The organism is Mesorhizobium sp. M0587 (genome assembly GCF_040320945.1).
Lineage (GTDB): Bacteria > Pseudomonadota > Alphaproteobacteria > Rhizobiales > Rhizobiaceae > Mesorhizobium.
On record NZ_JAMYQP010000009.1, the window covers coordinates 1 to 115,343 of the forward strand.

The following is a 115,343-nucleotide window of genomic DNA, read 5'->3' on the forward strand; positions in this document are numbered from 1 at the left end:
ACTCTACCTCGGGAAGGGGCGGTGCTGGGCCCCCGACAACCCATCCCAGGCGCTTCCCCGGGTGCATTCCGCTCCCACCCGGAAGCACCCGTCGGGGGCGCCCGTAGTTTGTTGGGCTCGGGGCGCCCAGACCGCGGCACTCGGCCCCGGCACCGCAAAGGACACCAACATGCATGGCAAGGCTCTGCCCTATCTGCTGCTGATGCCGGCGACGTTGTTCCTCTGCATCTTCTTCCTCTATCCGTTCGCGCTGGTCGCCTTCGAGGCGGTGACCCGCGACGGCGCCTTCACGCTCGACAATTTCCGCACAATGGCCGGCAGCTGGAAATTCCCCGCCACGGTTCGCAACACGCTGCTGCTGGCGGCCATCGTGGTGCCGATCCAGCTCACCATGGCCCTGTTGATGGCAAGCGTGGTGTCGCGACTCGAGACCGGGCGCAGTGCCGCGCTTTACATCTTCGCCATCCCCCTCGGCATTTCCGACCTCGCCGCCGGCCTGATCTGGCTCGCCATCTTCGATCAGTCCGGTTTTCTCAACACGCTGCTTTCCAGCCTCGGCGTCGTCGACAGGCCGATCATGTTCCTGGGCTACCAGAGCAAGCTCACCATCTTCATTGCCGTGGCATTGGCCGAGATCTGGCGGGCCACCGCGATCATGATGGTCATTATCGTCGCCGGCATGGGCTTGATCCCCAAGGAATATTACGAGGCGGCGGAAGTGTTCGGGGCAAGCCCGTGGCAGCGCTTTGTGCGCATCACACTGCCTTTGCTTCGCCCCAGCCTGCAGACGGCGATCATCCTGCGCGTCATCCTTGCATTCGAGGTCTTCGCAGTTGTCGCCGCGCTTGGCGGCACCAATCTGCCGGTGCTGATGGGCGAGACCTATAACTGGCAGTTCATGCTGCAGGACCGCAATGTCGCCGCCGCCTCGGCGCTGCTCATCCTCGCCATCTCGATCGGTTTCACCTTGTTCTTTCTCAGGGTGCTGCGCGTGCCGAAAGAGGCACGGATATGAGCGCCGTCGCCGAAGCGCCGGTTGTCGCGACCGCAGATGCGGCCGTGGATGCACGCAAGGCCGGAGGCTGGCTGCTGATCGCCACCGCCATCCTGCTTTGCGTCTGGGTGCTGCTGCCGATCTATCTCCTGATCGTCAATGCGCTGTCGTCGCCGGGTGAGGTCACCGCGTTCCCCAAACGCTTCTTTCCGCCCTTCGATCTCGGTAGCCTCTCCTTCTTCATCAATTTCGCCGGTGTCGCACGGGCGCTGTGGAACTCGGTGCTCGTCGCCACGCTGACGATGATCCTCGCCATCGGCTTCGGCGCGCCCGCCGGCTACGCCCTGTCGCGCTTCGATTTTCCGGGCAAGGAAAGCTTCCGCTTCCTGGTGCTGATGACCCGGGCTTTCCCGCTGCCGCTGCTGGCGTTGCCGCTGGCGGTGATGTTCATCCGCACCGGCCTCGACGACACCGCCATCGGGCTGGCGCTGGTCCACACCACGCTGGCCCTGCCGTTCGCTGTGCTGATCACCTTCTCGCTCTTCTCCGGCATTCCGGTCGAGCTCGAGGAAGCGGCATGGACGCTCGGCTGCACGCGCTGGCAGGCCTTCCGCAAGGTTATCCTGCCGCTGGCGCTGCCCGGCATCGCCGCCTCGGCGGTGTTTGCCTTCACCATCTCCTGGAACGAGGTGTTCGCCGCCGCCGTGCTCACCATCGAGAACCGCACGCTCACCGCCTTCCTTTTGCAGAGCCTTGGTGAATCGCCGCTCTATCTCAAATTCGCCGGCGGCGCCGCGCTGGTCGTGCCGGCGCTCATCTTCATCTTCGCCGTTCGAAAATACCTGTTCGCCATGTGGGGGATCGCCAACCGATGACACGCGACACGGAGACGGCCCATGGCTGAAATCGCAATCAAGGGCGTGGCCAAGCGCTTCGGCGGCTTCACCGCGCTGCATCAGGTCGACCTCACAATATCAGACCAGGAATTCATGGTCCTGCTCGGTGCCTCTGGCTGCGGCAAGACCACGCTGCTCAGGATCGTCGCCGGCCTGGAGACGCCGAGCCAGGGCGAGGTCTGGATCGGCGGCCGCCGCGTCGACCATCTGCCGCCGCGCGACCGCGGCATCGCCATGGTGTTCCAGAACTATGCCGTCTTTCCACATCTGACCGTGTTCGAGAACATCGCCTTCGGCCTGCGCATGAAGAAGCTGCCGCAGCAGGACGTCGAGCGCCGCGTCCACCGCACCGCCGAGCTGATGCATATCGAGCAGCTCTTGAAGCGCTATTCCGGTCAGCTTTCCGGTGGCCAGCGCCAGCGTGTCGCCGTTGCCCGCGCGCTTGCCATGGAGCCCGACGTCATCCTGATGGACGAGCCCTTGTCGAACCTCGACGCGCTGCTGCGGTTGGAAATGCGCGCCGAACTCAAGGGCGTGCTCGCCGCCTCGAAGACCACGACCATCTACGTCACCCATGACCAGGTCGAGGCGATGAGCCTTGCCGATCGCATCGCCGTCATGCATCAGGGCCGCATCGTCCAGGCAGCCTCGCCGGTCGAGGTCTACCGCAATCCCGCCGCGCGCTTCGTCGGCTCCTTCATCGGCAATCCGCCGATGAATTTCCTGGCCGCGACCAAGGCCGCGAACGGTAGCTGGAGCGTCGCCGGGATGACGCTGCCCGGCCCCAAGTCAGACGGATCGAAGCTGGAATTCGCCATCCGCCCCGAGGACGTGGACGCCGGCGCCGAGGGCCTGTCCGCCACCGTGCGCGTCATCGAGCCGCTCGGGCCGCACACGCTGGTCACCTGCGATGTCGAAGGCGGCCTGTTCCGCGCCATCCTGGACTCGAACGCCAGCGTCCAGGTCGGTGATTCACTGCGCCTGGCGCCCAAGCCCGACCGCATCCGCTGGTTCGATCCCGAAACCACCAATGCCCTTTGATGCCGAAAGCTCCGAACGCCCATGACTGCCACAAGTGACATCATCGCCCGCGCCGTCGAGGTGCTCAGGGAGAACGACCAGGGCGACTACACCATCCCGACGAAGGGCCTTTACCCGTTTCAATGGAATTGGGATTCCTGTCTCACCGCGCTCGGCCTTGCGCATTATGACGAGGCACGCGCCTGGACCGAGATCGAGACATTGTTCGCGCACCAGTGGCCGGACGGCATGGTGCCGCACATCGTCTTTCATGTCTGGAACGACAGCTATTTTCCTGGGCCCGAGGTGTGGCGAACCGATCGCCCGACGGCCACTTCCGGCATCACCCAGCCGGCCGTCGCCGGCTTTGCCGCGCGCCGCCTGTTCGACCGCGCCAGGGACAAGAAATTGGCTGCGGAGCGGACCCGCGCGCTGCTGCCGAAGATCGATGCCTGGCATCGCTGGTTCTACGAGAACCGCGATCCCAGGGGCGAGGGGCTGGTCGCCATCATCCATCCCTGGGAGTCCGGCCGCGACAATTCCATCGACTGGGACGATGCCTTCGAGCGCGTGCCGACCGAGGGTGTCGAGCCCTACACGCGCCGCGACACCTTGCACGCCGATCCGGCGCATCGCCCGACCCAGGCGCAGTATGACCGTTACATCTGGCTGGTGCAGCATTTTCGCGGACTTGGCTGGGACAATGTCAGGCTGCACGACGCCTCGCCATTCCAGGTCGTCGATCCCGGCTTCAACGCCATCCTGATCCGCGCCTCGGCCGACCTTGCCGATCTCGCCGAAGCGCTGGGTGAGGGAGAGATAGCCGAGGCCAATCGTGCTCGCGCTGAAAAGGGCCTGGCGGCGATGGAGCGGCTGTGGAGCGATGCGCGCGGCCAGTATCTCTGTTTCGACCGGATCGCCGGCGAGTTGATCGACAGCGCTTCCGTCGGTGGCATCCTGCCGGCTTTCGCGGCCATCCCGGAAAGTCGTGCCATGGCGATCGCCGCAACCATCGACCGTCTTGCAGGCAAGGGACGCTACGCTGTGCCGTCGCATGATCCCGACGATCCGCGTTTCGACGCCAAGCGCTACTGGCGCGGTCCGGTCTGGCTGGTGGTCAACTACATGATATCAGACGGCCTTGCCGCCGCCGGCCATGGCGACGCGGCGCGGCGCATCACCCAGTCGAGCCTCGATCTCATCCGTGAAAGCGGCTTTGCCGAATACTATGATCCGCTCACCGGCGACCCGCTGGGCGGCGGCCGTTTCACCTGGACGGCGGCGATGGTGATCGAGTTTTTGCGTGGCGTCAGGTGAATGCCTCTCGTTGTTATTTCAGGGGCTTTTCGTGCCCGCGGCCAGCGCATGCTAGGCTGGGCCCGAACTCCCATGGGAAGAGATCGCCAGGCAGCTGCATGCATTGCCCGAAGATCAGCGACCTGGCTGCTCGATCTGAACAGCGACACCCCGCGATTCGCTCTCCTGCTCGACTATTTTCCGGCCTCGGCCGGCCGCCGATCGAACGCCTTCACGTCAGGTGACCGGTTCGATGCACGGCTGGTCTTCTATCCGGCATGCGGCCGTTGCGCGCGCTGGTGGTCCCGCGGAACAAAGCAGGCGCGGCTCTGCGTGCACTGCGTCGCATCGCGGGCTGAACCGCGGCTGCGGCACCCTTCGGAAGTGCCGCCATCGACCACGTAATGCCGGCCAGTCAGGACACTTTCTCGCCGATCTGCTCGAATCGCTCGACTTCGCATTGCCGCGCAACCAGCGACAGGACCTCCGTTGACGGTTCAACCGCATCGGGCTGCTTCCACTGGAGATGGAACGAGTAGACGAAGCGGTCGCGGCCGGTGTCATGCTGCATGCTGGAAAAGCGCGCTTCATAGCCGAGCGGCTGCACCATCTCCTGAAGGTCGGGTGGGGATGCCGTCGCCCAGGAGACTGACAGGATCGCATGGTGGTTGCGCGGGATCTTGAGGTCGACCCATTTCAATGCCTGAAGCGTTACCAGCGTCAGCAGCGTTGCCATCCCGCCGAGGCTGAACTGGCCGCCGCCAAACGCAAGCCCGATCATCGTCATGATCCACATGGTCGCGGCGGTAGTGACGCCGGTCACGAGATCGCCGCGCCGAAGAATGGCGCCGCCGCCGATGAACCCGACGCCGGTCAGAACGCCAAGCGGAAAACGCAGCACGTCCATGCGGGAGAAGGCATCCGGACCTTTGCCCGTCACATCGAGCAGCATATTGGCCTGGATCATGGCAACCGCCGCTGCAAGGCCGACCAGGATGGTCGTCCGAAGCCCGGCGGTGTGACCGCGCGCTTCCCTGTTCAGGCCAATGAGAGAACCTGCCAGCAACGTCAGCAGGAGGCGTACAAGAAGATCGGGCCAGGTCGGATGAAGCGGCATTTCGCAGCAAAGCGGATCGAACATCGTTCCATCAGGGCGGCGCCTGCGCTCCGCGCTCTCCATTGTTCCCCAGGAATTTCAACACCGCTCGGCGCCGATTGTTCCTTGCGGCCAAGTGCTCCGCAACCGCTACCGACTGCTTGGACCGAGATTGGCATGTCGATCAGCAGGCGGCGAAACGCGGCACCGGAGTCAGCACAACGACGTAAGAACCCCTCTTTGCCGCATGGTGCCGGCGAAATGCCCGCACAACTCACCAACGGCGAGGCAAACGATTTGAACAAGCGACGCTTGACTCAAGCAGCACCTTGTGAAAAATTTTGCAGCAACTGATAAAAATATCATGGGATGGAAATGGTAGGGTTCGGCAACGGCCTCCTGCGCGACGATGAAACCAGTATGGCGGCGCGTGCCGCATGGCTTCATTATGCCGGCGGCATGACCCAGTCCGAGGTCGCCAAGCGGCTGGGGCTGACCAGTCTCAAGGCCCACCGCCTCATCACCAAGGCCAACCAGGAAGGGCTGGTGAAGGTCTACATCGACGGCGAAGTCTCCGAATGCGTCGAACTCGAGGACGAATTGTCCCGCCGTTACGGTCTCGATTACTGCGAGGTGGTTCCCGATTTCGATTCCGAGGATCTGCCGCTCAAGGCGCTCGGCATTGCCGGCGCGCAGTTCCTCAAGCGCGAGATCGAACGCGGCGAGGAGGCGCTGATCGGCGTCGGCCATGGCCGCACGCTGGCCGCCTGCGTGGAATATCTGCCGCGCACCTCGACGGACAGGATCCGCTTCGTCTCGCTGCTCGGCGGCCTGACGCGGAAATTCTCGGCCAATCCGCATGACGTCATTCATCGCCTCGCCGAGCGCACCGGCGCCGAAGCCTATGTGATGCCGGTGCCGATGTTCGCCAACACGGCGGAGGACCGGATCGTGCTGCTGGGGCAGAAAGGCATCAGCGAGGTCTTCGATCTCGCAAGATCCGCCGACCTTTTGTTTGCCGGTATCGGTACGGCCGAACGCGAAGCGTCGCTGGTTGCAACCGGCATGATCGAAAAGGGCGAGATGGAGGAGATCCGCCGCAATGGCGGTGTCGGCGAATTGCTCGGCCATTTCTTCGACGAAGCCGGCAATGCGGTGGCGACGACGGTTTCCAGCCGGGCGCTGGCGTTGATCCGCGAGGACATCAGCAGCCGCCGCATCGTCGCCGTCGCCGGCGGCAAGGTCAAGGTTCGCGCCATCAAGTCGGTGCTGGAAGGCCGCTATCTCAAGGGCCTCATAACCGACGAGCGGTCGGCGCGATCGCTCGTGGAGGAGACGCCGGTCGGGTAGCCGGCAACCGTTCAGTTGAAACTACCCAGTGGAGGAGAAGACGAAATGCATGAGAAAGAGAAAGACCTCATCGGTGCCTTCCTGCGCGGACAAGTAGACCGTCGCGGGCTGATCAAGGGACTTGGCGCAATGGGCCTTGCCGCCGGCACCGCCGGTACGCTGCTCAATCTTGGCCAGACCCGGGCGCTGGCCGCCGACTTCGACTGGAAGGCGCACCAGGGCAAGACCATCAAGCTCCTGCTCAACAAGCATCCCTATGCGGATGCGATGATCGCCAACCTGGAAAACTTCAAGCAGTTGACCGGCATGAATGTCGTCTACGACGTGTTCCCGGAGGACGTCTACTTCGACAAGGTCACGGCCGCATTGTCGGCAAGCTCGCCCGAATACGATGCCTTCATGACCGGCGCCTACATGACCTGGACCTACGGCCCAGCCGGCTGGATCACCGATCTCAACGAATGGATCAAGGATCCGGCCAAGACCAACCCGAACTATGCCTGGGACGACTTCCTGCCCGGCGTCAAGAATTCCTGCGCCTGGAACGGCACCCCCGGCGGCGCGCTGGGCTCCGAAGACGCCAAGCAATGGTGCATTCCGTGGGGCTTCGAACAGAATAACATCACCTACAACAAGGCGATGTTCGACAAGGCGGGCGTCAAGGTTCCCGGCAATATGGACGAAATGGTGGCCGCGGCCGCCAAGCTCACCAAGGATGTCGGTGGCGGCGTCTACGGCATTGGCGTGCGCGGTTCGCGCTCCTGGGCGACGATCCATCCGGGTTTCCTGTCGGCCTACGCCAATTTCGACCAGAAGGACCTGAACGTGTCGGCCGACGGCAAATTGTCGGCCGCCATGAACACCGCCCAGTCCAAGGCTTTCCACAAGCAATGGGTGCAGATGATCCAGGAGAGCGGCCCAAAGGACTGGTCGACCTACACCTGGTACCAGGTCGGCACCGACCTCGGCGCCGGTGCCTCGGCGATGATCTTCGACGCCGATATCCTCGGTTACTTCATGAATGGCGGCGACAACAAGATGGCCGGCAAGCTTGCCTTCGCCGCCTTCAAGGCCAACCCGGAGGCCAAGGCGCCAACGCCGAACATCTGGATCTGGTCGCTGGCGATGTCCAACTTCTCCAAGGACAAGGACGCCACATGGTACTTCATGCAGTGGGCCTCCGGACCCGAGCATGCGCTGTTCGGCGCCACCAAGATGGACTTCGTCAATCCGGTCCGCCAGTCGGTCTGGAAGGATGAGACGTTCCGCGAGAAGCTGAACAAGAGCTATCCCGGTTATGTCGAGATGTTCGACGCCTCGGCGCCGGGCGCCAGCATCAAGTTCACCGCGCAGCCGCTGTTCTTCGATCTCACCACCGAATGGGCGGCGACGCTGCAGAAGATGGTGGCCAAGGAAGTGCCGGTCGACGAGGGTCTCGACAAGCTGGCCGAGAGCATCAATGGCCAGCTCAAGGAAGCCGGCCTCGGCTAGGCCGATGCCCGGGGCTGGCTCGCTCCCGCGGGCCAGTCCCGACCAGCATTTCACGTCTGCGATGCGGCGCCGCGAGGCTGCCGTCACGTCGCCCACCGGCCGCCCGGCTCCCTTGGGCGGCCGGCAGGGGCGCGATAACAGGGATAACGGAGCAGCGCATGACTGCAACAACAACACACAGGGCCAAGCCGTCCGGCTTCAGGATCAGCAAGAGGGTGTTGCCCTATGTGCTCAGCCTGCCGGCCTTGCTCGTCTGCATCGGCATCCTGATCCCGTTCCTGACCTCGGTCGTCTATTCGTTCCAGCGCTACCGGCTGAGCCAGCCCTGGGCGCGGCAGTTCAACTGGGGCGACAATTACATCTCCTTCTTCACCGATCCGAAGTTCTGGAACACGCTCAAGATCTCGCTGCTCTATGCGGGCACGACCGTCGTGCTGGAACTGCTTCTCGGCCTCGCCATCGCCTTGCTGCTGCAGAAGCGCTCGACGCTGAACAATTTCATCTCGATCATGCTTTTGATGCCGCTGATGACGGCGCCGGCGCTCGCGGCCCTCATGTGGAAGCTGATGACCAATCCCGGTTTCGGCGTACTGAGCTATCTCGCGAGCTTGATCGGCCTGCAGGATTTCCGCTGGGCGTCGTCGCCGTCGACCGCCCTGTTCACCGTGGTGCTGGTCGACATCTGGGTCTACACGCCCTTCATCATGATCCTGCTGCTCGCCGGCCTGCGCAGCCTGCCGACGCAGCCCTTCGAAGCCGCCGCACTCGATGGCGTGCCGAGGAGCTTCGTGTTCTTCCGCATCACTTTGCCAATGCTGATGCCCTACATATTGACGGCGACGCTGTTCCGCCTGCTGGACTCGATCCAGCAGTTCGACATCATCTATGCGATGACTCAAGGAGGGCCGGGCGACACGCTGACCGTGTTCCAGGTCGAGGCCTATCTCAACTTCTTCCAGTCGACCAATGTCGGCCGCTCGGCGGCGCTGATGATCATCCTGTGGGCGATCACCTATTTCCTCTCCAACATCTTCATCAAGAATTGGCTACGGTTGCGCGAACGCGCCCGCGGCCAGGCATAGGAGGCGGCAATGGAACATACGTCCTTGCTGGAACGCATCCTGCGCGGCGTGGCGCTCACGCTGGTCGTGATCTTCTTCATGTTCCCGATCGTCTGGATCTTCATGATGTCGTTCCAGACCAACGAGACCATCCTGCGCATTCCTCCGCAGCTGGTCTTCGAGCCGACGCTCGCCAACTACACCGCGCTGATCACCGGCAAACTGATGACCGCCGCCGGCACGCTTGATATCGCCTTCATGCGCAACCTCTGGAATTCGGTGTTCCTGTCGGTGACTTCGGTCGCCGTCTCGCTGCTGCTCGGCGTTCCGGCGGCCTATGCCTTCGCGCGGCACAAGTTCCGGGGCTCGGAGGACATCGCCTTCACGCTGCTGTCGTTCAGGTTTGCGCCGGCGCTGCTGGTGCTCCTGCCGCTCACTCTCTATTTCCAGAAGCTTGGATTGGCGAACACCTATATCGGGCTGATCTGGGTCTACCAGCTGATCTGTCTGCCGCTGATCCTGTGGATCGTGCGCGGCTATTTCGAGGATATTCCCGCCGATATCGAATATGCCTATCGCATCGGCGGCCACTCATGGTTCGCCACTTTCCGCAAGATCGCGCTGCCGCTTGCCGGCCCCGGCATCGCCGCCGCCGGCCTGCTCGCCTTCATCTTCGCCTGGAACAATTTCGTCTTCGCGCTGGTGCTGGCCTCGGCCGACAAGCAGCCGGTGACGGTCGGCGCGCTCGCCTTCATCACCTCCTCGGGCATCCAGTACGGCCAGATTTCGGCGGCCATCGTCCTGTCGATCACGCCGACGCTGGCGCTCGCCCTCTATGCGCAGCGCTACCTGGTCGAAGGCCTGTCACTCGGCGCGGTGAAAGGATAGAAATGGCCAGCCTCGAACTCAGAAAAATCGTCAAGCGCTACAAGAGCCAGACTGTCGTCGACAATTTGTCGTTGACCGTCGCGGATGGCGAAACCCTCGTGCTGTTCGGGCCATCCGGCGCCGGAAAGACGGTGCTGCTACGGTTGGTTGCCGGCGTCATCGATCCGGACGAAGGCAGGATCCTCATTGGCGGCGACGACATGACCGATGTCGACGCGGAATTCCGCGGTGTCGGCATGGCGTTCCAGAATTTCGCGCTGTTTCCGCATATGAGCGCGTTCGACAATATCGCAACACCGCTGGAGGCCCGGCGTTCGTCGCAGAGCGCGATCAAGGCCGGCGTCGAGAGCGTCGCCAAGCTGTTGAAGATCGCCCATGTGCTCTCCCATAAGCCGCGCGCGCTCTCCAACGGCCAGAAGCAGCGCACCGCGCTTGCCCGCGCTTTGGTCGGCTCGCCGCCGCTGCTGCTGCTCGACGATCCCCTGCGCAACGTCGACGCCAAGCTGCGTTTCGAGATGCGGCTGGAACTGCCGCGGCTGCTCGCCGATCGCGGCGCCACGGTCGTCTACGTCACGCAGGACTACAAGGAAGCGATGGCGCTCGGCGACCGTATCGCGGTGATGTCACAAGGCGTCATCAAGCAGCTCGGCACGCCCGAACAGATCTATCGCGAACCGGCCAATATCGAGATTGCGAGGCTCTTCGGCGATCCCACCATCAACCTGCTCGACGTCAAGCCGTCGCGTGACGCCAAGGGCATCTATGTCGGCCTGTCCAATGTCCAAGTCTATCTGGCCGGTGCCTATGAGACGGCGGTCGGCCATGATTGCGTGATCGGCCTGCGGCCTGAAGCGCTGAGCTTCGTCGAGGAGAACGTCTCCGGCGCCATTCCGGTGACGGTCGAGGCCGAGACGCCTCTCAACGAAAAGATCGTCACGCTGGTGCGCACCGTGCGCGGCCGCGAGATCCTGGTCTCGCGACCGGCCGGAACGCCGGGCCGCAGCGAGGGCAAGGCGCATATCGCCGTCGACGGCAAGAGCGCCCTGTTGTTCGATCGCGCCAGTGGTGAGCGGCTCGGCTCCAAGAATGTCGTCAATTTGCGCAGCGGAGAAGCGGCATGAGCCCGAGCGCACTCACGATTTCCGGCGTCGACAAGTTCTATGGCCCGATCGACCGGGGCGTTCACGCCGTCCAGAAGCTGACGATGGAGATCGGCAAGGGCGAGATCGTCGCCCTGCTTGGCTCGTCGGGCTGCGGCAAGACCTCGACGCTGCGCATGATCGCGGGCTTCGAAGAGGTGTCGCGCGGCGCGATCTCGGTCGCCGGCCGCCAGGTCCACACGCTGCCGCCGGTCAGGCGCAACGTGGCGATGGCGTTCGAAGGCTATTCGCTCTATCCGCCGCTGACCGTGCGCGAGAACATGGCCTTTGCGCTGAAGGCGGCAAGGCTGCCGAGGAGCGAGGTCGATGCCAAGGTTGCCAATATCGCCAAATTGCTCGAGATCGAGGACATACTGGAGCGCTACCCCAGCTCCATTTCCGGCGGCCAGCAGCAGCGCGCCAGCCTCGGTCGGGCGCTCATCCGGGAAGCGGATCTGCATCTGCTGGATGAGCCGATGGGCCAGCTCGAACCGCAGCTTCGCGCCGTGCTGCGCGGCCGCATCAAGCACTTCATCAAGGAGCGCGGCCTGACCGCGATCCTGGTCACCCACGACCAGACCGAGGCCAATGCGCTTGCCGACCGTATCGCGGTGATGGAGGGCGGCGTGCTGCAGCAGTTCGATACGCCAGACAGGATCAAGGAGCGCCCGGCGAACCTGTTCACCGGCACCTTTGTCGGCGAGCCGCCGATGAATGTCTTCGAGGCCTATGTCGGGACCGCCGCCGGACGCATCAGTCTGCGGCTGCCCGATGGGCTGTCGTTAGACTACGACAAGGACGCTTTCAGCGGCCCGGTCCGCGACCAGTTGCTCAGCCGCGAACGGGTGGTCATCGGCATCAGGCCCTACGCGGTGCGGCGCTCGAAGGAGGGGGTTCCCGCCAGGGTCTCGGCCAATCAATGGCTCGGCGACCAGACCCATATAGCGGCGGACTTTGCCGGCGGCTCGCTGGTGCTGGTCGAACATGACCGTACCCGCCTGGATCTGGGTGCGCCGATCAACGTCAGCATCGACCCGAAGAACCTGCACGTCTTCGACCAGGCGAGCGGCGAGGCCATCTCGCACGGCATGGAGCTCGCGTGATGGGTGACATACTGATCGGCATCGATGCCGGCACCTCCGTCATCAAGTCCATCGCCTTCGACACGGCGGGCCGGCAGATCGCCGCCGCCGCGCTGCCCAACCATTACGAGACGATGCCGGGGGGCGGCGCCGAACAGGATCTGACGCGCACATGGGCCGATGCGGCGACGACCTTGCGCCAACTCGCCGACAAGGTTTCCGATCTCGCCCGCCGTACCATCGCCATCGCCGTGACCGGGCAAGGCGACGGCACCTGGCTGATCGACGGCAAGGGCGAACCGGTCGCCAAGGGCTGGTTGTGGCTCGACGCGCGCGCCGCCGGCGTCGTCGAGGAGATCCGCGCGCGGCCCGAGGACCGGCTGCGCTTCGAAAAGACCGGCAGCGGGCTCGCCGCCTGCCAGCAGGGCTCGCAGTTCGTGTTCATGAAGCGCAACATGCCCGAAATGCTCGGCAAGGCGGCGACGGCGTTCCACTGCAAGGACTGGCTCTATTTCAAGCTGACCGGCGAACGCGCCACCGACCCGTCCGAGGGAACCTTCACCTTCGGTGATTTCCGCACCCGCGACTACAGCGACGACGTGCTCGACGTGCTCGGCGTCGCCGATCTCAGGCATCTGCTGCCGCCGATCGTCGACGGCACCAGGCAAAGCGCCGGGCTGTCGCAGGCGGCGGCCGGCGCGACCGGAATGCTTGCCGGCACCCCGGTGGTGCTTGGCTATGTCGACGTCGTCTGCACCGCGCTCGGCGCCGGCCTGCTGGACCGCAAGCGCAAGCCCGGCTGCTCCATCATCGGTTCCACCGGCATGCATATGCGGCTAGCCGAGACCCCCGACGACGTGCAACTGAACGAGGCCGCGACCGGTTACACCATGGCGATGCCGGCGCCCGGCGTGTTTGCGCAGATGCAGTCGAACATGGCTGCGACGCTCAACATCGACTGGGTCCTTGGCCTTGCCTCCGGTATTCTGGCCTCGCAAGGCATCACCCGCAGCAATGGCGAGATGATCGCCTTGGTCGATGCCTGGATAGAGGCCTCGCGGCCGGCTTCGCTGCTCTACCAGCCCTACGTCTCGGAGGCCGGCGAGCGCGGGCCGTTCGTCGACGCCAATGCCAGGGCGGGATTTATCGGCATTTCATCCCGGCACGGCTATGCCGATCTCGTTCGCGCCGTCTTCGAAGGCTTGGCGTTCGCGGCGCGCGATTGCTACGCCGCCATGGGGCCGCTGCCGCGCGAAGTTCGCGTGACCGGCGGCGCCGCCAGAAGCCCGGCGCTGCGCAGGATCCTTGGTGCCGCTTTGGGTGCCGACATTCGCATCAGCGAGCGCGAGGAGGCCGGTGCCGCGGGAGCGGCGATGATCGCCGCGGTCAGCGTCGGCCAGTACGGCTCCATGGACGAGTGCGTCGGCGAGTGGGTGACGCCCCTGCTCGGCGAGGCAGAGCCGAGCGACCGTAGCCTCGCGGCGATCTACGACAAGATGATCCCGTCGTACATGTTGGCGCACCAGGCGTTGCGGCCGGTGTGGCGCGCGATGGCTGCATCCCAAGCTAGTTGAGAAGTCGAGCATGCATAAGAAGATAGCGATCATCGGCGACCGTTTCATGCTTCCGGAGGTGTTCCAGGCCAAAATCGAGATGGCCGTGAGCGGCGGCCTCGATATCCGCACCTTGCAGACGGCATGGCCCGACGAACCGATGGAATTCGGCAATCCGGCGCTCGGCCTCGACAAGATCAAGGAGTATTTCGGCCATCCTGACGAGATCGTCGAGTTCATTGGCGACGCCGAAATCCTCGTCACCCAGCTTGCGCCCATGTCGGAAGGCATGATGCGGCGCTTGCCGGCGCTGAAGCTGGTCGCGGTGTCGCGTGGCGGTCCGATCAACATCGACATGGGTGCGGCCAAGGCGCATGGCATCACCGTCGTCAACGTGCCCGGCCGCAACGCGACCGCCGTGGCCGAATTCACAATCGGCGCCATATTGGCCGAGACGCGGTTGATCCGGGTCGGCCACGAAGCCTTGCGCAAGGGAGAATGGCGCGGCGATCTTTACCGCGCGGACCGCACAGGCCGCGAACTCGGCGAAATGACCGTCGGCGTGGTCGGCTACGGCAACATCGGAACCAAGGTCGTCCGGCTGCTGCGTGCCTTCGGCTGCCACGTTCTCGTTTGCGATCCCTATGTGCAGTTGAGCGCCGACGACCGCAATGCCGGCGTCGAACTGGTGGCGCTGGACGAACTCCTGTCCCGTTCCGATGTGGTCACGCTGCATTCGCGGGTGACCGAGGAGACGCGCGGCCTGATCGGCAAAGAGACGATCGGGCGGATGAAACCGGGCGTGATTTTCGTCAACACGGCGCGCGGACCGTTGGTCGACTATGACGCGCTTTACGACGCACTTGTTTCGGGGCAGATCGCCAGCGCGATGCTGGAGACGTTCGCGGTCGAGCCGGTGCCAGCCGAGTGGCCCTTGCTGCAGCTTCCCAACGTGACGCTGACACCGCATATCGCCGGTGCCTCGGTGCGCACCGTGACCTATGCCGCCGAGCAGGCCGCCGAGGAAGTCCGCCGCTACATCGCCGGCCTGCCCCCGGTCAATCCGTGCTGAGGCGGTCATGACATACAAATCCGGCATCGAGGCCAAGGCGGGATGAGCGGCGGCACCGAAATCGTCGACCTCTTTGTCGTCGGCGGCGGCGTCAACGGCGCCGGCATCGCGCGCGATGCGGCGGGCCGTGGCCTTTCCGTCATCCTGTGCGAAAAGGGCGATCTTGCCGAAGGCACCAGTTCCAGGTCGGGCAAACTCGTCCATGGCGGCCTGCGTTACCTCGAATATTACGAATTCCGCCTGGTGCGCGAGGCGCTGATCGAGCGCGAGGTGCTGCTGGAATCGGCGCCGCACATCATCTGGCCGATGCGCTTCGTGCTGCCGCACAGCCCCGACGACCGGCCGGCTTGGCTGGTGCGGCTCGGCCTGTTCCTTTACGACCATCTCGGCGGCCGCAAGCGGTTGCCGCCAACCCGCACGCTCGATCTGCGCACCGCGCCAGAGGGCGCGCCGATCAAGGATTCTTTCCGGCGTGGTTTCGAGTATTCCGACTGCTGGGTCGACGATGCCCGCCTGGTGCTGATCAACGCGCTCGATGCGCGCGAGCGCGGCGCCAGGATTTTCACGCGGACCGCCTGCATCGCCGCCCGCCGGGAAAACGGCCTCTGGTCCATCGAGACGCGCGACGCCTTGACCGGCGTCAGGACGACGGTCAAGGCACGCGCCCTGGTCAACGCCGCCGGTCCTTGGGTCAACGACGTTATCAACCGCGTCGCGGGCCAGAACTCCAGGCGCAATGTCAGGCTGGTCAAGGGCAGCCACATCGTGGTGCCGAAATTCTGGGAGGGCAGGCAAGCCTACCTCGTCCAGAACAGCGACAAGCGCGTCATCTTCATCAATCCCTACCAGAACGACCTGGCGCTGATCGGGACCACCGACATTCCCTATGACGGCAGGCCCGAGGACGTGACGGCGGACGAGAGCGAGATCGACTACCTGATCAAGGTGGTCAACCGCTATTTCAAGCGCGGCCTTTCGCGCAGCGATGTCGTTTATTCGTTCTCCGGCGTCAGGCCGCTCTATGATGACAATGCCGACAACCCAAGCGCCGTGACCCGCGACTACATTTTCGAACTCGACGCGCCGGCCGGGCAGGCGCCGCTGCTCTCAATCTTCGGCGGCAAGATCACCACTTTCCGCAAACTGGCCGAGCATGCGCTGGACCGCATCGCGCCTTTCTTCCCGCGGATGGGCAAGCCCTGGACGGCGAGAGCCCATCTGCCCGGCGGCGACATCGCCAACGCCGACTTCGAACAGTTTCTCGGCGACCTCGGACGCGACTATCCATGGATGCCGGCATCGCTGGTCAAGCATTACGGCCGGCTTTACGGCACCAGGACACGTCTTGTGGTCGGCAACGCCCGATCGCTTGCCGAATTGGGGCGATGCTTCGGCAAGGACTTCTTCGAGCGCGAGGCCAACTACCTCTTCGAACACGAGTGGGCGGTGACCTCGGACGATATCCTCGAACGGCGCACCAAGCACGGCCTGCATCTGTCCGCCCAGGAGAGATCGGGCTTCGAGGACTGGTGCGCGGCCCGGCTGGCGAGGGCAGGCTGATGGCACCAGCCGGCGGCAGCACCGAGCGGAACGCGGCCTCGGCCTTCACGCTCTCCCTCAACACCAATCCGCTGGTAAATCGCTTTGCCGAGCCGGACGATCTGATCGACACCATCGCCTACGATATCGGCATCAGGGACGTTCAGCTCACGCATGAATTCGTCAACCCGGGCTGGCCGGCCGCGACGATCGCCAAATTCATCCGCCTGTTCCGCAGCGCGCTCTCCAGAACTGGCGTGCGCGTTACCTCGGGCATGACCGGCCCCTACGGCCGGCTCAATCATTTCGGCCATCCCGACGCCGATGTGCGCCGCTACTATGTCGATTGGTTCAAGACCTTCGCCGACATCTCGGCCGAACTTGGCGCCGGCGGCATGGGCACGCAGTTCGCCATCTTCACCCATCGCGACTATGACGATGCCGCCCGCCGCGCGGCGCTGTTCGACATCGCGCTCGAATGCTGGCGCGAGGTCGCCGAACATGCTCGTGCAGCCGGCCTGACCTACCTGTTCTGGGAGCCGATGTCGGTCGGCCGTGAATTCGGCCACACCATCGAGAGTTGCCGGGCGCTGCAGAACGCGATCGACGCGGCCGGCATGGCTATCCCGCTGGAGATGATGGTCGACATCGACCATGGCGACGTCACCTCCAGCAACCCCGCCGACGTCGATCCCTATGCCTGGGCCGAGGCCTTTCCCAGAAGGTCGCCGATCATCCATATCAAGCAGTCGTCGATGAACAAGGGCGGCCATTGGCCGTTCACATCGGCCTACAACAAGGACGGCCGCATCACGCCTGAAAAGCTGCTGGAGACGGTGCGGCGCGGCGGCGGCACCGACAACGAGATCTGCCTCGAATTGTCGTTTCGCGAGCGCGAACCGATTGACCATCAGGTGGTCGCGATGATCCGTGAGTCGGTCGACTACTGGGCACCGTTCATTGAGACGGGCAGGGCCGATCTGCTGCCGAGAGCCGGATAGAAATGGCAGGAGCCGATGCGGCTCCTGCCATTGAACGGAGACCGCCGCCGGCTCAGCCGAATTTCGGGTCGAGGCTGCCCGACTTGTAGCGCTTGGCCATTTCCGAGACCGGCAACGGCTTGATCTTCGGCGCGTTGCCGGCGGTGCCGAATTGCTCGAAGCGCTCCTTGCACAGCTTCCTCATCGCCGCCATCGCCGGCGTCAGATATTTGCGCGGGTCGAATTCGCTCGGGTTCTCGGTCAGCACCTTGCGGATCGCGCCGGTCAGCGCCATGCGATTGTCGGTGTCGATGTTGATCTTGCGTACGCCGTGCTTGATGCCGCGCTGGATCTCTTCCACCGGCACGCCCCAGGTTGGCTTCATCTGGCCGCCATATTTGTTGATGATCTCCTGCAGGTCCTCCGGCACCGAGGACGAGCCATGCATGACCAGATGCATGTTCGGCAGGCGGCGATGGATCTCCTCGATGACGTTCATCGCCAGCACCGCGCCGTCCGGTTTGCGCGAGAATTTGTAGGCGCCGTGGCTGGTGCCCATCGCCACCGCCAGCGCGTCGACATGGGTGTCGCGCACGAACTGTTCGGCCTGGACCGGATCGGTCAAAAGCTGGTCGTGGCTGATCGCGCCTTCGACGCCGTGGCCGTCTTCCTGCTCGCCGCCGCCGCTTTCAAGCGACCCCAGCACGCCGATTTCACCCTCCACCGAAACGCCGCCCCAATGCGCCATGTCGACGACGCGCTTGGTGATGCCCGAATTGTAGGAATACTCGGCCGGCGTCTTGCCGTCCTCCTTCAGCGAACCGTCCATCATCACCGAGGTGAAGCCATACTGGATCGCGGTGACGCAGGTGGCTTCGTTGTTACCGTGATCGAGATGCATGCAGACCGGGATGTCGGGATGGATCTCGACCAGCGCGTCGATCAACTTGGCCAGCACCACGTCATTGGCATAGGCGCGCGCGCCGCGGCTCGCCTGCAGGATGACAGGTGATTTGGTCTCCTCCGCCGCCTCCATGATGGCGAGGCCTTGTTCCATGTTGTTCATGTTGAAGGCCGGCACGCCATAGCCGTATTCGGCCGCGTGATCGAGCAATTGTCTCAGTGTGATGCGAGCCAACGAATAGTCTCCCGTATCTGGTTTCGAGCCTGTGGTTGCGGGCTGTCCGCGCATCGTCCAGCCCACATTGCTTCTGGCCGGATTTCCGGGCAACCGCAACTGCCGGACGGCGCGACGGTTAGCAATTCTTGTTACAGCGCGACCATGAAAGCGACAGGAATATCCCAGGAAAATATCTCATTATCACAAAATTCCTGATATTTTTGCGACGATATCTGTTATGTCTCGGGTCTCGATCAAAGAGCTGCGGCTCATCGGTGACGATCGGCTTCTATGAAGAGCGATAACAGGCGGCAAGGCATCATGGATTTTCTGGTGGACGCCGGCGCGGCGAGCGTCGACGATCTCGCCTTGCGCTTTGGCGTCTCCAAGATGACCGTGCACCGCGATCTCGACGAGCTCGAGGAAAGCGGTTTTCTGCGCAAGGTGCGCGGCGGCGCCTCGATCCAGCCGAGCGGTCTCTTCGAAAGCGATTTCCGCTATCGGCAGAAGCAGGCGACGGAGGAGAAGCAGCGCCTGGCAGCGGCGGCGGCGGCGATGATCGAACCCGGCCAGACGGTGATCATCGACGACGGCTCGACGGCGGGCGGCATCGCCAGGCATCTCGCCGATCTGCGGCCGCTGACGGTGATCTCCAACAATCAGGCCGTCATCCAGGACCTGGCCGGCACCGGCGGCATCAATTTGATCGCGCTCGGCGGTCAATACAGCAAGAAATTCCACGGCTTTTTCGGCCTGCTCGCCGAGGCTTCGCTCAGATCGCTGCGCGCCGACGTCGCCTTCCTGTCGTCTTCGGCCATTCACGGCGCGTCCGCCTTCCATCAGGACCAGGAGGTGGTGCAGACCAAGCGGCTGATGATGGCGGCGGCGAGCCGCAGATATCTGTTGGTCGATCACGGCAAGTTCGGCCGCACGGCACTGCATTTCCTGACCGATCTGAAGGCGTTCGATACGGTCTTCACCGGCCGCGAGCCGGAGCCTGGAATGCGCGAGGTGCTGGATGCCGCCGGCGTTTCGCTGACGGTGGTCGCCAACAAGGATTGAGCATCAAGGAGCGTAGGCGTGGTTTACTGGGTCGGTACAAGCTGGAAGATGAACAAGACGCTGGCCGAGGCGCTGGATTTCGCCGAGGCGTTGGCCGGGTTCGTTCCCGGTTTCGACGACCGCATCCAGCCTTTCGTCATTCCGCCTTTCACGGCGGTACGCGAGATCAAGCAGGCGCTGTCGTCGACGGGCATCAAGGTCGGCGCCCAGAACATGCATTGGGCCGACGCTGGCGCCTGGACCGGCGAGATCTCGCCGTTGATGCTGAGCGACTGCGGGCTCGACCTGGTCGAACTCGGCCATAGCGAGCGGCGCGAACATTTTGGCGAGACCGACCGCACGGTCGGCCTCAAGACCGCCGCGGCGGCAAAGCACGGCCTGGTGCCGCTCATCTGCGTCGGCGAGACGTTGGCGGAGCGCGAAAGCGGGCGGGCCGATGCCGTGTTGACCGGCCAGGTCGAGGGTGCGCTGCAATTCCTCGAAGGCGAGGCGAAGGCGGCAAAAATCCTGTTCGCCTATGAGCCGGTCTGGGCGATCGGCGACAAGGGCATTCCGGCCAGCTCCGACTACGCCGATAGGCAGCAGGCGCTGATCAAGAAGGTGGCCGGCGGCCTGCTGCCGTCCGTGCCGCCGGTGCTCTATGGCGGCAGCGTCAATCCCGGCAATGCCGCCGAGCTGATCGGCCAGCCCAATGTCGACGGCCTTTTCATCGGCCGCTCCGCCTGGCAGGCGGAGGGCTATATCGACATCCTGAGCCGCGCCTCGGCGGCGATCTGAACCAACCCAAAACGCATCCAGTCAAGGAAGGACACCGACCATGAAGATAGCCATCGGAGCCGATAGCGCCGGCAAGCCGCTGCTCGATGTCATCGCCGCTCACCTGGCGACGAAGCCCGGCCTGACCGTCAGCGATCTCAGCCAGGCCGGCTACTATGCCGACCTGTCGCAGAAGCTCGCCCAGACGATCGTCGACGGCGAGAATGAACGCGGCATCCTGTTCTGCGGCACCGGCATCGGCGTCTCGATCTCGGCCAACAAGGTGCCGGGCATCCGCGCGGCACTCACCCACGACACCTATTCGGCCGAGCGCGCGGCGAAATCCAACAACGCGCAGATCATCACCATGGGTGCCCGCGTCATCGGCCCGGAACTGGCCAAGGCGATCGTCGACACCTGGCTGGCGTCGGAGTTCGACGAGAAAGGTCCGTCCGCCGGCAACGTCCAGGCGATCGACAGGCTCGATGCGGCGAAGCGGATTTAAGCCAGGCTGTTCCGCATCGCGGCGATGACCGTCACGGCCGACGCCGCACCCGGGTCCATGTGCCCGAGCGAGCGTTCGCCAAGCCGCGAGGAGCGGCCCTTGGCGGCGACCATGTCCTTGGTCGCTTCCGCGCCGCGCTCGGCAGCGGCAAGCGCGGCGGCGAGGCTTTCCGGCAAGCTCTCGCCTGCGGCGTGTGCGGCGGCGGCGGCTTCCGCCGCCGGTTGCCAGGCATCGACCATCGTCTTTTCGCCAACTTCCGCCTTGCCGCGATCCTTGATGCCTTGCGCCATCGCCTGGAGCAGGGCGATGAGGTCGGCGTCCTCCAGATTTGCCTTGCCCTTGACGGCGGAAGCGGCGCGCATGAATGCCGTCGCATAGAGCGGGCCGCAGGATGCGCCGACGGCGTTCAGGAACGATTTCGCCGCCGTGTTGAGCAGCACCGTCGGCTCGGCCGTCGCAGCGTCGAGCGATGCCAGCGCGTCGCGCACGGCGCCGAAACCGAGCGCCATGGCAATGCCGTGGTCGGCGTCGCCGATGACGCCGTCGAGCTGGCAGAGCCGGTCCCTGTCGGCCTCGATCGACACCGCGATCGCATCGAACATTCTTTTCAGGTCGGTCGTGCCGATAGCGGTCATGAAAAGTTCTCTCAGCCGGCGCGGAACATGGCGCAGTCGCAAGGATGGTCGAGCATCGTCAGCAGCTCGCCGTCGAGATGTTCCAGCGTCACCGAGGCGCCGGCCATTTCGAGCGAGGTGCAGTAATTGCCGACCCAGGTCGCGTGGATGGAGACGCCGATGTCGTCGAGCCGCTGCTTGATCCGCCGGTTCATGATGTAGAGTTCCATCAACGGTGTCGAGCCGAGCGAATTGACCAGCACCGCGACCTTGTCGCCGCGCTTCGGCGTCAACTCGGCGAAAATCTTGTCCAGCATCTCGTCCGTGATTTCGTCGGCGGTCCTGAGCTTGCCGCGCGCGATGCCGGGCTCGCCATGAATGCCCATGCCGATCTCCATCTCGTCGGCGCCGATCTCGAAATTCGGCCGCCGGGTCTGCGGCAGCGAACAGGGCGACAACGCCACGCCCATGGTGAAAGTGTGGTCGTTGGCCTTGCGCGCGATGCGCTCGACCTCGTCGAAGGAAAGCATGCGGTCGCAAGCCGCGCCCGCCGCCTTGAAGATGAAGATATTGCCGGCGACGCCGCGGCGCTTGTGCCGCTGGTCGCGCGCCGCCGAGGCGACGTCATCGGTGGTGAGCACGGTGCGCACTTCGATGTCGTCCATTGCGGCCATCTCGGCCGCCATGTCGAAATTCATCACGTCGCCGGCATAGTTGCCGTACATGAACAGCACGCCGGCACCGCCGCTCGCCGCCTTGGCGCATTCAAGGATCGGATCCGGCGGCGGCGAGGCAAAGACGTTGCCGATTGCCGCCGCATCCGCCAGTCCCTTGCCGACGAAGCCGAGAAAGGTCGGCTCATGGCCCGAGCCGCCGCCGATGACCAGCCCGACCTTACCGGGCCGCGGCCCGTCGCGGGCGATGATCGAGCGCGGGCTGGCGTCCGCGCTCCTGAGATGGCGAGGATGCGCGGCGAGGATCCCTTCAAGCATCTCGTCGACGGCGCGATTGCCGTCATTGATGATCTTCTTGGTCTGCACCGGCATCCTCCCGAACTCGGCATTTCCTGAGATACTACAGGCTGTTACCGGGATTTCCACCCCGCCATCGGCTGTTTCAGGCGGCGATGCGCTCGCGTGCCGCGAGAATCTCCACGCAGGCATTGGCCGCTTCCTTGCCCTTCACCTGGAAGTGCTCGAAGAAGAAGCGGTGGTGCTCGGCGCTGTCGTGGTAATTGTGCGGCGTAAGCACCGCCGAAAGCACCGGCACGCCGGTCGCCAGCTGCACGTTCATCATCCCGTCGATGACGGCGCCGGCGACGAACTCGTGCCGGTAGATGCCGCCATTGACGACGAACGCCGTGCCGAGGATCGCGGCATGGCGGCCGGTCTCGGCCAATGTCTTGGCGTGCAGCGGGATCTCGTAGGCGCCGGGCACGTCGAAGATTTCGACGACGAAGCGCTTGTCCCCGAGTGCGGAAAGTTCCGCCTCGAAGGCTTGCACGCACTGGTCGACGATGTCGGCGTGCCAGCGCGCGCGGATGACGGCGATGCGGGTCGTTTCATAGTCTTTGTGGGAATGCTGATTCATGGGTCCATCCTTCCGTTTCGAACCAGAATCAGGACGCACGATACGAAATCCGGCCCGCCGAGGCGGTCCGCCTTCCGTTTCGTTCTCTTCCATCCGGACTATACCGTCGGCCCCGGAATCACACCGGATCTGCTGACCTCTCCGATTGTGTCGAAAAGCGCTCGCGGGCTTGGGCCAAAACCCTTACCGCCGGTGGGGACTTTCACCCCGCCCTGAGAACATTAACGGGCTTTGTATGGAAGGGCAGGGCGTGGCTGTCAACCGGGCGACAAGCCGGTGGATCATCACGTCCTGTTTGATTGGCCCGTGCGCCACGCCGCCGCCGCGGCGGCAACCAGCATGAGCAAGGCCGCGACCAACGCGCATGTCGTAAAGCCGAAGCTGGAATAGAGCGGCCCGAAGCCAGTGGTGCCGACAAAGACCGCCAGATAGGTCACCGCGCTGTTCAGGCCCATGATCGTGCCGCGCCGGCCCGGATCGAGCGCCGACAGGCGCATCACCAGCACGTTCAGTCCGAAGTGATTGGCAAGTCCCCACACCGCGACCATGGCTATGGTCAGGCCGAAGCTGTCGCTCGCCATGGCGATGGCGACGTAGACGACGGCGACAAGGAGATAGGCGAACGGCATGACGCGTCTCGCACCCAGCCGGTCGATCACGCCGTCGAGGAGAGCGGCAGTGCCGAAACCGATGCCGTAGGCGAGCGCGGCCCATCCATTGGCACTCACAGGCCTGCCCAATACGCTGTGAAGGTGATCGCCGAGATAGCCGTAGACACCATAGAAGGCGGTCATGAAAGCGGCGCAGGCGATGAGAAGCGGCACGATGCCCGGAATGCCGAGAGCGCCCAGCGGCGTCGGTGCCGGGCCGCTCTTCCTGATGTCGCTCAGCGACGTCAGCGTCAATCCGGCCAATGCGAGCGTTGCGAGCAGCGCGACGGCCGCGAAAACGGCGCGCCAATGCACGAGATCGGCAAGCACGGCCGACAGCGAGACGCCGGCGACCATGCTCAACGTCCAGCCGGTCAGCACGACGCCGATCGTGCCGCTTTCGCGGCCAGGCGGCGCGATCGCCGCCGAACTCGCATAGATCGCCGGCATGGCGATCCCGGCGGCAATGCCGGCGAGCAATTGAGCGGCCACCAACGTCGCCACCGTCGGTGCCGCCGCGCTGGCGACAAGCGCTATCGCCAGCAACAACAATGCGCCCTGGAGCATCCGGCGCGCGCCGACCCGGTCGATGTAGCGCGCCAGGAACAGGGCGCTTGCCGAGGTGCCGAGGCCGAACACGGCCGACGCGATCATGACGACCGGCACGCTTGTCCCGAACGACGACGCGACAGCCGGCGCTATCGGACCCAGAACCAGCGAGTTCGAGCCGATCACGGCGATGCATCCGGTCAGCAGATAGGCGAGCGCCGGGATGGGCGGCCTGACGTTGCCTGACAAGGCTGTGGCTTGATCGCTGTTCGACATATAGCCATAATGGCCGTATTGAATTCCGTAGCAATCGGGAATCTCGATATGGATGAAGAAACAGATGGTGTTCCGCCGAACAGGCCAGCGCCCCGCGATATCGATGCGACCGACCGAAAAATATTAGGCGTTCTCGTCGACGACGCGACGATCAGCTATGCCGAACTCGGTGACCGCGTCGGCCTTTCGCCGCCCGCTGCCCATGAGCGCGTCAAGCGTCTTCGCCGCAGCGGCGCCATTCGCAGCACCGCGGCGATCATCGATCCAAAGGCGGTGAAGAAGCCGCTGCTCGCCTTCGTGCATATCGACACCAAGGGCTGGGGCAAGACCCCCGAACTGATGGCGGTTTCGCAATATCCGGAGGTCGAGGAGATCCACTCGGTCGCCGGCGACACCTGCATGCTGCTCAAGGTCCGCACCGAGGATACAAGGGCACTCGAAGGGCTGCTGTCGCGTCTTTACGAGACGCCGGGCGTCACCTCGACGCGAAGCTATGTCGTTCTGTCGACCTATCTCGAGCGGCCGGTGCAGCCCGGCGTCACCACGCAATGGCCAACGCCCAGGCATATGAGCAAGCCGCTGTATTAGGGCGCGGCAAGCATGCCTTGACCGACGCAAGCTGTGTGAAGGCGATGCACCGCAAGCTGCCGACCAAGTCGCGGGCTTGCGGTTTGCCATGCAGAGGGACACAATCGCTTGCGTATGCTGGTCTCGCGAGCCACCGAACGGACGGCGGGTGATGGCAATGTTGGCAACGGATAAGCTGTTCTCTGGCTCGATTCCGGAAAACTACGACCGCTATATGGTGCCGTTGATTTTCGAGCCGTTCGCCGCCGATCTCGCACGACGAGCAGCGTCCCTGTCGCCAAGCGCTGTTTTGGAAACCGCCGCGGGCACCGGGGTTGTCACTCGCGCATTGGCGCCGAAACTGTCCCCCGGCGCAAGCTATGTCGTAACCGACCTCAACCAGCCGATGCTCGACTACGCCGCTTCAAGACAAGCGCCCGACAGCCGCATCAAATGGCGCCAGGCGGACGCCTTGGCGCTGCCGTTTGAAAATGCGGCTTTCGATCTCGTTTGTTGCCAGTTCGGCGCGATGTTCTTTCCGGACCGCTCATCCGGCTACCGCGAAGCCAGGCGAGTCCTGAAGCCCGGAGGACATTTCTTGTTCAACGTGTGGGATCGCATCGAGGAGAATGTATTTGCAGATGATGTGACGAATGCGCTCGCAAGGATTTTTCCGAGTGATCCGCCGCGTTTTCTGGCACGCACGCCGCATGGCTACCACGATACGGCAGTGATCCGCAGCGAGCTGGAGAACGCCGGTTTCTCGCGCGTGGTGATCGAGACGAGAGCCGAACAAAGCCGTGCCTCCTCGGCGCGCATTCCGGCCGTTGCCTATTGCCAGGGAACAGTCCTTCGCACCGAAATCGAGGCCAGGGACCCGGGAAAACTGCAAGCTGCAACCGATTACGCCGCATCCGCGATCGCAGACAGGCATGGCAGCGGCGAGGTTGCCGCCAAGATTCAGGCTCACGTGATAATGGCTGTGGTCTAGGCGTCGAGATCCTAGCTTCCCAACCGGATCGTCTCGAAATACGCGTCGGTGCCGACCTGGCCGCCCTTCAGCGCTATTTCGAGCCCATCGATCGCGCCACCGCCATGCGCGAGGCAGAGCGGCGAGCCAGGTGATTGCGGCAACGGCATGCGCACGGTCAGGGCGTCGATCGACAATTGTCCTAGCGCGTGGCTGGAAGTGTCGCCGCCGGCGATCACCGCACGCTTGAGTTTCTGTTGGACGACCAGCCGGCGCAGGATGGTCCCCAACGCCCGGCCAAGCCTGTTTCGCGCTCCTTCGACATGATCGATCTCCGCACTGCGGTCGGCCTCGGGGCCGAGGGCCGTGTAAAGGATGACGCTACGCCCCGCCGCCAGGCTCGCCAGGCCGCTCGCGACGGCGCGCTCGATCGCCTCGCCGGCGCCCTCGGAGACAAGCTGCATGGCATCCATCTGGATGCCAGTGAAGCCGTGGGCGAGAGCAAAGCGGATCTGCTTCTCGGTGGTCGGGGATACGCTGCCGGAAACCACGGCGAGCCGGTCGACCGGGCCGGGCGGCGTGAATGCTGCGTGCGCCGAGGCGATGCCTTTGCCTGCCCATTCGGCGAGCAAGGCATATTCGACGCCCGACGATCCGACGATGAAACCATGACCCTGGTCGTGGACGCGCCAGATCTGTTCGCCGACGAGCGTCTGCGTTTGCCGGCTTTCCACGTCAAACAGGACGATCGCCCGGTTTTGCAGGACCTGATCGACCCGTTGCGGCAGATCGTGCTGTTGCAGCGCCGCCAGATCGATGAGGCCGGATTCGAGGTCGGTCTGGCGCGACAGATGGACGAGCAGGTCGGCCTCGGTCATCGGCGTCACTGGGTGCCTGCTCATGACGGGATGCCGGTCGATGCGGAAATATGCGCCGCCAAACGCCGCAAACAGGTTTCCGAAGGCGGTATAGCGTTTGAGCTGCGGTGCCCCGACGACCACCGGCACGCTCTTCTGGTCGAAGACGCGCCTGCCGATCTCGATCGCGCGGCCGATATTGCCGATCGCCGAGCTGGAATCGAACGTCGAGCAGATCTTGTAGTGGCAGACCGCGGCTCCCAGTCCTCTCAGCCATTCGAATGCCGGCGCCAGATTTTCGTCCATCCATTGCGGGGTTTCGCTTCGGCTCGTGCCCGCCAGTCCGATGGCGCGGCAATGCGAAAATCGCTCCAGCAAGTGCTGGTTGGGCCGGCGCATGAACAGCACGGTCGGCACGCCGCCGAGTTCGAGCGCCTCCATGACGTCGGTCGAGCCGGTGAGATCGTCGCCATAGTAGCTGAGCAGCAGGTTTTGCACGGCTTCGCTCATGCCGCCTTGCCGTCGCCGAACTTCTCGATCGACCGCGCCAGTTCGGGGTGGCCGCGGGCATAATCCGCCAGCGGAATGCCGTCGACGGCGGCTTGCCAGGCCTGCTGGACGGCGCGCACGCCGGCGCCGGGGCCATCCGGATGGCTGACGATGCCGCCGCCGCAGAGATAGAGAAGATCGACCGTGCGTCCGGTGCGTTCATAGGTCTCGGGCGCCTGGCCACCCCACTGGCCGGAGCCGGCGACCGGCAGGGCGCAATCGTCGGGCGAGAAGATCGGCGTCGTCACCGCCTCGAAGGAGCGTATGAAGGAATTGTCCGGCTCCCAGTATTTCGAGGCGATGCCGTTGATCTGGAACTGGTCGACGCCGAGCAGGCGCCAGAATTGCTGCCAGACCTTGAAATCCATGCCGAGGCCGGGATGGCGGGTAAGAATGTCCCAGCCATTGCGGTGGGCGTGCAGCACCAGGCCGGAGCGCTTTCTAAGGTAAGCCATGCCGCCGAAGCCGATGGAGTTGATGTTGACCACCGCGCAATTGCCGCCGGCTTCGATCACCAGATCGTGGTTGCGCATCATCTCGTCGGGGTCTGCATGCGAGATGCCGAACGCGTACATCACCTTCTTGCCGGTCTTCTGCTCATGGTCGAGAATGAGCGGCATAACCGCCTTCACCCGTTCCGCCAGCGGCGAATAGGCCGGGCTCATCAGCTTCTCGTCGTCCTTGATGAAATCGACGCCGGCCTCGACCAGCTCGCCGACCATTTCGGCCGTCTCATGCGGCCTCAGCCCCAGCGCCGGCTTGACGATGGTGCCGATGATCGGACGGCCCTCGACGCCGGTCAGCCTGCGGCTGCCGGCGACGCCGAACTGCGGGCCCGGATGCGCGCCCCTGAATTCTTCCGGCAGCTTCATGTCGACGACCCGGATGCCCGACAGGCCCTTGATCGAATAGGTCCCCCCGATGGCGATGGTCATCAGCGCCGAGAGGTCGGTGCCGATCGCATCGAACGGAAACGCGATGTCGACGTCGGCGCGCTTGAAGGGCCCGCCGCCAGCCTCGGGAATGGACGGCTGCTCGGCATCGGGCAGATGCCGGATCGCCAGCACCCGCGCCGCCACGCGCGCCTTCAGTTCCTCGGTCTCGCCGGGCAGCGCAACGAAGGTGCCGGTCGACTGGTCGCTGGCGATCTTGGTCGCCAGCGCCTCGATGCTGCCTGATGTTTCGATGCGATAGGTGAGAGTGATCATCGTGGCCGGCCGGTTGGGAACTGATCCGAAAAAAGTTTCGTCACGCTCGAAATCTGGTATAATGAGTACATAAGTATTGCAAGCAAATATCCCGCTTTCGGCAGGACGGATCGGGTAAGGGCAGGCATTCCGGTAATCCTGCCGGGAATGCTACACAGAAACCGGACCAGGGAGTGATTCGCGGCGATGAACCGTTCGGAGCCGATCGTCCGGCGCAAGCTTTCCGATGAAGTCTTTGTCAGGCTGAAGCGGCTGATCACCAGCGGCGAGTTGCAGCCGGGCGACGACATGCCGTCGGAACGCGAATTGATGGAGCGCTTCGAGGTGGGCCGGCCGGCGATCCGCGAGGCCATGCAGGCGCTGAGCAATATGGGCCTCGTCGCCATTTCGCATGGCGAGCGCGCCAAGGTTCTGCAGCTGACCGCCAAGTCGATCATCAAGCAGGTCGACGGCGCGGCCAAGATCATCCTGTCGTCGTCGAAGGATACGCTCGAGCACCTGAAGAGCGCGCGTATCTTCTTCGAGCGCGGCATGGTCAAGGAAGCCGCCGAAAAGGCAGGCGCCGAGGATGTGCAGCGGCTCAAGGCGACCGTTGCGGAGCAACGCGCCGCACGCGGCGATTCCGAAGCCTTCATTTCCGCCGACATGAAGTTTCACACTCAGATCGCGTCGATATCGGGCAATCCGATCTATGTCGCCGTCAGCGAGGCGATGCTCGGCTGGCTGAAGGAATACCACACCGAGATGCTGATCTGGACCGGCAAGGAAAAGTTCACGCTGACCGAGCATGAGGAGATCATCGACCGCATCGAGCACGGGGATGCCGACGGCGCCGAAAAGGCGATGATCAAGCACCTGGAACGCTCGCGCGCGCTCTATGTGATGAACTCCGAGAAGTAAGATCCCCCTAAGCGATCCGGGTGATGGCGTAGGGCGACAGGACCAGATGGCCGTGGCCGAATTCAGAGGCGTCGACCGAAACGTCGTCCGCCGTCAGGTTTGCCAGCCACACAACAGTTTCGCCGGAGGCGCAACGGCCGGCCAGCGCCGCTATCCGCGTTTCGTCGCTCGTCTTGGCGGACACCTGGGCGAGCCCAGCCAGTTCGCAAAGCGCCCTGATGGCCTGGAAGACCGGTCGCGGTGATCCTTCGGCGACGGGTTCGTCCGCTGCCGCGAGCACCCCGAATGGGCCGGTGAAGCTGGAAAGCGTCAGCATCTCCAGCCCGGCCGGCGCGACGCGCGCGGCATAGCCGATCGTCCATGCCGCGGCGAACAGGCCGGCATGGCGCGGATCACGGTTGGCCATGGCGACGCGCTGGTCGTCCGGATTGTCCTTGGTCGCGCCGCCATAGGGGTTCTGGCGCATGGCAATCGTCGAAGGCCCGATGCGGTAGGGTTTTGCCCCGAAGATCGTCCGCGCCGACTGGGTGATGAAGGGCAATGCCTCCAGCGACTGCATCACGCTGAGATCGTCCGCGGCATGCACGATCGGGCAGGTGCAGTGCGTAATGAAATCGAGCTGGTCTGCGGGAACGCGCTTGCGGTTGAGCTCGGTGAAATAGCTGAACATGCCGCCGCCGAGCCGGATATCGGGAAAGGCGCGGCGGGCGGCGGCATAGACATCCTCGAGCGGTGGGCATGCCGGCCAGGCGCTGCCCGGTGGCGTCGATTGCCGGTCGACTGAAGGCGACACGGCAATCGCATCGAGCCGCAGGCCTGCGCGGCGCACCATATCGGCGACACCGGCAAGCTCGGCCTCGAGGTTGCCGGTGCAGGCGACCACGCATTCGAGCGTCGTCGCGGCGGGGTAGCCGGCGGCGAGCAGTGCGTAGGTCCGCAACACCTCGAGGCCATGGCCGCGCGTCGGATCGAAGTGGAACAGGAACTGCTGCGGGCCGAGCCTCGCCAATGTCGGCAGGCTCGCGAGCGCTGCCGCCACATCCCCGGGATAGATCACCACGCCGATATCGGGCAGTCTTGGTCCGGTTTCGCCGAGTTCGATGCGCACAGCTTCGCCGGTTGCCGCGACAGCCGAAGGCTTGGCGTCGCCTGTGATCGTAAGGCTGACCGTCTGCCGCATCGGCTCGCCGGCCGGCAGCACATAGGGCCACGGCAATGCGAGAGGTCGCACATAGGTCTTGTAGGAGGCATCCGACCAGTTGCGCTGGTCCTCCATCTCGAACGTATCGCCTTCCATCCGGCATTCGGCGCTGACGCCGGGTCGCACCCCATGCGTGATGGCGCGCATATTCTTGAAGGGCTGCCAGGGATCGATCTGCAAGGGCAGCCTGGTGTCCGCCATGTTGCCGTCGGTATGCTCGACCGTCACCGGGCTGCCGGCGAGACCCGCGACCGGATGCAGGATGCAGAAGCCGCAGCGGTTGGTCTCGAAATCGCTTTCGGGCAGGGCGTCGACATTGAAGACCAGCTTGCCGTCGGCGGAGCCCTGGATCGTGGCACGGAAGCCGAGGCGGCTTCCGCCTGGCCCGATGCACTTCGCCGAATAGGTGACCGAGAACGCGTCGGCGCCTTGGTCGATGACAAGGTCGGTCAGCGCGGGCTCGTAGGTGCCCCAGTCGCGGTCGCGCACGATATAGGCGATGGCCCGCAGCACCTCCGTGCCGTCATGGCGGATGGTCCGCAGATTGCCGTTGACAAGATCAGCGCTCATCGCGCCCGCGCGCAACCGGACCGGCGCGGCTTCGGCCGCGCGCGTGCCGTAGAGCGCGAAGGCGTCGGTGGTCATCTCAGCAAGGCATCGAGCCGGACAGGCGCGCCGCTCGCGGCACCGGCATAGGCCGCCTCGACCAGCGCGAGCGTCTTGAGGTTGTCGGCGCCGGAAGTCTCTGGCTCGATCCTTTTTGCCAGGCAATCGACCCAGTGCTTCTGGATCGCGACGACGCTTTCCTGGATGTTGTGCCAGGGGCGCGAGGCCCAGGGCAGCAACGGCGGCGAGATGTCGCTGACCTTGGTTCCGCTCTTGCCCACGACGGTGAGCCGGTATCCCTGCGCCAGCCGGATCGTGCCGTCGCTGCCGTCGATCTCGATCAGCGTCTCGGGGAACGGCTCCACGGCAAGCCTGGTCGCATAGCTGCAATCGACGATGGAAATGGCGCCGCTCTCGTGGTCCATCAGCATCGTCGCCACATCCTCGCCGGCGATGGCCGGATTGATGCGCGCCGTGCGGGCGGTGAGGCTCGTCACATCGCCCAGCAAAAACCGAGCGATGTCGAGGATGTGGATGCCGAGATCCTCGATGATGAAGCGTTTTCCCGTCGCCAGATAGGGCTGGCCGGAAAATACGTCATAGGCCGAGCGGAAGGAGATGCGCCCGAAGAAGGGCGTGCCGATCTCGCCGCTGTCGAGCGCGGCCCGCACCGCCTGGATCGGCGACTGCCAGCGAAAATTCTCATGCACCATCAGCGGCACGCCGGCCTTGGCGCAGGCCTCGACCATCAATTTGGCATCGGCCAGTGTCGGCGCGAACGGCTTCTGGCAGATCACCGGAATGCCGTGCGCGGCCGCCATCTCGACCAGCGGCCGATGGCTGCCGACCGTGGTGGCGATGTCGACGAAGTCGAGTTTCTCCCCGGTAAACAGCGCCGCCGCATCGGTGTAGCGCCGTGCCACGCCGAACTGGTCGCCGACGATCCGCAGCCGTTCCGGGTCGCGGTCGCAGATGGCGACGATCGAGGCGCCCTCGATGTCGCGCCAGGCATGCATCTGGTTGACGGCGAAGAAGCCGCAACCGATCAGGGCTCCGCTCAAGTTCGCCATGATCAGCCCGCCTTTGCCATCTGCATCAGCGTGACGCGTTGCTGGAGCCGGCGCTGCGCCTGGTCGACGACGACGGCGACAATGATGACGAGGCCCTTGATGACCATCTGCCAGAAAGAACTCACGCCCATCATCACCAGCCCGTCCGACAGGATGCCGATGACGAAGGCGCCGACGATGGTGCCGCCGATCGTGCCGCGGCCACCCGACATCGAAGTGCCGCCAAGCACCGCCGCGGCGATGGCATTGAGCTCGAAGCTCTCGCCCGTCGCCGGATGCGAGGCCATCAGCTCCGACGAGATGATCAGGCCGACGATCGCAGCGCAAAAACCGGAGAACATGTAGACGAACATCTTGACCATGTTGACGCGCACGCCCGAGATCCGCGCCGCGCGCTCGTTGCCGCCGACGGCGAAGATGTGGCGGCCGAGCGGCGTGTACCTGGCGAGATAGGCTGTACCCAGCGCCACCACGATCAGGATCCAGATCGACACCGGCAGCCCGAGGAGCCGGCCGGCGCCGAGGAAGCCGAAGCCGGTGGTGCCGAGTTCCGGCTTGCCGACGAGGTTGGGAAAGGTGCGCCCGTCCGACGACAGCAGCGCCAGGCCGCGCGCCACGTAGAGCACGCCGAGCGTGGCGATGAACGGCGCGACATTGAGCCTGGTGATCAGCAATCCGTTGACGGCGCCGATCGCTATGCCGACCACCAGTGTGATCAACGCGATCTCGACCACGTTGAAATAGATCGTGTAGCCGAATTGCAGGTCGACGCCGTTGAGCACGAGATAGCCGGCCACCATGCCGCACAGGCCGACGATCGAGCCGACCGAGAGGTCGATGCCGCCGGTGATGATGACGAAGGTCATGCCCATGGCGAGGAAGGCGTTGAGCGCCACGTGCTTGGCCATCAGGATCAAATTGGCGGCCGACAGGAAGTTCGGCGCCGCGATCGAGAAGAACACCAGCACGGCGATCAGCGCGATGAAGGTCCTGAGCTTCATCAGCGTCAAAAGCATGGAGCCGCTGGAAGCGGAAGGAGCAGCCGCCTTGGCCGGGATGTCAGTCATGGGCGATGTTCTCCGTGTGCGGGACCGGTCCGTGGCCGAGCGCCGACGCGGCGACGATCGCCGCTTCCGTCGCCTCGGCGCGGTCGAACATGCCGGTCAGTTTGCCATTGCTCATCACCGCGATGCGGTCTGACAGGGCCATCACCTCGTCGAGATCGGAGGTGGCGAACAGGATGCCGAGCCCCTCGCGCGACAGCTTGCGCATGGTGCGGAAGACGTCGGCCTTGGCGCCGACATCGATGCCGCGGCTGGGCTCGTCCATCAGCAGCACCTTGGGTCCGGTGAGCAGCGCCTTGCCGATCACCACCTTCTGTTGGTTGCCGCCCGACAGCGAGGAGACTTCCTGGGCGGGATTGGCGACCTTGATCGCCAGTTCCCGCACCATCTGCATCACGGCCTGCTTCTCGGCGCCGCCGCGTATATGGAACAGGCGCACGAAACGGGACAGGCTCGCCAGCGTCAGGTTGCTGGCCACGGAAAGGATCGACACCAGCCCTTCGCGCTGGCGATCCTCGGGGATCAGCGCCAGCCCGCGCTTGATACGTCTTGTCGTGTCTCGCTCCTTCACCTGTTTTCCGGCAATGAAGATCGTTCCGCTGGCGTGGCCGTGGCGGCCCATGATGCAGTCGAACAGCTCGCTGCGCCCGGCGCCCATCAGCCCATAAATGCCGAGGATCTCGCCGGCCCTGAGCGACAGCGAGACGTGGTCGACCGCCAGTCCGCCGGTTACGCGCGGCAGGCAGATCTGCTCGGCGCGGAAGATTTCCTCGCCCGGCACATGGCCGTCAGCCTTAGCGAAATCCTTGGCGTCCGAGCCGATCATCTGCCGCACGATCCACTGCGTATCGACTTTTGCCATCTCTTCCTGGCCGGTGATGCGGCCGTCGCGCAGCACGGTGATGTAGTCGCCGATGCGGATCAGTTCCTCCAGGCGGTGCGAGATGTAGACTATCGCCACGCCGCGGGCCTTGAGGTCGGCGATCACCTTGAACAGGATCTCGACTTCGGCGGCACTCAGCGCCGAGGTCGGCTCGTCCATGATAAGGATCTGCGCATCGAGCGAGACCGCCTTGGCGATCTCGACCAGTTGCTGCTGGCCGATGCGCAGATCCTCGACCAGCATGTCCGGCCGGATACCGGCTTCCAGCCGCTCGAGAAATTCACCCGCCCGCCGCTCCTGCTCCTTGCGGTCGATCTTGCGGAACCGGTTGGTGATCTCGCGGGTCGCGAAGATGTTCTCGGCCACCGTCATGTTGCCGAACAGGTTCAGCTCCTGGAACACCATGCCGATGCCGCGATTCACCGCGTCACCCGACGACGAGAACGAGACCTCTTCGCCTTCCAGCAGGATGCGCCCGGCTGTCGGTTGCTCGACGCCGGCGATGATCTTCATCAGTGTCGACTTGCCGGCGCCATTTTCGCCGACCAGCACGTTGACCGCGCCCTTGCGTACCTCGAAATTCGCATGCTTGACCGCCACTGTGCCGGCATAGACCTTCGAAATGTCTTCCAGCTTCAGGATAATGTCGTGACCGGCCGCCGCATTCATGGTTTCGGCCCGATCTCGGCCTCCGCCGGTGTCACCAGCGGCAGGTCCTGGCCGCTTTCGATCGTGTAGGCGCCGAGCACCTTGGCGGTGCGGCCTTCCAGCGCCTCGCGCGGCAGCTTGGAAAGCACGGTCTTGTCGGCATGGGCATTGAAGGCCTTGCCGAACTGGGCGAAGTCGATCTGGTTGGTGAAATCGTTGAACTGGACGAAGTCGAGGCTGTCGCGCAGCGCCGTTCCGCGCATGGCCGGTCCGATCTGGACGCGGGCATCCGCCTTGCCGTCGCCGTCGATGTCGATGTCCATTGTCGCCGCGCGCGACTGCGTATTGGCGGCAACAATCTTGCCCTCGACGCGGACCGCGAAGGTCCATGGCGAATTCGCCTGCTTCTTGGGATTGCCATATTTGGCGCCGGCGGCCGCGGGATCGGTTTTCGCCAGGGCGTGAACCTCGGCAAACGGCCCGGCCTTCTGCCGCAGGTAAGGAATGACCTTCGCGGCCCAGATGTCCCCGACCATCTTGTCCGGGCTAAAGGCAGCCGCATTGCCATCGCCTTGCGCCGATGGCGTCGGCAGGATCTTGCAGGCGCCGAGGCCGATCCCGGCGCTCAGGACCAGGATCGGCCAAATCGCTTTAGTCGGCCAGTTCGGCTTGTTCGGCATGGCGGTCAGAGGCACCCGGAAAGTGAAATGAAGGCGAGGGACGAACCTGCGTTCGCCCCTCGCTGTTTGCATTGCGCCGGCTCAGTTCTTGAGCGCGAAGGTTTCCAGCTTGGCGGCATTGTCGCCGTTGATGAGCACGCAGTCCATCAGCTGTTTTTCCTTCTCGGGCGACTTCTTGTTCTTGATGAAGTCGCTGGCCTGCTCGACCGCCATCTGCGCCTGGGCGTAGGCCGGCTGCAGGACAGTCGCCTTGATGCCGCCGGAGGTGATCGAGTCGCGCACGTCGTTGGAGCCGTCGAAGCCGACGACGATGACATCCTTGCGGCCGGCCGCGGCAAGCGCCGCATAGGCGCCCATCGCCATCGTGTCGTTGCCGGAGATGACGCCTTTGATGTCGGGATTGGCCTGCAGGATCGATTCCATCTTGGAATAGGCCTCGGTCTGGCTCCAGTTGGCCGACTGCTGTGCGACCATCTTCAGGTCCGGATAGTCGTCGATGACGTCGTGATAGCCCTTGGAGCGAATGCCGGCATTGGTGTCGGATTCCTTGCCGACCAGCTCGACGAAATTGCCCTTCTCGCCCATCAGCTTGACGAACTCCTGCGCGCCGAGCTGGGCACCCTGGTAGTTGTTGGAGACGATCTGCGCCACGGCGACGCCGGTGGCGTTGATCTCGCGATCGATCAGGAACGAGGGGACGCCGGCGTCCTTCGCCTTCTGCACGGCGGCGACGGTGGCATCGGCGCCGGCATTGTCCAGGATGATCGCCTTGGCGCCGCGGCCGATAGCGGTGTCGATCAGTTCGGACTGCTTGTTGGCGTCGTCGTCGTGGACCAGCACCAGCGCTTCATAGCCGAGCTCCTTGGCCTTCGCCTCGGCGCCGACGGCTTCCGCCTTGAAGAACGGATTGTCGTGCGATGGGGTGATGATGGCGATCAGGTCGGCCGCGAAGGCGGGTGCCGCCGTGCCAAGCGCCAGCACGCCGGCGAAAGCCGCGAGCGTCATTCTGCGTGTAAGTTTCATGAAGTCCTCCCATTTTGAAAAAGAAGCCCGAGCCTGCTGCCCGGACCGGTGTCTGATCTCGTTTCGGGCGTATGCGGACCTGGATCAGGTTCCGTCGCAGCAACTTTGCCTGTCGGCCGCCGCTGAACGGGTCCACCGTGTGATCCCAGTCTCTGGGGCGCCCCTCCACCGCCCAAGCCTCCCAATCGCCAGCAAGTTCGTGTGGCCGGCATCTTAAAAACAGCTAAGGCAACTGGTATGATGAGTCAACCACAAATTCAGGTGACATGTACCGGATGAGCGGCCGGCCGATGCCAGTCTCACCAGGGGAGAAGGAAGAAGGTCCCGTCTCAGGTGATCCGCTGGATGCTGGCTGCGATTTCCTCCGGCTCGAACACGCGCTTCCAGTCGTCGCGCATCAGCACTGGCTTGCCGAACTCGATGGCCTTGTTGCAGGCATCGGAGAACACGCCCTTGGTTTCACCGAAGATGACGGCACCGAGCACGTTCATGTGGCCGAGCAGGAAATCGAGCGCCGCCTGCTGGTCGACGCCGCGCGCCACCACCTCGTCGACGGCTTCCTTCATGACGACCAGCAGCGAGGCGCATACTGTTTCAGACAGACCAGGTTCGAGCAGCGCCATCTGCTCGACCGTGACCCGGTGCGCGCGCATCACCGGCGCCCAGATGATTTTCGCGATGGCTTCGCCCTTGGCGTAATCCTCTTCAGGCCCCTGCATCAGGGCGCTGACCATGTGCTGCTTTGCCTTGACGCCGCCGAAATAGTCTTTCTTGGCGGCCATGTCGGTCTCGTCGTTGAAGATCGGCGGATGGCAGGGGTGCGTGACGAAATAGGTCAGGTCCGGCCGCTTCGGCAAATGTCCGGCGAAAGGTGCCGCCGCGTCGAGCACGATGACCATGGTGCCCGGCGCAAGCTTGCTCTCGATGTTGGTCGCGACCTTGCCGATATGGGTGTCCGGGACAGCCAGGATCACGACATCCGCGCCAAGCAACGCCTCATCGGCGCTGACCGTATCGAAGCCCAATCCGCTCTTCAGCCGCTCGCGGCCAGCGTCGCTGACCTCGACATGCCGTATCGTGTAGGGCGAACCGCGAAAATTGGTCGAAAGGCGGTATCCCATTTTCCCGCCGGCTCCAAACAGCGCAATTGTCGTCATCTCTTGCTCCTGATCCGCGATGATGGCTTTGCCGGTCGCCATCTCATCATCTGGTATGATCACTCTACCACCATTTGGCAACTGAAATCGTCCGAGACCGTCATGATGCGGTTTCAGCGGTGTGGAAATTTCCCGAAACGTTGGCGGGACAGAGAGCGGCGTTGGCCCGCCGGCATCTCACGCCGTCCAGGTCGCAGTGGTGCTTGAAGGTTGCGGCGGATCAAGCCCTGTCGGGGAACATCGCCTTCAGGCCTTCGCGCGAGGCCTTGGCAACCCCGCGCTCGGTGATGAGCCCGGTCACCAGCCGTGCCGGCGTCACGTCGAAGGCCGGGTTTGCCGCGGGCGTCGCCTCGGGCGAGACTCGCACCTGGGCGATCTCGCCGGAGGCGGTCTTGCCCCAGACCAGCGAGACCTCGTCGCCCGAGCGCTGCTCGATCGGGATCTCGGCCAGCCCGTCATGCACCGTCCAGTCGATGGTCGGCGACGGCAAGGCGACATAGAACGGCACGTTGTTGTCGGCGGCGGCAAGCGCCTTGAGATAGGTGCCGATCTTGTTGCAGACATCGCCGTCGGCGGTGGTGCGGTCGGTGCCGACGATAGCCATGTCGATCGCACCGCGCTGCATCAGGTGGCCGCCGGCATTGTCGACGATCAGCGTGTGCGGCACGCCGTGGCCGGCCATCTCCCAGGCGGTCAGCTGGGCGCCTTGGTTTCGGGGCCGCGTCTCGTCGACATAGACATGGACCGGAATGCCGGCTTCGACAGCCAGGTAGATCGGCGCCGTCGCCGTGCCGTAGTCGACGGTCGCCAGCCAGCCGGCATTGCAATGGGTCAGGATGTTGACCGGCTCGCCAGGCTGCTTGCGCGCGGCGATCGCCTTGATGATCTCGAGCCCGTTGGCGCCGATGGCGCGGTTGAGGCCGACATCCTCGTCGGCGATATCGGCCGCGCGCTTGTAAGCCGCCTCGGCGCGTTGCTCGGTTGGCAGCGGCTTGAGGAAACGCCGCATCTCATCGAGCGCCCAGCGCAGATTGATCGCTGTCGGGCGTGTCTCGTGCAATGTTTCCCAGACGGTATCCAGCGCGGCATCCGACGGATCGTCCGCCATCTGCATGGCGACGCCATAGGCCGCGGTGACGCCGATCAGCGGCGCGCCGCGCACCCACATGTCACGGATGGCGGTGGCGATCCCGGCAACGTTGCCGATCCTTTCGATGCGGAAATCATGCGGTAGCCAGCGCTGGTCGATGATCTCCACCGATCGCCCGTCGTCGCTCAGCCAGATGGTGCGGTAGTGGCGCTCGCCGACGTTCAAATCCCGTTCTCCTGTTCGATCAGCGCGGCCAGTTGATTGACCTCGTCGATGCTGTGGATATGGCGCCGGTTGACGGCGATGTGGCGGCCGAATTTCAGCGCCTTCGCCTCACAACTGGCGCGCAGATCCTCGTCGGCAATAGTCTCGAAATCGGCATTGTGGGCGAGGCCGAGAATACGCCGGTGGACCTCGATCCCGGCAAAGCCGAGCAGATCGGTCCAGATCTGGTGCAGCACATGGTCGAGCGCCTGCTCGGCGCCCAGCCTGTCGCCCTGGTCCTCGAACAGGCTCTGCTGGTAGAGCATGCCGGTGCGTTCGGTGCGCCACAGACGCGAGAACTCGGCGCGGAACACCGACCATGTTTCTAGCGTGACATCGAGCAGATAGGCGCGCATGGCATCGCGCGTTCCCTGCTGTTCATGTCCACGCTGCGAGAAGAACGACATCCAGAAATTGGCGAGCAGCATGCCGACGTCGAACGCCATCGGGCCATAAAAGGCGAATTCCGGATCGATCATCCGCGTCTGACTGTCGGTGACCATGATCGACCCCGAATGCAGGTCGCCATGCAGCAGCGTCTCGGCGTTGGCGGCGAAGACGTGCTTCAGCCGCTGCGCCTCCACCTTGAGGTCGCGGTCGGCGCGGAGCTCGGCAACGAGGCCGTCGAGCTGCGGACTGGTGTGCCGGTTCATCCTGGCGTCGAAATAGGGGTCGGAGAAGACCAGGTTCTCGGTGATGTCGCAGAGCTCGACATTGTCGGCGAAAAGCGCCAGGTCGGCTTTGCGGTCCTTGGTCGCCATCGACAGGTCGGAACCACGAAACAGCGTGCGAGCCATGAACAGGCCGATATCCCGGGCAATGTTCGGCAACTGCCGGCCTTCGATCAGCGCCCGCCGCAGGATGATGTGCGGCGACAGAAATTCCATGATGATCAGCGCCTGGCCTTCATCGAAGTGATAGATGGCCGGCACCGAGCCCGGCGCGCGCGCCTCTTGGCGGGTTAAAGCATGATATTCGAAGAAAGAGCGCTTCAACGGCAGCGGCCAGCTGTCGCCGACCAGCCGGACATAGGGCAGGGCCTGCTTGACCACGGCGGCACCGTTGGCGCCCTCGACGATGAACACCAGGTTCAGGTTGCCGTCACCGACCTCGCGGACCCTCCAGGCACCCGTGTCCTTGCCGATCTTCGCGCACAGCGCCTCGTTCGTGCCGAGGCGCGTTGAAAGCGTCTCCACCGACAGTGCTTCGAACGGCGATTTTCCAGTCATTCTTCTCCCTCCCGCCTGTGCGCTCCCATCATAAGGGAGCCTTAGCGGCTGGGCCAAGCTAGGAAGCTGCCTGGCAATTGTCAATCGTGTTGACAATTGCCGACATAGCCCATAGCGTCGTGGTCAGGGAGGAGCGCATGGTCGGCAATGCCGTGTTCCGCGTAGAGGGACTGAGGAAATCCTTTGGCCGCAACGAGGTGCTCGGCGGCGTCTCGCTCGAACTCCATGCCGGTGAAGTGACCGTGCTGATGGGCGCCAACGGCGCCGGCAAATCCACCCTCGTCAAGATCGTCAGCGGCGTCTACGAACGCGATGGCGGCACCATGACCCTGGCCGACCAGGACTTCGCGCCGGGAAAACCGGCGGAAGCGATCCGCGCCGGCGTCGTCACCGTTCACCAGAACATCAATGACGGTGTCGTCGCCGATCTCGACGTGGCCACCAACCTGACATTGGACAGGCTGAGCGGCAGTGGCGCACCGGTTCTGTTCAACCCGGTCCGCGTGCGCCGCGAAGCCAAGGCGGTTGCCGACCGCATGGGCCTGGCGATCGACTTGAAGGCACGCGTCAGCGATCTCTCGCTGGCCGATCGCCAGATGGTGGCGATTGCCCGCGCCCTGGCGCACCAGCCGAAAGTGCTTATCCTCGACGAACCGACCTCGTCGCTATCGAGCGCGGAAGCCGATCGGCTTTTTGCGCTGGCCGACAGGCTGCGCGCGCAAGGCGTGGCGATCCTCTACATCTCGCACCGCATGTCCGACATAAGGCGGCTTGCCGACCGCATCGTCTCGATGCGCGACGGCGTCGTCTCCGGTGTCTTCGACAGGAAGCCGCTCGACTATGAAGGTGCGGTCAATGCCATGCTCGGCCGCAAGATCCATCTCGACCGCATCGTCGCCAGGAATTCGGCCAAGCCGATCCTGACGGTCGAAGGCCTGCGCATCGCCCAGGGCGCCCGGCCGATATCGCTGACGCTTGGCGACGGCGAGATCGTTGCGATCACCGGCCTGGTCGGCGTCGGCAAGACAGCACTTGCCGAGACGCTGTTCGGCATGCGCCGGCCGCTTGCCGGCACCATGACGATGGGCGGCAAGCCCTATGCTCCGGGTTCGGCCGGCGAGGCCATTGCCGCCGGCGTCTTTCTCGTCGCCAAGGATCGTGCCACCAGCGGCATCGTCGGCGGTTTCAACATCGAGCGCAATGTCAGCCTGCCGTTCCTGAAGCGCATGTCGAATTTCGGCGTCCTCAAGCGCCGCCTGGAGCGCGCCACCGCGCGCCGGCAGATCGAGGAACTCGGCATCGTCTGCCGCTCCGAGAAGGACGAAATGCCCACCCTTTCCGGCGGCAATCAGCAGAAGGTGATGGTCGCCCGCTGGATGGCGCAGGATGCAAGGCTGTTTATTCTCGATGAGCCGTTTCAGGGCGTCGACATTTCGGCCAGGCGCGACATCGCCGCCAAGCTGAGGGCAAGCGCCAACGGCCGCGCCACGCTGCTGTTCGTCACCGAACTCGACGAGGCGCTGGAGACGGCCGATCGTATCCTGGTGATGTCGGAGCAGACCATCGTCGGCGAACATCGCAACGCCGACATCGATCTCGATCGCCTGCTAGCCGAAGTGGCCGGCGGGCCTTTGCACAGCGCGGCCTGACGGCTGCAATTGAAGAACCGACGATGAGAATTGGAATGGATCGCATGGAGACGAGTAAAAGCGGCAGCGGTGCGCGGGAGCGCCGGGTGACGCTGCGCGACCACGCCATACGCTACGGTTTCATCGTCCTGTTGTTTGGGCTCGTCGCTTATTTCGCGATCGCCGCCGACGGTTTCGTCTCGCCGCAAAGTGCCGTCTTCATTTTCCAGTCCGTCGCCATCACCGGCGTGCTGGCGCTCGGCGTCACCGCCACGCTGGTGGTCGGCGGCTTCGACCTGTCGATCGGCTCCGTCGCCACGTCAGCCATGATGGCTGCGGCCTATGTCATGGTGGTGCTGGAGCAGAACGCTCTCGTCGCGGTCGTCGTCTGCCTGCTGATCGGCGCCGTCGTCGGCCTGATCAATGGCTGGCTGATCGTTTATATGCGCGTGCCCGATCTGCTGGCGACGCTCGGCATGATGTTCCTGTTGGTCGGCCTGCAACGGATCCCGACCGAGGGCCGCTCGATCGCGACCGGCATGACCATGCCCGACGGCTCGGTCGCCAACGGCAAGTTCGGCGACGCCTTCCTGGCGCTCGGCCGCCACCGCTTCGATTTCTTCATCCCGAACCTCATTCCGGTGTCGGTCGTCGTGCTGCTGGTGCTGGCGGTGCTGATCTGGTTCTTCCTCGAATACACCCGTTTCGGCCGCATGATGTACGCCGTCGGCAGCAACGAGCGCGCCGCCGAACTCGCCGGCGCGCCTGTCAAGGCATACAAGATCTGGGCCTACGTTATTTCAGGAGTTTTTGCCTCGATCGGTGGCATTTTGCTCGCTGCCCGGCTTGGACGAGGCGATATCGCCTCGGGTAATAATCTGCTGCTCGATGCGGTTGCCGCGGCGCTGATCGGCTACGCGGTGCTCGGCGCCGCCAAGCCGAACGCCTTCGGCACCGCCGTCGGCGCGCTGTTCGTCGGCATCCTGCTGCAAGGGCTGACCATGATGAACGCGCCTTACTACACGCAGGATTTCGTCAAGGGCGTGGTTCTGGTCGTCGCCCTTGTCTTTACCTTTGCCCTCTCCGGCAGGGGCAGGGGATAGCATCCGACCGGAACAGGATCTGGGTTTAACAAGAGAGTGGAGGAAACAAAATGAACATCACAAGAAGACTTCTGGGGAAGGCGGCGCTCGGGCTTGCCGGCGCAACCATGCTGATGCAGTTCCCGGCGCTGGCGGCGGACAGGCCGGCGCCGTTCGACAAGCCCGGCGTCAAGATCGCGCTGGTGCGCTATCTCTCGACCGGCGATTTCTTCCAGGCCTATCTCTCCGGCGTCGAGGCGCAGTCGAAGGCACTCGGTATCGACCTGCGCGTGCTCGACAGCCGCCAGGACGCAGCCCTTCAGTCCGACATGGTCGACCAGGCCATCGCGCTCGGCGTGCAGGGCATCATCATCCAGCACGGCCTGACGGAATCGATGAAGGACGCCGCCCAGCGCGCGGTCGACGCCGGCATCAAGGTGGTGGCTTTCGACGTCAATGTCGAAAACCCCAAGATCCCGCAGATCGAGCAGTCCGACCGCGACCTTGCGCGCCTCGCGCTCGAGCAGGCGGTCAAGGACAATGGCGAGAGCTGGAATGCGGGCTATGTCTATGTCGCCGGCATCGCGCCGCTCGACCGCCGCAACGAAACCTGGGTCGACGTCAAGAAGAAGTATTCCGGCATCAAGGAAGTCGCGATGTTCGGCACATTGGACAATCCGATCGCCAACTCGGTCGCCAACCAGGCGCGGTCGGTGCTGTCGGCTCATCCCGACGTCAAGGTGATGTTCGCCCCCTATGACGAATTCGCCAAAGGCGTGAAGATCGCCGTCGACGAGGCCGGCCTCAACAAGGGCATCAAGATCTATTCGGCCGACATTTCGACCTCCGACATCGCCGCGATGCGCGAGCCCGACAGCGCCTGGGCAGCGACCGCCGCGACCAACCCGGCCGTCGTCGGCCAGGTCTCGGTGCGCGCGCTGGCGCAGCTGCTCGCCGGTGAAGACCCCGGCCATAATGTCGTCGTGCCGCCGACCCTGATCACGCAGAAGGATCTCATCGACAAGGACATCAAGAACATGGAGGACCTGTCGGCCAAGCTGCCGCAATTCGCCCATGCCGATGTCGCGATGCCGGCCTGGATGCCGAACCCGAACGCCAAGTAGACCTGCTCTCTGGCACGGAAGGAGCGGCGCCCGCGCCGCTCCTTTACCTGAAGCCTTAGCCCCTGCGAGCTACAGCCAGTGTTCGGGATCGCGCATGCCGTGGACAATCGCTACGACTAGAACGCCTTCAGGCTGCGGCTCGTAAATGACGATATAGCGACCTTCGATGAGCACGCGGGCTGTGACACTTAACTCGGGCCGGGCCGTCCCCATCTTGGGATGCTGCGCCGCCAGTTCCAGCTTGTCGAAGATGCGCACAAGCAGCTTGTCGGCTGCCTTTTCATTGTCGACTGCTATTGTGTGCCAGATGTCTCGCAAATCCTGCGCGGCGCGCGGCGTGAATCGGTATCTAGCCACGGGCGCGGCGTTCTGCTTTCAAGCCGCGTATGAACTCGGCGGGTTCGACTCCCACCGGCTTGCCGCTGGCCATGCCGTCGGCATAGGCTCGTTTCAACTGCTCGAGCTCCAGGAGGCGCAATTCCTCCCGCTGCTCCCATAGGCGCAAGGCATCGCGGACAATCTCGCTGTTGGAGGCATATCCGCCGCCTTCGACGGCGCTTTGCAGGCGCGCGGCTTGCTGCGCGGTAAGCGAGATGGTGAGGGTTCGCATCGGCTCGGTTTTCATGCCGACTATATAGCGCACCTCACAAGAATTAACAATATTTGTTAGGATTCTTCTCTTCTCGAACCCTAACCCTGCCTTACGGCAAGGTTAGGGTTGAGAAGGGTATGCCTACCGCAGCGCCGCGGCGATATTCCCGCCATCGACCGTCGTCACATCGGCGGTGGTCCGCTCGGCCAGCGCATGATGCAGGAAGGCCTGCGCCACGTCCTGCGCCGTCACTTCCTGGCCGAGCAGATTGCCGGACATGTATTCCTTCTCCGACACGCCGCGCGCGCCCGAGCGGCTGGCGATCATGGCGTCGGTCAAAAGGCCCGAGCGGATACGGTCCGCATTGACGGCGTTGGAGCGGATGCCGTGGGCGCCATAGTCGAGCGCGTATTGCCGGCAGAGAAACAACGTCGCCGCCTTGGGCACGCCGTAGGCGCCGAATTTCGGGCCCGGGTTGACCGCCTGCTTGGAGGTGTTGAACAACAGCACGCCGCCGGTGCCTTGTTCGAGCATGATGCGCACGGCGTTCTGCGCCACCGACTGGTGGGCGAAGAAATTGAGTTCGAAGCTCCTGCGCAGCAGTGCATCGTCGAGCTCGCCGATGCGGCCTTCCCACGCGGCGCCGGCATTGGACACCAGTATGTCGACGCCGCCGAACACGGCGACCGCCTTGTCGAAGGCGGCCCGCACCTGATGCGGGTCGGTGATATCGGCGGCGACGCCGACCGAGTTGTTGCCGGCCTTCTTCGCCGCGTCAGCGGCCTTGTCGCCATCGAGATCGACGACCACCGCATGGGCGCCATTGTCGGCGAACAGCTTGGCTGTCGCCGCGCCGATCGCGCCGGCGCCGCCGGTGATCAGCACCACTTGGCCGGTCAGCGGCTTCGGCTTGTTGGAGGCAAGCTTGGCCTGTTCCAGCGACCAGTATTCCAAGGGGAAAAGATCGGCCTTGGAGAGCGGATGGAAACGGCCGACCGCTTCGGCGCCGCGTACCGCCTCGATCCACATCTCGCCGACGTCGGAGGCGATCCTGGCGTCCTTCAGCGTACGGCCGTGGCCGAACATGCCGAGCCCCGGCACCAGCGTCAGGCGCGGCATCTGGTCGAGCATGGTGCGCTTGACGTCGTCGAGCGCGTCATTGGTTTCGAAATAGGCGCGATAGTCCCTGGCGAAGGCGTCGACATGGCTCTTGATCACGGCCTTGTAGTCACCGACCTTGTCGGCATCGGGCGCCGGCACCGCCATCGGCCCGGTCTTGATGCGGATCGACAGGTCGGGGGTCGAAACACCGCGTGCGGCATAGTCGGCGATATCAGCCGAATTGATGAAGTCGACGATGGCCGGCGACGTGCGGAAATCACTGATCATGCGATCGAAGCGGCCTTCGCCGCGCGCCACGGCCACGGCGCCGCGCAACATAGGAGCGATGGCCGCCGGCGTCGCGAGCTTTGCCGGCAATGCCGCCTTTGCCGCCTTCGGCTTGGCATTCTTGGCCACATAGTCCTCGGCGACGTTCACATAGTGGATCATCCGGTCATAGGCCTGTTTGGCATCGTCGCCGAAGGTGAAGATGCCGTGCTTGTCGAGGATCAGGCCCTCGACATCGGGGTCGGCGTCGAAGACGTCGGCCGCTGCCTTGGCGAGGTCGAAGCCGGGCATGATGTAGGGCACGTAGCCCATCTTGCTCCCGAAGACCGCCTTGACCAGCGGTTTGCTGTCTTCCTGGTCGACGATGGCAAGGATGGCCGTCGAATGCGTGTGGTCGACGAATTTATGCGGCAGGAAAGCATGCAGCAGCGTCTCGACCGAGGGGTTGGGCGATGACGGATCGATGAGGTTGGCGCGTTGCAAGGCGACCATGTCCTCGTCGGCGAGCCTGTTCAGCGCGCGCGCCTTGAGCAGCGCGCCCATCTTGACCGCCGGCAGTCCCTGCGGCTCGATGACGGCCATGTCCCAGCCGCTGCCCTTGACGCACAGCACATCCCATTCATCGCCGAGCAGGTCGGTCGCCTTGGTCTTGCAAGAGGTGTTGCCGCCGCCATGCAGGACCAGCCGCGGTTCGCCGCCGAGCAGCCTCGTCGTGTAGACGCGCAAGGCCAGGTCGCGGCCGACACCCTTTTTCGCATACTCGGCGACAAGTTTCTCGGCCGCGTCGTCGTTCCACAAATTCTTCATGTTCGCTTCGTCCAGTTGCTGTCTTTAAATGGTGAAACAGGAATGCCGCGACGCCTTGATGACAATGCACCGGCGGCAGGAATTGGTTTTCAGGATGCCTTTTCGGTCGCCGCTCCGGCATGCTCCAGAAGCCGCTGCGCCATGCTCGCGCCGACCACCAGATGCGTACAAAGTCCGCCCGCGATCGCCGCGAGCAGGGGTTCGAACTTGCTGTCCTCCTGCACCACCATCAGGCGCCTGGCGATAGCGCGCAGCGAGGCAAGTTCGGCGGAGATCACCCGCCTGTTGTAGCTGCAGGCCAGCGCCTTGCCGTCGGCGTCGATGATCTGCCCGGCAATGACGCCAGCGGCGCCCTGTCGGCGCAGCGCCGCCATTTCGTCCGCGGTCAGCGCGCCGCATTTGACCAGATGGCTCTCGGCGTCGACCGCGCCGACCGAGTACAGCGCCAGGTCGCAGTCGCCGATCCCCGACAATTGCTCCCGGATCACCGGCTCGGCCCGCAGCGCGCGCGCCAGCTCTTCCGTCGACAGCACCAGCGGTGCGTAGAAATTGAGGCCCTTGGCGTTGAGACGGCGGGCGATTTCCATCGTGCACTGGTCGGGCCGGTAGGAATAGGGCGCGCCGAGATTGCCGCAGAGCTGCACCACCGTCACATCCTGAAGATCGGCATAGGACATGATGTCGGCGATGGTGTAGACGGTGCGGCCCCAGGCGACGCCGATGCGGTCGCCCTTCTTGACCAACTCCAGAAAGACGCTCGCCGCCAGCACGGCGATTTCAGTCGAGGGATCCGGGACGTAGCCGTTTTCCGGGGCGATCCAGACGGCGTCGAGGCCCAACGCGTCCTCGAGCCTGCGCGCCATGATATCGTCGGTGAAAAGCTGGGTCGAGGTCGAGATGTTGACGATGCCGGTCTCGCGCGCCTTGCGCAGGTACATGGCGACCGAAGCGCGGGAAATCTTGAGCTGGGTGGCGACTTCGTCCTGGCGCAGGCCGTGGGCGTAGTAAAGCCAGGCGGCCTTGTGGATAAGCTGTTCTGCCGGTCGGATCGCCATGCCATCTCCTTGGCTGACATTATTCACGGCTCTCGACAAAAGTCAAATTGAGCGGAGGTATGCAATGCCCTTCCGCCGGCCGAATCTAGATCGTCATTGCGCCAAATACCCCCTGTGGTGGCATGCTTGATGGTGACGAGGCGCGGAGCCTGTGATTAGAAGTTGTTACAGGATATTGCGGGGAGGATGGCATGGGAAATCCTTACGAACAGGATCTCGACAAGAATGCGGCCAACCATCAGCCGCTGACGCCGCTAACCTATCTGGAACGCGCGGCGAAGACCTATCCCGATCATGTCGCCATCATCCACGGCCGGCAGCGCATGGATTATCGCACATTCTGGCGGCGTTCGCTGAAGCTCGCTTCGGCGCTCGAAAAGCGCGGCATCGGCAAGGGCGACACCGTCACCGTCATGCTGTCCAACACGCCGGCGATGCTGGAGGCGCATTTCGGCGTGCCGATGGTCAAGGCGGTGCTGCATTCGCTCAACACCCGCCTGGACGCGGCGGTCATCGCCTTCCAGCTCGACCATGCCGAGACCAGGGTGCTGATCGTGGATCGTGAATTTGCCGGCGTCATGAAAGAGGCGCTGGCGCTGGCAAGGACAAGGCCGCTGGTCATCGACTATGACGATCCCGAATACGCCGCCGACGCTCCCTATCCCAAGGGCGAGCGCATCGGCGCATTGGACTATGACGCGTTTGTCGCTGGCGGCGACGAGGATTTCGCCTGGTCCATGCCCGATGACGAGTGGGACGCGATTTCGCTGAACTACACCTCCGGCACCACTGGCAATCCGAAGGGCGTCGTCTACCACCATCGCGGCGCGGCCTTGATGGCCTATACCAACACCATCCATGCCGGCATGGCCAAGCATGCGGTCTATCTCTGGACGCTGCCGATGTTCCACTGCAATGGTTGGTGCTTCCCCTGGACGCTTGCCGTCCAGGCCGGCACCCATGTCTGCCTGCGCTGGGTGCGGCCGAAGCCGATCTATGACGCCATCGCCGATCACGCCGTCACCCATCTCTGTGGCGCGCCGGTCGTCATGTCGGTGCTGATCAACGCCAAGGACGAGGACAAGCGCGAATTTCCCCAGACGGTCACCTTCAACACCGCCGCCGCACCGCCGCCGGAAGCCGTTCTGTCGGGCATGGCCGATGCCGGCTTTGCCGTCACCCATCTCTATGGCCTGACCGAGACCTATGGTCCGGCGGTGGTCAACGAATGGCACGGCGAATGGGACGATCTCGAAAAGGGCGAGCGCAGCGCCAGGAAGGCACGGCAGGGCGTGCGCTACGCGGCGCTCGAAGACCTCACCGTCATGGACCCCGAGATGATGCGGGCGACACCGGCCGACGGCACGACCATCGGCGAGGTCATGTTCCGCGGCAACATCGTCATGAAGGGCTATCTGAAAAACCGCAAGGCCAGCGACGAGGCGTTTGCCGGTGGCTGGTTTCATTCTGGCGATCTCGGCGTCATGCATCCCGACGGCTATATCCAGCTCAAGGACCGCTCCAAGGACATCATCATCTCGGGCGGCGAGAACATCTCCTCGATCGAGGTCGAGGAGGCGCTCTATAAACATCCCTCCGTTGCCTCTTGCGGCGTGGTTGCCAGGGCCGACGACAAGTGGGGCGAGGTGCCGGTCGCCTATGTCGAACTGAAACCGGGCAAGACGGCGACCGAGGCCGAGATCATCGAGCATTGCCGGGGGCTGCTTGCCCGCTTCAAGGTGCCGAAAGCGGTGATCTTCGCCGAAATCCCCAAAACCTCGACCGGCAAGATCCAGAAGTTCCGGCTGCGGGAAATGGCCAAACTGGCCTGAAGTGTCCAACAGCCTCTCGCGAAAATATTTTCGGTGGTCCGCATCCTCGGTCCGCTTCGTGACGTCTATTGGATGTCACCAACCATCAAAAAATCGTACACGTACGTGTTGACAGATTACGAATTTCAATTTACGACTGATGAAAATTGAAATTCGTCACAGTTAAATTAGGACCTGCGATACATGTCTGAAGCCGCCGAATTCGTGGCCGACACCGCCCGGCAGGAGAATGTCACGCGCATTCTCGACTGCGCCGAGCGCCTGTTCCGGCACTATGGTTACGGCAAGACCAATGTTGCCGACATTGCCCGAGAGCTCGGCATGTCGCCCGCCAACATTTATCGGTTCTTCGCCTCCAAGGTTGAAATCCACCAGGCTGTCTGCGGCCGGATGCTCGGCGCCAGCTACAGGATGGCCTACGAGATTTCCCGCCTGCCGATCAGCGCCGAGGAGCGGCTTCGGCGTTATGTCCATGCACAATACAAGATGACGATGGAGGTCATGCTCGACGAGCAGAAGGTCCATGAGATGGTCATCGTCGCCCTCGAACGGGACTGGGGCGTGATCGACAAGCATGTCGACAGCATTCACGATCTGTTCGCCGAGGTGATCCGCGATGGCATCGAGGCTGGCGAGTTCAGGGAACAGGATCCGGTGATCGCGTCGCGCTGCTTCGGCGCCGCCACGGTCATCCTGTGCCATCCGCAGATGGTGGCGCAGTGCCTTGCCAAGACCAATAGGGCAATGCCCGACGACCTTATCGATTTTGCGATCAAGGCTCTCAAAAAATAGCCGACGCCCGTCGGGCGCCGTGTCGACAGTTCATCTCCAGTTCGGGAGTGCCAAGGTGTTTTTGTCCAATTCCATCCTACGAGGGCTGCCAGTCGCCGGCTTGATCGTCGCGGCGCTCGGGCTCGCCGGCTGCAGCCAGGAAAAAGCCGAGGTCAAGGATATCATCCGTCCGGTCAAGGTCGTCGAGATCGCCCAGGCCCATGATACCCGCACGCTCTCCTATTCCGGATCGGTGCGCGCCCGCACCGAAAGCGCGTTGGGCTTCCGCATCAACGGCAAGATCACCGAGCGCCTCGTCGACATCGGCCAGCATGTGGCGCAGGGCGATGTGCTCGCCCGCATCGATCCCGCCGACTACGACTTGTCGGTCAACAGCGCCAAGGCCGCTCTCGATGCCGCCGAACGCCAGGTCGAGACCGTGGATCTGGCGAGAAAGCGCTCCGAACAGCTGTATACGAAGAACTTTGCGTCGAAGGCTCAGTTCGAACAGGCGACGCTGGCCTACAATCAGGCCGTTGCCACCCGCGATTCCGCCCGTTCGGCGCTCGACCAGGCGAAGAACCAGGTGCTCTACACCGATCTCAAGGCCGACAGGAACGGCATCGTCACGTCGGTCGGCGCCGATGTCGGCCAGGTGGTCGGCTCCGGCACGCCGGTAATCACCGTCGCCGTGGATGGCGAAAAGGAAGTGCTGATCGCGGTTCCCGAGATGGAGATCGCCGAGTTCAAGCCGGGCAAGAATGTCAAGGCGGGCTTCTGGTCCGACAATGCGCTGGCGCTCGAGGGCAAGGTTCGTGAGGTCGCCGGCAGCGCCGATCCGCAGTCGCGCACCTTTGCCGTCCGTGTCAGCCTGCCCAACGACCCGCGCGTGCTGCTGGGCATGACCGCCAGCATTGAAGCGTCGGCGGCCAACGAACGGCAGCTCGTTTCGATCCCGCTCAGCGCGCTTGCCGAAAAGGACAGCCAATCGATCGTCTGGACCGTCGACCGCGGTGCCGACACCGTTCACGCCCGCCCAATCAAGGTCGCCGCGTTCGCCGCCGATGGCGTGCGTGTCGCGGAGGGATTGAAGCCGGGCGACGTCGTCGTCGCTGCCGGCACGCAGTTCATGACCGAGAATCTCAAGGTGAAGCTTGCCGGCGGCATCGCACAGCAATCGGCTTCCGCCGAGGACGGCGACGCCGGCCAGCTGCGCTGACAACAGACAGGACGGCCGCGCGTGCCGCGGCCGCAGGTTTCCGGGCGGCGTGCGCCCGAAGGTCGAGACGTCAGGCCGATGTAACCCCCACATCGGTCCGCGTCCCACCGCGATGAGTGTCTCTTCGCTCGGAAAGCCTCGCCGCCCGGAAGCTAGTATCGAACCGAGATGATTTCGTTCCGCGCCGAGGACCTTTGGACGTCAGGCGCGCAAACAAGCAAAGTGGACCAGCACCGATGACGACCTCCACTGAAGAGAAACGGCCCTTCAACCTGTCGCGCTGGGCAATTGGCCACCCTTCCATCGCGCGCTTCCTGTTTGGCCTCATCATCATCGCCGGCGCGCTCGGCCTGATGCGCATGGGCCAGAAGGAAGATCCCGACTTCACCTTCCGCGTGATGGTCGTGCAGGCGGTCTGGCCGGGCTCCTCGATCCAGGAGATGGAAGACCAGGTCGTCAACAAGATCGAGCGCAAGCTGCAGGAGACGCCGCATCTCGACTTCGTGCGCTCCTTCACCCGCGCCGGCAGCGCCATCATCACGGTGCAGATCAAGGGCGATACCAATTCAGCCGACGTGAAGGACGCCTTCTATCAGGTGCGCAAGAAAGTCGGCGACATCACCGACCTGCCGCAAGGCCTGCTCGGCCCCTATTTCAACGACGAGTTCGGCGACACCTTCATCACGCTGCATTCGATCAGCGGCGATGGCTTCAGCTATCCCGAACTGAAGAAATTCGCCATCCAGGCCCGTGACATGCTGCTGACGACGCCCGGCGTCGAGAAGGCGGTCATCATCGGCGACCAGCCCGAAAAGCTCTATATCGACGTCTCTTCCAAGGCACTTTCCGAACGCGGCCTGACGCTGACCGATCTGCAGAACGCGATCAAGGGCCAGAACAATGTCGATCCGGCCGGCTCGGTCGACACCGGCATCAACTCGGTGCGCATCTCCGTCGAAGGCAACGTCACCAGGGCCGCCGACATCCGTGAGCTGCGCCTGCGCGCCGGCGGCCAGGTCACCCGGCTTGGCGACATCGCCACGGTGACGTCGGGGCTGGAAGATCCGTTCCAGCGCAAATACCGCTTCAACGGTCACGACAGCGTGCAGCTCGGCGTCGTCATGGCCAAGGGTTTCAACGTCATCGATGTCGGCAAGGGCGTCGAGGAAACTTACAAGCGCTTCGAGGAGGCGCTGCCCTATGGCGTCTCGGTCGACCAGATTTCCGACCAGCCCGGGGTCGTCACGGATGCCGTCAGCGAATTCATGCATGCGCTCGGCGAAGCGCTGCTGATCGTCCTCGTCGTCTCGTTCCTGTCGATCGGCTGGCGCTCGGGCCTGGTCATCGCCATCGCCATTCCGCTGGTGCTCGCCGCCACCTTCGCCATCATGTACGAGCTCGGCATCGACCTGCAGCGCATCTCGCTCGGCGCGCTGATCATCGCGCTCGGCCTGCTCGTCGACGACGCCATGATCGTCGTCGAGATGATGGAGCGCAAGCTGGAGGAGGGGCTGGTCAAGGTCGAGGCGGCGAGCTTCGCCTATTCCTCGACCGCTTTCCCGATGCTGACCGGCACGCTGATCACCACGGCCGGTTTCATTCCGGTCGGTTTCGCCGCCTCGACGGCCGGCGAATATGTGCGAAGCCTGTTCTATGTCGTCGGCATCGCGCTGATCGTGTCGTGGTTCGTCGCGGTCTATTTCACGCCCTGGCTGGGCAACATGATCCTCAAGCAGCGCAAGCATGCCGGCGCCCATCACGATGTCTTCGACACGCGCTTCTATCGCCGGCTGCGCGCCACCGTCGGCTGGGCCGTGCGCCACCGCATCATCGTGCTTGTCATGACGCTGGTGACGTTCGCCACCAGCCTGTGGGCCTTCCAGTTCATCCCGCAGAATTTCTTCCCGCAATCGTCGCGGCCGGAAATCCTGGTCGACCTGTGGCTGCCGGAAGGCACGAGCATCAAGGAAGTCGAGGCGCAGGCCAAGGCGCTCGAAGGCAAGATCATGGACGACAAGGACAAGCGCTTCGTCGCCACCTATGTCGGTGAAGGCGCGCCGCGCTTCTTCCTGCCGCTCGACCAGCAGCTCAGCAATCCGAATTTTGCCCAGATGCTGGTGATGGCCAATGACGAACCGGCGCGCGAGAGGCTGATCGTCAAGTTACGCACCATTCTTGCCGAGGATTTCCCCTCGATCCGCGCCAAGGTCGACCGCTTGTTCCTCGGGCCGCCGACCGGTTGGCCGGTGCAGATGCGCGTCATGGGCCCGGATCGCCAGGAAGTGCGCCGCATCGCAGACCAGGTGAAGGCGAAGTTCCAGCAGGATCCGCTGCTTGGCGCAGTCCATGACGATTGGCTGGAGCCGGTGCCGGCAATGAAGCTGGTGATCGACCAGGACCGCGCCCGTGCACTCGGCGTCACCTCGCAGCGCATCCGCCAGATGCTGCAGGCGGCGATGTCCGGCGCGCCGCTCGACGACTTCCGCGACGGCGAGGAGACGGTATCGATCGTCGCCCGCGAGCCGGATGCCAGCCGCACCCTGCTGTCCTCGGTCGATTCCGTCTACATCCCGACCGATTTCGGCGGCTTCGTGCCGCTGTCGCAAGTGGCCAAGGTGGTGCCGGTGCTGGAGCAAGGCATCGAGTGGCGCCGCGACCGCCTGCCGACCATCAGCGTGCGTGCCACGCTGCCCGACGGCATACAGTCGAACGATGTCGTCACCAAGATGTACAAGGACATGCAGGGCCTGCGCGACGGACTGGCGCCTGGCTACCAGATCGAGATCCAGGGCGGTGCCGAGGATTCGGCGGAAAGCCAAGCTTCGATCGCCGCCAAGGCGCCGATCATGCTGGCCGTCATCGTCGTGCTGCTGATGATCCAGCTGCAGCATTTCGGCAAGGCGATGCTGGTGCTGGCCACGGGTCCGCTCGGCATCATCGGCGCCGCCGCGGCCCTGTTGATCAGCGGCGCGCCGTTCGGGTTCGTCGCCATCCTTGGCGTTATCGCGCTGCTCGGCATCATCATGCGCAACTCGATCATCCTGGTCGACCAGATCGACCAGGACATCGCCGCGGGCATGGAGCGTTCGGAAGCGATCATCGGCTCGGCCGTTCGTCGTTTCCGGCCGATCACGCTGACCGCGCTGACGGCCGTGCTGGCGCTGATCCCGATCTCGCGCGGCGTGTTCTGGGGCCCTCTCGCCTACGCCATGATGGGCGGCATCCTCGTCGCCACCGTGCTGACCATCCTCGTGCTGCCGGCGGGCTATGCCCTGTTCTTCGGCCGGGAGCCGAAGAAGGTGGTGAACAGCGAGCAGACGGCCGAACCAGAGTTGGCTGCCGAGAGGCCGCAACTGGCCTTGGCCGCGGAATAGAGCGGTTTTATCGCATCATCCGCCTTCGGCGATGGCGGATGATGCGGCGTGGCGGACCGTCCGTCACGCCGATGAAAATGCTCCCCGGTGCCGATTTTGCAAAACAGAATTCCTTCTCAGGATGGCCCGGCGGTTCCATGCTGAGCGGCACCGGAGCGGCAACGCTCGTCCTCAGCAAGGTGTCTTCCCATGGCAGAGAAACGGCAATTGCGGCTCGGCGCCTTCATGCGCCCGGTCAGCTTGCACACTGGCGCCTGGCGTTATCCCGGCGCCTATCCCGACGCCAACTTCAACTTCGCGCATCTGAAGCGCTTCGCGCAGACACTGGAGGCGGCGAAATTCGACGCCTTCTTCATGGCCGACCATTTGGCCGTGCTCAACATGCCGATCGAGGCGCTGCGGCGCAGCCACACGGTGACGTCTTTCGAGCCCTTCACGCTGCTGTCGGCGCTGGCCGCCGTCACCGACCATATCGGGCTGGTCGCGACCGCGTCGACGACATTCGACGCGCCCTATCACGTCGCCCGCCGCTTCGCGTCGCTCGACCATATCAGCGGCGGGCGCGCCGGCTGGAACATCGTCACCACGTCCAACCCCGACGCGGCGCTGAATTTCGGGTTGGACGAACATGTCGAGCATGACGAGCGCTATCACCGGGCGCGCGAATTCTACGATGTCGTCACCGGCCTGTGGGACAGTTTTGCCGACGACGCCTTCATCCGCGATGCCGAAAGTGGGCTCTATTTCGATCCGGCCAAACTGCATGTGCTGGACCACAAGGGCGAGCACCTCTCCGTGCGCGGGCCGCTCAACATAGCCCGGCCGGTGCAGGGCTGGCCGGTCATCGTCCAGGCTGGTGCGTCGGAGGCGGGACGGCAGCTGGCGGCCGAGACGGCGGAGGTGATTTTCGCGGCCCATGGCGATCTCGCCGCCGGCCAACGCTTCTTTGCCGACGTCAAGGGCCGGGCACAAAAACTCGGCCGCTCCCGCGACGACATCAAGATCCTGCCTGGCGCCTTCGTCATTGTCGGCGACAGCGTTGAGGACGCGCGGGACAAGCGGACCAAGCTCGACAGCCTGGTTTATTACGAGAGCGGCATTGCCTCGCTGTCGATCGCTCTTGGGCACGATGCGTCGGCCTTTGATCCCGATGCCGCTTTGCCGGACATACCGGAAACCAATGCTTCGAAGAGCAGCCGCGAGCGCGTCATCGAGCTGGCCCGGAACGAAAACCTGACCGTGCGCCAGCTTGCACAGAGACTGGGCGGCTATTCCGGCCTTGCCTTCGTCGGCACGCCGCAAACCATCGCCGACGAGATGGAGGAATGGCTCGTCGCTGAGGGATCGGACGGCTTCAACATCATGTTTCCCAATCTGCCCGCCGGGCTCGACGATTTCGTCGAGAAGGTGGTGCCCGAATTGCAGCGGCGCGGCATGTTCAGGCGGCAGTACGAGGGTTCGACGCTGCGCGAGAATCTCGGCCTGAAGCGGCCGCCCAACCGGTTTTTCGAGGACCCGAAGGCGGCGCTCCGCAAGGCTGGTTGACGCGAGGCTGCGGCCGGCGGCCGAAAAACATCGGGCGCGCCGAAACGCGCCCGATTTCTGTTGAGTCGCCTTGTCAGATGACGAACAGCCAGTTGGCGATCAGCATCACAACCACGCCGGCAATCAGCGTCAGATAGGGCAGGGCACCTGCCTTCTTCACCTTGAGGTCGGCCGACGTCATGCCGAGATCGGCCAGCATGTGGTCGGGGAACTTGCCCTTGTCCTGGACGTAGTGGCGGAAGCAGAACACCGGAATGATCAGTGCCGCGGTGACCAGCCCCGCCCACAGCGCCATCGGGTTCCACACCTTGGCGCCGGCGCCCATGAAGATCGCGTTGACATAGGCGAAGATGGCACCCAGCCCCAACAACCAGCTCGGCGCCTTCCACGGCCGGGCGATGTGGCCGTTGTCGATGCGGTGGATCCAGCCGGCATTGAGGTTAAGGAAGTTGAAGATGATGTAGCCGCAATTCGACACGGCCAGGATAAAGAAGAAGCTCGTCGCGTCGGCCGAGGCGATGGCCAGCACGATCAGGTTGAAGATGAGGTCGGTCCACATCGCACGGGTTGGGGCGCCGTGTTCGTTGACGTGGCTGAGATAGCGCGGGAGCCAACCGTCGACCGAGCCCTGGTAGAGCGTGCGCGAGGAACCGGCCATCGCCGTCATGATGCACAGCACTAGCGCCAGGATCATCAGCATCACCAGCAGGCTGTGGATGAGATTGCCGCCGCCGACCATGCCGGCCAGCGCATCGGCGACACCGGAGCCGTCGACGATCGGCGTCGCCAGCATGCCGTTGAGGCCAAGCACGCCCTGGAAGGTGAACGGCACCAGGATGAACAAGAGCATGCAGAGCAGGCCGGAATAGAAGATCGCCTTGAACGTGTCGGTGCCCGGGTTCTTGAATTCGGACGTGTAGCAGACGGCGGTCTCGAAGCCGTAGGTCGACCAGGCGGCGATGAACATGCCGCCCAGCACCAGCGTCCAGCCGGCGATGTTCCAGGCGCCGGGCTCGGGTGCGTAGGCGGCCGCGAGCGGCACCAGCGGCGAGAAATTCGCCCGGTCGATCTGGCCGGTGAAGATCGGCACCACGCCCACGATCAACATCGGGACGATGACCAGCAGGCCGATATATTTCTGCACACTGGCGGTGCCCAGGATGCCGCGATGCTGGATCGAGAAGATGATCAGCATCAGCACCGCGCCGATGAAGAAGGTGGCATTGAGGGTGAACGAGACCGGACCCAGCGTGTGGCTGAACAGCGTCCAGCTGCGGATGGCGGGCGTTGCCGCGGCCGTCACCGCGGCGATGGCGTCGGCGGCACTGGTTCCGGCATGCGCGGCGATATAGGCGGCCACCTCGGGCGAACCATCGGTGAAGATCGGGAGCGGCGCCAGCGCGTTGAGGATGTAGGCGGCGGCGATCGAGCAGCCGAGCGACAGCACCGGCGACCAGGCGAACCAGTTGCACCACACCGAAAGCGGCGCGATGAACTTGGAGTAGCGCAGCCAGGCCGTGGCGCCGTAGATCGAGGCGCCGCCCGACTTGTTCGGGAACAGGCCGGCGATCTCGGCGTAGGTGAAGGATTGCAGGAAGCCCATGATCATGGACACTGTCCAGATCAGGAAGGCCAGCGTTCCAGTCGTGCCGGCAATGCCGCCGATCGAGAACAGGACGAGAGCGGGAACGCCGCTCGCCACCCAGAAGGCACCACGCCAGTCGATATGCCTGAGCAGCTTGCCTTCGGCAGGCTGCTCCAGGGCCGTGCTTATCGTGCTCATGTCTGTGAATTCCCCTTTTTTGTGTTCCCCGCCGGCGATGCCTCGGCTTCGCGAAGCTTGCTCCCCGGCACATGACCGCGGCTGTAGTGTTTCCACTCAGTCGTATTTTTTTCTTAAGGGTGAAGATCGATCGGGCGTGCTTTCACGTCAAGCGTTTTGTGGCGTCGTGCACATCACGCTTGCGAAACCTGCGGAAGGGATTGTTCGAAAGAATTCCAGAAGCCTGAAACAAAACCCGCCTGAGGCGGGTCGTGGCGCAAATCAGCACCATAGGCAAATGTGTAGCATAGCTGCACTCACCCTGTCAAGAAAAAATTCCTATCGTGCTGCCGATACAAACCTGCCGGCGCGGCGGCTGGCCGTCGTCAAGCCTGTCAACCGGGGTACGGGCCTGCTCGGCCAAGGCGATCGTTCGGCCTCTCAGGAACGCGGCCGGGTCTTCTGCGGGTCGTAATGGGCAAAGCCGACGACGCGCGCGGGCAGCCGCTTGGCATGACCGTCGAGCTTGCCGATCTCGACCTCGGTGCCGATGGCCGCGTGCGTGACGTCGAGCCTCGCCAGGGCGATGGTCTTGTTCAGAACCGGCGAGCGCATGCCCGAGGTGACGACGCCGATCTGGGCGCGGCCGACATGCACGCAGTCGCCATGGCCGACCGCGACATTGCTGTCGATATCGAGGCCGACCGGTTTGTTGCGGGGGTTTTCCTTGCGCCGGATCAGCGCCTCGCGGCCGATGAAATCGTCGGTCTTGGTCTTCAGCGGCACGGTGAAGCCGATACCGGCCTCGAACGGATCGGTCTGGTCGGAGAATTCGTAGCCGGCGAAGATCAGCCCGGCCTCGATGCGCACCATGTCGAGCGCCTGCAGGCCCATCGGCTTCAGCCCGTGCGGCTGGCCGGCTTCCCAGATCGCGTCGAAGACCTTTTCGGCGTCGCGCGGGTGGCACCAGACCTCGTAGCCGAGCTCGCCGGTATAGCCGGTGCGCGAGACGACGACCGGAACGCCGTTGCCGCCGCCGATGCGCGCCACGGCGAAACGGAACCATTCGAGCTCGTCGATCGACGGCTGCAGCGGCGAGGTCCAGATAATTTCTCTCAGGATATCCCGGCTCTTCGGCCCCTGCACGGCGACATTGTGCATCTGGTCGGTCGACGAGCGCACCAGCACGTTGAGGCCGAGCTTTGTTGCCGTCTCGCGCAGCCATTCGCCGGATAGATCGTCGCCGCCGACCCAGCGGAAATTGTCCTTGCCGAGCCGCAGCAGCGTGCCGTCGTCGATCATGCCGCCATGCTCGTAGCACATCGCCGAATAGACGACCTGGCCGACGCCAAGCTTCTTGACGTCGCGGGTCAGCGTGTATTGCAGCAGCGCTTCGGAGTCCGGGCCGGTGATCTCGAATTTGCGCAGCGGCGACAGGTCCATGATCACCGCGTCCTGCCGGCAGGCCCAGTATTCGGCGATCGCGCCTTGCCCGGCGAAGGAATTGGCCAGCCAATAGCCCTTGTATTCGACGAAGTCGCGCGTGTGCTTGGCAAAGGAGGAATGAAAGGATGTCTCGCGGGTCATTTTCGGTTCCGAATCGGGCGTCATGCGTCTGGCGATCGCTCGCGAGAATTTGTGCTGGCCGGAATAGGTCCGCACATGGATGTCGGTCAGGTTCCAGCCATTGGCGGGCGTCGTGTCGTCAGGGCAGGCCGACGAGACGCAGACGATGTCGGTCAGGGCCCTTAGCAGAACATAGTCGCCCGGCCGCGACCATGGCTCGTCCGAGACCATGACGCCATGCGCGTCGATCGCCGTGTTGAAGAAGAAGTTGATCGCCATCCAGCCGGCACGGGGCGTCACGCCCTTGTCGGCCAGCGCCCGGTTGAAATTCTCCGAGCAGTTGGTGTGGCCGGGATAGCCGATGTCGTCGTAATACTTCGCCGCGCAAGCGAGCGCGAAGGCGTCATGCCGGCCGCATGTGTCCTGCACCACTTCGACCAGCGGCTCCATATCCTGGTCGTAATATTTCGAATGCAGCCCCGGCATCGGATAGCTCGCACCCATCAGCGTGCGGGTCGTCGTCACGTCGAGCGGATGGTCGCGGCCCTTGTCCAGCTTGCGCGCCGAAAAGCATTGGAAGTCGGTGCACTGGCGGCCATCGACATCGATGATCTGCAGATAGTCGCCGGCCTTGACGAAGTAGGATTGCGCCGTCGCCGAATGGACGCGCAGGTCGAGCACCGGATCGGCAAGCGGATCGGCGAGCCGCGATTTCGCCAAAGGGCGGACCGTGGCGCGCCGCACGACGATGGCAAGCGGCGTCGCCGTATCGTGTCCGTCGACCAGCATCGGCCCACCCGGGGCGGCGATCACCATCGAGCCGTCGCGTGAGACGGTGAAAGCCTGTTCGGTGCCGGCCGGCGTGGCGCCGCCGAACACGCGCACCGCCTTTGCCTGATCGAGCAGTACCCGCCGGCGCTCGAGGCCGCGCCGCAGCGATGCGAGGCTGTCGTCATCCTCGGTAAGCAGCGCCTTGATGCCGGCGGCATTGCTGTTCGGGTTCTCACCGAACATGCCCGGATCGGTGACGCCGGTCTGGTCCCAGGCCAGCAATTCGCAAGCCTGCCCGCCCTCGACGTTGCGCACGGTGACCGTATCGCTGGCCTCGACCTCGATCAGCACCGCGCCATTGCCCGGAATCGTATAGCGCTCCATGCCCGGCGGCAGCGCGATCTCGCCGGGCCTCAGGATGAGGCTCGGCCTGGGCGGTCCGGCCGCGACGGCAGGGTAGGGCGACTGGCTCATCTCAGCCTTGCGGTTCGAGAAACAAGTTTGCCTGTACGTGAAATTATTTTAGCGGGAAGAATAGCAGTGAGGTTGGATTTGGCAAGGCGAAGGTGGCGTGCGGAGCAATCGTCAAACTCACCTCGGACGTCTGCGCTGCCCCTCATCTGCCTGCCGGCATCTTCTCCCCGTATAGTGACGGGGAGAAGGACAACTGTCGTCCACGATTTCGCCAATCACCAGCGTTGCAGAAAAGCCGCCAGCGATGCGGTCATCCCCTTCTCCCCGTCACTATACGGGGAGAAGTGCCCGGCAGGGCGATGAGGGGCAGCGCAGACGTCGAAGATTATGCCGGCAAACCGGGGCGATCATCCTTCCGAATGGCCGATCGTCACGCCATACTCCGCAGCAGAATCAACAATGGTGTGCCACAGGCTCTCGGCGAAAGTCGCGAACACCAGCACGTTGAACACGGCCAATCCATCTCGATCCGTGCTGCGCCAAAGCGTGACACTGGTGTGATCCATCGAGGTCGCGGCCGCCGCGCCAACAGCGAACGCATTGGGATGCAGATCGATCGACGACAGCTTGGCCAGCATCGCCCGCGACCTGGCGCCGGAGACGCTGACCAGCACCCGCGCATGCGATTGGTCGGACAGCGAAGCGGACGCGGCGAAGGCTGGGACAAGTGACTCGATCGCGTGCTTGCCGCTCTTCGACAGAACGAAAAATTGATCCGGTCCCGACCAGATCAGCGTCGCATCGGCCGTGCCGACTGCCTTCGGCGTTTCCGGAGCCGCAACGCCGAAGCGCGCCTTCGCGGCCTTGGCCATTTCCGCTGCCTTGCCGCGCCGCGCCATCACCTGGATCAGGTCGAAATTACGGATCTCTGTCAGCGACACACCGGCATCACCCCGCGCGCCATAAGCGCCTGGCACGAGCGCCCGTTCAAGCGGGCTGCGGACTTTCCAGGAAAATTCAGCCACGCTGGCGTCCTCCATCCGGATCGTAGAAGACGGGACTGCACAGTTCGACGTCATAGTCCTCGCCGCGTAGCGGGTCATGCGCATGGACGATCTCGCCGATGCGCTCGCGTCCGCGTTCGACCAGTGCCAGTCCGATCCACTGGTCAAGCGTCGGCGAGAAACAGACCGAGGTGACATAGCCCTGGTCGTTATCAGGCCCTGGCGTCTGGCCCTTCGGGATGATGTGCGCGCCGGAGCGCAGGCGCCTTGCCGCGTCCGTCGGCTTGATGCCGACCACGACCTGCCGGTCCGGCGCGACGAGCGCCTCGCGGCCGGCCATGACGCGGCCGATGAAATCCTTCTTCGTCGACATCATCTTGCCGAGGCCAAGATCGGCCGCCGTCGTCGTGCCGTTCAGTTCCGGACCGGCGATGTGGCCTTTTTCGACACGCATGACGCCGAGCGCCTCGGTACCGTAAGGCGTGACGCCAAACTGCTTTCCAGCCAGCATCAGATTGCGCGCCATGGCATCGCCGAAGCGCGCCGGCACCGAAATCTCGAACGCAATTTCGCCGGAAAACGAGATGCGGAACAGCCGCGCGCCGATGCCGCCGCGCAAGGCCACCGCACGCGCTCCCATGAAAGGAAAGCCCTCGTTGGAAAGATCCTCGGCCGGATCGACGATCTCCCTCAGCAGGTCACGCGTCTTCGGTCCGGCGATCGAGAACTGCGCCCACTGGTCCGAAACCGAGGTCAGCTGCACGTCGAGCTCGGGAAACAGCACTTGCCGGCAAAACTCGAGATGCTGCATCACCGGCCCGGCCTTGGCCGTCGTCGTGGTCAGGAAGTAATGATCCTCGGCCAGCCGCGAGGTCGTGCCGTCGTCATAGACGATGCCGTCCTCGCGCAACATCAGCCCGTAGCGCGCTTTTCCCACGGCGAGGTTTGAGAAGGTGTTGACGTAGACGCGGTCGAGGAAGGCGCCGGCATCCGGGCCGTGCACGTCGATCTTGCCGAGCGTGGAGACATCGCAGAAGCCGACGCCTGAGCGCACCGCCTTGACCTCGCGCGTCACCGAATCCAGCCAGTCCTTCTCGCCGGCGCGCGGATACCATTGCGCCCGCTTCCACAGCCCGGTGTCGACGAAGACGGCACCTTGTTCCACGGCCCAGTGATGCGACGGCGTCAGGCGCGTGGCATGGAAAGTCTCGTCGCGATGATGTCCGGCGAAGGCGCCGATGGCGACCGGCACGTAAGGAGGCCGGTAGATCGTCGTGCCGGTTTCGGGAATGGAGCGGCCGCTGACCGCGGCCATGATGGCGAGGCCGGCGACATTGGAGGTCTTGCCCTGGTCGGTGGCCATGCCGAGCGTCGTGTAGCGCTTCAGGTGCTCGACCGATTCAAAACCTTCGCGCTGCGCCAGTTCGATGTCGGAGGATGTGACGTCGTGCTGGTAATCGACGAACGCCTTGCCCTTGCCGGCGACATGCCACAGCGGCGTTAACGAGAAAGCCTCGTCATCGGCGACCGGCGCCGGGCCGGCCTTGCCGCTGCGCCCGGCGTCGAGCGCGGCCGCCGAACCCGCGGCGAACCCTTCGCTCAGGCAGGCGCCGAGGCCGAACGAGCCATTAGCGGCGCCCGCGACGACCATGCCGGGAGGGGCGCCGTCCGGAACGAAAGCAGAGATTTCATCGCGCCATTTCGGCCGGCCGCGATGGTAGGAGGTAAGCCCGACCGCCGGGTTCCAGCCGCCGGAAACGGCGAGCCCGTCGGCTTCGACCTCGGCGCGCGCGCCGCCGGTCAGCGACACCGCGATTTTCCTGACGCCGTCCTTGCCGCCGTCGACGCCGCTGACCGAGCCGTGCAGCACCGGGAAGCCGCCTTTCGATGCGAGCGAGCGATGGGCAGCCGAAACATCAGGCCGTGCGTCGATCACCGCCGCGATCTGCAATCCCGCGCCGAGTGCCGTCTCGACGGTGCGCCAGCCATCCTCGTTGTTGGTGAACAGCGCGATGCGTTTCGCGGGAGCGGCGGCATACCGCGCAAGATAGGTCCGCATCGCCGAAGCCATCATCACGCCGGGCGTATCGTTGCCGGCAAAGACGATCGGCCGCTCGATGGCGCCGGCCGCGACCACGCAGCGCCTGGCCACGATCCGCCACAGCCGCTGGCGCACCTGATGCTCGGGCGGCTGGGGCAAATGGTCGTTGACCCGCTCGATCGCGCCATAGGTGCCGCCATCATAGACGCCGAACAGCGTCGTGCGGGTCATGATGCGCACATCCGGCATCGAGCCAAGCTCGGCCAAGATCCGCGACAGCCATTCGGCTGCCGGCAAGCCATCGATCGTGCCGCCATCCGACAGCAGGCGGCCGCCAAGCGTGAAATCTTCCTCGCACAGGATGACGCGGGCGCCGCTGCGTCCGGCGGCAAGTGCTGCCGCCAGACCGGCCGGGCCGGAACCGGCGATCAGCACGTCACAATGCGCCCACGCCTTGTCGTAGTGGTCGGGATCGGCGACGCCGGCGGCGCGGCCGAGGCCCGCGGCGCGGCGGATCGCCGGCTCGTAGACCGCTTCCCAGAACTTGGCCGGCCACATGAAGGTCTTGTAGTAGAAACCGGCGACGAAGATCGGCGCGAACAGCTGGTTGACCGACATTACATCGTGGCGTAGCGACGGCCAGCGGTTCTGGCTGGCGGCCTCGAGCCCGTCATAGAGTTCGGCCGTCGTCGCCTTGGTGTTCGGCTCGCGCCTGGCGCCCGTGCGCAGCTCGACCAGCGCGTTGGGCTCTTCCGAACCGGCGGTCAGGATACCGCGCGGGCGATGATACTTGAACGAGCGGCCGACCAGCTTGACGCCATTGGCGATCAGCGCCGAGGCGAGCGTGTCGCCCTGTAAGCCGAAGAAAGTCCTGCCGTCGAAGCGGAAGCTCAGCGACGCCGAGCGGTCGATGAGCCCGCCAGTGGGGAGACGATGGGATTGGCTGGAGGTCACGACGGCCGGCCTTCCGTGAGGTCGATGAAATGCGAAAGGGTTGCGCTGCCCCTCATCGCCCTGCCGGGCACTTCTCCCCGTATAGGGACGGGGAGAAGGATGCTCCCGTCAGCGATTTCGCCAATCATCGACGTCGCGAGAATGGCGTCGAGGTTGCCGCCAGCCCCCCTCTCCCCGTCGCTATACGGGGAGAGGATGCCGGCAGGCAGGTGAGGGGCAGCACTGACTTGGACAAGAATAGTCATCTTGCAACCTGCCTCGCCCCGACGCCCGTTGCCGGTTCGACGGAGGAAATCTCATGCGTGATTGTATTGCGGGTGACCTTCAGCCAGGCCCGGCAGCCGCCGCCGTGGTACCAATTCTCATCCATCACGCCGGCGACATTGTCGCGCAGGTAAACGTAGTCGAAGACATCGTCCACCGAAGCACCAGCCTCCGGCCGCACTGGCTTGGCGTCGCCGAGATAGGTGAACTCGCCGAGTTCGCGTTCGCCGCAGAAAGGACAGGTAATGCGCATGACAGGGCCTTCAGTGCAGGTTCGGTTGGGCGCCCTGGCCCTTTTCGTCGATCATCGCGCCTGACCGGAACCGGTCGAGGCGGAACCGTGCGGCCTCTTCATGCGGCGTGTCGCGGGCCAGCAGATGGGCAAAGACGAGGCCTGAGCCCGGCGTCGCCTTGAAGCCGCCATAGCACCAGCCGGCATTGAGATAGAGCCCGTCCACCGGCGTCTTGTCGATGATCGGCGAGCCGTCCATCGACATATCCATGATGCCGCCCCACTGGCGCAGCAGCCGCACGCGGCCGATCATCGGCATCAGCGCCATGCCGCCCTCGCAGACGTCTTCCATCACAGGCAGGTTGCCGCGCTGGGCATAGGAATTGTAGCCGTCTATGTCGCCGCCGAAGACCAGCCCGCCCTTGTCCGACTGGCTGACGTAGAAATGGCCGGCGCCGAAGGTCATGACGCCAGGAATGAGCGGCTTGATCGCCTCGGAGACGAAGGCCTGCAGCACATGGCTTTCGATCGGCAGGCGCAGGCCCGCCATCGCCGCGACGCGCGAGGAACTGCCGGCCACCGCCATGCCGACCTTGCCGGCGCCGATCTTGCCGCGCGAGGTTTCGACGCCGGTCACCTTGCCGTTGGCGTCTCTGACAAAGCCCGTCACTTCGCAATTCTGGATGATGTCGACACCGAGCGCGCTCGCCGCATGGGCGTAGCCCCAGACCACGGCGTCGTGCCGCGCCGTGCCGCCGCGCCGCTGCAAGAGCCCGCCTTGCACCGGAAAGCGCGCATTGTCGAAGTTCAGGAACGGCATCATTTTTTTGACCGCCGCGAGGTCGAGCAGTTCGGCGTCGATGCCGTTGATGCGCATGGTGTTGCCGCGCCGCGCATACGCATCGCGCTGCGCGTCGGAATGGTAGAGGTTGATGACGCCGCGCTGGCTGACCATCGTGTTGTAGTTGAGGTCCTGCTCCATCCGCTCCCACAGCTTCATCGACAATTCGTAGAAGCCGGTGTTGCCGGGCAGGCCGTAATTGGAGCGGATGATGGTGGTGTTGCGGCCGGCATTGCCGGAGCCGATCCAACCCTTTTCCAGCACGGCGACATTCCTGATGCCGTATTCGCTGGCGAGGAACCATGCGGTGGCCAGGCCGTGGCCGCCACCGCCGATGATCACCACATCGTAGCGGTCCTTCGGGCTGGCATCGCGCCAGGTGCGTTGCCAGTTCTTGTGGCCGGAAAATGCGGCGCGGGCGAGCGAGAAGATCGAGTATTTCATACGTTCATTCCGAGGTCGCTCGCACGCTGCGCCGGTCAGATATCCAGCGTGTGGTCGCGCTCCCATTGCGTGAAGTGCGAAGCATAGGAATTCCATTCCTGGTGCTTCAGCTTTAGGTAAGCCGACGAGAATTCCTCACCCAGCGCCGTCTTGAGCGATTTGTCGTTGTCGAATTCGCGCAGCGCGTCGAGCAGGTTGAGTGGCAGCTTCGGTGCGCCCTCCACCGTGTGACCGTGCTGATACATGTCGATGTCGTAGCGTCTGCCGGGATCGGCCCTGGAGCGGATGCCGTCGAGGCCGGCGGCGATGATGACGGCCTGCAGCAGATAGGGGTTGGCCGCGCCGTCGGGCAGGCGCAGCTCGAAACGGCCGGGGCCGGGCACGCGCACCATGTGGGTGCGGTTGTTGCCGGTCCAGGTCACCGTGTTCGGCGCCCAGGTGGCGCCCGAAATCGTACGCGGGGCATTGATGCGCTTGTAGGAATTCACCGTCGGATTGGTGATCGCGGCGAGAGCCGAGGCGTGCTTCATGATGCCGCCGAGGAAGTTCTTGCCCTTGGCCGACAGGCCGAGCTCCATCGAATTGTCGGCGAAGACGTTGGTCTTGCCTGACTTGTCCCACACCGAGATATGCGCATGGCAGCCATTGCCGGTCAGGCCCTGGAAGGGCTTGGGCATGAAGGTGGCGCGCAGCCCGTGTTTTTCCGCGATCGACTTGACCATGAACTTGAAGAACGAGTGCTTGTCGGCGGTCGCCAGCGCATCGTCGAAGGCCCAGTTCATCTCGAACTGGCCGTTGGCGTCCTCATGGTCGTTCTGGTAGGCGCCCCAGCCGAGCGCCAGCATGTGGTCGCAGATCTCGGCGATGACGTCGTAGCGGCGCATCACCGCCTGCTGGTCGTAGCAGGGCTTCGAGGCCGTGTCGTATTCGTCCGAAATCGTCTTGCCGTCGGGCGAGATCAGGAAGAACTCAGCCTCGACGCCGGTCTTGACATGCATGCCGTCGCTGGCGGCCTCGGCGATCAGCCGCTTCAGCGTGTTGCGCGGCGCCTGGTTGACCTCCTTGTCGTCCATGATGCAGTTGGCGGCGACCCAGGCAACCTCGGGCTTCCATGGCAGCTGGATGACCGAATCCGGGTCCGGCACCGCCAGCATGTCGGGATGCGCCGGCGTCAGGTCGAGCCAAGTGGCGAAACCGGCGAAGCCGGCGCCGTCCTTCTGCATATCTGATATCGCCTGCGCCGGCACCAGCTTGGCGCGTTGCCCGCTGAACAGGTCGGTGTAGGAAATCATGAAGTATTTGACGTTTTTCGCCCTTGCGAATTCAGCAAGATCAAGTGTCACCGCAGTTCCCCATTTTTTGTCGATTGTTGGCCCCGGAGCATGTGGGCTTCGGCCCTTCCTCGATCAGAAGCCGTTCTTCCCCGGGATCCAGTTGGTGCCGGCGAGCGGCACGCCGGCCATGGCGGCGGCTTCGATCGTCAGCGCGACGAGATCCTCGGGTTCGAGATTGTGCAGGCTGTTCTTGCCGCAGGCCCGCGCAATCGTCTGCGCTTCCAGCGTCATCACCTTGAGATAGTTCGCCAGCCGGCGGCCGGCGGCCACCGGGTCGACCCGCTTCATCAGTTCGGGATCCTGCGTGGTGATGCCGGCCGGGTCGCGGCCCTCGTGCCAGTCGTCATAGGCGCCGGCGGTGGTGCCGAGTTCGTTGTATTCCGCCTCCCAGCGGGGATCGTTGTCGCCGAGCGCGACCAGCGCCGCCGTGCCGATCGAGACCGCGTCGACGCCCAGCGCCAGCGCCTTGGCGACATCGGCGCCGTTGCGGATGCCGCCCGAGACGATCAACTGCACCTTGCGGTGCATGCCGAGGTCCTGCAGCGCCTGCACCGCCGGTCGGATGCAGGCGAGCGTCGGCTGGCCGACATTCTCGATGAACACTTCCTGGGTGGCGGCGGTGCCGCCCTGCATGCCGTCGACGACGACGACGTCGGCGCCGGCCTTCACTGCAAGCGCGGTGTCGTAATAGGGCCGCGCGCCGCCGACCTTGACGTAGATCGGCTTTTCCCAGTCGGTGATTTCGCGCAGCTCGAGAATCTTGATCTCCAGATCGTCGGGCCCGGTCCAGTCGGGGTGGCGCGAGGCCGAGCGCTGGTCGATGCCTTTCGGCAGCGTGCGCATTTCGGCGACGCGGTCGGAGATCTTCTGGCCGAGCAGCATGCCGCCGCCGCCGGGCTTGGCGCCCTGGCCGACGACGACCTCGATCGCGTCGGCGCGGCGCAGGTCGCGCAGGTTCATGCCGTAGCGCGAGGGGAGATACTGATAGACCAGCGTCTTCGAATGGCCACGCTCTTCCTCGGTCATGCCGCCATCGCCCGTGGTGGTCGAGGTCCCGGCCAGCGTCGCGCCGCGTCCGAGCGCTTCCTTGGCGGGGCCCGACAGCGAGCCGAAGCTCATGCCGGCGACGGTGATAGGGATCTTCAGCTCGATCGGCTTCTTGGCATGGCGTGAGCCCAACACGACCGACGTGTCGCAGCGCTCGCGATAACCTTCCAGCGGATAGCGCGAGATCGAAGCGCCGAGGAACAGCAGATCATCGAAATGCGGCAGCTTGCGCTTGGCGCCGGCGCCACGGATGTCGTAGATGCCGGTCGCCGCCGCGCGGCGGATCTCGGAAAGCGTGTAGTCGTCGAAGGTCGCGGATTTGCGCGGCGTCGTCGGCGGGTTGCGATAGGTCATGCTGCCTCAATACGCGTCGGCGTTGTCGATATTGAAATTGTAGAGTGTGCGCGCCGAGCCGTAGCGCTTGAACTCCGACGGCTTGACGCCGGTGATGCCGGCGCGGTCGAGCAGGCCCTGCAGCAATTCCAGGTGCTCGGACCGCATTTCCTTGGCTATGCAGTCGGCGCCCAGGCTGCCCACCTTGCCGCGCACGAACAGCCGCGCCTCGTAAATGGAATCGCCGAGCGCATCGCCGGCATCGCCCAATACCACCAGATTGCCCGACTGCGCCATGAAGGCCGACATGTGGCCGATATTGCCGTGCACGACGATGTCGATGCCTTTCATCGAAATGCCGCAGCGCGACGAGGCGTTGCCCTCGATGACCAGCAGGCCGCCCTTGCCGGTAGCGCCGGCATACTGGCTGGCGTCGCCTTTGACCGTTATCGAGCCCGACATCATGTTTTCGCCGACGCCGGGTCCCGCCGAACCATGCACGGTAATGGCACTGCCGGAATTCATGCCGCCGCAGTAGTAGCCGACGCTGCCGCGCACATCGATGCTAATGGGCTGGTCGACGCCGACGGCGACCGAATGGTTGCCCTTCGGGTTCAGCACTTCCCACGCCGTCTCGTTCGAACCGGGGGCCAGATTGTGCAGCGCCTGGTTGAGTTCGCGCAGCGACATCTGGTCGAGGTCGAAGACGCGCGATGCCTGATTGTTAGCGGGGCTTTGATCGCGCGTTGCCTTGGAAATTGCCGCCATGAACTCAATGCTCCCAGAAATAGACGGTTGCGGGCTCCGGTTCCCAGACCCTCGCATTGTCTATGCCGGGCAGTTTGGTCAGCGCGCGATATTCCGAGCCGAAGGCGACATACTGGTCGGTCTCGGCCATGACGGCGGGCTTGCAGGCGATCGGATCGCGCACGACGCCGAAACCGTTCTTGGTGCCGACGACGAAGGTGAAGAAGCCGTCGAGATCGGAGAGCGTGCCTTCCAGCGCTTCACCAAGGTTCTTGCCATGCGCCATCTGCGAGGAGAGGTAGGCGGCCGCGACCTCGGTGTCGTTCTCGGTCTCGAATTTCATGCCTTCGCGGATCAGCTCGCGGCGGACATTGTTATGGTTGGACAGCGAGCCGTTGTGCACCAGGCATTGATCGGCCCCGGTCGAGAACGGATGCGCGCCCATCGTCGTCACCGCCGATTCGGTCGCCATGCGGGTGTGGCCGATGCCATGCGTGCCGGCCATCTTGCGAACCTCGAAGCGATCGACGACCGCTTCCGGCAGGCCGACTTCCTTGTAGATCTCGACCACGTCGCCGGCGCCCATGATACGGACGTCCGGGCGCAGCGCCTGGATGGCCTCGCGGGCTTCGTCGATCTTCTCGGGCCTCGTCCGCACCACAGCGTGCGTCGACTTCACGGCGATCGTCACAGGCATGCCGATGGTTCTGGCAAGCTCCGCTTCGAGGCCACGGAAATCTCGTTCCGGGTTCGCCGACTGGATGGTGATCTTGGCCTCGTTGCCGGAAGCCGCGCCATAAATCGCGATCCCGGCGCTGTCGGGGCCGCGATCGCTGAGCGAAACCAGCATCTCCGACAGCATCGCGCCGAGCTTCGGCTCCAGCGCCTTGTCCTTCAAGAAAAGTCCGACGATTCCGCACATGTCAGCCTCCCGACGTTTGTGGCTCCGAAATGATGTATCGAATGAGTCTCGGGAATTCAATTGGTATGAAAGAATTTTTCCTCTAGTTACACATGACCATTGCCGGGGTCATCGCTTTTGTCGCCTTGCCGGTGCGTGCCGTGGGCCCATTTGGCGGCGCGCACGCGGGCGGTTTTGTAGGCATCGAGGATCGACAAGGCATAGATCAGGAAGCCGCCGGCATGGCGGCCGACGAAGCTGGCGTCGGGCGGCGCGATCTTCGCCGTTACCCAGGCCAGGATAACGATGAAGAAAAGAAATTGCAGGCCGCGCGTCGCAATGCCGAGCATGACGTGTCCGCTGCCCGGCAGCACGATGGCCGCGCCCAGGACAAGATAAGGGCTGACCGGCGCCGGCGAGGTGATTGAACTGGTCATGCGGCTTGCCGTTCGTTCCTGTTGATGGCCTCACGCAGGTCGAAGAGCGATACGAGCAGCCGCTCGATCACCGCCGGGTCGATTCGCGCGTCGCCGAAAGCGGCTTGCCGGAAGACACCGTAGCGGGCCCGCTCGGCCTCTGCCAGCAGCCAGACAATGCGCACACCTTTTGGCGTGATCAGAAGCTCCTTGGCGCGCCCTTCGGAAAAAGGCTCGAGATGGTCGGCGATGATGCCTTGCGGAAAGCGCACGCCCCTCCGGTCCGTCCGCAGCACCGCCTCGGCCGGGAAGCCGGGCGCCTTCGGCAGCGTATGGTCGAGATGATCGAAATTGGAGAAGGTCGTCGGCGAGCCTGGCCGCATCATCATGTCGAACGTGCCGGGCACGGCTGTTTTTTCCGTGATCGACACGCTGAGCCAGCGCGCCGGCAGCTTTCTCGTCGCCAGCGTGTCGACGATGGTGCGGACCTGGACGCGCTGGCCGTTCCACGATCCTTCCCAGGTGACGACGCCGGCAGTGCCGTCCGAGAAATCTTCGGCGTCGGCAATGACCGTGCGGATGCCGGCCTGGTCGGCGGCGAGCGCCACCGCAGCCCTGTTGCGGCTGCGGCGCGCCACCAAGGCAAGATGAAGGACGAGAGCCAGGACAATCGCCCCGGCAAGCAGTGCTGACGTCAGCTCGGACATTTTGTCATGCCAGGCCCGCCCGGGATGCGGACGGGCCTTCTCCCATCAATAGCCCTGCGGTTTCGGCCATGGCATGGTGAACTGGTCGCCGCGCCGCACGAATTGGTAGCGGTAGAAATGGAACCACAGCGAGATCAGGAAATAGAACGCGACCATGGCGATCAATTGCGAACCGAAGCCGAGGAAGATCGCGAAGAAGGTCACCACGCATAGACAGAACAGCACGATCGCCGGCAGCGGATGGAAGGGATGCGTGTAGCCGCGGCGGATCGAGCCCAACGGCCACTTTTTCCTGAACATCATGATGTTGATGCTCATGAAGGTGTATTGCAGCACGCCAGACAGGATCGAGAAGGTGATCGCCTGGTTGAGGTCGGCGATAAAGGCGAAGGCCAGTGCGATCGGCAGCAGGAACAGGATCGAGCGGTAGGGTGTGCGATATCTCGGGTGCACCGCCGAGAACCAGCTCGGCAGATAGCGGTCGCGGCCGAGCGAGAACCAGGCACGTGCCGCGTCGTTGATGCAACCATTGGCCGAGGCCAGCGCCGCCAGCAGCGTGGCGATGAACAGCAGGTTTTCCAGCAGCGGGCTGCCGGTCAGCTTGCCGGCGTCCCACAGCGGATAATAGGTGATGCCGAGATACTCCCAAGGCATCATCGAGGCGCAGACATACCAGGTCATGGCGGCGGCGATCAAAAGCGTGATCATGCCGGCCATCGTGCCGTAGGGCAGCGAGCGCGCCGGCGAGCGAACTTCCTCGGCCGCCTGCGTTGTCCCCTCGATACCGAGATAATACCAGATACCGAACTGAAAGGCGGCGATGACGCCGATCCAGCCATAGGGCAGGGCGTTGCCTGGCGTGACCAGTTCATTGAGCTTCAGCACGGCGCCTTGCGTCCACGGGCTGACCGAGAAGAACAGGATGACGATCGAGACATAGGCGATCGCGGTGATGACGAAGTTGACGTTGAGCGTCATCAGCACGCCGCGATAGTTGAGCCACGCCAGCACGACGATGGTGGCCGCGATAAAGGAGTTGTGGGTGAGGCCATCGACGCCCGCCTTGGCGACGATCGTGTCGCCGAGCAGGATGGCGTCGGACACTTCGAGCATCGTGTAGGCGAAGACCAGGAACAGCGCGACGTTGAAGGCCATCAGTGGCCCGACGATATGCTTGGCCTGCGCATATTGGCCGCCGGCGGCGGCCACCGTCGACGTCACCTCGGAATCGATCATGGCGACGGAGGTATAGAGCAGCCCGACGATCCAGCAGACGATCAGTGCCGCCAGCGCGCCGCCCTTGTCGGCGGCAAAGTTCCAGCCGGTGAACTCGCCGACCAGAACGATGCCGACGCCGAGCGCCCAGACATGGGCCGGGCCGAGCACCCTGAGCAGCGAAACCCTGTCGCCGTGGATTGACGTTTCTCTCGTTTCAACCGCGATCGCCATCGTTCAATCCCCACTCAGATCCGGTGTTTTTCGGAAACGGCTTCAAGTTCGCCTTCGCGCGACGAGGTCAAGACGTCCTCGGGATAAGTCGTATCGACCTTGAACCAGTCGTAGAGCATCCAAAGGGCGAGCAGGATCGAGATGCCCCAGCATGCGTAAGAGAGTGGTATCCACATGATGCGTCCCCCGGACTACTTGTCTTCGAACTTTTCGTTGATGACGTCGCGATATTCGCGGTCGGATGCGCGGAACAGGAACACGAAATAGCCGATCAGCACCGCGGCCATGATGATCAGCGTCGGCCAGTCGATGACATAGTGGAAGCGGTTCTGGATGATGTCGTGCGCGGTTTCGGGCGTGTAGCCGAGCTTTTCCCAGATCGAGGCCATGGTCGGGTTTTGGCCGAGCGCTTCCCACGTCTTGGCGTCGAGCGCGTCGATGGATTTCGCAGCACCCGCCAACCCCATCTTGAGCGGCAGCCACAATGCCACGAAAATGGCGACGACCACGACGACGATATCAAAGATCTGCCCGGCCTTGCTCTGCTCCGGCGGTGTATAGCGGGACATGCGTTGTACCCCTCAGGACTTGCTGTTGCGGAACGCGTCGGCGTTCTTGATGTCGAGCCCGTAGATGAATTCCTTGTCTTCCTTGTAGTGGTTGACCATCGCCAGGATGGCCGCCGTGTTGAAGATCAGCACGGCGGCGGCGGCAACCGCCACCACGAACTTGATCCCGGCGTCCGGTATGTATGGCCATGTCATCAGCAGCACGAACAGGATCGTCGCCCACAGGCAGATAATCAGGAGCGCGGATCCGCGCACGTCGGAGCGATACAGCGCCTCGATGCGCCGCTGGAGGTCTGACATCGGTTTTCCCCTTTTCCGACGTCCGGTTCCGAATTCACCGTCCGCCGTCCTCTTTCAAGAGAGTGAAATTTTTTTCATAAGTTCAGGCTGAATTCCGGAATTGTCAAGACGAATTTACGCTGAGTTAACCGATTGTTCGGGACGCCGGATTTTGCCTGACAATGAAATTATTTGCTTGAAGGGGATTGCAGGCTTCCAGCGTTTGCGGTCAATATTCCAACCAAAGCTCCGGCCTCGATGCAAAGGAGCAGGGAACAGCGTAATTTTCGAAACGGAGGACGAGCGGATGACGGCATCCTGGAGATTTTCGACCCTGGCGGATCGCCATCGCGCGCTTGGCTCGAAGCTCGAAGACTGGAGCGGCATGGGCACCGCCTGGACCTACGACAAGGATGCCGACGAGGAGTACGTCGCCATCCGCACCAAGGCCGGGCTGATGGACGTGTCGGGCCTGAAGAAGGTCCATATATCAGGTCCGCACGCCTCGCATCTCATCGACCTGGCGACGACGCGCGATGTCGAGAAGATCTATCCCGGCAAGTCGGCCTATGCCTGCATGCTGAACGAGGCGGGAAAATTCACCGACGACTGTATTCTTTACCGCACCGGGCCGAATTCCTGGATGGTGGTGCACGGTTCGGGAACAGGCCACGAGGAATTGCAGCGCGCTTCCGTCGGGCGCGATGTGTCGCTGCGCTTCGACGACAATCTGCACGATTTGTCTTTGCAAGGGCCGACCGCTGTCGATTATCTGGCCAGGCATGTGCCTGGTATTCGCGACCTCAACTATTTTCATCACATGCAGACGCAGCTGTTCGGCTTGCCCGTCATGATCTCGCGCACCGGCTACACTGGCGAGCGCGGCTACGAGATTTTCTGCCGCGGCCAGGATGCCGGCACGATCTGGGACAGGATCCTCGACGAGGGCAAGAGCGCCGGCATCATTCCATGCCGTTTCACCACGCTCGACATGCTGCGCGTCGAAAGTTATTTGCTCTTCTACCCCTACGACAATTCGCAGAAATACCCGTTCGAGAACGAAGGCCCCGGCGATACGCTATGGGAACTCGGCCTCGACTTCACGGTCAGCCCCGGCAAGACAGGCTTCCGCGGCGCCGAGGAGCATTATCGCCTGAAAGGCAAGGAGCGTTTCAAGATCTATGGCGTGCTGCTCGAAGGCAAGGAGCCGGCCGACGAGGGCGCGCCGGTCTATCGCGACGGCAAAAAGGTCGGCGTGGTGACCTGCGCCATGTATTCGCCGCTGGTCGAGAAATCGATGGGCATCGCCCGCCTCGACGTCGACTGCGCGGTTAAGGACACCAGGCTGGAGATCCGCAACGGGAGCGGATCGATCAGGGCGACGGCGCAGCCATTGCCGTTCGACGACCCCAAGAAGACCAAGCGCACGGCGAAAGGCTGAGGCATAGTCGAAAGCGAGGCGTTCGAGGCATGAAAGCGTAAATGGCAGCCAAAAGCATCATCAGCCGGCCGGTCTACGGGACGCTGTCCGCTCAGCCCGGCAAACACCATCTTTTCATCGCCGATGCCGAAGGTGCGCTCGCCATATCGGACATGGCCGGGAGAGCCCCCGCGGGTTTTTTCGATGGCGCCGAAATCGTCTTCATTCCAGGACCTGACGGCAAGCACATTGCGGCGCTCGAAGCGCTGAAGCCCGCGCAATTCCACCAAGCGCCGTCCTTCGCCAGCCTGCTGCCGCGCTTGAGACAGATGCTGGCCAACGCGCATATGGGTCTGCGCCTCTATCTCACCGGCACCGAAGGGCTGATCGGCCAGGCCATGCAGGCGGCACTCGAAGCCGGCATCGACCACACCTCGATCCAGACCGATCATCGCGGCTCGCTGGCGCGGCGCATGCAATGCGTCCACTGCAAGGGCATCACCGAGAATGTGACGACGCAGCCGGCCACTTGCGCGCATTGCGGCCTGCTGCTTCTGGTGCGCGATCACTATTCCAGGCGCCTCGCCGCCTTCCAGGGCGTCTGCATCAATGCCGAGGATCGCAGCGAAATTCCTCCGGTGGAGGAGGTCTTCCGATGAGCACCGGCACCACCAAGCTCGATGTCGTCGTCAGCGACGTCGTCCCGGTCAACGAACTGGTCACCCGCTTTCATTTCCGCCGGCGCGACGGCGCGCTTTTGCCGACCTTCTCCGGCGGCGCCCATGTCGTGGTCGAGATGCGCGACGGCGAGCGTACCAGGCTCAATCCCTATTCGCTGATGGGCTCGCCGCTCGACACGCGCGAGTACACGATCTCGGTGCGCCGCGACGATGTCGGGCGCGGCGGCTCGCTGTTCATGCACAGGCGCGTCAGGCCCGGGCTGGAGATGGTAATCAGCTATCCGGTCAACCTGTTCTCGCTCGACCTCAGGGCGAAGAAACACCTGATGCTGGCCGGCGGCATCGGCATCACGCCGTTCATGGCGCAGACCGCGCAGCTGGCGGGCGAGGGCGGCAATTTCGAACTGCACTACACCTGCCGCACGGCTTCGCTCGGCACCTATGCCGATGTGCTGCGGGAGCGCTACGGCCGCCGCGTCAGGCTCTACCATGACGACCGCGGGGAGCGCATCGATCTCGACCGGCTCCTGTCGTCGCAGCCGCTCGGCACACATCTCTATGTCTGTGGTCCGGCAGGCATGATCGGCTGGGTGCGCGAATGCGCCGCCGCGCTTGGCTGGCCGCCGGAGACGGTGCATTTCGAGCATTTCGCGGCACCCCAGCCAGGCCTGCCGTTCGACGTGATGCTGGCTGTCAGCGGCAAGGCGATCCGGGTCGGCGAGCAGCAGAGCCTGCTCGAGGCGATCGAGGCGGCCGGCGTCGATCCGCCCTATCTCTGTCGCGGCGGCGTCTGCGGCCAGTGCGAAACCAATGTCGTCTCGTCCGACGGCAAGTTCATTCACAACGACCACTGGCTGAGCGAGGACGACCACCGTTCCGGCTGCAAGATCATGCCGTGCGTGTCGCGCTTCGAAGGCAAATCGCTGGTCTTGGAAAGATAGGAGGCGAGCTTGGGCATCACCTTTCGCAAGGAAACGTTCCGCGACGATTTCACCTTCAGGAACAGTCCGGAGCACATCAGGCGGTTTCCGTTCCCGTTCCACGAGGACGCCTACATGTACGCCGTCAACATCGAGCCGCATGTCGTCGGGCCGAAGGGCAGTGTGCTGGAAAACCTGATCGACGTCGACGAGCACTATGTCGCCGAAATGCAGGATCGCGCTCTGGTGCTGGCGGAGGACCCGCTGCGCTGCCAGTCGCTGCCGCACATGACGCTGGCCGGCTGGGATTTGCTGGAACTTCTGATGGAGCAGCAGGCGCTGGGCTATCCCGAGCATTTCACGCTCACCCGTGACGGCGACCGTTGGCGCTGGATCAACCGGCCGCTCGGCATCGACGACACCTTCACCTTCGGCGACACCTCGACGCTGCCCTATGGCCCGATGGAATACATTACCCGCCAAAGCCAGGGCGATTTCTGCATCCTCGACCAGCGCGACGGCAATCTGTGGATGGATGCCGGTATGGTCACCACCCAGGCCGACTGGTCGCTCGACTTCGATATCGGCATGAACTTCTTCGAGTGGCACGCGCCGGTGCCACTGGCGCATGAGAAGGGAATTTTCGTCAGGGCGCTGAAATTCCTCACCAACATCCAGCAAGGCAAGCCGGCGCGGCGTCTCAACTGGACGATGACCATCAATCCGCGCCTCGACACCAGCCCCGAGAACTACCACAAATGGGGACCGGACCGCGCCACGGTGACGCCGGAGAATGTCGGCGACAAGGTGCATCTGCGCGTGGAGTTGCAGAGCTTCTGGCGCCTGCCGCGTTCCAACGGCATCGTCTTCCCGATCCGCTGCTACCTGATCAAGATGGACGAACTGGCAACGCAGCCGAAATGGGCCCGACGCCTGCACCGCGTCATCCGCGACCTGCCCGACGAACTCGCCAACTACAAGGGCCTGACCCGCTATCGGCCGGCGCTGGTGGAGTGGCTGTCGAAATTGGATGATGGAAGTGCGACAAGCCCGGGGTTTGGACCGGACTGAATAGCTGATGTTGGCGCTGCCCCTAAAACTGCCAATCTCCCCCAAGAGGGGGAGATGCCCGGCAGGGCAGAGGGGGGCGCGAAGGAATGCGAACCATTGAGATCGTCATCCTAGGGCGAAGCAAGGAGCGAAGCGACGCGGCGCAGACCTAGGATCCATGCCGCGACGCTAAGGTATTGCAACGGCTAAGAGTTTTGCTCCGATGCGCCCTTCGTCAAAGGTCACGGCATGGATCCTCCGGTCAAGCCCGAGGATGACGAAGCGCGGTATGAACCAGCCCAGTAATGATACGTCGGCGGGACAGCGCCCCCCTCTGTCCTGCCGGACATCTCCCCCTCAAGTGGGGAGATCGGATGTCGTGAAGCTGCCCATCTTCCGGACGGAGATCTCAAAGGGGAGATTGGCCAACTTATCCCGCGCTCTGCGGGTAGCAGATGATCGACAAATACCGCATCGGAAGCTTCGTCAATTGCTCCGGCCCGTGCGGCGCGTCGGCGTCGAAGAACAGGCTGTCGCCGGGCTTCATCGGGTAGAGATTGCTGCCGTGCCGGTAAACGACCTCGCCTTCGAGCATGTAGAGGAACTCCATGCCTTCGTGCTGGAAGGTCGGAAACACATCCGAATCCTCGGTCAGAGTGATCAGATAGGGTTCGACGACGACGCCGCTGGTGTTCGAGCCGATATGGCCGAGCAGATTGTACTGGTGGCCGGCGCGCGTGCCGCGGCGCTCGACGTCGAGGCCTTCGCCTGCCTTGACGAAGACGGCGCTGCGCTCTTCCTCGAAGCGGCGGAAAAACGCGGTGACCGGAACGCCGAGCGCTCGCGACAGCGCCTGCAACGTGGTCAGCGACGGCGAGGTGATGCCGTTCTCGATCTTCGACAACATGCCGAGCGAAATGTCGGTGGCGGCCGCCAGGTCGGCGACGGTGATGCCGAGCTTCTTGCGAAACGCCCGCACCTCGCGGCCGATCGCCACCTCCAGCACCTTTTCACGCGTATCGCGAATGGCATGCGGGTTCTGCGTCAGCGGCGCCCGGATCGTCCGCCCGTCACCCGTCTTCGGCGATGGCTCTGTCTTGGCGATGGCGCCGGACTTGAGGTTTGATGCTGATTTCGCCATTTTGCCGCCCCGAGGGAATCTGCCGATTATTTCACTCAAGGTGAACATATTCGGTGCCGATACAGAAACGCAACTGCGACAGCAAGCCCTCTTGGTCGAATGATGCCGACCGCAGATTTCGGCAGGCGCCGGGTTTTGCGGGAAAATCCGGTGTCGCGAAACGAGGTTTCCTACAACGCCAGTTGACAGCATGGATGGGCCAATTACTGTCCTGTCAGTGAAATTTGTTTCGCTGGGGAAATCATGACAGGAGGCCCTGCAATGAAAAGTCGCGTTGCCGTCATCGGAGCCGGACCATCCGGCCTGGCACAGCTCAGGGCCTTCAAATCTGCGGCCGACAAGGGCGCCGAGATACCCGAGATCGTCTGCTTCGAAAAGCAGTCCGACTGGGGCGGCCTTTGGAACTACACCTGGCGCACGGGCCTCGACGAGCATGGCGATCCCGTCCACGGCTCGATGTACCGCTACCTCTGGTCGAACGGGCCGAAGGAATGCCTGGAATTCGCCGACTACACGTTCGAGGAACATTTCGGCCGGCCGATCGGTTCCTATCCGCCGCGCGCCGTGCTGTGGGACTACATCAAGGGCCGCGTCGAGAAATCAGGTCTGCGCAAATGGGTGCGGTTCAACAGCCCGGTGCGCATGGTCACCTTCTCCGACGAGACGAAGAAGTTCACCGTCACCGCGCATGACCGCAGCAACGACGTCACCTATTCGGAGGAGTTCGACAATGTCGTCGTCGCTTCCGGGCATTTCTCGGTGCCCAACGTGCCCTATTTCGAAGGTTTTTCCACCTTCAACGGCCGCATCCTGCACAGCCATGATTTCCGCGACGCGATGGAGTTCAAGGGCAAGGACATACTGATCATCGGCCGATCCTATTCGGCCGAGGACATCGGCTCGCAATGCTACAAATACGGCGCCAGATCGATCACCTCCAGCTATCGCTCCAAGCCGATGGGCTTCAAATGGCCGGAGAACTGGAAAGAGGTGCCGCTGCTGCAGAAGGTCGTCGGCAAGACCGCGCATTTCAAGGATGGCACCACCAAGGATGTCGACGCCATCATCCTGTGCACCGGCTACCTCCATTCCTTCCCCTTCCTCACCGACGATCTCAAGCTCAAGACCGCCAACCGCATGTGGCCGCTGGACCTCTATGAGGGTGTCGTCTGGGAGAAGAACCCGCAGCTCTCCTATATCGGCATGCAGGACCAGTTCTACACCTTCAACATGTTCGACGCGCAGGCCTGGTACGCGCGCGATGTCATCATGGGCCGCATCAAATTGCCGTCGGCCGAGGCGATGGCCGAGCACGGCGCCAAATGGCGAGCGCGCGAGGAGACGCTGGAGGACGCCGAGCAGATGATCTGGTTCCAGGGCGACTACACCAAGGAATTGATGGACCAGACCGACTATCCCGGCTTCGACGTCGAGGCGGTCAACCGGACCTTCATGGAATGGGAGCACCACAAGGCGGAGAACATCATGGGCTTCCGCGACAATGCCTATCGTTCGCTGATGACCGGCACCATGGCGCCGCTGCACCATACGCCGTGGCTGCAGGCGCTGGACGATTCGATGGAGAGCTATCTCGAGGTGAAGGGCGTCGCGGCGGAGTAGCCGTCGCGCCTCACACTATCCCAGTCTTGCCCGCGCCTTCGCCGTCCAGGCGTTGAACAGCCGGTCGGCGACGATGCCGATGAAGGCGATGGCGAGACCGGCGACGATGCCGCGGCCGGAATCGGCCTTGGACAGTGCGATGAACACCTCCTGGCCGAGATCGCGCGTGCCGACCATGGCGCAGATGATGATCATCGCCAGCGCCATCAGGATGGTCTGGTTGACGCCGAGCATGATCTCCGGCAGCGCCAGCGGCAATTGCACGCGAAAGAAGGTCTGGCGCGGCGTGCAGCCCGATACCTTGGCCGCCTCGATCAGCGCCGGCGGCACCTGCCTGATGCCGTGATTGGTGTAGCGGATCGCCGGCACCACGGCAAAGGCGATCGTTGCGATCATCGCGGTGACGTCGCCGACGCGAAACAGCATCACCACCGGAATGATGAAGCAGAAGGACGGCAGCACCTGCAGCGTGTCGATGACAGGCGTGACGATCTTCTCGAAACGGTCGCTGCGCGCGGCCATCAGGCCGATCGGAATGCCGATCAGGCAAGCGATGAAAGCCGAGATGCCGCACAGATAGACCGTGGCCATGGTCTTTTCCCACAGCCCGGTGACGGCGCAGAAGGCAGTCAGCACTGCCACCAGAGCAGCCAGGCGCAAGCCGGAAAGCTGATAGCCCGCAAGGCCGAGCAGGAACACCGCGCCCAGCCATGGAAATCCTTCGCAGAAGGCTCGCACCGGATTCAGCACGTTGAGGATCAGCGCCACGCGAAACGCTTCGATCGTGTCGAAGAAATTGATCGTCACCCAGTTCACCGCCGCCTTCCACAGCGGCGCGGTGGTGAAGGTGATCGCCTTCGGCACGGCGGAGAACGCCGGCACGAACAGTCCGAGCAGCGTGGTGACGGCGAGGATGGCGATGGCCAGCGTCAGATTGGGGTGGCGCCGCCAGAAGCTCGCTTCTGCATCCTGGAAGGCATGGCCCTTTGCCTGCTTGTGGGCGATGGCCTGGCTCAGCCGGTCGAGCGCGATGGCCAGCGCCACGATGGCCAGCCCTGCCTCCATCGCCTCGCCGACCTTCAGCGCGCGCAGCGCCAGCAGCACGTCATAGCCGAGCCCGCCGGCGCCGATCATCGAGGCGATGATGACCATGTTGAGCGCCAGCATGATCACCTGGTTGACGCCGACCATCAGCGTCGGCCGCGCCGAAGGCAGCAGCACGCGCCATAGTTTCTGCCGCGCCGTGCAGCCGGCCATCTCGCTGAAATCGTCGATCTCCGACGGCACCCGCGACAGGCCGAGCATCGTCGCGCGCACCATCGGCGGCGTGGCGAAGATGGCGGTTGCGATCATCGCCGAAACCGGGCTGTTGCCGAACAGGAGCAGCATCGGGATGAGATAGGCGAAGGTCGGGATCGTCTGCATCAGGTCAAGCGCAGGGGAGACGACGAGCTTCTCCGCCCACGGCTTGCGCCAGGCCCAGATACCGGCGAACAGACCGGTAACGATGCAGAACGGCACGGCGATGGAGATCAGCGCCAGCGTCAGCATGGCGCTGGTCCATTGGCCGAACAGCGCGATGTAGAGGAAGCAACCGCCGACCAGCATGCCGAGTTTTCGCCCACCCACGGCGTGCCCGGCCAGGAAGGCGGCGGCGCAGACGCCGGCCCAGGACAGGCGCGGCAGGACGTAGGCGTGGGCGCCATGGCCGATCTTGAAGTTCTTGGCCAGGAGATTGAGCGCGAAATCGAGTGGCACGCCGAGCACCGCGGTGATCGAGCGCGTCAGCCAGGACAGGTTCGACTTGATCCAGCCCATCAGCGCGCCGACCCAGTCGGCGACCGGCACGGTCGCGCTGGCCGGATAGTTGACGGCCCAAGGCATGCTGTCCTGCTGAAGGAACACGATGAGCACGGCGCCAAGTGCCGCCGCCCAGATCGCCAGCCACCGCTGAACCGGCGGCCTCGCTTCGCTGGCGCTTGCCGTCACCGTCATGCGCCGGCCCTCGCATGCTCGATGCCGGCCAGCAGATCGATCACCGCTTGTGGCGTCACCTCGCCGATCGGCTTGCCGGTGCCGTTGACCACGGCGAACGGCTTGCCGGCCGCAACGATGCTGGCCGAAAAGCTTGCTATCTTGGCGTCCGGCGATACCGTGCCGCCATGCTCGGCGCCGTCGCAGGCGCGCATCAGGCCGCGCGCCGAGATCACCTTGGCGCGGTCGACGTCGCGGGTGAATTCGGCGACATAGTCGGTCGCCGGATTGACCACCAGCTTCTCCGGCGTCCCGATCTGGATGACCTCGCCGTCCTTCATGATGGCGATGCGGTCGGCCAGCCTTATCGCCTCGTCGAAATCATGGGTGATGAAGACGATGGTCTTGTGCAGCATGGTTTGCAGCCGCATCAACTCGTCCTGCATCTCGCGGCGGATAAGCGGATCGAGTGCCGAGAACGGTTCGTCGAGGAACCAGATTTCCGGTTTTGTCGCCAGGCTGCGGGCAATGCCGACGCGCTGCTGCTGGCCGCCGGACAATTCGCGCGGATAGAAATGCTCGCGGCCACGCAAGCCGACCAGCTCGATCACCTCGCGGGCCCGCGCCTCGCGCGTCGGACGGTCCTGTCCCTGGATGCTCAGCGGGAAGGCGATGTTCTCCAGCACGTTGAGATGCGGCAGCAAGGCAAAGTTCTGGAACACCATGCCCATCCGGTGACGCCGCAATTCTATCAGCGCGGCATCCGAGATCTTCAGCAGGTCCTTGCCTTCGAATTCGACCTTGCCATGCGTCGCTTCGACCAGCCTGGACATGCAGCGCACCAGCGTCGATTTGCCCGATCCCGACAGGCCCATGATGATGAAGATCTCGCCCTGGCGGATTTCGAGATCGACGGCGCGCACCGCGCCGACCAGCCCGGCAGCGGCGACATCGGCCATGCTGGCCTTGCCGTCGCGCTCGCGGATGAAATTGGCCGCGTTCGATCCGAACAGCTTCCAGACGTTGCGGCAGGCGAGCTTTACCGGGCGGGCATCCGTGCCAGCTTTTTTCAGGTTCTGGTCAGTCGCTTCGCTCATGCAATCGCCCTTCTGGAATATGGGATAGAGACCCGGCCGCCAGCGGCCGGGTCTCGCAATTTCCAGTCGGAACGGTCACTGCGCCCAGGCTTTCCAGTCCGCCTCGTGGGCGGCGATCCAGGCGGCGGCGACGTCTTCGGGCGTTTTGCCGCCGAGATCGATGTCGCCGCTCATCTTGTTGAGTTCGTCCGTGTCGACCGTGTACGCCTTCGCCACCTTGTAGGCAACCGGCCATTTGTCCTTCATGCCGGACCAGGAGTATTTCCAGATCTCGCCATGCGGTTTGCCGCAGTCATATTTGGCGTCGGGGTTGGTGCCCCATTTCGGGTCATTGTAGCACTCGGGCGTGTACTCGGGGAATTCAACCCATTCGCCCTTGTATTTCGCCGGCGCCCAGTGCGGCGAATAGATCCACAGCATGATCGGCGCCTTGCGCTGATAGGCCGAGTCCAGCTCGGCGAACATCGCCGCGTCGGTGCCGGCATGGATGACGGTGAAGGGCAGCTTCAGCGCCTCGACGCGTTCGTCGTCAAAGCCTTCCCAGGTCACCGGGCCGCCGAGATAACGGCCCTTCGGCGCTGTCTCGGCCGTCGAGAAGGCCTCGGCGCATTTCGGGTCCTTCAGCGCTTCCCAGTTCGGCAGGCCGGGGCACTTTTCCTTCATGTATTCGGGAAACCACCACTCTTCCTTGGCCTTGGGTCCCAGTTTGCCGAGCCGTTCGGTCTGGCCGGTGGCGTCGGACGCCTTCATCGCCTCGCCGGCGGTCGTGTCCCAGAACTCCAGGCCGACATCGAGGTCGCCATTGGTCAGGCCGGTGGTCAGGCTGGAGAGGTAGTCGGCGGTCGGATATTCGACGGTATAGCCGAGCTTTTCCAGGATGCCGCCGAGGATCTTGGCGTTGAGGTTGACGCTGGTCCAGTCGAACAGCGCGATCTTTATAGGGTCGTTGGATTCGGGTGCGGCGGCGTGGGCGGAAGGTGCCGCCAGGCTTAGTGTCGCGAGCGCGACGGCGCCCATGGATAGTCTCGAAATTCGACTGCGAAATGACATGCTTGTTCTCCTTCAAGCTGTGACGATTATCGTTCGTTCCCTTCTTGCGTCTTTTTTTGGTTGTGTTGGAAAGACTTGCCGTTGCGCAAGGCCGTTGCCGCCATGTCGCGGCCCTGGCCGGCGCAGGCGGAATGATGCTCGATTTCGGTGATGACGAATGCGGGGAGAACCGATGTCATGGCTACCGATGGATCACCGCGCGAGCGATCCCCGGCGGATCATTCGCCAGTCCTGCGGCGCCCTGCACGGTGCGAGCCATCAAGGTCCCATGATCTCGGCTATCGACCCGGCGAGCCCGTACCCGCCAAGGACGTTTCATAGGATGAAATTATATATACCAACGCTCATGACGCGCAACGACTAACGCCTCGCGAGGCGCATAATTTCGGACCAAAGGGAAACTCCCGGCCGCTACCCCGGCGACCAGACGTTATCCTTTACCAGCAGACGTAGCCGCCATCGACGATCAGGTCGAGGCCAGTGACGAAGCTCGACGCGCGGCTAGCCAGGAACACGGTTGGCCCGACCATTTCTTCGGGTGCTGCCATGCGCCCCATCGGCGTGTCGCGTTTGAAGATTTTGACCTCTTCCGCGACCTCCGGCCGTTTGTTCATCGGCGTCAGGGTGTAGCCCGGACTGACGACATTGACGCGCAGCCCGCGATCGGCCCACTCCATGGCGAGGCTTTTCGACATATGGATGACGGCCGCTTTCGAGGAGTTGTAATGCGCCTGCGTCAATCCCCGATTGACGATGGTGCCAGACATCGAGGCGATGTTGACGATCGAGCCCTTGCATCGCGCCAGCATCTTGCGGGCTTCGGCCTGGCAGGACAGGAACACGCCGGCGACGTTGACCTCGTGTACCTTCTGCCATTTCTCCAGCGACAGGGTCTCGGCCGGCTCCGAACCGGCAATGCCGGCATTGTTGACCGCGACTGTCAAAGCGCCGAGTTCGGCCTCGACACGATCGATGGCCGCCGCGAGATCGCTCTCGGAGGTCACCGTGCCGTTCAGCACCAGCGCCTTGCGGCCGAGCGCGGTGATCCGGTGAGCGGTTTCGTCCAGCCCACCTTTCGATGCATGGCCGAAACAGGCGACGTCGGCACCCGCCTGCGCCAGTCCGATCGCGATTGCCTGGCCGATGCCGCTGCCGGCGCCCGTGACCAGCGCAACATCACCGTCCAACTTGAAAAGATCCATCGATAGCCCTCCCTGGCTCGGGAAGGGTAAGCGCTACGCCGTACTTCGATCAAGCCTCTGCGCGCCTCGAGACGGAGATCGATCGGCATGGCTTTGATGCCGCGGATTTTCAGCTCAGCGGCCGACCTCGAAGAACGGCGCGCCGAGCAGGTCCGGCACGACATCGATGCCAAGGCCCGGCCCGTCGGGAATGCCCATGCGGCTGCCGGTGACCGGCGGCGTGTTGGACGCCGTGCGCACCGTCACCCATTCATGGAAGGCGATTGCGTGCAGCCGGCGCTCTTCCGGCGTCGACAGCGACAGATGCGCCATCGCCGCCGTATCGATCTCGGCCCCGCCGGTGTCCTCGACGGTGATCATGAAGCCGAGGTCGACCGCGAGGTCGCGGATCTGGCGCGTCTTGGTTACGCCGCCGAGCCGCGAGATTTTCAGCGTCAGCCCGTCGGCCGCACCTTTGCGATGGATGTCGAGCATGTCGTCCAGCGAAGCGACGGATTCGTCGAGCACCATCGGCTTGTCGAGCGAGCGGCGCACCGACATGTTCTCGTCGATCGTGGTGCAGGGCTGCTCGAACGTATAATCGATCGCCCTCGTCGCATCAGCGAACTGGCGGGCCTGGTAGGGCGTCCAGCCGGCATTGGCGTCGCAGAAGATGACGGTGCCTTTCGGCACCGACGCCGCGACCGCGGTTACGCGTTCGATATCGTCATGGACATTGCCGCCGACCTTGACCTGCAGCCGGTGGAAGCCGTCCTTGACGATGCGCTTGGCCAGTGCGGCCATGGCGTCGACGCTGCCGTGGGTGACGACCTTGTAGAGTTCGGCCGTCTCGCTCTCCTTGCCGCCGAGCAGCGTAACCAGCGGCACGTCGGCGGCACGCGCCGCAAGATCCCAGCACGCCATGTCGAGCGCCGACTTGATATAGGGGTGGCCCTTGAATACCGTGTCCATCAGCCGGCCGATGCCGGCAAGTCCGCGCGGATCGTGGCCGATGAGATGCGGCGCGATCTCTACCACGCCGGCGCGAACGCCGGCCGCGAAGGCGGGCGAGTAGAAATTGCCGAGCGGCGCCATCTCGCCCCAGCCGGTGATGCCGTTGTCCGAGGTGATGGCGACGATCACCGCGTCGAACGCGTCGGCAACGCGCCCCTTCGACATGCGATAGGGGCCGTCCACGAAGGGCTGCACGACATGGTAGGCTTTTATCGTTTCGATCTTCACGTTGTTGTCCGTTGCGATTTTTGAGGAAATGATCAGGCGCCGTTCGAGGGACGCTGTTCGAAGCCACGCGCATAGGCAAGGAGCTCCTCGAAATCGAGATCGGTATGCTCGCGGGCATGGCGCTGGGCAGCGCGCATGTCGGTGCCCTTGAGCAGCCGCACATAGGTCTCGTGGATGTCCTCGGCCGGCACGGCTTGATTGCGTGCCTGCTGGTGCAGGGCGAAATACATCTGCAACCGGCTGGTCAGCCGCTGCCATGTATCCAGCAGCACCGAATTGTCGGCCCATTCATGGATCAGGCCGTGCAGTTGCAGCGCGGTCTCGATCTGGCGGGTGGTGTCGCGGTGGCGGGTGGCTTGCTTCACCGCTTCATGGCGGCGATCGAGCTCATCGAAGAAGCGCTGGTCGCGCAGCTTCCATGTCCGTTCGATGGCGAACTCGTCGAGCACCTTGTTGAGGGAATAAACATCGTCGATGTCCTTGGCGGTGACCTCGATGACGAAGGTACCGGCATAGGGAATGCTGGTCAGGATACCTTCCTGCACCAGTTCGCGCATTGCTTCGCGCAGTGGCGCGCGGCTCACTCGCATCTGTTCGGAAATACGAAGTTCGTTGAGCTTCTGGCCCGGTCCCAGTTGTCCGGTCAGGATCGCACGTCGCAGCAGCGCCACGATCTCGGCGCGGCGCGTCGTATCCGCGATCGGACTGAAATCCGCTTTCCCCATTCGGCCACTCCAAGAAACCGAAGACAACACAACCAGATTGTCGACAATCTAACAAGGAGCGATTTTCGGATTGGATAGGCAGACGCTCCGGGACCGCTTCGAAATTCGCACGGGCGGTCAAAAAGGGGCGGTGGGGTTGCTCGCGAAAGCGGCGCCCCGACCCGTGGGAAGGTCGGAGCGCCGCGCAGAAACCGGGCCTGCGGGGGTGTCAGGTAGCCGGTTTCTGAGGGAGTGGCGAAATCGGCATTCCAGGTCCGATCTTCTGCAGATTGCCTGTAATCACCTGGTCGCCTTCGGAGACGCCGCTGAGGATGGCCACCAGATCGCCGCTTGTCGGGCCAAGCGAGACCAGCCGCTGGTCGACCGTGTTGCCCTTGCCGACCACGTAGACATATTTGCCGAGCTGGCTGGAGCCCAGCGCCGTCTGCGGCACCATCAGCGCATCGGGCTGCTGCCTGACATGCAGCCGCACGCGAACATACTGGCCGGGCAGCAGCGTGAACTTGCCGTTGCCGATCGTGGCGCGCGCGGTGATGGTGCCGGTCGAGTGGTCGACCGTGTTGTCGATGAAGGTGAGCTGACCCTTCTGGTGGGCTGTGGTCTCGCCGGGAAGCAGGACCTCGACCTCGATCGGGCCGGCGGCGCGTGCCTGCTCGATCTCGGCCAGGTCCGTTTCGCTCGGATTGAAGGTGACGTAGATCGGGTCGAGCTGCACCAGCGTGTTGAGCACCGTGCCGGCGACGCTGACCAGCGTTCCGACCGAAGCCTGGTTGCGGCCCAGGCGCCCGGCGAACGGGGCGCGGATTTCCGAGTAGCTCAGATTGAGCTCCGCCGTGCGGACAGCCGCCTGGTTGAGCGCCAGCGAGGCCTGCGCCTCGCGCAAGGTGCTGGTGCGCTGGTCGAAACTATCCTTGGCCAGATAGCCGCTCTTGGCGAGCTCGGTGCCGCGGCCGAGATTGGAACGCGCATAATCGAGCGTCGCCGTATCGCGTTGGACCTGCGCCTTCGCCTGGTCGAGCGCGGCCTGGAAGTCGTCAGGCGAGATCTTGTAGAGAAGATCGCCCTGCCGCACGTCGGCGCCGTCCTCGGCGCTCTGCTCCTGCAGATAGCCCGGCACCCTGGCCTGCAGCGTGATGCTGCGTATCGACTCCGTGCGGGCGGCATAGTCTAGATAGATCGGGATCGTCTTCTTGACGACGCTCGCCACCGGCACCGGCATGACGAAGGCCGCTGGAGCGGGTGTTGCCGCTCCAGCCGAGTCGGCGCTGAGCCCGAGATTGCCCATGTCGAGCAGGTGCACGCTTGCCACCGAGATCGCACCTAGCGCGACAGCCGTTCCCAACGCTATTTTCCATTTACGCATGATCGATCTCCAATCTTATTCGGCCGCTTCCGCCAGGGGAGGGAAGGCGGGTTCGGCAGTTGGTTCAGTATGATGGGAAGCTGGCGAGCCGCCTCCACGGCGTTCGCGCAGCTGCTCGATGACGGCGTAGAAGACGGGCACGAAAACCAGCGACAGGATGGTCGCGGCGACCATGCCGCCAAACACGGTGGTGCCGATCGATTGCCGGCTGGCAGCACCGGCACCGGTGGCGTACATCAGCGGCAGCACGCCGAGGATGAAGGCAAAGGCCGTCATCAGGATCGGGCGCAGCCGCAGCCGTGCCGATTCCATCGCCGCCTCGACGATGCTCAGGCCTTCGTCGCGTCGCCGCCTTGCGAACTCGACGATCAGGATCGCGTTCTTGGCCGCCAGGCCGATCAGCATGACGAAACCGATCTGCGAATAGACGTCGATCTGCATGCCACGCGCCCACAGCGCGGCGAACGCGCCGAACAAGGCGAGCGGCACCGCCAGCAGCACCATGAACGGCATCGCCCAGCTCTCGTACTGCGCCGCCAGGATCAGGAAGACGAAGACGATGGCGAGGCCGAAGACGACCGACGCGATCGATCCTGCCTTGAGCTCCTGGAAGGTGATGCCGGTCCATTCGAAACCGAAATCCCTAGGCAGCGCGGTGGCGGCGGCCCGTTCCATCGCGGCGACCGCCTGGCCCGAGGAGAAGCCGGGGGCAGCGCCGCCATTGATCGAGGCCGAGGCGTTGTTGTTGTAGTGCGGCACGGTTTCCGGACCGACGAACGGCACGAGCTTGCCCAGCGTGCTGAGCGGCACCATGCCGCCGGAGGCATTGCGCACATAGAGCCGGGAAATGTCGGCCGCACCAGCGCGTGCATCCTTGTCGGCCTGGATGGTCACCCGGAAGGTGCGGCCGAACAGGTTGAAATCGTTCACGTAGAGCGAGCCGAGATAGATCTGCAGCGTGTTGAACACGTCAGGCAGGTTGAGGCCGAGCAGCTTGGCCTTGGCTCGATCGAGGTCGTAGTTGAACTGCGGCGTCGAGGTCGAGAACGGCGAGAACAATTGCTGCGGGTTGATTTCCGGCTGCTTGCGAGCCTCGGCGATCACGGCTTGCGTCGCGTCGTTGAGGGCCGAGCTGCCGCGCCCGGTGAGGTCCTCGACGACGAACTCGAAGCCGCCCGTGGTGCCGATACCCGGAATCGAAGGCGGATCGAAGCTCAGCGCGAAGGCTTCCGGAATCTGCATCAGCTTGCCGCGCACATCGGCGACGAGCTTCGACGCGCTCTGGTCGGGGCCGCGTTCCTCCCAAGGCTTCAGGATGGCGAACTCGACCGCCGAATTCGACTGCGCGGCACTGGTCAGGAAGTTCAGGCCGCTGATCGAGCCGACGATGTCGACGCCAGGCGTCGCCTGCAGGATGTCGCGCGCCTTCTGCGCCACCGCGTCGGTGCGCTCCAGCGAGGCGCCGTCGGGCAGCTGGATGACGACGAAGAAATAGCCCTGGTCCTCGACCGGAAGGAAGGTCGAGGGCAGACGCTGCCAGACGAAGTAGGTGGCGACCAGTCCGGCCGCGAACAGGCCGAGCATGATCCAGCGCAGGCGGATGAGGAAGCGCACGCCATGGGCATAGGCATGCGACAGCCTGTCGAAGCCGGTGTTGAACCAGCGGAACAGCACGAACTGCGAGCCCTGGCGATGGCGAAGGAAGGCGGCGCTGAGCGCGGGACTCAGCGTCAGCGAGTTGAAGGCGGAGATGCCGACCGAAATCGCCACGGTAAGCGCGAACTGGTTGTAGAGCTTGCCGGAAACGCCCGGAATGAAGGCGACAGGCACGAACACCGCCATCAGCACCGCGGTCGTGGCGATGATCGGACCGGTGACTTCGGCCATCGCGGCCTTTGTCGCCGCCAATGGCTTGAGCCCGGCCTCGAGCTGTCTTTCGACATTCTCGACCACCACGATGGCATCGTCGACGACAAGGCCGATCGCCAGCACCATGCCGAGCAGCGAGAGCATGTTGAGCGAGAAGCCCATCATCTCCATGACCACGAGCGTCGCCACCAGCGACACCGGAATGGCGATGGTCGGGATGATCGTGGTGCGCCAGCTCTGCAGGAAGATGAACACCACGGCGACGACCAGCACCAGCGCTTCGCCAAGCGTGATCAGCACGTCATGCATCGACGCCGAGACGAAGCGAGTCGTGTCGTAGTGCATGGCGTAGGAGACGCCCTTGGGGAAGCGGCCGGACAGTTCCTGCATCTTGTCCTTGACGCGCTGCTGCAGATCGAGCGCGTTGGAGCCGGGCATCTGGTAGACGGCGAGCACCACGGTCGGATCCTTGCCGAAGAAGGCCGACGACGAATATTGCAGCGCGCCGAGTTCGATGCGGGCGACGTCGCGCAGCCGCACCAGCGAGCCGGTGTCCGTGTTGGCGCGCACGACGATGTCGCCGAATTCCTTCGGATCGCTCAAGCGGCCGACGGCGTTGACCTGCATCTCGAAGGCGGTGCCGGCCGGGGCCGGCGACTGGCCGATCTTGCCGGCAGCCACCTGGACGTTCTGTTCGGCAATGGCATTCTGGACATCGACGGCGGTGATGCCGAGATTGGCGAGCTTGTCGGGATCGAGCCAGACGCGCATCGAATAGCGCCGCTCGCCGAAGATCTGCACGTCGCCGACGCCGGGCAGCCGCTTCAGCGGATCGACCACCTGCAGATAGGCAAGGTTGCTCAGCGCCACCGGATCGACCGAACTGTCGGGCGAAGTGAGGTTGACGATCAGGACGAAGTTCGGATTCTGCTTCTTGATCGTCACGCCGCCCTGGTTGACGATCGCTGGGAGCGACGAGGCCGCCTGCGAGACGCGGTTCTGGACGTCGACGGCGGCGGTGCTCAGGGAGTAGCCGACATCGAAGGTGATGGTGATGGTCGAGGAGCCGTCATTGGAGCTCGTCGACGACATGTAGGTCATGCCTTGCACGCCGTTGATCTGCTGCTCAAGCGGCGTCGTCACCGTATCGGCCACCACCTGCGCGCTGGCGCCCGGATAGTGGGCGCTGACCACGACCTGTGGCGGCGTGATGTCGGGAAACTGCGAGACGGGCAGCAGGAAATAACAAATCGTCCCGGCGAGCACCATGATGATGGCGATCGCCGAGGCGAAGATCGGACGATGGATGAAAAAGTTTACCACGACACACACGCCTCTCCGGCTGCTCTTGCCCTGCCGAAGGCACTGGCAACTCTCGACAACCGCTGGCCGCGCCGGGAATCCTCCGGCGAGCGCAGCAGCGGCACATCACGATGCGACTCTCGCGCACCGGCGAGCGAACGCAGCATTTTCTCGAAGGCGCGCGGATCGACGCCATCGGCTTTCATGACCAGCCGGATCATCGGATCCCGGACGGCTTCATCTATGGTAAGATCGCGGCGCTGTGGCATTGGCCGGCTCCTTGTGTGTCGGCCCGCAGCTATTGCTCGCGAACCGTTTTTCATCTCTTCACCGGCCGAAGCCGCATGACTGGCAATTTTTCATCCGTCCCAATCTGGCAGGACCAGTTCACGGCCTTGTTATTGACGACGGACGATATAGGTGTTACCAGTAAGTAACATTCTGGAAGTTACAGACCGGTAACACCCTAGTCAAGAGGTGGCCGAGGGATTTTTGGAAACGAAAGGAGATCATGATGACAGACGGCGTCGTGGAGCGCTCTCGTCCCCGGGATCGGATCCTGGAAACGGCGCGCGACATGTTCCACAAGCACGGCATCAAGGGCGTCGGCGTCGACGCCATCACCGAGGCTGCCGGCACGAACAAGATGACGCTCTACCGTCATTTCGAATCCAAGGACGAACTGATTGTCGAATGCCTGCGCGCCACCGCTTGCAAGGCGGGCGCGATGTGGGACGCATTCGAGGCCGAGTACCCCGGCGACAAGCTGGCGCAACTCCATGCCTGGGTTCGCAAGGCGGCCGACATGCTCAACGCTGACGGCCGCGGCTGCGACATGGCCAATGCCGCTGCCGAGCTGACTGAGCCGGATCATCCGGCCAGGCGCGTGATCAAGGAGCTCAAGGAAGCCCAGCGCGAACATCTGGTCGCGCTCTGCCGGGGTGCCGGCATCGGGCAGGCTGAACTTCTCGCCGATACGCTGTCGCTGCTGCTTGAAGGTGCGCGTGTCAGCGTGCAGACCGTCGGCGCCGAGGGCCCCAGCGCGCAATTCGTTCGTATGGCGGAAGGATTGATCCTGTCCTTCAGGGGCTCTGCGGCTATCTGAAGTCTCCCGCGGCGGCCGACGTCCCGTCGATCATATGACCGCTGACGTCCCGGTGCGCCCTGGCCGGGAATTGCTGCTGGCCGAAACGAAAAAAGCCCGCTGCCGGGAGGAGGTGGCAGCGGGCTCGATTTCGAATGTGGTGCGGGAGGAGGTGCACCCCACTCAGCGCCGGCATCGCATCTGGGAGGAGTAGATGGCCGACAACCAGAAACTACGAGTTGCCCAATGATTCGGCAATCATGAATCGTGCATAGCAGCTGTGCAGATTCGCCGTGACGCCCGCGAAAGTTGTGCGGTGTGACCGGAAAAGCTCACGTCCAGGGCCGCCAATCACTGCACCGGAACGTTTTCCCTGAAGATCAGTCGTGGTTCGATGAACTTCCGCGTCAGATACGGCGCCGATGATGCGATCGAGCCGAGCAGGCGGATGACCGACTGCTCGGCGATAAGCCTGGCATTCTGGTCGATGACGACATCGGCGAGATCATCGACCAGGTAACCGCGCGTTTCGCGTGTCAGGTCGTGGCAGATGAACACCGGCTTGCGGTTGGGCCTGGCTTCCCGGATTGCCTTTGCAACGCCCGAACGTCCGGCGCCGACGCAATAGATGCCCAGCAGTTCCGGCTCGTCGTGCAGCGCCTTCATGGTCTCGGCATAGCTGACGTCAGGCTCATCGTTGATGTCGACCGCGCTCGATATTGCCAGGTTGGGAAATTCTTCGCTCAGTACCGAGCGGAAACCCATTTCGCGTTCCTCATGGCCGCGGTAGGAGCGTGAGCCGACCACCATTGCCAGATGGCCCTCGCGGCCGCCGAGAAAGCGGCCCATCAACAGTGCCGCCGTCCGTCCGGCCACCCGGTTGTCGATGCCGACGTAGGCCGAGCGCGGCGCCGCCGGAATGTCCGACACCAGCGTCACCAGGCGGATGCCTGCATCGACGACGTCGCGCAGGATGTTGCGGGTGCGTGGATGATCGATGGCGATGACACCGACGCCGTTGACACTGAGCGAAAGGTTTTCGACGGCGCTCTGCAGCGCGTTTGGCGAGATGCCGGCAAGGTTGTGGATCCGGCACGAGGCGACGAGCGGCAGCCGCGCGGCATAGTCCTCGATATGTCCGGCCAGATCGCGCATGAAGGCATTGCTGCCGATCGGCAAAAGAAACTCGAGATGCGCCGGCCGCGAGGGAAGCGTCACCTGGTCGGCGACCGGCAGGTAGCCGAGCTGCTTGGCGGCCTCCATGACGCGCTGCCTGTTGGCCGCGCTGGCGCCCGCCCGGTTGTTGAGCACCCTGTCGACCGTTGCGGTCGACAGTCCGCAACTCCTGGCGATGTCGGAGACGGTTGCCTTCATGCCGCGACCCTATGCGCCGATGTGACGCCGCGCCAGACAAGCGATCCGCCGCAGGCGATGCGATCCGAGGCGACCGATGATTGCGCCCGGACGCGCATTCGGCCGCTTTCATGCAAGGGCTTTCGCCCGTGCTCAGTGCGACGGCTTGCCGTCGGCGATGGCATCGCGGATTTCCTTGTCCGACATGCCGGTGATGATCCGTTCGACTTCCGCCACGCTGGTCGTCTTCGGATCGATATCGTCGGCGACCACCTTGCCCCTGCGCATGACGACGATGCGGTCGACCACCTGGAAGACATGATGGATGTTGTGGGCGATGAAGATGCAGGAATGGCCGGAATCGCGGGCGCTGCGCACGAAACTCAGCACGCCCTGTGTTTCGGCGACCCCAAGGTTGTTGGTTGGTTCGTCGAGGATGATGAGGTCGCTGTCGAAATGCATGGCGCGCGCGATCGCCACCGCCTGGCGCTCGCCGCCGGATAGCGAACCGATCGGCGTCGTCGGCGGAATGTTTTTCGAGATGCCGACCTGCTTGAGCAGGTCGCGGGCAACGACGTTCATGGCCTCCTGGTCCATGCGGTTGAGGAAGCGCGGCGGCTTGATCGGTTCGCGTCCCAGGAACAGGTTGCGCGCGATCGACAGCTGCGTGACCAGCGCCGAGTCCTGGTAGATCGTCTCGATGCCGTGGGCGATGGCGTCGCTGGTGTTGCGCAAGCTCACCTTCTTGCCGCGGATGAAGATCTCGCCGCTGGTCAGCGGCACCGCGCCGGACAGCACCTTGATCAGCGTCGACTTGCCTGCGCCATTGTCGCCGAGCAGGCCGACGATCTCCCTTTCATTGACGTGGAAATTGGCATCCTCGAGCGCCTGTACGCGGCCATAGGACTTGCGGATGTTCTGCATGCGGATCAGTGGCTCGGCCATGGTTCAAGTCCCCGCCTGATGCCGGCGTTCCAGCCACGAATGCAGCGCCATCATGCCAAGGATGATCGCGCCGATGAAGATGTTGTAGGCAAGGCCGGGCACGCCGATCAGCACGATGCCGTTGCGCATCACGCGCAGGATGAGGATGCCGAGCACCGTGCCGATGATGGTGCCGCGCCCGCCGGTCAGTGCCGTGCCGCCGATCACCACCATGGCGATGACTTCGAGCTCGTAGCCGGTGCCGCTGTTGGGGTTGGCGGCGGACGTGCGCAGCGAGGAGATGACGCCGGCGAGCGAGGCCATGACCGATGACAGGATGAACAGCCCGACCTTGACCCGGCTGACGTTGACGCCGCGGGCGCGCGCCGCGCCGGGATTGCCGCCCGCCGCCTGTATCCAGTTGCCGGTGCGGCTTTGCGTCAGCACATAGCCCAGCGCGATGGCCGCGGCGATGAACCAGAACAGCGACATGTAGATGCGGAACGGCCCGATGAAGAAGTCGCCGACCAGCGCTTCCGCCAGCCAGCTGCCTTCCGCGCTCCAGGTGCGCTGCGGAAAACCGTCGGTGACGAACAGCGCGGTGCCGCGCACCACCAGCAGCATTCCGAGCGTCACCAGGAAGGACGGGATCTTGAGCTGCGTCACGAACCAGCCATTGACCAGCCCTATGAAGGCGGCGACCAGCAGCGCGACGATGAAGCCCACTTCCAGCGAGGTGAGGCCGCTGTTGAACAGCGTCCACATCAGCACCGGCGAGAAGCCGAACAGCGAGCCGACGGAAAGATCGAATTCGCCTGACGTCATCAGCAACGTCATCGCCAGCGCGATCAGGCCGAGTTCGACCGTGAACGCCAGCGTGTTGGAAATGTTCTGCGGTGACAGGAAGTCGTGATTGAAGCCCCAGAAAACGGCGATCTCGACGATGAGCAGCACGAACGGCCCGAATTCCGGCCGCGCGATCAGAAGTTGGGGGAGCGAGCGATTTTCCACTGGCAATCCGCGACATGGTTGGAACGGGCCGGAATCGCCACCGCATCGGGCGGGTCGCGGCGCAGGGAAGATGCCCGGCGCCGTGCGGGGAAAAGGGCGCGGCGCCAGGGATCGCGGGTTACTTGCCGGACAGGATCTTGTCGTAGACCTCGGCGGTGTCCTTTTCGTACAGCGCGCCGGTGATGACGTTGAAGCCCGGTGGAATCCCGCTGGCGGCCATGTTGGCCAGCGAAAGCGCCACATAGCTGGTCGCCTGCGGGTCCTGCCACTGGCCGGCATTGACGTAGCCGTTCAGCACTTCCTGGGTTGTGTCGAGCGAATTGCCCCACCCGACGACCGGAATTTCGCCCGGCTTGATACCGACCTGGTCGAACACCCGCTTGATCGAGCCGGTGACCAGGTCGCCGAGGCCGATGATCGCCTTGACCTTGGCCTTGTTGGCGGTGAGGTAGTCGACCATGCGGTTGATCACCTCTGCCTGGTCGAGCGTCGCTTCGGTCACTTCATAGGTGATGCCGAGCGGCTCGAAGACGCTCTTGATGCCTTCCTCTTCCTGGACGCCATAGGTGGCGCCGGGGATCTCGACCGGCATCCAGACGAAATCGCCCTTCTTCACCAGGCCCTTGTCGACCAGATATTGCGCCCAGTGCTTGCCGAAGGTGACGTTGTCGCCGCCGACATAGGCGTTGAAATTGGCCTTGGGATCGGGCGTGTTGAAGTTGATGATCGGGACGTTCGCCGCGCGGGCTTCCTTGACGATCTCGACAAGGCTGCCCGGATCGGGGCTCGTGGTGACGATGCCATCGGCCTTGGCGGAGAGGGCGGCGCGGACCGCTTCCTGCTGCGAGGCCACATCGCCATTGTGGAACGAGGTGTTGACGGTGTTGCCGGTATCCTTGGCCCATTGCTTGGCGCCGGCCAGGAAGTAGGTCCAGACCGGGTCGGCCGGGCCGCCATGCGAAATCCAGTAGAATGTCTTGGCCTGCGCCGCTGCCGGAATGACCGTCAGCGCCACCAGCAGGCCGAATAGAACCACTCTTAGCCGTGTCAGCATTTGATTTCCTCCCATTTTGAAGATGATCAGTCCGGATCCACCTCTTGTTCCGGCAAGAACCGGATCGCGCCTCCTTCGCCAGCACCGGTCGGATGCGTCAGAGCATCCTCTTTTCCGGCGGATGGCAAGCCTCCATCTGCAGATGTAGTTGGCGCCTGACGAGGCGCCATCAGCCAGCCCATCAGATTGCATCAGTTCAGGTGATTTTTCCGGCCTGAAGGATGATTGGCGCGGAAGCTCAGCCGAGCGGATCGCCTTCGGCGTGCTTGTTCGGGCCAGGCCCGGTCAGATAAGGTCGGCCTTCGCCAGCTCGCGCATCAGATGGCTGGCACCGTAGGTCCAGTGCGGGCAGTCTGGCGACAGCCGCACCCGGTTGACCAGCGCGCCGAACTTCTCCGACGAGATGGTGACGATGTCGCCGACCTTGTGGGTGAAGCCCTTGCCCTTCTCGCCACGGTCTTTCGACGGCACGAACATGGTGCCGAGATAGAGCGCCAGCCCGTCCGGATACTGATGGTGGGCGCCCATGGCGGCGGCGACCAGTTCCTCCGGCGAGCGGCTGATCTCGGCCATCGAACTCGCGCCTTCCAGCGAGAACCCGTCCTCGCCCTCGACCTTCAGGCGCACGACCGCCCGTTTCACGTCATCGATCGAGAAGGTGTCGTCGAACAGGCGGATGAAGGGACCCAGCGAGGCCGAGGCATTGTTGTCCTTGGCTTTGCCGAGCAGCAGCGCCGAACGCCCTTCGACGTCGCGCAGATTGACGTCGTTGCCGATGGTGGCGCCGAGGATCCTGCCGCTGCTGGCGGCGATCATGGCGATCTCGGGCTCCGGATTGTTCCAGGTCGATACCGGGTGCAGGCCGACATCGGCGCCGAAGCCGACCGAGGCCATGGGCTGGCATTTGGTGAAGATCTCGGCGTCGGGGCCGATGCCCACTTCCAGATATTGCGACCAGGCGCCGCGTGCGATGAGCTTGGCCTTGATCTCCATCGCCTCGGGCGAACCGGGCTTCAGTTTCGAAAGATCATGGCCGATCAGCCCGGCAATGTCGGCGCGGATGGCATCGGCCTTCTCGGCCGAACCGCGCGCCTGCTCCTCGATCACGCGTTCCAGCAGGCTGACGACGAAGGTAACGCCCGACGCCTTGACCGCCTGTAGGTCGACCGGAGACAGGAGGTAGGGTTTTGCCGGATCGCGCGTGGCCTGGAAACTGTTGGCCGCGATGGCGTCGAGCGACCCGATCGGTCTGCCTTTCGCCGAGCGCACATGCCCCGCCGGATCGGTCATCTCGCAAATATCACGCACGGTCGGTGCCGTGCTCGACGTGATGTCGAAGACCGTGCCGTCACGCACCGTGATCACCAGCGGGTACGAGGCGCCGCTGCTCCTGGCGCGGCCGACAAAAAGTCCCTCGGCGGGCAACTGCGTCGGATTCGTCATGGCGTTCGGTCCTCTGATCATCGAAAATGCGGCTTGCCGGATCGACGCGGCACTTTCACCGGATTCCTGTCAAAGGTCTATCCCGCATGTGGTGATCCAGGCGCCATGTTTGTCGGCGAGATGCCGGCTTTCGGCGGTGGTGGCGACAGGCGCACCATGACGCCAGGCCTCCTTCAAGGCCGGATGCGCGCATGGGTGCCGAAGCGCCGGCGCCTGTGGTATTTTTGGCTTGCATTTGTTCTTGTTTTGTTCTATAACTCGCGACCTGATTCAATTTGCCGGATGGGATCGGTCATGAGTGGACAACCTGCATTTGGAATTGCGAAGAACGGCCAGGCCTTTTTCCGCTGGGAACAGGCCGGGAAGCATTTCCACCGGCTGTTCTTTGCCATTCTCGTCGGCAGCGCGATTGCTGGTCGTCTCGCGCGAAGGGCCATGGCCTGGAACCGTGAGTTCGGATTGCAAGGCTGGCTGGTTCCGGAAAACCACATCCACATCTCGCTTGTCGGCCTTGGCGACCATGAGGAGTATCCGCAAGAGCTGGCGGAGACCGCCTGTTATATCGGATCGATGATCGTTGCGAAGCCCTTCGAGGTTTCGTTCGATCGCTTGTCGGCTTTTGGCGGTGGTGCGCTGGTCCTGCGCGGCAGCGATGGCAATCCGGCGCTGCAAAAGTTCTGGCGTGATCTGACGGCGGTGATCTCGGACAGCCCGTTGAAACCCTTTCTCACCAGGTCCATTGAACCGCATGTTACGTTGCTTCGTGACGAGGTGGGCGTTCCCAAAATTCGCGAGCGGTCGATCGATCCGGTCGGCTGGACTGTCCGCGATTTTGTACTCATCCACAGTCTCATCGGGAAGGGTGCCTACAAGCATCCCGGACGCTGGCAACTGACCGGCCAGGACGATGCACTGCCCGCCATGTGAGCGCCTGGAATCGTCCTCACATGCGCCGCGCGGTCCTCATCCTGACATGATATGTCAGCTACCAACCGGAACGAGCATGGCAGGCAGCGGGCTGTTCCCTATTTGCAATAAGATCCGAACAGGAGGAACACATGACCATCGCGGATATTGCCAAGCATTTCACCGAACTTCTCAAGCAGGGCGACAACGAAAGTGCTGCCGAGAAATACAATGCCGACGACATCGTCAGCTACGAAGCGATGGACGGGCCGATGGCCGTCTGCCGTGGCAAGGACGCCGTCAAGCAGAAAGGCCAGTGGTGGCAGGAAAACAACGAGGTCCATGGCGGCTCGGTCGAGGGCCCTTATGTCAACGGCGACCAGTTCGCTGTGCGCTTCACATTTGACATAACGCCCAAGGCCACAGGCCAGCGTGTCACCATGGACGAGGTTGGCCTGTACACGGTCAAGAACGGCAAGATTGCCGAAGAGCGCTTCTATTATTGAGGTCGAAATCGCGCTCGGTGTTCGGCACATTTCGCCGCATCCTCCAGGACCAGGCGGCCAGGATCATCTCCTGGCCGCGGTCCGACTTGGTGCACGTCCGTGCCCCCCGCCATTGAAGAAATTCATCTCTTGATGGTTTTGGCGGGTCGCTGGCAAAGCGCGCGGGGCGTCCTTAATCTGCGGTCGGTTTCGAATCCGAAAGGCCCCGTTTTGACGATCACCATGTACGGCATCACCACCTGCGACACGATCAGGAAGGCACGCGTCTGGCTGGAAGGCCATGACGTCGCCTATCGTTTTCACGATTACCGGGCAGAGGGGCTGGATGCCGAGCGGCTGGATGGCTGGGTCGGCAAGGTTGGCTGGGAAATCCTGCTCAACAAGGCAAGCACGACGTTCCGCGAGCTGACGGACAGGGACAAGCAGGGCTTGGACGGGAAGAAGGCCAAGACGCTGATGCTGGCCCAGCCGACGATGATCAAACGCCCGGTGCTGGAGGTCGGCGACCGGATTCTCGTCGGCTTCAAGCCGGATGCTTATGAGGCGGCGGTGGGCGGGAAGTAGAACAACACTCCGTACGCTGCGTTCCTTCGCGCCCCCCTCTGTCCTGCCGGACATCTCCCCCACGAGGGGGGAGATTGGCCGTCACCCCGGCTTTCGCGAAATCGCCAACGTCGCAGGAGCGAGCGGAGCACCGAAGCTGCCGATCCCCCCCAAGTGGGGGAGATGTCCGGCAGGACAGAGGGGGGCGCTGTCCCATAGGCGTTCGAAAGTACCGGAAGAACATCACCCCCCGCCCAAATACCCCATCAGCGCCACTGCATTGTTGCGCGCCTCGTCGTGGGCGCCGTAGAGCAGCGTCACCTTGCCTTCGCCGAGCAGGCCACGCAGTTGCGCCACCGCCTCGCCATTCCTATCCAGCTCGGCTGCATACCGCTTCTGAAACTCCGCCCAGCGCTCGGGCTCATGCCCGAACCATTTGCGCAACTCGTCGCTCGGCGCGATCTCTTTCAGCCACAGCGTCAGCGCGGCATCTTCTTTGCGGATACCGCGCGGCCAGATGCGGTCGACCAGCACCCGCTGGCCGTCGGCCTTTTCGGGCGCTTCGTAGATGCGCTTCACCGCGATATCGAAGGCCACCAAGCCCTCCTCGGGAGCGATCCGCTCAGACCCACTCGCCCTTGCGCATGACGGGCACGCGGCTGCCGTCCTTGTGGACGCCGTCTATATCGATCCTGTCCGAACCGATCATCCAATCGATATGGATGAAGCTCTTGTTGCCGCCGCGCGCGGCGATCTCGTCCTGGCTGAGCGACGCGCCGTCGACGAAGCACTTCGAATAGCATTGTCCGAGCGCGATGTGGCAGGCGGCGTTCTCGTCGAACAGCGTGTTGAAGAACAACAGGCCGCTCGCCGAGATCGGCGAGGAATGCGGCACCAGCGCAACTTCGCCGAGCCGCCGCGAACCCTCGTCGGTGTCCAGCACCTTCTTCAGCACATCCTCGCCCTTCGAAGCCTTTGCCTCGACGATCCTGCCTTCTTCGAAACGCACCGAGATGTCGTCGATCAGCGTGCCTTGGTAGGACAGCGGCTTGGTCGAGGAGACATGGCCCTCGACCCGCCTTGCATGCGGCGTGGTGAAGACTTCCTCTGTCGGGATGTTGGGATTGCAGGTGATGCCGTTCTTGGCGGTCGAGGCGCCGCCCATCCACTCATGGCCGTCCGCCAGCCCGACCGTCAGGTCGGTGCCCGGGCCGGTGAAGTGCAGCGCGTGGAAATTATGGCCGTTGAGCCATTCGGTGCGGCCGCGCAGCGCTGCATTATGCGCCTTCCAGTTGCCGATCGGATCCTCCACGTCCACTCGCGACGCGGCGAAGATGGCGTCGGCGAGCTTCGCCACGGCAACGTCGTCGGCGTCGCCGGGAAAAACCTGCTTGGCCCAGGCGAGGTCCGGGTAGGCGACGATGTTCCAGTTGATGTCGAAGCCGGTGATCTTTTCCAGGGCCGGCTGGTAGGCCATCGAATTGGCCTTGTTGGCGCGCGCCACTTTCGCCGGATCCTGCGCCGACAACAGCGAGGGATCCTCGCCGCGCACGGCAAGCCTGGCCGCATTGTTGGAGAAGGCTTTCGCCATGCCTTCATAGAGCCAGCCGGCGGCGCGGTCGAAGCCGGCATCGGCGCCGAACCGGTAGCGCGCCAGCGTCATCTCGTCGTCGTTGAAGATCGGCGTCACCAGCCCGGCGCCGGCCTTGTAGGCGTGTTCGACGATGCGCCTGGTCAGCGGCAATGCCGCGATCGACGACGTCAGCACCAGGTCCTGCCCCGGCTGCAATTGCAGTCCGACCTTGATGGCGACCTCCGCCAGCCTGTCGAGCTTCACCGGGTCGATCGTTGCGGAAACGCCGCGCGAATGTGTGGTCATGATCCTGCCTGCCGTAGTTTGATGTCAGACCCTACATAGACCGGCGCCACGGTGCTTTCCACCGCGATCGCGCCAGCGGTTCCTTTAGCCGCCGACCCGAACCGCGCCATCGTCGCCTCGATCTCCTCCTTGATCCAGAGCTTGAAATCCCGGACCTTGCGGCTTTCGGGCCTGGTCGAGGAGGTCACCAGCCAGTAGCCGAGCCCGCTCTGGGCGCGGATCCCGAAAGGCGCCACGAGCCGCCCGTCGGCCAGCGCATCGGCGGCGAGCAATTGCCAGCCCAGCATCACGCCATGGCCGGCGATCGCCGATTCCAGGCACAGCATCGGATCGGTGAAGCGCGCGCCTTTCTGAAAGGTGACGGGTTCGACGCCGGCCGCCGCGAACCAGCTTTCCCAGTTGATCATCGCCCGCTCGTCGGTGATCGCGCAGGTCTTGGAAAGATCCTCGATCGATTTCAGTTTCCTGGCGATGTCAGGGGCGCAGACCGGGAAGACTTCCTGCGCCAAGAGCAGTTCCGCCCGCCCGCCCGGCCATTTGCCGTCGCCAAGCCGGATGGCGATATCGATGTCGGAACGATCGAGATCGGCCAGCCGCACCGAGGCGTCGATGCGCAGGAGCACGTTGGGATGGCGGGCGAAGTGGCGCGACAGTCGCGGCAGCAGCCATTTCGAGGCAAAGGCCGGCGCCACCGAAACCACCAATGTGCATTGCGTCGCTTCGTCGGCCAGTGCGACGGCCTGGGCAAGCTCGCGAAAGCCCGTGCTGAGGCGGGCCGCGAACGCGGCGCCGAACTCGGTCAGCACCAGGCCGTTCGCGGTGCGTTCGAACAGCGCCTGGCCAAGCTGCTTCTCGGTGCGGCTTATCTGCTGGCTGACCGCGCTGGAGGAAACGTTGAGTTCACCGGCCGCCGCCGCGAGCGAGCCGAGACGGGCAACGGTTTCGACGGCGCGTAGGCCGTTGAGGTGGACGCGGTTGAGCATGGCCATTTGAGTTTTTCTAAACCGATCCGGCTGAAATCTCAATTGATAGACATGCCGAAACGGCGGACTTTGGCGCAAGGACATACTCCGGAGCCGGAAATGTTGAGAATGCTGTCGTCGCTGAAGGTCCTGTTCGCCGTGGACGCGCTGCACGAGCCGCGTTGGCGGTACGAGCCACAGATATGGCTGACCGATCCGCTTTCGCATCCGGTGCTGGACACGATGTCGGAGCGCGAACTGGGCGATGTTCCGTTCAGGCTGACGGCACGGCGCACGGTGCATGAGACCGCTTCGTTGCATGGCTGCGGCGGACGCTGTTGAGCCGACTCCACGCTCACCGATCAGGCAAAAGCAGGGGACGAGCGCGGAACTCCGCAATAGCACTGGCCTAACAAAGGCCGATTGTTTCGTCCGTTCGCACACTTATTGTGCGCTGCAATGACATCAGCCACGTCAACAGCGCTGCGTTTCGCTTTCGCCGGCATGATCGCCATGGCCGTCGCCATGGGTATCGGCCGTTTCGTCTACACGCCGATCCTGCCCGGCATGATGGAGGAACTGCGTCTAACGCCGGCCGATGCCGGCTGGATCGCCTCCGCCAATTATCTCGGCTACCTCGTCGGCGCGCTGGCGGCGGGCGGTGGCTGGGCGCATGGCCGCGAGCGCCTGCTGATGCTGGCGGGTCTTGGCGCCAGCACCGTGCTTGCGGCGCTGATGGGACTGACCGACGCGATGGCGGCCTTTCTCATCATCCGATTTCTAGCCGGCCTGGCCAGCGCCTTCGTCATGGTGTTCATGGCCAGCATCGTCTTCAGCCGCATCGCCGGCGCCGGTCGCGGCGATCTTCAGGCATGGCATTTCGGCGGCGTCGGCCTCGGCATCGCGCTATCGGCGGTGATGATGGCGGTGCTGGTCACGGTACATGCCGGCTGGGCGGCGGGCTGGCTGTGGTCGGCGGCAATTTCGGCTTGCGGTTTCGTGCTCGTGGCGCTGTTGGCAAATGAGGGCCCGCTCACCGATGGCGAAGCCGCGGGCGAACCCGCATTGCCGAAAGACCGGTCGTTGATGAAGATCATCGTCGGCTACGGCCTGTTTGGCTTCGGTTATGTGGTGACGGCGACATTCCTGGTCGCCATAGTCAGGCAAGGCGGCGGTGGCCGCGTCTTCGAGGCTGTCGTCTGGATGGCCGCCGGCCTTGCCGCCTTTCCCTCGACCTGGCTCTGGCAGAAGATCGCCGCAGGGATCGGGCTCCATGCCGCCTATGCCCTGGCATGCCTGATCGAAGTTGTCGGCGTTGCCGCCAGCGTGGCGGTCGGCGGCCGCACCGGGCCGCTGCTCGGCGGCCTGCTGCTGGGCGGCACCTTCGTCGCCATCACCGCACTTGGCCTGCAGGCGTCACGGCAGCAGGCGCCAAGGGCGCCCCGGCGCATCTTCGCCTTGATGACGGCTTCCTTCGGTCTTGGCCAGATCGTCGGCCCGATCGCCGCCGGGCTGCTGGCGCAGGCGTCAGGCGATTTCTTCCTCGCGTCCATCGCCGCCGCGGCCATGCTGGTCGCCTCCGGCGCCATCATATGGTCGGCTGCGCCAAAATCGCCATGATTTGCCGTCTTGCTCGAAGCCGGGCATCGGGCAGGCATTTTCTTTCCCACTAATGTGTGACCTTATGCCCGCTAAACCCCGCTGATTTGCGCAGAGACCGAGGAATTCGCCACAGTGTTCGTATCTTTTTTCCCGCAGCCGAAGCTGTTTTTCTCTTCGGCGGCCGCCTGGAGCCTTGCGGCAATCCTGTTCTGGTTTTTCGGCGGTGAGCAACTGGGCGCTGTTTTCGGCCTGCCGGCGGTGGCGGCCGGCGTGCCGCCCATCATCGGCATCGCCGTGCTCGTCTCGAAACCGTTTCTCTGGTTCTATATCTACTTCGCGTTTTGCGTGATCGCTTTCTATGCGTTCTGGAGCTGGTATTCGCCGCATCCGTGGCAGCGCTGGTCGATCTTGATGACGGCGGTCATTTTGTTCTTCATCTATTTCAATGTGCAGGTCAGCGTCGCCGTCAACGCCTGGTACGGCCCTTTCTTCGATTACGTGCAGGGGCTGATGTCGGGGACCGGAACGTCGACAAACGGCGAATTTTATACCGGACTGGCCGACTTCTCGTGGCTCGCGCTGGTTGGCATGAACGTGCAGGTGGTCAACGCCTTCATCGTCAGCCACTGGATCTTCCGCTGGCGAACGGCGATGAACAACTACTTCGTTGAGAACTGGGGCAGGCTGCGCCACATCGAGGGCGCCTCGCAGCGTATCCAGGAGGACACGATGCGGTTCTCGCAGATCATGGAAGATCTCGGCTCCAGCTTCGTCCAGTCGATCATGACCCTGATCGCCTTCCTGCCGGTCATGATCCAGTTGCAGGCCCATATCACCGAGTTGCCGATCATCGGCACGGTCCCGCAGCCATTGGTCGTCGCAGCGCTGGCCTGGTGTCTGTTCGGAACGATTTCGGTCATGATTGCCGGCCTGAAACTTCCAGGGCTACAGTTCCGCAATCAGCGCGTCGAAGCGGCTTACCGCAAGGAACTCGTCTATGGCGAGGACAATGCGGACAGGGCCCAGCCCGCCACCACCGCCGAGCTGTTCGCGAATGTCCGTCACAACTATTTCAGGCTCTATTTCCACTACATCTATTTCAACGTCGTCCGGTACACCTACCTTCAGGCCGACAACATTTTCTCGCTGCTGATCCTGGGTCCGTCGCTGGTTGCGCACAAGATAACGTTCGGTGCGCTGAACCAGATCTCGAACGCATTCGGCAAGGTGACGGGCTCGCTGCAGTTTCTGCTCACCTCCTGGTCGACCATCGTCGAACTTCAGTCGGTCCACAAACGCCTGCGGGCCTTCGAGGCGACGTTGCTGGGCGAGCCATTGCCTGAAATCGACCAGCGCTACCTGGCAAGGCAGGGCGCCGAGGATCCGGCCTAGGAGAACATCGAGGTTAGATGCGAATCGGCTGGGCGGCTCAGCCGCCCACCGCCGGCTGCTTTTGGCCGGCATCCTGTCGCGAGATATAATCGCGAAAACTGATGCATTCGACATCGGCCTTCACGCAGACCTCGCCGGCGAAGCGCTCGAGCGCGTTCCAGTAGGCGCCGTCATTCATCAAGGCGAAATGGAAGCCGAGTTCGAGCGGGATGCGCTTGCCCTGGTATTGTGCGTCGAAGGCGGCGCGGAAGGCGTCGTATGTCCGGCTGGCGAACTCGTCCGCCTGGCTCGGTCGCTCGAAACCTCCGGAATGCCTGACGTAGAGATTGTAATCCATGGCGATCACCGGCCTTGATTTCGGGCCTTCCGGAATCTGCGGCAGCGAAAAGCGCGTGATGCCGCTGGCGGCTGCCGGCGAAACAGGCCCCTGCGAGACGCTGCTGGCGTCGAACTCGTAGCCGGCGGCGGACAGTGCCGCGTAAAGCGCCTTGTTCGCCGACAGATATGGCGCGCGAAAACCGACAACCGCATGCCGCGCGAAATCGCGCCAGCCCTGGGGTTCTGGCGCGATGCCGTTGATCGAATAGGCGTTCTCGAGAATGTGCTCGAACGAGCCGAATTCCTTCAGCCAGTCGGCCTCGCTCCAGTCCTTGCCGTCGAAATGGCCGCAGCCATGGCTGGCGATGTCGTGACCTTCCGAGGCCGCAAGCCCGATCTGCTCGAGCCGCTCGGTCACCTCCTGCCTGGAGGCGGCAAAGCCGATATTGGATTTGCCCGATGTCTTGCCCGGCGGCGTGTACTGGTTGCGTGTCTCCGGCGACAGCAGGAAGACGCAGGACAGAAAATAGGTGAAATGCGCGCCGCTGCGTTGCGCCAGCGCCCGGCTGCGCTTCCACTGCGAGATGTCGCGGGCGCTGTCGAACGAGATGATCACCACCTGCTTCGGCTTGGCCGGCGTTGGCGGCGCGGGCGGGTCGGCCCAGGCCCCACCGCAAACGGCGAGCGAGCCAAGCGAAAACGCAACAACGCGGAATGGACGAAGCATCGGCGATCTGATCTGGGTTCGGGGAAATGTCTGAAAGCCGGCTAGCGGGCAAATGTGGCTTCGGTGCGGTCGCTCTTTGTGGTCGCTTGGCGCGCGATACGCCGATTTTCCGGCCGAACCCCTTCCATGCCGACGAAATTTCGCTAAAACGCGGGCTCGTGAACCGCCCCGGCCCGGGGCAGGAATGGTTTTGATTGATGTCCGACGACAGTTTTATCCGTGAAGTCAACGACGAGATGCGCCGCGAACAGGCGCAGGCGCTGTGGGACCGTTTTGGTCCGGCCGTGCTCGTCCTGGCCGTTCTCGTGGTGCTCGGCACCGCCGCCTTCGTCGGCTATCGTTATTGGGACGAGACGCGCGCCAACCGTTCAGGCGATGCGTTCTCGCAGGCGCTGAAGCTCGCCAATGACGGCAAGAGCGACGATGCGCTGACCGCGCTCGACCAGCTGGAGAAGGATGGCTACGGCGCCTATCCGCTGCTCGCCCGCATGCGCGCCGCAACCGTCAAGGCGGACAAGGGCGACGCTGCCGCCGCCGTCAAGGATTTCGACGATGTCGCCGCCGACACCGCGATCCCCGCCGGCATTCGCGACATCGCGCGTCTCAGGGCGGCGCTGCTGCTTGTCGACCACGGCTCCTTCGCCGATGTCTCCAGCCGCGTCGAGGCGCTGACGTCGGACACCAACACGTTGCGCCACACGGCGCGCGAGGCGCTCGGCCTTGCCGCCTGGAAGGAAGGCAAGACGCAGGACGCGCTGAAATTGTTCGACCAGATCGCCTCCGATGACGGCGCGCCGCGCAACACGCGTGAGCGGGCAACGCTGATGTCCGAGCTGATCCGCGGCTCCGGCAGTGCGTCGTGACCTTCAAAGTCGCCATCATCGGCAGGCCTAACGTCGGCAAATCGACCCTTTTCAATCGGCTGGTGGGAAGGAAGCTGGCGCTTGTCGACGACACGCCCGGCGTCACCCGCGACCGTCGCGTCCACGCGGCAAAACTCTACGACCTGCATTTCGACGTAATCGACACCGCGGGCTTCGAGGACGCCGCTGCGTCGACCTTGCCTGGCCGCATGCGCGCGCAGACCGAGATCGCCATCCGCGAGGCCGATCTGATCTTCTTCACCATCGACGCCAAGTCGGGCCTGCTGCCGGACGACAGGACCTTCGCCGAAATCGTGCGCAAGTCCGGCAAGCCGGTCGTGCTGGTCGCCAACAAGGCCGAGGCGAAGGGCGCGCAAGGCGGCATGCTGGAGGCCTGGGAACTCGGCCTCGGCGAGCCGATCCCGGTCTCGGCCGAACACGGCCAGGGCATGCCCGACCTGCGTGACGCGGTGATCGGCGCGCTCGGCGAGGCGCGCGCCTTCGGCGAGGACGAAGACGGCGAAGACGAAGAAATCGCCGCCGGCGAAGTGCTGATCGGCGAGGACATCGCCGACCCGGACGCCGAGGAAGCGCCGGCCTATGACGACACCAAGCCGATGCGCATCGCCGTCGTCGGCCGCCCGAACGCCGGCAAGTCGACGCTGATCAACGCGCTGATCGGCGAGGAGCGGCTGCTCACCGGACCGGAAGCCGGCATCACCCGCGATTCGATTTCCGTCGACTGGGACTGGCGCGGCCGCCGGATGAAACTGTTCGATACGGCGGGCATGCGCCGCAAGGCCCGGATCCACGAGAAGCTGGAAGTGATGTCGGTGCAGGACGGTTTGCGCGCCATTCGCTTCGCCGAGATCGTCATCATCGTGCTCGATGCCACCATTCCCTTCGAGAAGCAGGATCTGCAGATCGCCGACCTGATCATCCGCGAAGGCCGGGCGCCGGTGATCGCCTTCAACAAATGGGATCTGATCGACCACCCGCAGGAGCTTCTGGCGGAACTGCGCGAGAAGACCGAGCGGCTGCTGCCGCAGGCGCGCGGCATCCAGGCCGTGCCGGTCTCGGCCGAAACCGGGCGCGGCCTGGACAAGCTGATGGACGCGGTGCTGAAGACCCACAAAGTGTGGAACAGCCGCGTTTCGACCGGCAAGCTGAACCGCTGGCTGGAAAGCATCCTGGCGCATCATCCGCCGCCCGCCGTCGCCGGGCGCCGGCTGAAGGTCAAATATGTCACGCAGGCCAAGACGCGGCCGCCGGGCTTCGTTGTCCAGTGCTCGCGGCCGGACGCGATGCCGCAATCCTACGTCCGCTATCTCTCGAACAGCTTGCGCGAAGCCTTCGACATGCCCGGCGTGCCGATCCGCATAGCGCTTCGCACATCGGACAATCCGTTCGCGGGGCGGGCGAAGAAGCGCGGCTGAATGCCGGCGCCGGCGATCCGTGATCACGCCGCGTTGCGCAAACCGTTGTCATTAGCCCGCGCGCCGTCGGGCAATGCCTGCCGCGCCGCGTCCAGCAATATGTCGGCGAGGCGGGCCGCGACCGGCTCGGGTTCGGCATCCCTGCTATAGAGGAACAACGCCAATTTGGGCAGTGCCGGCAGCCCGGCGATCTCCGGCGTCAACGCGCTGACACTGGCCGGCAGGCCGATCTCGGTGCGGATCGTCAGCCCCAGTCCCGCCGCCACGGCCGCCCAGATGCCGCCAAGGCTCGGGCTGGAGAAGGCCATCCGCCACGACAGGCCGGCGCGGTCGAGCGTTTCCGTCGCCACGGTGCGCAACAGGCACGGTGCCTCGAACGCCACCAGCGGCAGCGGCTCGCCGGCGCGCGGGCTGGTCTCGATGCGCTTTGCCGGGCCGATCCAGCGCATCTGCACGTCGGCGACGTGCCGGCTATGGGGCGGCGCCTCGCCGCTGTGCCAAGCGAGCGCGATGTCGAGATTTCCTGACGTGACCCTTTCGGCGAGCTCGTGGCTGCGCGCGATCCTGGCCTCGATCTTGACCTTCGGATGGGCGCGGGCGAAGCGGCCGAGCACTTCCGGCAACACCGCCTCGCCGAAATCCTCCTGAAGGCCGAGCCGCACCCAGCCTTCCAGCTCGACATCGTGGATGGCGGCTGCCGCCTCGTCGTTCAGGTCGAGCAGCCGTCGCGCATAGCCGAGCATGGTCTCGCCAGCCTCCGTCAGGGCGAGGCCGCGCCCCGATTTGCGGAAGATCGGCGTTGCCGCCTGTTCTTCCAGTTTCTTCAACTGCGCGCTGACCGCCGAGGTCGACCGGCCGAGCCGGTCGGCGGCCTTGGCGAAGCTGCCAAGCTCCATGCCGGTGACGAAACTTCTGAGAACGTCGAGGTCGAATGTCACGCGCCGCACGATTATCGTCCTGCTTTTTAGAATTATCTATCCAAAACTTCCTGATTTTAGGGACGAAGTTATGGCGCTAAAGACATCCCGTCAAGGCCAGACCGCTGGCCCGCCACGGGAATGAAATCATGTCCGCCATCGTCGATTGCACCGGCCAAAAATCGTCCGAATGCCTGAAGCACGGGCCCGCCAACCCTGCCGAAAGGGCATTCAAGCCCGGGCACCGTTGGAAGGTCCTGGGCCTCGGCGTCGCCGCGAACGCCAGTTTCTCGGCCACGTTCGCCGGCATACCGGCCACGGCGGTCGTGCTTCGCCAGGCCTATCATCTGGGCAATGCCCAGCTTGGCCTGGCGCTCGGTCTGCTCGGGCTGGGGGTCGCGCTCAGCGAACTGCCCTGGGGCCTGCTCACCGACCGCTGGGGCGATCGCCGCGTGCTTCTGACCGGGCTCGGCGCGACGGCGGCCTGGCTCTTCGTCATGGCGATGCTCGTCGTGCCGACGAGGACCGATGTCCCCGGCGTCACCCTGCTGTCCGCGAGCCTGCTCGTCACCGGGCTGCTCGGCGGCAGCGTCAACGGTTCGAGCGGCCGCGCCATCATGGGCTGGTTTCGGGAAAACGAACGCGGCTTCGCCATGAGCATCCGGCAGACCGCGGTGCCGCTTGGCGGCGGCCTCGGTGCGCTGGTCCTGCCGTCGCTTGCGCTGTCGTCCGGCTTTGCCGCGGTGTTCGGCCTCCTGGCGGCCGCCTCCGCTCTCTCTGCCCTGTTCGCCTGGAGCTGGCTGCACGAACCGCCGGCAGCGGGCGAGGGCCACGTCGTCGCGGCGGCTGTCGCAGGCCCGGCGCCGCTGCGCAATGTCGAGGTCTGGCGCATCGCCACCGCCATCGGCCTGCTCTGCTTCCCGCAGGTGGCGGTGCTCACCTTCGCGTCGGTGTTCCTGCACGACTTCGCCGGGCTGGGAACGGCGGCGATAAGCGCGAGCCTCGCCGCCGTCCAGATCGGCGCCATGGTCATGCGTGTCTGGAGCGGCCGCTTCACCGACCGCAACGGCAACCGCCGCCAGTTTCTCCGCTCGTGCAGTGCGCTCAGCGCGCTTGCCTTCACGGTGCTGTGGTTGCTGGTTCTGGCCGGTCCCGCCCTGCCGGGCGGCCAGGTCTTGCTGATCGCGGTATTTCCCCTGGTGCTGATTGTCGCAGGCATCTCCGTCTCCGCCTGGCACGGCGTCGCCTATACCGAGCTTGCCACGCTTGCCGGTGCCGGCCACGTCGGAACCGCGCTCAGCCTCGCCAACAGCTTCGTTTTCGTCGGCTTCTTCCTGGTACCGGTGGCGATTCCGGGGCTCCTGCACCTCTGGTCGTGGCCCGGCGTCTGGCTCGCGGCGGCCATCTGCGCACTGGGCGCCTGGCCGGTCTTCCTGCGGCCGGCCCGAACCCCCGCCGCAAAACCGCCCCACTTCGAAACGACGACCCTGAGCCGACTGAGAAAACCCGATCGAAGTCGTTAACGTCCCATCAAGGTTAATGCATCATTTTGCTCTCCAGTGGGGTCAGTAGCGTTCCTGGAGAGAGTTCCGTGCATCGACGTGTCTTGACGCGGCTTGTCGCCGCCGCCGGTGAGAAGAAGCGTGGCTTTCTGACGCCGTTCGTCGTCGGCCTCGGCATCTGGATCGGCTTTCCGACCGTCGCCGCCTACCAGGACATGACGAGCCTCGTTTCCGGCCTCGAAGCGTCGAGCGCGCGCTGGAATTCCTATGTCGAGAAATCCGTCGCCGGCTCGGTCCAGGCCGCCGAGATGCCGTTCGCCGATTCCGACATCACCGGTTCGATTTCCGGCTCCGGTGTCCGCCTCCCCGGTGTCGGCGCCGTATCGTTTCGCGGCAAGGGCGGCAAGGTCAGCGCAACGCCGGACGAGGCACGCGTCCTGCGCGCCGACAAGAAGGGCCGCGTCGTCCAAATGTCTCCCGTCGCCCCGCCGAAGAACTTCAATGCCGGGTCGATCTTCGAGCGCACCTCGTCCCTGACGCGGCCGAGCATGGATGGCGACCTGAAGATGGCCTTCGCCAAGCCGCAGATCAAAGGCAAAGAAATCCAGATCGCCGCGGCGTTCCATGCGCGTGAGGACAAGAAGCCCGATCCCGGCGTGCCGTCCATGCTTGCCGGCTTGGTCAACAACGACCATCCGGACGTGCTGGCGACCGCCTATGCGCAGTCCGCGCCCGACTATGCCAAGGCCTCGCCTTTCGAAGCGCTCCTGCAGGATGAGCAGCCGAATGATGGCCGCTTCATCCCGCCGATGGCCAAGGGCGATCATTCGTGGATCCAGACCCCGTTGCCGGCAAGCGTCTTTTCCCAGCCCGAGCAAAAGTGCCTGGCCAACGGCATCTATTTCGAGGCGAGGAGCGAATCCTTGCGCGGTCAGGCCGCCGTCGCCCAGGTCATCCTCAACCGCGTCCGCAACCCATCCTATCCGAACTCGATTTGCGGCGTCGTCTACCAGAACGACAACTGGTTCAACCGCTGCCAGTTCTCGTTCGCCTGCGACGGCAGGAAGAAGCGCATCGACAGCCCTGTCGCCTACAAGACCGCGCAGGACATCGCCATGGCCGTCAGCGCCGGCAAGATCTTCATCCCGGAGGTCGGGTCGTCGACCCATTACTACGCCCAATATGTCCATCCCGGCTGGGCGCGCACGATGCAGAAGATGACCAAGATCGGCCTGCACATCTTCTACCG

General features: G+C 64.0%; 101 protein-coding genes and 1 riboswitch (1 of these 102 running past the window's edge). Of the genes, 45 read left to right on the forward strand and 56 right to left on the reverse strand.

What is annotated here, in order from left to right; translation table 11 throughout:
• Nucleotides 1–169: 169 nt before the first annotated feature.
• Genes NKI49_RS10655 through NKI49_RS10670 form a run of 4 tightly spaced genes read left to right on the forward strand, consistent with a single transcriptional unit; the run spans nt 170 to nt 4,227 of the window.
• Nucleotides 170–1,015, forward strand: coding sequence for a carbohydrate ABC transporter permease (locus NKI49_RS10655; RefSeq protein ID WP_352598875.1), 846 nt, complete (start codon nt 170–172; stop codon nt 1,013–1,015).
• Nucleotides 1,012–1,869: a carbohydrate ABC transporter permease gene (locus tag NKI49_RS10660; protein ID WP_352598873.1), complete on the forward strand. Its 858-nt coding sequence runs from the start codon at nt 1,012–1,014 to the stop codon at nt 1,867–1,869. The genes NKI49_RS10655 and NKI49_RS10660 overlap by 4 nt, the downstream gene beginning before the upstream one ends.
• 21 nt (nt 1,870–1,890) lie before the next feature.
• The gene (locus NKI49_RS10665) at nt 1,891–2,931 is read left to right on the forward strand and encodes an ABC transporter ATP-binding protein (RefSeq protein ID WP_352598871.1); all 1,041 of its coding nucleotides are present in this window, start codon (nt 1,891–1,893) and stop codon (nt 2,929–2,931) included.
• 21 nt (nt 2,932–2,952) lie between these two features.
• On the forward strand, nt 2,953–4,227 hold the full coding sequence (locus NKI49_RS10670; RefSeq protein ID WP_352598868.1) for an amylo-alpha-1,6-glucosidase: 1,275 nt from the start codon (nt 2,953–2,955) through the stop codon (nt 4,225–4,227).
• 394 nt (nt 4,228–4,621) lie between these two features.
• On the opposite strand, the gene NKI49_RS10675 is transcribed toward NKI49_RS10670, so the two are convergent.
• A complete protein-coding gene (locus NKI49_RS10675) occupies nt 4,622–5,347 on the reverse strand; it encodes an MgtC/SapB family protein (protein WP_352598866.1) in 726 nt (241 codons plus the stop codon).
• A 330-nt stretch (nt 5,348–5,677) separates the two neighbouring features.
• On the opposite strand from NKI49_RS10675, the gene NKI49_RS10680 reads away from it, so the two are divergent.
• The 10 genes from NKI49_RS10680 (at nt 5,678) to NKI49_RS10725 (ending at nt 17,478) form a co-directional block, all read left to right on the forward strand.
• Complete coding sequence (locus NKI49_RS10680; protein ID WP_352598864.1) at nt 5,678–6,652, forward strand: sugar-binding transcriptional regulator; 975 nt, start codon at nt 5,678–5,680, stop codon at nt 6,650–6,652.
• Between the two features lie 45 nt (nt 6,653–6,697).
• A complete protein-coding gene (locus tag NKI49_RS10685; RefSeq protein ID WP_352598862.1) occupies nt 6,698–8,143 on the forward strand; it encodes an ABC transporter substrate-binding protein in 1,446 nt (481 codons plus the stop codon).
• A 158-nt stretch (nt 8,144–8,301) separates the two neighbouring features.
• Nucleotides 8,302–9,225 (forward strand): carbohydrate ABC transporter permease, encoded by a 924-nt coding sequence (locus tag NKI49_RS10690; RefSeq protein WP_027023105.1) that lies wholly within the window; start codon nt 8,302–8,304, stop codon nt 9,223–9,225.
• Between the two features lie 9 nt (nt 9,226–9,234).
• A complete protein-coding gene (locus NKI49_RS10695; protein WP_027023104.1) occupies nt 9,235–10,092 on the forward strand; it encodes a carbohydrate ABC transporter permease in 858 nt (285 codons plus the stop codon).
• A gap of 2 nt (nt 10,093–10,094) precedes the next feature.
• Nucleotides 10,095–11,213, forward strand: a complete 1,119-nt coding sequence (locus tag NKI49_RS10700; protein ID WP_352598859.1) for an ABC transporter ATP-binding protein — start codon at nt 10,095–10,097, stop codon at nt 11,211–11,213.
• Nucleotides 11,210–12,334 carry an ABC transporter ATP-binding protein gene (locus NKI49_RS10705; RefSeq protein ID WP_352598857.1) on the forward strand — a complete coding sequence of 375 codons (1,125 nt, stop codon included), beginning with the start codon at nt 11,210–11,212 and terminating at the stop codon, nt 12,332–12,334. The genes NKI49_RS10700 and NKI49_RS10705 overlap by 4 nt, the downstream gene beginning before the upstream one ends.
• Entirely contained in the window at nt 12,334–13,887 is a 1,554-nt protein-coding gene (locus NKI49_RS10710; protein ID WP_352598855.1) for an FGGY-family carbohydrate kinase, read from the forward strand. Before NKI49_RS10705 ends, NKI49_RS10710 begins: the two co-directional genes overlap by 1 nt.
• 10 nt (nt 13,888–13,897) lie before the next feature.
• Nucleotides 13,898–14,938 (forward strand): 2-hydroxyacid dehydrogenase, encoded by a 1,041-nt coding sequence (locus NKI49_RS10715; protein ID WP_352598853.1) that lies wholly within the window; start codon nt 13,898–13,900, stop codon nt 14,936–14,938.
• Between the two features lie 42 nt (nt 14,939–14,980).
• A complete protein-coding gene (locus NKI49_RS10720; RefSeq protein ID WP_352598851.1) occupies nt 14,981–16,498 on the forward strand; it encodes a glycerol-3-phosphate dehydrogenase in 1,518 nt (505 codons plus the stop codon).
• Nucleotides 16,498–17,478 (forward strand): sugar phosphate isomerase/epimerase family protein, encoded by a 981-nt coding sequence (locus NKI49_RS10725; RefSeq protein WP_352598849.1) that lies wholly within the window; start codon nt 16,498–16,500, stop codon nt 17,476–17,478. The genes NKI49_RS10720 and NKI49_RS10725 overlap by 1 nt, the downstream gene beginning before the upstream one ends.
• 52 nt (nt 17,479–17,530) lie before the next feature.
• Here the strand turns inward: NKI49_RS10725 and fba are convergent, their stop codons facing one another.
• The gene (gene fba, locus NKI49_RS10730) at nt 17,531–18,595 is read right to left on the reverse strand and encodes a class II fructose-bisphosphate aldolase (RefSeq protein ID WP_352598847.1); all 1,065 of its coding nucleotides are present in this window, start codon (nt 18,593–18,595) and stop codon (nt 17,531–17,533) included.
• 273 nt (nt 18,596–18,868) lie between these two features.
• On the opposite strand from fba, the gene NKI49_RS10735 reads away from it, so the two are divergent.
• Genes NKI49_RS10735 through derI form a run of 3 tightly spaced genes read left to right on the forward strand, consistent with a single transcriptional unit; the run spans nt 18,869 to nt 20,900 of the window.
• Nucleotides 18,869–19,639 carry a DeoR/GlpR family DNA-binding transcription regulator gene (locus NKI49_RS10735; protein ID WP_352598845.1) on the forward strand — a complete coding sequence of 257 codons (771 nt, stop codon included), beginning with the start codon at nt 18,869–18,871 and terminating at the stop codon, nt 19,637–19,639.
• A gap of 18 nt (nt 19,640–19,657) precedes the next feature.
• Nucleotides 19,658–20,416, forward strand: coding sequence for a triose-phosphate isomerase (locus NKI49_RS10740; RefSeq protein WP_352598843.1), 759 nt, complete (start codon nt 19,658–19,660; stop codon nt 20,414–20,416).
• 40 nt (nt 20,417–20,456) lie between these two features.
• The gene (derI, locus tag NKI49_RS10745; protein ID WP_352598841.1) at nt 20,457–20,900 is read left to right on the forward strand and encodes a D-erythrulose-4-phosphate isomerase; all 444 of its coding nucleotides are present in this window, start codon (nt 20,457–20,459) and stop codon (nt 20,898–20,900) included.
• On the opposite strand, the gene dhaL is transcribed toward derI, so the two are convergent.
• The 4 genes from dhaL to NKI49_RS10765 all read right to left on the reverse strand — a co-directional run bounded on the left by dhaL (nt 20,897) and on the right by NKI49_RS10765 (nt 24,579).
• On the reverse strand, nt 20,897–21,535 hold the full coding sequence (gene dhaL, locus NKI49_RS10750; protein WP_352598839.1) for a dihydroxyacetone kinase subunit DhaL: 639 nt from the start codon (nt 21,533–21,535) through the stop codon (nt 20,897–20,899). The two genes, derI and dhaL, sit on opposite strands and share 4 nt — an antisense overlap.
• 11 nt (nt 21,536–21,546) lie before the next feature.
• A complete protein-coding gene (locus NKI49_RS10755) occupies nt 21,547–22,554 on the reverse strand; it encodes a dihydroxyacetone kinase subunit DhaK (protein WP_352598836.1) in 1,008 nt (335 codons plus the stop codon).
• Between the two features lie 76 nt (nt 22,555–22,630).
• A complete protein-coding gene (locus tag NKI49_RS10760; RefSeq protein ID WP_352598834.1) occupies nt 22,631–23,104 on the reverse strand; it encodes a 6,7-dimethyl-8-ribityllumazine synthase in 474 nt (157 codons plus the stop codon).
• 77 nt (nt 23,105–23,181) lie between these two features.
• A riboswitch (FMN riboswitch) is annotated at nt 23,182–23,328 on the reverse strand.
• A gap of 60 nt (nt 23,329–23,388) precedes the next feature.
• On the reverse strand, nt 23,389–24,579 hold the full coding sequence (locus NKI49_RS10765; RefSeq protein ID WP_352598832.1) for an MFS transporter: 1,191 nt from the start codon (nt 24,577–24,579) through the stop codon (nt 23,389–23,391).
• Nucleotides 24,580–24,627: 48 nt separating this feature from the next.
• Here NKI49_RS10765 and NKI49_RS10770 point away from each other — a divergent pair, with 48 nt between their 5' ends.
• Together NKI49_RS10770 and NKI49_RS10775 are read left to right on the forward strand one after the other, a co-directional pair.
• On the forward strand, nt 24,628–25,167 hold the full coding sequence (locus NKI49_RS10770) for an Lrp/AsnC family transcriptional regulator (protein ID WP_352598830.1): 540 nt from the start codon (nt 24,628–24,630) through the stop codon (nt 25,165–25,167).
• A gap of 157 nt (nt 25,168–25,324) precedes the next feature.
• Nucleotides 25,325–26,137 (forward strand): class I SAM-dependent methyltransferase, encoded by an 813-nt coding sequence (locus NKI49_RS10775; RefSeq protein ID WP_352598941.1) that lies wholly within the window; start codon nt 25,325–25,327, stop codon nt 26,135–26,137.
• An 11-nt stretch (nt 26,138–26,148) separates the two neighbouring features.
• Here NKI49_RS10775 and NKI49_RS10780 read toward each other — a convergent pair whose 3' ends face one another.
• Nucleotides 26,149–27,471 carry a four-carbon acid sugar kinase family protein gene (locus NKI49_RS10780; RefSeq protein WP_352598939.1) on the reverse strand — a complete coding sequence of 441 codons (1,323 nt, stop codon included), beginning with the start codon at nt 27,469–27,471 and terminating at the stop codon, nt 26,149–26,151.
• A gap of 8 nt (nt 27,472–27,479) precedes the next feature.
• Nucleotides 27,480–28,730, reverse strand: coding sequence for a 3-oxo-isoapionate-4-phosphate decarboxylase OiaX (gene oiaX, locus NKI49_RS10785; protein WP_352598828.1), 1,251 nt, complete (start codon nt 28,728–28,730; stop codon nt 27,480–27,482).
• A 186-nt stretch (nt 28,731–28,916) separates the two neighbouring features.
• Here oiaX and NKI49_RS10790 point away from each other — a divergent pair, with 186 nt between their 5' ends.
• Complete coding sequence (locus tag NKI49_RS10790; protein ID WP_352598826.1) at nt 28,917–29,630, forward strand: transcriptional regulator NanR; 714 nt, start codon at nt 28,917–28,919, stop codon at nt 29,628–29,630.
• 7 nt (nt 29,631–29,637) lie between these two features.
• On the opposite strand, the gene apnL is transcribed toward NKI49_RS10790, so the two are convergent.
• The 9 genes from apnL to mtnK all read right to left on the reverse strand — a co-directional run bounded on the left by apnL (nt 29,638) and on the right by mtnK (nt 40,545).
• Nucleotides 29,638–31,476, reverse strand: a complete 1,839-nt coding sequence (apnL, locus tag NKI49_RS10795; protein ID WP_352598824.1) for a D-apionate lactonase — start codon at nt 31,474–31,476, stop codon at nt 29,638–29,640.
• The gene (locus tag NKI49_RS10800) at nt 31,473–32,507 is read right to left on the reverse strand and encodes a Gfo/Idh/MocA family protein (protein WP_352598822.1); all 1,035 of its coding nucleotides are present in this window, start codon (nt 32,505–32,507) and stop codon (nt 31,473–31,475) included. Before NKI49_RS10800 ends, apnL begins: the two co-directional genes overlap by 4 nt.
• Nucleotides 32,508–32,509: 2 nt before the next feature.
• Nucleotides 32,510–33,574 carry an ABC transporter permease gene (locus NKI49_RS10805; RefSeq protein ID WP_352598820.1) on the reverse strand — a complete coding sequence of 355 codons (1,065 nt, stop codon included), beginning with the start codon at nt 33,572–33,574 and terminating at the stop codon, nt 32,510–32,512.
• Entirely contained in the window at nt 33,567–35,123 is a 1,557-nt protein-coding gene (locus NKI49_RS10810; protein ID WP_352598819.1) for a sugar ABC transporter ATP-binding protein, read from the reverse strand. Before NKI49_RS10810 ends, NKI49_RS10805 begins: the two co-directional genes overlap by 8 nt.
• Nucleotides 35,120–35,782, reverse strand: a complete 663-nt coding sequence (locus NKI49_RS10815; RefSeq protein WP_352598818.1) for a DUF2291 family protein — start codon at nt 35,780–35,782, stop codon at nt 35,120–35,122. The genes NKI49_RS10810 and NKI49_RS10815 overlap by 4 nt, the downstream gene beginning before the upstream one ends.
• An 81-nt stretch (nt 35,783–35,863) precedes the next feature.
• Nucleotides 35,864–36,805 (reverse strand): D-ribose ABC transporter substrate-binding protein, encoded by a 942-nt coding sequence (locus tag NKI49_RS10820; RefSeq protein ID WP_027023079.1) that lies wholly within the window; start codon nt 36,803–36,805, stop codon nt 35,864–35,866.
• Between the two features lie 329 nt (nt 36,806–37,134).
• Nucleotides 37,135–37,962 (reverse strand): phosphogluconate dehydrogenase C-terminal domain-containing protein, encoded by an 828-nt coding sequence (locus NKI49_RS10825; protein WP_352598817.1) that lies wholly within the window; start codon nt 37,960–37,962, stop codon nt 37,135–37,137.
• 220 nt (nt 37,963–38,182) lie between these two features.
• Nucleotides 38,183–39,277, reverse strand: coding sequence for an S-methyl-5-thioribose-1-phosphate isomerase (gene mtnA / locus NKI49_RS10830; RefSeq protein ID WP_352598816.1), 1,095 nt, complete (start codon nt 39,275–39,277; stop codon nt 38,183–38,185).
• Nucleotides 39,274–40,545 carry an S-methyl-5-thioribose kinase gene (gene mtnK / locus NKI49_RS10835; RefSeq protein ID WP_352598815.1) on the reverse strand — a complete coding sequence of 424 codons (1,272 nt, stop codon included), beginning with the start codon at nt 40,543–40,545 and terminating at the stop codon, nt 39,274–39,276. The genes mtnA and mtnK overlap by 4 nt, the downstream gene beginning before the upstream one ends.
• A 137-nt stretch (nt 40,546–40,682) precedes the next feature.
• Here mtnK and NKI49_RS10840 point away from each other — a divergent pair, with 137 nt between their 5' ends.
• The 3 genes from NKI49_RS10840 to NKI49_RS10850 all read left to right on the forward strand — a co-directional run bounded on the left by NKI49_RS10840 (nt 40,683) and on the right by NKI49_RS10850 (nt 44,379).
• The gene (locus NKI49_RS10840) at nt 40,683–42,194 is read left to right on the forward strand and encodes a sugar ABC transporter ATP-binding protein (protein ID WP_352598937.1); all 1,512 of its coding nucleotides are present in this window, start codon (nt 40,683–40,685) and stop codon (nt 42,192–42,194) included.
• Nucleotides 42,195–42,280: 86 nt separating this feature from the next.
• Nucleotides 42,281–43,276, forward strand: coding sequence for an ABC transporter permease (locus NKI49_RS10845; RefSeq protein WP_352598935.1), 996 nt, complete (start codon nt 42,281–42,283; stop codon nt 43,274–43,276).
• A gap of 50 nt (nt 43,277–43,326) precedes the next feature.
• Nucleotides 43,327–44,379 carry a substrate-binding domain-containing protein gene (locus tag NKI49_RS10850; protein ID WP_352598814.1) on the forward strand — a complete coding sequence of 351 codons (1,053 nt, stop codon included), beginning with the start codon at nt 43,327–43,329 and terminating at the stop codon, nt 44,377–44,379.
• Nucleotides 44,380–44,448: 69 nt separating this feature from the next.
• Here NKI49_RS10850 and NKI49_RS10855 read toward each other — a convergent pair whose 3' ends face one another.
• From NKI49_RS10855 to NKI49_RS10870, 4 genes are all read right to left on the reverse strand, one after another.
• Entirely contained in the window at nt 44,449–44,736 is a 288-nt protein-coding gene (locus tag NKI49_RS10855; protein WP_352598813.1) for a type II toxin-antitoxin system RelE/ParE family toxin, read from the reverse strand.
• Nucleotides 44,729–45,004: a ribbon-helix-helix domain-containing protein gene (locus NKI49_RS10860; RefSeq protein WP_352598812.1), complete on the reverse strand. Its 276-nt coding sequence runs from the start codon at nt 45,002–45,004 to the stop codon at nt 44,729–44,731. The genes NKI49_RS10855 and NKI49_RS10860 overlap by 8 nt, the downstream gene beginning before the upstream one ends.
• Before the next feature lie 108 nt (nt 45,005–45,112).
• Complete coding sequence (locus tag NKI49_RS10865; protein WP_352695628.1) at nt 45,113–47,167, reverse strand: bifunctional aldolase/short-chain dehydrogenase; 2,055 nt, start codon at nt 47,165–47,167, stop codon at nt 45,113–45,115.
• Between the two features lie 89 nt (nt 47,168–47,256).
• Nucleotides 47,257–48,222 carry a sugar-binding transcriptional regulator gene (locus NKI49_RS10870; protein WP_352598810.1) on the reverse strand — a complete coding sequence of 322 codons (966 nt, stop codon included), beginning with the start codon at nt 48,220–48,222 and terminating at the stop codon, nt 47,257–47,259.
• A gap of 191 nt (nt 48,223–48,413) precedes the next feature.
• Here NKI49_RS10870 and NKI49_RS10875 point away from each other — a divergent pair, with 191 nt between their 5' ends.
• The 5 genes from NKI49_RS10875 (at nt 48,414) to NKI49_RS10895 (ending at nt 56,963) form a co-directional block, all read left to right on the forward strand.
• Nucleotides 48,414–50,054, forward strand: a complete 1,641-nt coding sequence (locus NKI49_RS10875; RefSeq protein ID WP_352598809.1) for an acyl-CoA synthetase — start codon at nt 48,414–48,416, stop codon at nt 50,052–50,054.
• A gap of 183 nt (nt 50,055–50,237) precedes the next feature.
• Nucleotides 50,238–50,846 (forward strand): TetR/AcrR family transcriptional regulator, encoded by a 609-nt coding sequence (locus NKI49_RS10880; protein WP_352598808.1) that lies wholly within the window; start codon nt 50,238–50,240, stop codon nt 50,844–50,846.
• Between the two features lie 55 nt (nt 50,847–50,901).
• Nucleotides 50,902–52,044: an efflux RND transporter periplasmic adaptor subunit gene (locus NKI49_RS10885; RefSeq protein WP_352598807.1), complete on the forward strand. Its 1,143-nt coding sequence runs from the start codon at nt 50,902–50,904 to the stop codon at nt 52,042–52,044.
• A 236-nt stretch (nt 52,045–52,280) separates the two neighbouring features.
• Entirely contained in the window at nt 52,281–55,418 is a 3,138-nt protein-coding gene (locus NKI49_RS10890; protein ID WP_352598806.1) for an efflux RND transporter permease subunit, read from the forward strand.
• Nucleotides 55,419–55,607: 189 nt separating this feature from the next.
• Nucleotides 55,608–56,963 carry an LLM class flavin-dependent oxidoreductase gene (locus NKI49_RS10895; protein WP_352598805.1) on the forward strand — a complete coding sequence of 452 codons (1,356 nt, stop codon included), beginning with the start codon at nt 55,608–55,610 and terminating at the stop codon, nt 56,961–56,963.
• A 73-nt stretch (nt 56,964–57,036) separates the two neighbouring features.
• Here NKI49_RS10895 and NKI49_RS10900 read toward each other — a convergent pair whose 3' ends face one another.
• The 16 genes from NKI49_RS10900 to NKI49_RS10975 form a co-directional block, all read right to left on the reverse strand.
• Nucleotides 57,037–58,746: a trimethylamine N-oxide permease gene (locus NKI49_RS10900; protein ID WP_352598804.1), complete on the reverse strand. Its 1,710-nt coding sequence runs from the start codon at nt 58,744–58,746 to the stop codon at nt 57,037–57,039.
• 420 nt (nt 58,747–59,166) lie between these two features.
• Nucleotides 59,167–61,536 (reverse strand): trimethylamine N-oxide demethylase, encoded by a 2,370-nt coding sequence (locus NKI49_RS10905; RefSeq protein WP_352598803.1) that lies wholly within the window; start codon nt 61,534–61,536, stop codon nt 59,167–59,169.
• 347 nt (nt 61,537–61,883) lie between these two features.
• Entirely contained in the window at nt 61,884–62,501 is a 618-nt protein-coding gene (locus tag NKI49_RS10910) for a sarcosine oxidase subunit gamma (RefSeq protein WP_352598802.1), read from the reverse strand.
• On the reverse strand, nt 62,494–65,475 hold the full coding sequence (locus NKI49_RS10915; RefSeq protein ID WP_352598801.1) for a sarcosine oxidase subunit alpha: 2,982 nt from the start codon (nt 65,473–65,475) through the stop codon (nt 62,494–62,496). The genes NKI49_RS10910 and NKI49_RS10915 overlap by 8 nt, the downstream gene beginning before the upstream one ends.
• A 241-nt stretch (nt 65,476–65,716) precedes the next feature.
• Entirely contained in the window at nt 65,717–65,992 is a 276-nt protein-coding gene (locus NKI49_RS10920) for a sarcosine oxidase subunit delta (RefSeq protein WP_352598800.1), read from the reverse strand.
• Nucleotides 65,993–66,002: 10 nt separating this feature from the next.
• A complete protein-coding gene (locus NKI49_RS10925) occupies nt 66,003–67,256 on the reverse strand; it encodes a sarcosine oxidase subunit beta family protein (RefSeq protein WP_027023055.1) in 1,254 nt (417 codons plus the stop codon).
• Between the two features lie 35 nt (nt 67,257–67,291).
• Nucleotides 67,292–68,599 (reverse strand): type III glutamate--ammonia ligase, encoded by a 1,308-nt coding sequence (gene glnT, locus NKI49_RS10930; protein ID WP_352598799.1) that lies wholly within the window; start codon nt 68,597–68,599, stop codon nt 67,292–67,294.
• Nucleotides 68,600–68,662: 63 nt separating this feature from the next.
• Nucleotides 68,663–69,991, reverse strand: coding sequence for an FMN-binding glutamate synthase family protein (locus NKI49_RS10935; protein ID WP_352598798.1), 1,329 nt, complete (start codon nt 69,989–69,991; stop codon nt 68,663–68,665).
• Between the two features lie 6 nt (nt 69,992–69,997).
• On the reverse strand, nt 69,998–70,738 hold the full coding sequence (locus tag NKI49_RS10940) for a GltB/FmdC/FwdC-like GXGXG domain-containing protein (protein WP_352598797.1): 741 nt from the start codon (nt 70,736–70,738) through the stop codon (nt 69,998–70,000).
• A 4-nt stretch (nt 70,739–70,742) separates the two neighbouring features.
• Nucleotides 70,743–71,639 (reverse strand): class II glutamine amidotransferase, encoded by an 897-nt coding sequence (locus NKI49_RS10945; RefSeq protein ID WP_352598796.1) that lies wholly within the window; start codon nt 71,637–71,639, stop codon nt 70,743–70,745.
• A gap of 86 nt (nt 71,640–71,725) precedes the next feature.
• Nucleotides 71,726–72,055: a hypothetical protein gene (locus tag NKI49_RS10950; RefSeq protein ID WP_352598795.1), complete on the reverse strand. Its 330-nt coding sequence runs from the start codon at nt 72,053–72,055 to the stop codon at nt 71,726–71,728.
• Nucleotides 72,052–72,741, reverse strand: a complete 690-nt coding sequence (locus tag NKI49_RS10955; protein ID WP_352598794.1) for a hypothetical protein — start codon at nt 72,739–72,741, stop codon at nt 72,052–72,054. Before NKI49_RS10955 ends, NKI49_RS10950 begins: the two co-directional genes overlap by 4 nt.
• Nucleotides 72,742–72,786: 45 nt before the next feature.
• Nucleotides 72,787–74,190 carry an APC family permease gene (locus tag NKI49_RS10960; protein ID WP_352598793.1) on the reverse strand — a complete coding sequence of 468 codons (1,404 nt, stop codon included), beginning with the start codon at nt 74,188–74,190 and terminating at the stop codon, nt 72,787–72,789.
• Nucleotides 74,191–74,204: 14 nt separating this feature from the next.
• On the reverse strand, nt 74,205–74,366 hold the full coding sequence (locus NKI49_RS10965; protein WP_352598792.1) for a hypothetical protein: 162 nt from the start codon (nt 74,364–74,366) through the stop codon (nt 74,205–74,207).
• A gap of 15 nt (nt 74,367–74,381) precedes the next feature.
• Nucleotides 74,382–74,759 carry a hypothetical protein gene (locus NKI49_RS10970; protein ID WP_352598791.1) on the reverse strand — a complete coding sequence of 126 codons (378 nt, stop codon included), beginning with the start codon at nt 74,757–74,759 and terminating at the stop codon, nt 74,382–74,384.
• Between the two features lie 12 nt (nt 74,760–74,771).
• The gene (locus tag NKI49_RS10975) at nt 74,772–75,059 is read right to left on the reverse strand and encodes a hypothetical protein (RefSeq protein ID WP_352598790.1); all 288 of its coding nucleotides are present in this window, start codon (nt 75,057–75,059) and stop codon (nt 74,772–74,774) included.
• A 286-nt stretch (nt 75,060–75,345) separates the two neighbouring features.
• On the opposite strand from NKI49_RS10975, the gene NKI49_RS10980 reads away from it, so the two are divergent.
• The 4 genes from NKI49_RS10980 to NKI49_RS10995 are packed head-to-tail and all read left to right on the forward strand — an operon-like array spanning nt 75,346 to nt 79,129.
• The gene (locus NKI49_RS10980; protein ID WP_352598789.1) at nt 75,346–76,479 is read left to right on the forward strand and encodes an aminomethyl transferase family protein; all 1,134 of its coding nucleotides are present in this window, start codon (nt 75,346–75,348) and stop codon (nt 76,477–76,479) included.
• 41 nt (nt 76,480–76,520) lie between these two features.
• On the forward strand, nt 76,521–77,117 hold the full coding sequence (locus NKI49_RS10985; protein WP_352598788.1) for a dimethylamine monooxygenase subunit DmmA family protein: 597 nt from the start codon (nt 76,521–76,523) through the stop codon (nt 77,115–77,117).
• Nucleotides 77,114–78,079, forward strand: a complete 966-nt coding sequence (locus NKI49_RS10990) for a PDR/VanB family oxidoreductase (RefSeq protein ID WP_352598787.1) — start codon at nt 77,114–77,116, stop codon at nt 78,077–78,079. The genes NKI49_RS10985 and NKI49_RS10990 overlap by 4 nt, the downstream gene beginning before the upstream one ends.
• Before the next feature lie 9 nt (nt 78,080–78,088).
• Complete coding sequence (locus NKI49_RS10995; protein ID WP_352598786.1) at nt 78,089–79,129, forward strand: heme-dependent oxidative N-demethylase family protein; 1,041 nt, start codon at nt 78,089–78,091, stop codon at nt 79,127–79,129.
• A 409-nt stretch (nt 79,130–79,538) separates the two neighbouring features.
• Here the strand turns inward: NKI49_RS10995 and NKI49_RS11000 are convergent, their stop codons facing one another.
• Nucleotides 79,539–80,249, reverse strand: a complete 711-nt coding sequence (locus tag NKI49_RS11000) for a helix-turn-helix domain-containing protein (protein WP_352598785.1) — start codon at nt 80,247–80,249, stop codon at nt 79,539–79,541.
• A 261-nt stretch (nt 80,250–80,510) separates the two neighbouring features.
• Between NKI49_RS11000 and NKI49_RS11005 the strand changes: the two genes are divergently transcribed.
• Nucleotides 80,511–81,869 (forward strand): trimethylamine monooxygenase, encoded by a 1,359-nt coding sequence (locus NKI49_RS11005; protein WP_352598784.1) that lies wholly within the window; start codon nt 80,511–80,513, stop codon nt 81,867–81,869.
• 15 nt (nt 81,870–81,884) lie between these two features.
• Here NKI49_RS11005 and NKI49_RS11010 read toward each other — a convergent pair whose 3' ends face one another.
• From NKI49_RS11010 to NKI49_RS11045, 8 genes are all read right to left on the reverse strand, one after another.
• Nucleotides 81,885–83,864 carry an ABC transporter permease gene (locus NKI49_RS11010; protein ID WP_352598783.1) on the reverse strand — a complete coding sequence of 660 codons (1,980 nt, stop codon included), beginning with the start codon at nt 83,862–83,864 and terminating at the stop codon, nt 81,885–81,887.
• Entirely contained in the window at nt 83,861–84,940 is a 1,080-nt protein-coding gene (locus NKI49_RS11015; protein ID WP_352598782.1) for a quaternary amine ABC transporter ATP-binding protein, read from the reverse strand. The genes NKI49_RS11010 and NKI49_RS11015 overlap by 4 nt, the downstream gene beginning before the upstream one ends.
• 75 nt (nt 84,941–85,015) lie before the next feature.
• Nucleotides 85,016–85,990: an ABC transporter substrate-binding protein gene (locus NKI49_RS11020; RefSeq protein ID WP_352598781.1), complete on the reverse strand. Its 975-nt coding sequence runs from the start codon at nt 85,988–85,990 to the stop codon at nt 85,016–85,018.
• Nucleotides 85,991–86,427: 437 nt separating this feature from the next.
• Nucleotides 86,428–87,192: an SDR family oxidoreductase gene (locus tag NKI49_RS11025; RefSeq protein ID WP_352598780.1), complete on the reverse strand. Its 765-nt coding sequence runs from the start codon at nt 87,190–87,192 to the stop codon at nt 86,428–86,430.
• A 114-nt stretch (nt 87,193–87,306) separates the two neighbouring features.
• Nucleotides 87,307–88,413, reverse strand: a complete 1,107-nt coding sequence (locus NKI49_RS11030) for a mandelate racemase/muconate lactonizing enzyme family protein (protein ID WP_352598779.1) — start codon at nt 88,411–88,413, stop codon at nt 87,307–87,309.
• Between the two features lie 32 nt (nt 88,414–88,445).
• Nucleotides 88,446–89,138, reverse strand: coding sequence for a GntR family transcriptional regulator (locus NKI49_RS11035; RefSeq protein ID WP_352598778.1), 693 nt, complete (start codon nt 89,136–89,138; stop codon nt 88,446–88,448).
• Between the two features lie 208 nt (nt 89,139–89,346).
• Nucleotides 89,347–90,501, reverse strand: coding sequence for an efflux RND transporter periplasmic adaptor subunit (locus NKI49_RS11040; protein ID WP_352598777.1), 1,155 nt, complete (start codon nt 90,499–90,501; stop codon nt 89,347–89,349).
• 15 nt (nt 90,502–90,516) lie between these two features.
• Nucleotides 90,517–93,693, reverse strand: a complete 3,177-nt coding sequence (locus tag NKI49_RS11045; RefSeq protein WP_352598776.1) for an efflux RND transporter permease subunit — start codon at nt 93,691–93,693, stop codon at nt 90,517–90,519.
• 110 nt (nt 93,694–93,803) lie between these two features.
• On the opposite strand from NKI49_RS11045, the gene NKI49_RS11050 reads away from it, so the two are divergent.
• Nucleotides 93,804–94,109, forward strand: a complete 306-nt coding sequence (locus NKI49_RS11050) for a hypothetical protein (protein WP_352598775.1) — start codon at nt 93,804–93,806, stop codon at nt 94,107–94,109.
• Between the two features lie 77 nt (nt 94,110–94,186).
• Nucleotides 94,187–94,777, forward strand: coding sequence for a TetR/AcrR family transcriptional regulator (locus NKI49_RS11055; protein WP_352598774.1), 591 nt, complete (start codon nt 94,187–94,189; stop codon nt 94,775–94,777).
• A 330-nt stretch (nt 94,778–95,107) separates the two neighbouring features.
• Here NKI49_RS11055 and NKI49_RS11060 read toward each other — a convergent pair whose 3' ends face one another.
• The 5 genes from NKI49_RS11060 to NKI49_RS11080 form a co-directional block, all read right to left on the reverse strand.
• Nucleotides 95,108–96,130 (reverse strand): LacI family DNA-binding transcriptional regulator, encoded by a 1,023-nt coding sequence (locus NKI49_RS11060; RefSeq protein WP_352598773.1) that lies wholly within the window; start codon nt 96,128–96,130, stop codon nt 95,108–95,110.
• Nucleotides 96,131–96,262: 132 nt separating this feature from the next.
• Nucleotides 96,263–97,054, reverse strand: a complete 792-nt coding sequence (locus NKI49_RS11065; protein WP_027023028.1) for an ATP-binding cassette domain-containing protein — start codon at nt 97,052–97,054, stop codon at nt 96,263–96,265.
• Between the two features lie 3 nt (nt 97,055–97,057).
• Nucleotides 97,058–98,044, reverse strand: coding sequence for an ABC transporter permease (locus tag NKI49_RS11070; protein WP_352598772.1), 987 nt, complete (start codon nt 98,042–98,044; stop codon nt 97,058–97,060).
• 118 nt (nt 98,045–98,162) lie between these two features.
• Nucleotides 98,163–99,098 carry a substrate-binding domain-containing protein gene (locus NKI49_RS11075; protein WP_352598770.1) on the reverse strand — a complete coding sequence of 312 codons (936 nt, stop codon included), beginning with the start codon at nt 99,096–99,098 and terminating at the stop codon, nt 98,163–98,165.
• Nucleotides 99,099–99,383: 285 nt separating this feature from the next.
• Nucleotides 99,384–100,541, reverse strand: a complete 1,158-nt coding sequence (locus NKI49_RS11080; protein ID WP_352598769.1) for a fumarylacetoacetate hydrolase family protein — start codon at nt 100,539–100,541, stop codon at nt 99,384–99,386.
• 33 nt (nt 100,542–100,574) lie between these two features.
• Between NKI49_RS11080 and NKI49_RS11085 the strand changes: the two genes are divergently transcribed.
• From NKI49_RS11085 to NKI49_RS11095, 3 genes are all read left to right on the forward strand, one after another.
• Nucleotides 100,575–101,468 (forward strand): 2'-5' RNA ligase family protein, encoded by an 894-nt coding sequence (locus tag NKI49_RS11085; RefSeq protein ID WP_352598768.1) that lies wholly within the window; start codon nt 100,575–100,577, stop codon nt 101,466–101,468.
• Between the two features lie 131 nt (nt 101,469–101,599).
• The gene (locus tag NKI49_RS11090; RefSeq protein WP_352598767.1) at nt 101,600–101,953 is read left to right on the forward strand and encodes a SnoaL-like domain-containing protein; all 354 of its coding nucleotides are present in this window, start codon (nt 101,600–101,602) and stop codon (nt 101,951–101,953) included.
• Between the two features lie 210 nt (nt 101,954–102,163).
• Nucleotides 102,164–102,517: an ArsC family reductase gene (locus tag NKI49_RS11095; protein WP_352598766.1), complete on the forward strand. Its 354-nt coding sequence runs from the start codon at nt 102,164–102,166 to the stop codon at nt 102,515–102,517.
• A 222-nt stretch (nt 102,518–102,739) separates the two neighbouring features.
• On the opposite strand, the gene NKI49_RS11100 is transcribed toward NKI49_RS11095, so the two are convergent.
• The 3 genes from NKI49_RS11100 to NKI49_RS11110 are packed head-to-tail and all read right to left on the reverse strand — an operon-like array spanning nt 102,740 to nt 105,364.
• Nucleotides 102,740–103,093 (reverse strand): DUF488 domain-containing protein, encoded by a 354-nt coding sequence (locus tag NKI49_RS11100; RefSeq protein ID WP_352598765.1) that lies wholly within the window; start codon nt 103,091–103,093, stop codon nt 102,740–102,742.
• Nucleotides 103,094–103,118: 25 nt separating this feature from the next.
• Nucleotides 103,119–104,375 (reverse strand): aminopeptidase, encoded by a 1,257-nt coding sequence (locus tag NKI49_RS11105; RefSeq protein ID WP_352598764.1) that lies wholly within the window; start codon nt 104,373–104,375, stop codon nt 103,119–103,121.
• Nucleotides 104,372–105,364 carry a LysR substrate-binding domain-containing protein gene (locus NKI49_RS11110; RefSeq protein WP_352598763.1) on the reverse strand — a complete coding sequence of 331 codons (993 nt, stop codon included), beginning with the start codon at nt 105,362–105,364 and terminating at the stop codon, nt 104,372–104,374. Before NKI49_RS11110 ends, NKI49_RS11105 begins: the two co-directional genes overlap by 4 nt.
• 93 nt (nt 105,365–105,457) lie before the next feature.
• Here NKI49_RS11110 and NKI49_RS11115 point away from each other — a divergent pair, with 93 nt between their 5' ends.
• The 3 genes from NKI49_RS11115 (at nt 105,458) to sbmA (ending at nt 108,331) form a co-directional block, all read left to right on the forward strand.
• The gene (locus NKI49_RS11115; protein ID WP_352598761.1) at nt 105,458–105,679 is read left to right on the forward strand and encodes a hypothetical protein; all 222 of its coding nucleotides are present in this window, start codon (nt 105,458–105,460) and stop codon (nt 105,677–105,679) included.
• Nucleotides 105,680–105,796: 117 nt separating this feature from the next.
• On the forward strand, nt 105,797–106,957 hold the full coding sequence (locus NKI49_RS11120; RefSeq protein ID WP_352598760.1) for a YbfB/YjiJ family MFS transporter: 1,161 nt from the start codon (nt 105,797–105,799) through the stop codon (nt 106,955–106,957).
• 114 nt (nt 106,958–107,071) lie between these two features.
• Complete coding sequence (sbmA, locus tag NKI49_RS11125) at nt 107,072–108,331, forward strand: peptide antibiotic transporter SbmA (protein WP_352598759.1); 1,260 nt, start codon at nt 107,072–107,074, stop codon at nt 108,329–108,331.
• Between the two features lie 37 nt (nt 108,332–108,368).
• Here the strand turns inward: sbmA and NKI49_RS11130 are convergent, their stop codons facing one another.
• Nucleotides 108,369–109,376, reverse strand: coding sequence for a polysaccharide deacetylase family protein (locus tag NKI49_RS11130; protein WP_352598758.1), 1,008 nt, complete (start codon nt 109,374–109,376; stop codon nt 108,369–108,371).
• A gap of 197 nt (nt 109,377–109,573) precedes the next feature.
• Here NKI49_RS11130 and NKI49_RS11135 point away from each other — a divergent pair, with 197 nt between their 5' ends.
• Both NKI49_RS11135 and der read left to right on the forward strand, forming a co-directional pair.
• Complete coding sequence (locus NKI49_RS11135; protein WP_352598757.1) at nt 109,574–110,239, forward strand: tetratricopeptide repeat protein; 666 nt, start codon at nt 109,574–109,576, stop codon at nt 110,237–110,239.
• Complete coding sequence (gene der, locus NKI49_RS11140; RefSeq protein WP_352598756.1) at nt 110,236–111,675, forward strand: ribosome biogenesis GTPase Der; 1,440 nt, start codon at nt 110,236–110,238, stop codon at nt 111,673–111,675. Before NKI49_RS11135 ends, der begins: the two co-directional genes overlap by 4 nt.
• A gap of 23 nt (nt 111,676–111,698) precedes the next feature.
• Here der and NKI49_RS11145 read toward each other — a convergent pair whose 3' ends face one another.
• Nucleotides 111,699–112,622, reverse strand: coding sequence for a LysR substrate-binding domain-containing protein (locus NKI49_RS11145; RefSeq protein WP_352598755.1), 924 nt, complete (start codon nt 112,620–112,622; stop codon nt 111,699–111,701).
• Between the two features lie 119 nt (nt 112,623–112,741).
• On the opposite strand from NKI49_RS11145, the gene NKI49_RS11150 reads away from it, so the two are divergent.
• Together NKI49_RS11150 and NKI49_RS11155 are read left to right on the forward strand one after the other, a co-directional pair.
• A complete protein-coding gene (locus NKI49_RS11150) occupies nt 112,742–114,115 on the forward strand; it encodes an MFS transporter (protein ID WP_352598754.1) in 1,374 nt (457 codons plus the stop codon).
• 68 nt (nt 114,116–114,183) lie between these two features.
• Nucleotides 114,184–115,343: the 5' portion of a cell wall hydrolase gene (locus NKI49_RS11155; protein WP_352598753.1), read on the forward strand. It continues 25 nt past the right edge of the window; the window shows 1,160 of its 1,185 coding nt (coding positions 1–1,160); the start codon lies at nt 114,184–114,186; its stop codon lies off the right edge, out of view.

Bases quoted from the DNA above. Each gene is read 5' to 3' on its own strand.
- NKI49_RS10655 (WP_352598875.1), top strand. From the start codon at position 170: ATGCATGGCAAGGCTCTGCCCTATCTGCTGCTGATGCCGGCGACGTTG.
- NKI49_RS10660 (WP_352598873.1), top strand. From the start codon at position 1,012: ATGAGCGCCGTCGCCGAAGCGCCGGTTGTCGCGACCGCAGATGCGGCC.
- NKI49_RS10665 (WP_352598871.1), top strand. From the start codon at position 1,891: ATGGCTGAAATCGCAATCAAGGGCGTGGCCAAGCGCTTCGGCGGCTTC.
- NKI49_RS10670 (WP_352598868.1), top strand. From the start codon at position 2,953: ATGACTGCCACAAGTGACATCATCGCCCGCGCCGTCGAGGTGCTCAGG.
- NKI49_RS10675 (WP_352598866.1), bottom strand. From the start codon at position 5,347: ATGTTCGATCCGCTTTGCTGCGAAATGCCGCTTCATCCGACCTGGCCC.
- NKI49_RS10680 (WP_352598864.1), top strand. From the start codon at position 5,678: ATGGTAGGGTTCGGCAACGGCCTCCTGCGCGACGATGAAACCAGTATG.
- NKI49_RS10685 (WP_352598862.1), top strand. From the start codon at position 6,698: ATGCATGAGAAAGAGAAAGACCTCATCGGTGCCTTCCTGCGCGGACAA.
- NKI49_RS10690 (WP_027023105.1), top strand. From the start codon at position 8,302: ATGACTGCAACAACAACACACAGGGCCAAGCCGTCCGGCTTCAGGATC.
- NKI49_RS10695 (WP_027023104.1), top strand. From the start codon at position 9,235: ATGGAACATACGTCCTTGCTGGAACGCATCCTGCGCGGCGTGGCGCTC.
- NKI49_RS10700 (WP_352598859.1), top strand. From the start codon at position 10,095: ATGGCCAGCCTCGAACTCAGAAAAATCGTCAAGCGCTACAAGAGCCAG.
- NKI49_RS10705 (WP_352598857.1), top strand. From the start codon at position 11,210: ATGAGCCCGAGCGCACTCACGATTTCCGGCGTCGACAAGTTCTATGGC.
- NKI49_RS10710 (WP_352598855.1), top strand. From the start codon at position 12,334: ATGGGTGACATACTGATCGGCATCGATGCCGGCACCTCCGTCATCAAG.
- NKI49_RS10715 (WP_352598853.1), top strand. From the start codon at position 13,898: ATGCATAAGAAGATAGCGATCATCGGCGACCGTTTCATGCTTCCGGAG.
- NKI49_RS10720 (WP_352598851.1), top strand. From the start codon at position 14,981: ATGAGCGGCGGCACCGAAATCGTCGACCTCTTTGTCGTCGGCGGCGGC.
- NKI49_RS10725 (WP_352598849.1), top strand. From the start codon at position 16,498: ATGGCACCAGCCGGCGGCAGCACCGAGCGGAACGCGGCCTCGGCCTTC.
- NKI49_RS10735 (WP_352598845.1), top strand. From the start codon at position 18,869: ATGAAGAGCGATAACAGGCGGCAAGGCATCATGGATTTTCTGGTGGAC.
- derI (WP_352598841.1), top strand. From the start codon at position 20,457: ATGAAGATAGCCATCGGAGCCGATAGCGCCGGCAAGCCGCTGCTCGAT.
- dhaL (WP_352598839.1), bottom strand. From the start codon at position 21,535: ATGACCGCTATCGGCACGACCGACCTGAAAAGAATGTTCGATGCGATC.
- NKI49_RS10760 (WP_352598834.1), bottom strand. From the start codon at position 23,104: ATGAATCAGCATTCCCACAAAGACTATGAAACGACCCGCATCGCCGTC.
- NKI49_RS10765 (WP_352598832.1), bottom strand. From the start codon at position 24,579: ATGTCGAACAGCGATCAAGCCACAGCCTTGTCAGGCAACGTCAGGCCG.
- NKI49_RS10770 (WP_352598830.1), top strand. From the start codon at position 24,628: ATGGATGAAGAAACAGATGGTGTTCCGCCGAACAGGCCAGCGCCCCGC.
- NKI49_RS10775 (WP_352598941.1), top strand. From the start codon at position 25,325: ATGTTGGCAACGGATAAGCTGTTCTCTGGCTCGATTCCGGAAAACTAC.
- oiaX (WP_352598828.1), bottom strand. From the start codon at position 28,730: ATGATCACTCTCACCTATCGCATCGAAACATCAGGCAGCATCGAGGCG.
- NKI49_RS10790 (WP_352598826.1), top strand. From the start codon at position 28,917: ATGAACCGTTCGGAGCCGATCGTCCGGCGCAAGCTTTCCGATGAAGTC.
- apnL (WP_352598824.1), bottom strand. From the start codon at position 31,476: ATGACCACCGACGCCTTCGCGCTCTACGGCACGCGCGCGGCCGAAGCC.
- NKI49_RS10800 (WP_352598822.1), bottom strand. From the start codon at position 32,507: ATGGCGAACTTGAGCGGAGCCCTGATCGGTTGCGGCTTCTTCGCCGTC.
- NKI49_RS10805 (WP_352598820.1), bottom strand. From the start codon at position 33,574: ATGACTGACATCCCGGCCAAGGCGGCTGCTCCTTCCGCTTCCAGCGGC.
- NKI49_RS10810 (WP_352598819.1), bottom strand. From the start codon at position 35,123: ATGAATGCGGCGGCCGGTCACGACATTATCCTGAAGCTGGAAGACATT.
- NKI49_RS10815 (WP_352598818.1), bottom strand. From the start codon at position 35,782: ATGCCGAACAAGCCGAACTGGCCGACTAAAGCGATTTGGCCGATCCTG.
- NKI49_RS10820 (WP_027023079.1), bottom strand. From the start codon at position 36,805: ATGAAACTTACACGCAGAATGACGCTCGCGGCTTTCGCCGGCGTGCTG.
- NKI49_RS10825 (WP_352598817.1), bottom strand. From the start codon at position 37,962: ATGACGACAATTGCGCTGTTTGGAGCCGGCGGGAAAATGGGATACCGC.
- mtnK (WP_352598815.1), bottom strand. From the start codon at position 40,545: ATGACTGGAAAATCGCCGTTCGAAGCACTGTCGGTGGAGACGCTTTCA.
- NKI49_RS10840 (WP_352598937.1), top strand. From the start codon at position 40,683: ATGGTCGGCAATGCCGTGTTCCGCGTAGAGGGACTGAGGAAATCCTTT.
- NKI49_RS10850 (WP_352598814.1), top strand. From the start codon at position 43,327: ATGAACATCACAAGAAGACTTCTGGGGAAGGCGGCGCTCGGGCTTGCC.
- NKI49_RS10860 (WP_352598812.1), bottom strand. From the start codon at position 45,004: ATGAAAACCGAGCCGATGCGAACCCTCACCATCTCGCTTACCGCGCAG.
- NKI49_RS10865 (WP_352695628.1), bottom strand. From the start codon at position 47,167: ATGAAGAATTTGTGGAACGACGACGCGGCCGAGAAACTTGTCGCCGAG.
- NKI49_RS10870 (WP_352598810.1), bottom strand. From the start codon at position 48,222: ATGGCGATCCGACCGGCAGAACAGCTTATCCACAAGGCCGCCTGGCTT.
- NKI49_RS10875 (WP_352598809.1), top strand. From the start codon at position 48,414: ATGGGAAATCCTTACGAACAGGATCTCGACAAGAATGCGGCCAACCAT.
- NKI49_RS10880 (WP_352598808.1), top strand. From the start codon at position 50,238: ATGTCTGAAGCCGCCGAATTCGTGGCCGACACCGCCCGGCAGGAGAAT.
- NKI49_RS10890 (WP_352598806.1), top strand. From the start codon at position 52,281: ATGACGACCTCCACTGAAGAGAAACGGCCCTTCAACCTGTCGCGCTGG.
- NKI49_RS10895 (WP_352598805.1), top strand. From the start codon at position 55,608: ATGGCAGAGAAACGGCAATTGCGGCTCGGCGCCTTCATGCGCCCGGTC.
- NKI49_RS10900 (WP_352598804.1), bottom strand. From the start codon at position 58,746: ATGAGCACGATAAGCACGGCCCTGGAGCAGCCTGCCGAAGGCAAGCTG.
- NKI49_RS10905 (WP_352598803.1), bottom strand. From the start codon at position 61,536: ATGAGCCAGTCGCCCTACCCTGCCGTCGCGGCCGGACCGCCCAGGCCG.
- NKI49_RS10920 (WP_352598800.1), bottom strand. From the start codon at position 65,992: ATGCGCATTACCTGTCCTTTCTGCGGCGAACGCGAACTCGGCGAGTTC.
- NKI49_RS10925 (WP_027023055.1), bottom strand. From the start codon at position 67,256: ATGAAATACTCGATCTTCTCGCTCGCCCGCGCCGCATTTTCCGGCCAC.
- NKI49_RS10935 (WP_352598798.1), bottom strand. From the start codon at position 69,991: ATGACCTATCGCAACCCGCCGACGACGCCGCGCAAATCCGCGACCTTC.
- NKI49_RS10940 (WP_352598797.1), bottom strand. From the start codon at position 70,738: ATGGCGGCAATTTCCAAGGCAACGCGCGATCAAAGCCCCGCTAACAAT.
- NKI49_RS10945 (WP_352598796.1), bottom strand. From the start codon at position 71,639: ATGTGCGGAATCGTCGGACTTTTCTTGAAGGACAAGGCGCTGGAGCCG.
- NKI49_RS10950 (WP_352598795.1), bottom strand. From the start codon at position 72,055: ATGACCAGTTCAATCACCTCGCCGGCGCCGGTCAGCCCTTATCTTGTC.
- NKI49_RS10955 (WP_352598794.1), bottom strand. From the start codon at position 72,741: ATGTCCGAGCTGACGTCAGCACTGCTTGCCGGGGCGATTGTCCTGGCT.
- NKI49_RS10960 (WP_352598793.1), bottom strand. From the start codon at position 74,190: ATGGCGATCGCGGTTGAAACGAGAGAAACGTCAATCCACGGCGACAGG.
- NKI49_RS10965 (WP_352598792.1), bottom strand. From the start codon at position 74,366: ATGTGGATACCACTCTCTTACGCATGCTGGGGCATCTCGATCCTGCTC.
- NKI49_RS10970 (WP_352598791.1), bottom strand. From the start codon at position 74,759: ATGTCCCGCTATACACCGCCGGAGCAGAGCAAGGCCGGGCAGATCTTT.
- NKI49_RS10975 (WP_352598790.1), bottom strand. From the start codon at position 75,059: ATGTCAGACCTCCAGCGGCGCATCGAGGCGCTGTATCGCTCCGACGTG.
- NKI49_RS10980 (WP_352598789.1), top strand. From the start codon at position 75,346: ATGACGGCATCCTGGAGATTTTCGACCCTGGCGGATCGCCATCGCGCG.
- NKI49_RS10985 (WP_352598788.1), top strand. From the start codon at position 76,521: ATGGCAGCCAAAAGCATCATCAGCCGGCCGGTCTACGGGACGCTGTCC.
- NKI49_RS10990 (WP_352598787.1), top strand. From the start codon at position 77,114: ATGAGCACCGGCACCACCAAGCTCGATGTCGTCGTCAGCGACGTCGTC.
- NKI49_RS11000 (WP_352598785.1), bottom strand. From the start codon at position 80,249: ATGGCGAAATCAGCATCAAACCTCAAGTCCGGCGCCATCGCCAAGACA.
- NKI49_RS11005 (WP_352598784.1), top strand. From the start codon at position 80,511: ATGAAAAGTCGCGTTGCCGTCATCGGAGCCGGACCATCCGGCCTGGCA.
- NKI49_RS11010 (WP_352598783.1), bottom strand. From the start codon at position 83,864: ATGACGGTGACGGCAAGCGCCAGCGAAGCGAGGCCGCCGGTTCAGCGG.
- NKI49_RS11015 (WP_352598782.1), bottom strand. From the start codon at position 84,940: ATGAGCGAAGCGACTGACCAGAACCTGAAAAAAGCTGGCACGGATGCC.
- NKI49_RS11020 (WP_352598781.1), bottom strand. From the start codon at position 85,990: ATGTCATTTCGCAGTCGAATTTCGAGACTATCCATGGGCGCCGTCGCG.
- NKI49_RS11025 (WP_352598780.1), bottom strand. From the start codon at position 87,192: ATGGATCTTTTCAAGTTGGACGGTGATGTTGCGCTGGTCACGGGCGCC.
- NKI49_RS11035 (WP_352598778.1), bottom strand. From the start codon at position 89,138: ATGGGGAAAGCGGATTTCAGTCCGATCGCGGATACGACGCGCCGCGCC.
- NKI49_RS11040 (WP_352598777.1), bottom strand. From the start codon at position 90,501: ATGCGTAAATGGAAAATAGCGTTGGGAACGGCTGTCGCGCTAGGTGCG.
- NKI49_RS11050 (WP_352598775.1), top strand. From the start codon at position 93,804: ATGCGACTCTCGCGCACCGGCGAGCGAACGCAGCATTTTCTCGAAGGC.
- NKI49_RS11055 (WP_352598774.1), top strand. From the start codon at position 94,187: ATGACAGACGGCGTCGTGGAGCGCTCTCGTCCCCGGGATCGGATCCTG.
- NKI49_RS11060 (WP_352598773.1), bottom strand. From the start codon at position 96,130: ATGAAGGCAACCGTCTCCGACATCGCCAGGAGTTGCGGACTGTCGACC.
- NKI49_RS11065 (WP_027023028.1), bottom strand. From the start codon at position 97,054: ATGGCCGAGCCACTGATCCGCATGCAGAACATCCGCAAGTCCTATGGC.
- NKI49_RS11075 (WP_352598770.1), bottom strand. From the start codon at position 99,098: ATGCTGACACGGCTAAGAGTGGTTCTATTCGGCCTGCTGGTGGCGCTG.
- NKI49_RS11080 (WP_352598769.1), bottom strand. From the start codon at position 100,541: ATGACGAATCCGACGCAGTTGCCCGCCGAGGGACTTTTTGTCGGCCGC.
- NKI49_RS11090 (WP_352598767.1), top strand. From the start codon at position 101,600: ATGACCATCGCGGATATTGCCAAGCATTTCACCGAACTTCTCAAGCAG.
- NKI49_RS11105 (WP_352598764.1), bottom strand. From the start codon at position 104,375: ATGACCACACATTCGCGCGGCGTTTCCGCAACGATCGACCCGGTGAAG.
- NKI49_RS11110 (WP_352598763.1), bottom strand. From the start codon at position 105,364: ATGGCCATGCTCAACCGCGTCCACCTCAACGGCCTACGCGCCGTCGAA.
- NKI49_RS11115 (WP_352598761.1), top strand. From the start codon at position 105,458: ATGTTGAGAATGCTGTCGTCGCTGAAGGTCCTGTTCGCCGTGGACGCG.
- NKI49_RS11120 (WP_352598760.1), top strand. From the start codon at position 105,797: ATGACATCAGCCACGTCAACAGCGCTGCGTTTCGCTTTCGCCGGCATG.
- NKI49_RS11130 (WP_352598758.1), bottom strand. From the start codon at position 109,376: ATGCTTCGTCCATTCCGCGTTGTTGCGTTTTCGCTTGGCTCGCTCGCC.
- NKI49_RS11135 (WP_352598757.1), top strand. From the start codon at position 109,574: ATGTCCGACGACAGTTTTATCCGTGAAGTCAACGACGAGATGCGCCGC.
- NKI49_RS11150 (WP_352598754.1), top strand. From the start codon at position 112,742: ATGTCCGCCATCGTCGATTGCACCGGCCAAAAATCGTCCGAATGCCTG.